Annotated in this window: 111 protein-coding genes (2 of these 111 only partly in view); 56 read left to right on the top strand and 55 right to left on the bottom strand. The window is 67.6% G+C overall.

From position 1 onward, the window contains the following. On the top strand, nucleotides 1-258 hold the 3' end of the coding sequence (locus tag ACIA76_RS01570; protein WP_397147187.1) for a BTAD domain-containing putative transcriptional regulator. Its footprint begins 990 nt before the window's first position; the window shows 258 of its 1248 coding nt (coding positions 991-1248); the start codon falls outside the window, past its left edge; it ends in the stop codon at nucleotides 256-258. Here ACIA76_RS01570 and ACIA76_RS01565 read toward each other — a convergent pair. Further along, entirely contained in the window at nucleotides 201-1043 is an 843-nt protein-coding gene (locus ACIA76_RS01565; RefSeq protein WP_397147185.1) for an IclR family transcriptional regulator, read from the bottom strand. The genes ACIA76_RS01570 and ACIA76_RS01565 overlap by 58 nt on opposite strands. Nucleotides 1044-1331: 288 nt before the next feature. On the opposite strand from ACIA76_RS01565, the gene ACIA76_RS01560 reads away from it, so the two are divergent. The 3 genes from ACIA76_RS01560 to ACIA76_RS01550 all read left to right on the top strand — a co-directional run bounded on the left by ACIA76_RS01560 (nucleotide 1332) and on the right by ACIA76_RS01550 (nucleotide 5441). Continuing rightward, on the top strand, nucleotides 1332-2162 hold the full coding sequence (locus tag ACIA76_RS01560; RefSeq protein WP_397147183.1) for a hypothetical protein: 831 nt from the start codon (nucleotides 1332-1334) through the stop codon (nucleotides 2160-2162). A 30-nt stretch (nucleotides 2163-2192) separates the two neighbouring features. Further along, nucleotides 2193-3422 (top strand): winged helix-turn-helix domain-containing protein, encoded by a 1230-nt coding sequence (locus ACIA76_RS01555; RefSeq protein WP_397147181.1) that lies wholly within the window; start codon nucleotides 2193-2195, stop codon nucleotides 3420-3422. Between the two features lie 132 nt (nucleotides 3423-3554). Further along, a complete protein-coding gene (locus ACIA76_RS01550; RefSeq protein ID WP_397147946.1) occupies nucleotides 3555-5441 on the top strand; it encodes a CocE/NonD family hydrolase in 1887 nt (628 codons plus the stop codon). Here ACIA76_RS01550 and ACIA76_RS01545 read toward each other — a convergent pair. Both ACIA76_RS01545 and ACIA76_RS01540 read right to left on the bottom strand, forming a co-directional pair. After that, nucleotides 5438-6997, bottom strand: a complete 1560-nt coding sequence (locus ACIA76_RS01545; RefSeq protein WP_397147179.1) for an APC family permease — start codon at nucleotides 6995-6997, stop codon at nucleotides 5438-5440. The genes ACIA76_RS01550 and ACIA76_RS01545 overlap by 4 nt on opposite strands. Nucleotides 6998-7081: 84 nt before the next feature. Further along, the gene (locus ACIA76_RS01540) at nucleotides 7082-8098 is read right to left on the bottom strand and encodes a bile acid:sodium symporter family protein (protein WP_397147177.1); all 1017 of its coding nucleotides are present in this window, start codon (nucleotides 8096-8098) and stop codon (nucleotides 7082-7084) included. 71 nt (nucleotides 8099-8169) lie between these two features. On the opposite strand from ACIA76_RS01540, the gene ACIA76_RS01535 reads away from it, so the two are divergent. The 9 genes from ACIA76_RS01535 to tpiA all read left to right on the top strand — a co-directional run bounded on the left by ACIA76_RS01535 (nucleotide 8170) and on the right by tpiA (nucleotide 18444). Next, nucleotides 8170-9057 (top strand): LysR family transcriptional regulator, encoded by an 888-nt coding sequence (locus ACIA76_RS01535; protein ID WP_397147944.1) that lies wholly within the window; start codon nucleotides 8170-8172, stop codon nucleotides 9055-9057. A gap of 10 nt (nucleotides 9058-9067) precedes the next feature. Further along, nucleotides 9068-11041, top strand: a complete 1974-nt coding sequence (gene uvrC, locus ACIA76_RS01530; RefSeq protein WP_397147175.1) for an excinuclease ABC subunit UvrC — start codon at nucleotides 9068-9070, stop codon at nucleotides 11039-11041. A 144-nt stretch (nucleotides 11042-11185) separates the two neighbouring features. Next, entirely contained in the window at nucleotides 11186-12136 is a 951-nt protein-coding gene (gene rapZ, locus ACIA76_RS01525) for an RNase adapter RapZ (protein ID WP_397147173.1), read from the top strand. After that, nucleotides 12133-13179, top strand: coding sequence for a uridine diphosphate-N-acetylglucosamine-binding protein YvcK (yvcK, locus tag ACIA76_RS01520; protein WP_397147171.1), 1047 nt, complete (start codon nucleotides 12133-12135; stop codon nucleotides 13177-13179). Before rapZ ends, yvcK begins: the two co-directional genes overlap by 4 nt. After that, entirely contained in the window at nucleotides 13170-14153 is a 984-nt protein-coding gene (gene whiA, locus ACIA76_RS01515; protein ID WP_397147169.1) for a DNA-binding protein WhiA, read from the top strand. Before yvcK ends, whiA begins: the two co-directional genes overlap by 10 nt. 199 nt (nucleotides 14154-14352) lie before the next feature. Next, the gene (locus tag ACIA76_RS01510; protein WP_397147167.1) at nucleotides 14353-15234 is read left to right on the top strand and encodes a hypothetical protein; all 882 of its coding nucleotides are present in this window, start codon (nucleotides 14353-14355) and stop codon (nucleotides 15232-15234) included. 182 nt (nucleotides 15235-15416) lie between these two features. Beyond that, entirely contained in the window at nucleotides 15417-16436 is a 1020-nt protein-coding gene (gene gap / locus ACIA76_RS01505) for a type I glyceraldehyde-3-phosphate dehydrogenase (RefSeq protein ID WP_397147165.1), read from the top strand. Between the two features lie 4 nt (nucleotides 16437-16440). Continuing rightward, complete coding sequence (locus ACIA76_RS01500; protein WP_397147163.1) at nucleotides 16441-17655, top strand: phosphoglycerate kinase; 1215 nt, start codon at nucleotides 16441-16443, stop codon at nucleotides 17653-17655. Between the two features lie 3 nt (nucleotides 17656-17658). Then, nucleotides 17659-18444 carry a triose-phosphate isomerase gene (gene tpiA, locus ACIA76_RS01495; protein WP_397147161.1) on the top strand — a complete coding sequence of 262 codons (786 nt, stop codon included), beginning with the start codon at nucleotides 17659-17661 and terminating at the stop codon, nucleotides 18442-18444. A gap of 60 nt (nucleotides 18445-18504) precedes the next feature. Here tpiA and ACIA76_RS01490 read toward each other — a convergent pair whose 3' ends face one another. After that, the gene (locus ACIA76_RS01490) at nucleotides 18505-19317 is read right to left on the bottom strand and encodes an SAM-dependent methyltransferase (protein ID WP_397147159.1); all 813 of its coding nucleotides are present in this window, start codon (nucleotides 19315-19317) and stop codon (nucleotides 18505-18507) included. A gap of 103 nt (nucleotides 19318-19420) precedes the next feature. Between ACIA76_RS01490 and ACIA76_RS01485 the strand changes: the two genes are divergently transcribed. Continuing rightward, on the top strand, nucleotides 19421-20599 hold the full coding sequence (locus ACIA76_RS01485; protein ID WP_397147157.1) for a cytochrome P450: 1179 nt from the start codon (nucleotides 19421-19423) through the stop codon (nucleotides 20597-20599). A gap of 588 nt (nucleotides 20600-21187) precedes the next feature. Here ACIA76_RS01485 and ACIA76_RS01480 read toward each other — a convergent pair. Both ACIA76_RS01480 and ACIA76_RS01475 read right to left on the bottom strand, forming a co-directional pair. Then, nucleotides 21188-23917 (bottom strand): thiamine pyrophosphate-dependent enzyme, encoded by a 2730-nt coding sequence (locus tag ACIA76_RS01480; protein ID WP_397147155.1) that lies wholly within the window; start codon nucleotides 23915-23917, stop codon nucleotides 21188-21190. Between the two features lie 60 nt (nucleotides 23918-23977). Then, on the bottom strand, nucleotides 23978-24763 hold the full coding sequence (locus ACIA76_RS01475; RefSeq protein ID WP_397147153.1) for an META domain-containing protein: 786 nt from the start codon (nucleotides 24761-24763) through the stop codon (nucleotides 23978-23980). A 367-nt stretch (nucleotides 24764-25130) separates the two neighbouring features. Here ACIA76_RS01475 and ACIA76_RS01470 point away from each other — a divergent pair, with 367 nt between their 5' ends. Both ACIA76_RS01470 and secG read left to right on the top strand, forming a co-directional pair. Then, nucleotides 25131-26747, top strand: a complete 1617-nt coding sequence (locus tag ACIA76_RS01470) for an MFS transporter (RefSeq protein ID WP_397147151.1) — start codon at nucleotides 25131-25133, stop codon at nucleotides 26745-26747. 52 nt (nucleotides 26748-26799) lie between these two features. Next, complete coding sequence (gene secG / locus ACIA76_RS01465; RefSeq protein ID WP_397147149.1) at nucleotides 26800-27036, top strand: preprotein translocase subunit SecG; 237 nt, start codon at nucleotides 26800-26802, stop codon at nucleotides 27034-27036. Here the strand turns inward: secG and ACIA76_RS01460 are convergent. Further along, nucleotides 27020-28129: a YbfB/YjiJ family MFS transporter gene (locus tag ACIA76_RS01460; protein ID WP_397147147.1), complete on the bottom strand. Its 1110-nt coding sequence runs from the start codon at nucleotides 28127-28129 to the stop codon at nucleotides 27020-27022. The genes secG and ACIA76_RS01460 overlap by 17 nt on opposite strands. A 70-nt stretch (nucleotides 28130-28199) precedes the next feature. On the opposite strand from ACIA76_RS01460, the gene ACIA76_RS01455 reads away from it, so the two are divergent. After that, entirely contained in the window at nucleotides 28200-29033 is an 834-nt protein-coding gene (locus ACIA76_RS01455) for a LysR family transcriptional regulator (protein ID WP_397147145.1), read from the top strand. Between the two features lie 4 nt (nucleotides 29034-29037). On the opposite strand, the gene ACIA76_RS01450 is transcribed toward ACIA76_RS01455, so the two are convergent. Then, complete coding sequence (locus ACIA76_RS01450) at nucleotides 29038-29601, bottom strand: ArsR/SmtB family transcription factor (RefSeq protein ID WP_397147143.1); 564 nt, start codon at nucleotides 29599-29601, stop codon at nucleotides 29038-29040. Between the two features lie 73 nt (nucleotides 29602-29674). Between ACIA76_RS01450 and ACIA76_RS01445 the strand changes: the two genes are divergently transcribed. Then, nucleotides 29675-30052, top strand: coding sequence for a hypothetical protein (locus ACIA76_RS01445; RefSeq protein WP_397147141.1), 378 nt, complete (start codon nucleotides 29675-29677; stop codon nucleotides 30050-30052). 65 nt (nucleotides 30053-30117) lie between these two features. Here ACIA76_RS01445 and ACIA76_RS01440 read toward each other — a convergent pair whose 3' ends face one another. Further along, on the bottom strand, nucleotides 30118-30972 hold the full coding sequence (locus ACIA76_RS01440; RefSeq protein WP_397147139.1) for an SDR family NAD(P)-dependent oxidoreductase: 855 nt from the start codon (nucleotides 30970-30972) through the stop codon (nucleotides 30118-30120). A gap of 96 nt (nucleotides 30973-31068) precedes the next feature. Here ACIA76_RS01440 and ACIA76_RS01435 point away from each other — a divergent pair, with 96 nt between their 5' ends. Next, nucleotides 31069-32007 carry an alpha/beta fold hydrolase gene (locus tag ACIA76_RS01435; RefSeq protein ID WP_397147942.1) on the top strand — a complete coding sequence of 313 codons (939 nt, stop codon included), beginning with the start codon at nucleotides 31069-31071 and terminating at the stop codon, nucleotides 32005-32007. Between the two features lie 358 nt (nucleotides 32008-32365). On the opposite strand, the gene ACIA76_RS01430 is transcribed toward ACIA76_RS01435, so the two are convergent. From ACIA76_RS01430 to tkt, 7 genes are read right to left on the bottom strand one after another with little or no spacing between them, the layout of a single operon-like run. Continuing rightward, nucleotides 32366-32875: a nitroreductase family protein gene (locus tag ACIA76_RS01430; RefSeq protein ID WP_397147137.1), complete on the bottom strand. Its 510-nt coding sequence runs from the start codon at nucleotides 32873-32875 to the stop codon at nucleotides 32366-32368. A gap of 46 nt (nucleotides 32876-32921) precedes the next feature. Further along, nucleotides 32922-33272: a hypothetical protein gene (locus tag ACIA76_RS01425; protein ID WP_397147135.1), complete on the bottom strand. Its 351-nt coding sequence runs from the start codon at nucleotides 33270-33272 to the stop codon at nucleotides 32922-32924. Nucleotides 33273-33294: 22 nt separating this feature from the next. Beyond that, complete coding sequence (gene pgl, locus ACIA76_RS01420) at nucleotides 33295-34029, bottom strand: 6-phosphogluconolactonase (RefSeq protein WP_397147133.1); 735 nt, start codon at nucleotides 34027-34029, stop codon at nucleotides 33295-33297. Further along, entirely contained in the window at nucleotides 34022-34930 is a 909-nt protein-coding gene (gene opcA, locus ACIA76_RS01415; RefSeq protein WP_397147131.1) for a glucose-6-phosphate dehydrogenase assembly protein OpcA, read from the bottom strand. Before opcA ends, pgl begins: the two co-directional genes overlap by 8 nt. Further along, on the bottom strand, nucleotides 34927-36489 hold the full coding sequence (gene zwf / locus ACIA76_RS01410; RefSeq protein WP_397147129.1) for a glucose-6-phosphate dehydrogenase: 1563 nt from the start codon (nucleotides 36487-36489) through the stop codon (nucleotides 34927-34929). The genes opcA and zwf overlap by 4 nt, the downstream gene beginning before the upstream one ends. 4 nt (nucleotides 36490-36493) lie before the next feature. After that, a complete protein-coding gene (tal, locus tag ACIA76_RS01405; RefSeq protein WP_397147127.1) occupies nucleotides 36494-37624 on the bottom strand; it encodes a transaldolase in 1131 nt (376 codons plus the stop codon). 8 nt (nucleotides 37625-37632) lie between these two features. Beyond that, on the bottom strand, nucleotides 37633-39777 hold the full coding sequence (gene tkt, locus ACIA76_RS01400) for a transketolase (protein WP_397147125.1): 2145 nt from the start codon (nucleotides 39775-39777) through the stop codon (nucleotides 37633-37635). A 272-nt stretch (nucleotides 39778-40049) separates the two neighbouring features. On the opposite strand from tkt, the gene ACIA76_RS01395 reads away from it, so the two are divergent. Beyond that, nucleotides 40050-41036, top strand: coding sequence for a heme o synthase (locus ACIA76_RS01395; protein WP_397147123.1), 987 nt, complete (start codon nucleotides 40050-40052; stop codon nucleotides 41034-41036). A 242-nt stretch (nucleotides 41037-41278) separates the two neighbouring features. Here the strand turns inward: ACIA76_RS01395 and ACIA76_RS01390 are convergent, their stop codons facing one another. Further along, nucleotides 41279-42430: a hypothetical protein gene (locus ACIA76_RS01390; protein WP_397147121.1), complete on the bottom strand. Its 1152-nt coding sequence runs from the start codon at nucleotides 42428-42430 to the stop codon at nucleotides 41279-41281. A 136-nt stretch (nucleotides 42431-42566) separates the two neighbouring features. Then, nucleotides 42567-43985 carry an FAD-dependent monooxygenase gene (locus tag ACIA76_RS01385; protein WP_397147119.1) on the bottom strand — a complete coding sequence of 473 codons (1419 nt, stop codon included), beginning with the start codon at nucleotides 43983-43985 and terminating at the stop codon, nucleotides 42567-42569. 85 nt (nucleotides 43986-44070) lie between these two features. Here ACIA76_RS01385 and ACIA76_RS01380 point away from each other — a divergent pair, with 85 nt between their 5' ends. Then, nucleotides 44071-44670: a TetR/AcrR family transcriptional regulator gene (locus ACIA76_RS01380; protein ID WP_397147117.1), complete on the top strand. Its 600-nt coding sequence runs from the start codon at nucleotides 44071-44073 to the stop codon at nucleotides 44668-44670. Between the two features lie 21 nt (nucleotides 44671-44691). On the opposite strand, the gene ACIA76_RS01375 is transcribed toward ACIA76_RS01380, so the two are convergent. Then, a complete protein-coding gene (locus ACIA76_RS01375; protein WP_397147940.1) occupies nucleotides 44692-45657 on the bottom strand; it encodes a quinone oxidoreductase family protein in 966 nt (321 codons plus the stop codon). Between the two features lie 82 nt (nucleotides 45658-45739). Between ACIA76_RS01375 and ACIA76_RS01370 the strand changes: the two genes are divergently transcribed. Beyond that, the gene (locus tag ACIA76_RS01370) at nucleotides 45740-46084 is read left to right on the top strand and encodes a hypothetical protein (protein WP_397147115.1); all 345 of its coding nucleotides are present in this window, start codon (nucleotides 45740-45742) and stop codon (nucleotides 46082-46084) included. Between the two features lie 3 nt (nucleotides 46085-46087). Next, nucleotides 46088-46864 (top strand): transporter substrate-binding domain-containing protein, encoded by a 777-nt coding sequence (locus ACIA76_RS01365; protein ID WP_397147113.1) that lies wholly within the window; start codon nucleotides 46088-46090, stop codon nucleotides 46862-46864. Between the two features lie 22 nt (nucleotides 46865-46886). Here ACIA76_RS01365 and ACIA76_RS01360 read toward each other — a convergent pair whose 3' ends face one another. Further along, nucleotides 46887-47498, bottom strand: a complete 612-nt coding sequence (locus ACIA76_RS01360) for a TetR/AcrR family transcriptional regulator (protein ID WP_397147111.1) — start codon at nucleotides 47496-47498, stop codon at nucleotides 46887-46889. 163 nt (nucleotides 47499-47661) lie between these two features. Further along, entirely contained in the window at nucleotides 47662-47871 is a 210-nt protein-coding gene (locus ACIA76_RS01355) for a zinc ribbon domain-containing protein (RefSeq protein WP_397147109.1), read from the bottom strand. 37 nt (nucleotides 47872-47908) lie between these two features. On the opposite strand from ACIA76_RS01355, the gene ACIA76_RS01350 reads away from it, so the two are divergent. Beyond that, nucleotides 47909-48595, top strand: coding sequence for a hypothetical protein (locus tag ACIA76_RS01350; protein WP_397147107.1), 687 nt, complete (start codon nucleotides 47909-47911; stop codon nucleotides 48593-48595). 44 nt (nucleotides 48596-48639) lie between these two features. On the opposite strand, the gene ACIA76_RS01345 is transcribed toward ACIA76_RS01350, so the two are convergent. Next, nucleotides 48640-49614, bottom strand: a complete 975-nt coding sequence (locus ACIA76_RS01345; RefSeq protein ID WP_397147105.1) for a heme A synthase — start codon at nucleotides 49612-49614, stop codon at nucleotides 48640-48642. Between the two features lie 84 nt (nucleotides 49615-49698). On the opposite strand from ACIA76_RS01345, the gene mug reads away from it, so the two are divergent. The 3 genes from mug to ACIA76_RS01330 all read left to right on the top strand — a co-directional run bounded on the left by mug (nucleotide 49699) and on the right by ACIA76_RS01330 (nucleotide 52975). Continuing rightward, nucleotides 49699-50289 carry a G/U mismatch-specific DNA glycosylase gene (gene mug, locus ACIA76_RS01340; RefSeq protein WP_397147103.1) on the top strand — a complete coding sequence of 197 codons (591 nt, stop codon included), beginning with the start codon at nucleotides 49699-49701 and terminating at the stop codon, nucleotides 50287-50289. A 202-nt stretch (nucleotides 50290-50491) separates the two neighbouring features. Further along, complete coding sequence (locus tag ACIA76_RS01335) at nucleotides 50492-51667, top strand: MFS transporter (RefSeq protein ID WP_397147101.1); 1176 nt, start codon at nucleotides 50492-50494, stop codon at nucleotides 51665-51667. 54 nt (nucleotides 51668-51721) lie between these two features. Continuing rightward, entirely contained in the window at nucleotides 51722-52975 is a 1254-nt protein-coding gene (locus ACIA76_RS01330) for an MFS transporter (protein WP_397147099.1), read from the top strand. A 3-nt stretch (nucleotides 52976-52978) separates the two neighbouring features. On the opposite strand, the gene ACIA76_RS01325 is transcribed toward ACIA76_RS01330, so the two are convergent. The 3 genes from ACIA76_RS01325 to mptB are packed head-to-tail and all read right to left on the bottom strand — an operon-like array spanning nucleotide 52979 to nucleotide 56393. Then, nucleotides 52979-53761 carry an ABC transporter permease gene (locus ACIA76_RS01325; RefSeq protein ID WP_397147097.1) on the bottom strand — a complete coding sequence of 261 codons (783 nt, stop codon included), beginning with the start codon at nucleotides 53759-53761 and terminating at the stop codon, nucleotides 52979-52981. An 11-nt stretch (nucleotides 53762-53772) separates the two neighbouring features. Further along, complete coding sequence (locus tag ACIA76_RS01320) at nucleotides 53773-54705, bottom strand: ABC transporter ATP-binding protein (protein ID WP_397147095.1); 933 nt, start codon at nucleotides 54703-54705, stop codon at nucleotides 53773-53775. Then, on the bottom strand, nucleotides 54702-56393 hold the full coding sequence (gene mptB / locus ACIA76_RS01315; RefSeq protein WP_397147938.1) for a polyprenol phosphomannose-dependent alpha 1,6 mannosyltransferase MptB: 1692 nt from the start codon (nucleotides 56391-56393) through the stop codon (nucleotides 54702-54704). Before mptB ends, ACIA76_RS01320 begins: the two co-directional genes overlap by 4 nt. 199 nt (nucleotides 56394-56592) lie before the next feature. Between mptB and ACIA76_RS01310 the strand changes: the two genes are divergently transcribed. From ACIA76_RS01310 to ACIA76_RS01255, 12 genes are all read left to right on the top strand, one after another. Beyond that, on the top strand, nucleotides 56593-57414 hold the full coding sequence (locus ACIA76_RS01310) for a helix-turn-helix transcriptional regulator (protein WP_397147093.1): 822 nt from the start codon (nucleotides 56593-56595) through the stop codon (nucleotides 57412-57414). After that, nucleotides 57411-58847, top strand: a complete 1437-nt coding sequence (gene sufB, locus ACIA76_RS01305; protein WP_397147091.1) for a Fe-S cluster assembly protein SufB — start codon at nucleotides 57411-57413, stop codon at nucleotides 58845-58847. Before ACIA76_RS01310 ends, sufB begins: the two co-directional genes overlap by 4 nt. Continuing rightward, nucleotides 58847-60058 (top strand): Fe-S cluster assembly protein SufD, encoded by a 1212-nt coding sequence (sufD, locus tag ACIA76_RS01300; protein ID WP_397147089.1) that lies wholly within the window; start codon nucleotides 58847-58849, stop codon nucleotides 60056-60058. The genes sufB and sufD overlap by 1 nt, the downstream gene beginning before the upstream one ends. A gap of 39 nt (nucleotides 60059-60097) precedes the next feature. After that, nucleotides 60098-60901, top strand: a complete 804-nt coding sequence (gene sufC / locus ACIA76_RS01295) for a Fe-S cluster assembly ATPase SufC (protein ID WP_397147087.1) — start codon at nucleotides 60098-60100, stop codon at nucleotides 60899-60901. Between the two features lies 1 nt (nucleotide 60902). Next, nucleotides 60903-62156 (top strand): cysteine desulfurase, encoded by a 1254-nt coding sequence (locus tag ACIA76_RS01290; RefSeq protein ID WP_397147085.1) that lies wholly within the window; start codon nucleotides 60903-60905, stop codon nucleotides 62154-62156. A 3-nt stretch (nucleotides 62157-62159) separates the two neighbouring features. Next, a complete protein-coding gene (sufU, locus tag ACIA76_RS01285; RefSeq protein WP_397147082.1) occupies nucleotides 62160-62642 on the top strand; it encodes a Fe-S cluster assembly sulfur transfer protein SufU in 483 nt (160 codons plus the stop codon). Further along, nucleotides 62635-62991, top strand: coding sequence for a metal-sulfur cluster assembly factor (locus tag ACIA76_RS01280; protein ID WP_397147080.1), 357 nt, complete (start codon nucleotides 62635-62637; stop codon nucleotides 62989-62991). The genes sufU and ACIA76_RS01280 overlap by 8 nt, the downstream gene beginning before the upstream one ends. A gap of 73 nt (nucleotides 62992-63064) precedes the next feature. Then, nucleotides 63065-63493 (top strand): DUF4189 domain-containing protein, encoded by a 429-nt coding sequence (locus ACIA76_RS01275; RefSeq protein ID WP_397147078.1) that lies wholly within the window; start codon nucleotides 63065-63067, stop codon nucleotides 63491-63493. Between the two features lie 72 nt (nucleotides 63494-63565). Continuing rightward, the gene (locus ACIA76_RS01270; RefSeq protein ID WP_397147076.1) at nucleotides 63566-64429 is read left to right on the top strand and encodes an alpha/beta fold hydrolase; all 864 of its coding nucleotides are present in this window, start codon (nucleotides 63566-63568) and stop codon (nucleotides 64427-64429) included. Nucleotides 64430-64590: 161 nt separating this feature from the next. Further along, the gene (locus ACIA76_RS01265; protein ID WP_397147074.1) at nucleotides 64591-64956 is read left to right on the top strand and encodes a DUF6285 domain-containing protein; all 366 of its coding nucleotides are present in this window, start codon (nucleotides 64591-64593) and stop codon (nucleotides 64954-64956) included. Beyond that, nucleotides 64953-65951, top strand: coding sequence for a phosphotransferase family protein (locus ACIA76_RS01260; RefSeq protein WP_397147072.1), 999 nt, complete (start codon nucleotides 64953-64955; stop codon nucleotides 65949-65951). The genes ACIA76_RS01265 and ACIA76_RS01260 overlap by 4 nt, the downstream gene beginning before the upstream one ends. Before the next feature lie 7 nt (nucleotides 65952-65958). Next, nucleotides 65959-67221, top strand: a complete 1263-nt coding sequence (locus tag ACIA76_RS01255; RefSeq protein ID WP_397147070.1) for an acyl-CoA dehydrogenase family protein — start codon at nucleotides 65959-65961, stop codon at nucleotides 67219-67221. On the opposite strand, the gene ACIA76_RS01250 is transcribed toward ACIA76_RS01255, so the two are convergent. The 3 genes from ACIA76_RS01250 to ACIA76_RS01240 are packed head-to-tail and all read right to left on the bottom strand — an operon-like array spanning nucleotide 67218 to nucleotide 69777. Continuing rightward, entirely contained in the window at nucleotides 67218-67880 is a 663-nt protein-coding gene (locus ACIA76_RS01250) for a methionine ABC transporter permease (protein WP_397147068.1), read from the bottom strand. The two genes, ACIA76_RS01255 and ACIA76_RS01250, sit on opposite strands and share 4 nt — an antisense overlap. Beyond that, nucleotides 67880-68905, bottom strand: a complete 1026-nt coding sequence (locus ACIA76_RS01245) for a methionine ABC transporter ATP-binding protein (protein ID WP_397147066.1) — start codon at nucleotides 68903-68905, stop codon at nucleotides 67880-67882. The genes ACIA76_RS01250 and ACIA76_RS01245 overlap by 1 nt, the downstream gene beginning before the upstream one ends. Then, nucleotides 68902-69777, bottom strand: a complete 876-nt coding sequence (locus tag ACIA76_RS01240) for a MetQ/NlpA family ABC transporter substrate-binding protein (protein WP_397147063.1) — start codon at nucleotides 69775-69777, stop codon at nucleotides 68902-68904. The genes ACIA76_RS01245 and ACIA76_RS01240 overlap by 4 nt, the downstream gene beginning before the upstream one ends. Nucleotides 69778-69908: 131 nt before the next feature. Here ACIA76_RS01240 and ACIA76_RS01235 point away from each other — a divergent pair, with 131 nt between their 5' ends. After that, nucleotides 69909-70775, top strand: coding sequence for a MetQ/NlpA family ABC transporter substrate-binding protein (locus ACIA76_RS01235; RefSeq protein WP_397147061.1), 867 nt, complete (start codon nucleotides 69909-69911; stop codon nucleotides 70773-70775). A 1-nt stretch (nucleotide 70776) separates the two neighbouring features. On the opposite strand, the gene ACIA76_RS01230 is transcribed toward ACIA76_RS01235, so the two are convergent. Then, nucleotides 70777-71595 (bottom strand): RDD family protein, encoded by an 819-nt coding sequence (locus tag ACIA76_RS01230; RefSeq protein ID WP_397147059.1) that lies wholly within the window; start codon nucleotides 71593-71595, stop codon nucleotides 70777-70779. Between the two features lie 173 nt (nucleotides 71596-71768). Here ACIA76_RS01230 and ACIA76_RS01225 point away from each other — a divergent pair, with 173 nt between their 5' ends. Continuing rightward, the gene (locus tag ACIA76_RS01225; protein ID WP_397147057.1) at nucleotides 71769-72392 is read left to right on the top strand and encodes a hypothetical protein; all 624 of its coding nucleotides are present in this window, start codon (nucleotides 71769-71771) and stop codon (nucleotides 72390-72392) included. 19 nt (nucleotides 72393-72411) lie between these two features. Here ACIA76_RS01225 and ACIA76_RS01220 read toward each other — a convergent pair whose 3' ends face one another. From ACIA76_RS01220 to ACIA76_RS01195, 6 genes are all read right to left on the bottom strand, one after another. Next, the gene (locus tag ACIA76_RS01220) at nucleotides 72412-72942 is read right to left on the bottom strand and encodes a GNAT family N-acetyltransferase (RefSeq protein ID WP_397147055.1); all 531 of its coding nucleotides are present in this window, start codon (nucleotides 72940-72942) and stop codon (nucleotides 72412-72414) included. 45 nt (nucleotides 72943-72987) lie between these two features. Then, nucleotides 72988-73893, bottom strand: coding sequence for a Ku protein (locus ACIA76_RS01215; RefSeq protein WP_397147053.1), 906 nt, complete (start codon nucleotides 73891-73893; stop codon nucleotides 72988-72990). Nucleotides 73894-74545: 652 nt separating this feature from the next. Further along, the gene (locus tag ACIA76_RS01210) at nucleotides 74546-74899 is read right to left on the bottom strand and encodes a hypothetical protein (protein WP_397147051.1); all 354 of its coding nucleotides are present in this window, start codon (nucleotides 74897-74899) and stop codon (nucleotides 74546-74548) included. Between the two features lie 165 nt (nucleotides 74900-75064). Next, nucleotides 75065-75229, bottom strand: coding sequence for a hypothetical protein (locus ACIA76_RS01205; protein ID WP_397147049.1), 165 nt, complete (start codon nucleotides 75227-75229; stop codon nucleotides 75065-75067). Between the two features lie 71 nt (nucleotides 75230-75300). Beyond that, on the bottom strand, nucleotides 75301-75504 hold the full coding sequence (locus ACIA76_RS01200; RefSeq protein WP_397147047.1) for a cold-shock protein: 204 nt from the start codon (nucleotides 75502-75504) through the stop codon (nucleotides 75301-75303). A 70-nt stretch (nucleotides 75505-75574) separates the two neighbouring features. Then, a complete protein-coding gene (locus tag ACIA76_RS01195) occupies nucleotides 75575-76582 on the bottom strand; it encodes a fused (3R)-hydroxyacyl-ACP dehydratase subunits HadA/HadB (RefSeq protein ID WP_397147045.1) in 1008 nt (335 codons plus the stop codon). A gap of 220 nt (nucleotides 76583-76802) precedes the next feature. On the opposite strand from ACIA76_RS01195, the gene ACIA76_RS01190 reads away from it, so the two are divergent. The 5 genes from ACIA76_RS01190 (at nucleotide 76803) to ACIA76_RS01170 (ending at nucleotide 81545) form a co-directional block, all read left to right on the top strand. Next, the gene (locus ACIA76_RS01190) at nucleotides 76803-77696 is read left to right on the top strand and encodes a cyclopropane mycolic acid synthase family methyltransferase (protein ID WP_397147043.1); all 894 of its coding nucleotides are present in this window, start codon (nucleotides 76803-76805) and stop codon (nucleotides 77694-77696) included. Nucleotides 77697-77819: 123 nt separating this feature from the next. Further along, nucleotides 77820-78452, top strand: a complete 633-nt coding sequence (locus ACIA76_RS01185; protein WP_397147936.1) for a fasciclin domain-containing protein — start codon at nucleotides 77820-77822, stop codon at nucleotides 78450-78452. A gap of 173 nt (nucleotides 78453-78625) precedes the next feature. After that, complete coding sequence (gene sigK / locus ACIA76_RS01180) at nucleotides 78626-79222, top strand: ECF RNA polymerase sigma factor SigK (protein WP_397147934.1); 597 nt, start codon at nucleotides 78626-78628, stop codon at nucleotides 79220-79222. Beyond that, entirely contained in the window at nucleotides 79219-79944 is a 726-nt protein-coding gene (locus ACIA76_RS01175; protein ID WP_397147041.1) for an anti-sigma factor domain-containing protein, read from the top strand. The genes sigK (ACIA76_RS01180) and ACIA76_RS01175 overlap by 4 nt, the downstream gene beginning before the upstream one ends. Nucleotides 79945-79949: 5 nt before the next feature. Beyond that, nucleotides 79950-81545, top strand: a complete 1596-nt coding sequence (locus tag ACIA76_RS01170) for a molybdopterin-dependent oxidoreductase (RefSeq protein WP_397147039.1) — start codon at nucleotides 79950-79952, stop codon at nucleotides 81543-81545. A gap of 132 nt (nucleotides 81546-81677) precedes the next feature. On the opposite strand, the gene ACIA76_RS01165 is transcribed toward ACIA76_RS01170, so the two are convergent. Both ACIA76_RS01165 and sigK (ACIA76_RS01160) read right to left on the bottom strand, forming a co-directional pair. Next, nucleotides 81678-82394 (bottom strand): anti-sigma factor domain-containing protein, encoded by a 717-nt coding sequence (locus tag ACIA76_RS01165; RefSeq protein WP_397147037.1) that lies wholly within the window; start codon nucleotides 82392-82394, stop codon nucleotides 81678-81680. Further along, nucleotides 82387-83052, bottom strand: coding sequence for an ECF RNA polymerase sigma factor SigK (sigK, locus tag ACIA76_RS01160; protein WP_397147035.1), 666 nt, complete (start codon nucleotides 83050-83052; stop codon nucleotides 82387-82389). Before sigK (ACIA76_RS01160) ends, ACIA76_RS01165 begins: the two co-directional genes overlap by 8 nt. A gap of 301 nt (nucleotides 83053-83353) precedes the next feature. On the opposite strand from sigK (ACIA76_RS01160), the gene ACIA76_RS01155 reads away from it, so the two are divergent. Next, on the top strand, nucleotides 83354-84259 hold the full coding sequence (locus ACIA76_RS01155) for a class I SAM-dependent methyltransferase (protein ID WP_397147033.1): 906 nt from the start codon (nucleotides 83354-83356) through the stop codon (nucleotides 84257-84259). Between the two features lie 98 nt (nucleotides 84260-84357). Here the strand turns inward: ACIA76_RS01155 and ACIA76_RS01150 are convergent, their stop codons facing one another. Then, nucleotides 84358-85380 (bottom strand): alpha/beta hydrolase, encoded by a 1023-nt coding sequence (locus ACIA76_RS01150; protein WP_397147932.1) that lies wholly within the window; start codon nucleotides 85378-85380, stop codon nucleotides 84358-84360. Nucleotides 85381-85530: 150 nt separating this feature from the next. Between ACIA76_RS01150 and ACIA76_RS01145 the strand changes: the two genes are divergently transcribed. Beyond that, nucleotides 85531-85797, top strand: a complete 267-nt coding sequence (locus tag ACIA76_RS01145; protein WP_397147031.1) for a hypothetical protein — start codon at nucleotides 85531-85533, stop codon at nucleotides 85795-85797. A 673-nt stretch (nucleotides 85798-86470) separates the two neighbouring features. Here ACIA76_RS01145 and ACIA76_RS01140 read toward each other — a convergent pair. The 9 genes from ACIA76_RS01140 to ACIA76_RS01100 all read right to left on the bottom strand — a co-directional run bounded on the left by ACIA76_RS01140 (nucleotide 86471) and on the right by ACIA76_RS01100 (nucleotide 94574). Next, nucleotides 86471-87424 (bottom strand): DMT family transporter, encoded by a 954-nt coding sequence (locus ACIA76_RS01140; RefSeq protein ID WP_397147930.1) that lies wholly within the window; start codon nucleotides 87422-87424, stop codon nucleotides 86471-86473. A 211-nt stretch (nucleotides 87425-87635) separates the two neighbouring features. Further along, a complete protein-coding gene (locus ACIA76_RS01135) occupies nucleotides 87636-88154 on the bottom strand; it encodes a hypothetical protein (protein ID WP_397147029.1) in 519 nt (172 codons plus the stop codon). Next, entirely contained in the window at nucleotides 88145-89053 is a 909-nt protein-coding gene (locus tag ACIA76_RS01130) for a LysR family transcriptional regulator (RefSeq protein ID WP_397147027.1), read from the bottom strand. The genes ACIA76_RS01135 and ACIA76_RS01130 overlap by 10 nt, the downstream gene beginning before the upstream one ends. A 185-nt stretch (nucleotides 89054-89238) precedes the next feature. Beyond that, the gene (locus ACIA76_RS01125; RefSeq protein WP_397147025.1) at nucleotides 89239-90078 is read right to left on the bottom strand and encodes a hypothetical protein; all 840 of its coding nucleotides are present in this window, start codon (nucleotides 90076-90078) and stop codon (nucleotides 89239-89241) included. A gap of 289 nt (nucleotides 90079-90367) precedes the next feature. Next, entirely contained in the window at nucleotides 90368-92026 is a 1659-nt protein-coding gene (locus ACIA76_RS01120; RefSeq protein WP_397147023.1) for an APC family permease, read from the bottom strand. 217 nt (nucleotides 92027-92243) lie between these two features. Next, on the bottom strand, nucleotides 92244-92990 hold the full coding sequence (locus tag ACIA76_RS01115) for a class I SAM-dependent methyltransferase (RefSeq protein WP_397147021.1): 747 nt from the start codon (nucleotides 92988-92990) through the stop codon (nucleotides 92244-92246). Between the two features lie 49 nt (nucleotides 92991-93039). Beyond that, nucleotides 93040-93774 (bottom strand): tRNA-dependent cyclodipeptide synthase, encoded by a 735-nt coding sequence (locus ACIA76_RS01110; RefSeq protein WP_397147019.1) that lies wholly within the window; start codon nucleotides 93772-93774, stop codon nucleotides 93040-93042. Beyond that, nucleotides 93767-94087, bottom strand: coding sequence for a DUF6092 family protein (locus ACIA76_RS01105; RefSeq protein WP_397147017.1), 321 nt, complete (start codon nucleotides 94085-94087; stop codon nucleotides 93767-93769). The genes ACIA76_RS01110 and ACIA76_RS01105 overlap by 8 nt, the downstream gene beginning before the upstream one ends. Continuing rightward, nucleotides 94050-94574, bottom strand: a complete 525-nt coding sequence (locus tag ACIA76_RS01100; RefSeq protein ID WP_397147015.1) for a nitroreductase family protein — start codon at nucleotides 94572-94574, stop codon at nucleotides 94050-94052. Before ACIA76_RS01100 ends, ACIA76_RS01105 begins: the two co-directional genes overlap by 38 nt. A gap of 459 nt (nucleotides 94575-95033) precedes the next feature. Here ACIA76_RS01100 and ACIA76_RS01095 point away from each other — a divergent pair, with 459 nt between their 5' ends. Beyond that, nucleotides 95034-96014 carry a RimK family alpha-L-glutamate ligase gene (locus ACIA76_RS01095; protein WP_397147013.1) on the top strand — a complete coding sequence of 327 codons (981 nt, stop codon included), beginning with the start codon at nucleotides 95034-95036 and terminating at the stop codon, nucleotides 96012-96014. 62 nt (nucleotides 96015-96076) lie between these two features. Beyond that, nucleotides 96077-96748, top strand: coding sequence for an LppP/LprE family lipoprotein (locus ACIA76_RS01090; RefSeq protein WP_397147010.1), 672 nt, complete (start codon nucleotides 96077-96079; stop codon nucleotides 96746-96748). A gap of 70 nt (nucleotides 96749-96818) precedes the next feature. Here ACIA76_RS01090 and ACIA76_RS01085 read toward each other — a convergent pair whose 3' ends face one another. The 4 genes from ACIA76_RS01085 to ACIA76_RS01070 all read right to left on the bottom strand — a co-directional run bounded on the left by ACIA76_RS01085 (nucleotide 96819) and on the right by ACIA76_RS01070 (nucleotide 103783). Next, nucleotides 96819-98837, bottom strand: a complete 2019-nt coding sequence (locus ACIA76_RS01085; protein WP_397147008.1) for a glycosyl hydrolase family 18 protein — start codon at nucleotides 98835-98837, stop codon at nucleotides 96819-96821. A 431-nt stretch (nucleotides 98838-99268) separates the two neighbouring features. Next, entirely contained in the window at nucleotides 99269-101269 is a 2001-nt protein-coding gene (locus tag ACIA76_RS01080) for a lytic transglycosylase domain-containing protein (protein ID WP_397147005.1), read from the bottom strand. A gap of 224 nt (nucleotides 101270-101493) precedes the next feature. Next, on the bottom strand, nucleotides 101494-102579 hold the full coding sequence (locus ACIA76_RS01075; RefSeq protein ID WP_397147003.1) for an S-(hydroxymethyl)mycothiol dehydrogenase: 1086 nt from the start codon (nucleotides 102577-102579) through the stop codon (nucleotides 101494-101496). Nucleotides 102580-102619: 40 nt separating this feature from the next. After that, a complete protein-coding gene (locus ACIA76_RS01070; RefSeq protein WP_397147000.1) occupies nucleotides 102620-103783 on the bottom strand; it encodes a damage-control phosphatase ARMT1 family protein in 1164 nt (387 codons plus the stop codon). A 186-nt stretch (nucleotides 103784-103969) separates the two neighbouring features. Between ACIA76_RS01070 and ACIA76_RS01065 the strand changes: the two genes are divergently transcribed. Further along, nucleotides 103970-104710 (top strand): PP2C family protein-serine/threonine phosphatase, encoded by a 741-nt coding sequence (locus ACIA76_RS01065; RefSeq protein WP_397146998.1) that lies wholly within the window; start codon nucleotides 103970-103972, stop codon nucleotides 104708-104710. Between the two features lie 22 nt (nucleotides 104711-104732). Here the strand turns inward: ACIA76_RS01065 and ACIA76_RS01060 are convergent, their stop codons facing one another. Next, entirely contained in the window at nucleotides 104733-105830 is a 1098-nt protein-coding gene (locus ACIA76_RS01060; RefSeq protein ID WP_397146995.1) for a lycopene cyclase family protein, read from the bottom strand. Nucleotides 105831-105958: 128 nt separating this feature from the next. On the opposite strand from ACIA76_RS01060, the gene ACIA76_RS01055 reads away from it, so the two are divergent. Then, entirely contained in the window at nucleotides 105959-106822 is an 864-nt protein-coding gene (locus ACIA76_RS01055; RefSeq protein WP_397146992.1) for a hypothetical protein, read from the top strand. On the opposite strand, the gene ACIA76_RS01050 is transcribed toward ACIA76_RS01055, so the two are convergent. Continuing rightward, nucleotides 106819-107583, bottom strand: a complete 765-nt coding sequence (locus ACIA76_RS01050; protein WP_397147929.1) for an SDR family oxidoreductase — start codon at nucleotides 107581-107583, stop codon at nucleotides 106819-106821. The two genes, ACIA76_RS01055 and ACIA76_RS01050, sit on opposite strands and share 4 nt — an antisense overlap. 219 nt (nucleotides 107584-107802) lie before the next feature. Between ACIA76_RS01050 and ACIA76_RS01045 the strand changes: the two genes are divergently transcribed. After that, nucleotides 107803-109434: an ABC-F family ATP-binding cassette domain-containing protein gene (locus ACIA76_RS01045; RefSeq protein WP_397146989.1), complete on the top strand. Its 1632-nt coding sequence runs from the start codon at nucleotides 107803-107805 to the stop codon at nucleotides 109432-109434. Between the two features lie 55 nt (nucleotides 109435-109489). Here ACIA76_RS01045 and ACIA76_RS01040 read toward each other — a convergent pair whose 3' ends face one another. Beyond that, complete coding sequence (locus ACIA76_RS01040) at nucleotides 109490-110392, bottom strand: hypothetical protein (protein ID WP_397146987.1); 903 nt, start codon at nucleotides 110390-110392, stop codon at nucleotides 109490-109492. Between the two features lie 454 nt (nucleotides 110393-110846). On the opposite strand from ACIA76_RS01040, the gene ACIA76_RS01035 reads away from it, so the two are divergent. From ACIA76_RS01035 to ACIA76_RS01025, 3 genes are all read left to right on the top strand, one after another. Next, on the top strand, nucleotides 110847-111851 hold the full coding sequence (locus ACIA76_RS01035; protein WP_397146985.1) for a CAP domain-containing protein: 1005 nt from the start codon (nucleotides 110847-110849) through the stop codon (nucleotides 111849-111851). Nucleotides 111852-112154: 303 nt separating this feature from the next. Further along, complete coding sequence (locus ACIA76_RS01030; protein ID WP_397146983.1) at nucleotides 112155-112394, top strand: helix-turn-helix domain-containing protein; 240 nt, start codon at nucleotides 112155-112157, stop codon at nucleotides 112392-112394. 254 nt (nucleotides 112395-112648) lie between these two features. Then, the gene (locus ACIA76_RS01025) at nucleotides 112649-112816 is read left to right on the top strand and encodes a hypothetical protein (RefSeq protein WP_397146980.1); all 168 of its coding nucleotides are present in this window, start codon (nucleotides 112649-112651) and stop codon (nucleotides 112814-112816) included. 6 nt (nucleotides 112817-112822) lie between these two features. Here the strand turns inward: ACIA76_RS01025 and ACIA76_RS01020 are convergent, their stop codons facing one another. Further along, nucleotides 112823-113482: the 3' portion of a hypothetical protein gene (locus ACIA76_RS01020; protein WP_397146978.1), read on the bottom strand. 303 nt of this gene lie beyond the right edge of the window; only the last 660 of its 963 coding nucleotides appear in the window; the start codon falls outside the window, past its right edge; its stop codon occupies nucleotides 112823-112825.

The raw sequence follows: 113482 nt of genomic DNA, 5'->3' as shown, positions 1-113482 counted from the left end.
GATCTGCTGGGCGAGGCGGCCGAGCTGGCCCGCGGCGCCGGGGACGAGGCGCTGCTGCTGGGGGTGCGGTACTACCAGGGCATCGTGGATATCGAGCGCGGCCGATTGCGCACCGCGATCGCGACTCTGGAGACCGGTGAGCTGCTGGCCGGGCGGCTCGGTGACAAGACCCGGATGTCGGCGTTCGCCACCATTCGACTTCAGGCCGTGCGCGAATGGCTGGCGTGTGATGAGTCGTTCGCGGCGCTGGGCGGCTGATCGGCGGACGGCCACGGCTCGTGGCCCGGCCACGGCGAGGCCGCGCGTTCGGCCCGGATGACCCGGGCCAGCTCCGCGCTGATCACCGCGGCGGTGCGGCGCACGGCCTCGGAGACCGTATCGACCTGGCGCAGATCGAAGGTGCTCGCCGCGAGCGCGGCCACGATCGTCCCCGAGGGCGCGTGCACCGGCGCGGCCACACATGCCACGCCGACGTAACGCATATCCAGGTCGTAGGCCAGGCCGTGTTCGCGCGCCGTGCGGGTCGCCTTCGACCATTCCCGTGGTGACCAGCCCTGCGGCGGTTCGGCGACACGCGTTGTGGCCCGCAGGATCTTCTCCGCGGCCGTGCCGGGTGGCAGCAGCACGCCCGGTCGCAGCGGGAAGGCCTCGTTCACCTCGCGGCCGATTCCGGTGACCAGGATGGTCTGCCCGGCCTCGGCCACGGCCAGGCTGAATCCGCCGCGCTCGGTGGTGGCGGCGAGTGTGCCCAGTGGCCGGGCTGCCGCCGCCCGCAGCAGCCGGGCCGGGCGCCAGGCCTGGCCGAGTCGAAAGGTGCGGGGCCCCAGCGTATATCGCCCGTCCTGGCGCTGGACCGCGCCGAGGGCGACGAGCTGATCCAGCAGCCGATGCGCGGTGGCCTTCGGTAATCCCGCGGCCGCGGCGACATCGGTCAGTCCGCGATCGTCACCGGCCGCGAGCGCCTCGAGTAGTGCGAACGCACCTTCCAGCACGCTGCGACCGCCCGCTGTCGCACTCTTGGTCGTTGCCTGCACGCTGTTCATCCTCGACCTCCCGCTGCCGCGGATCGTCGGCGGACGATCCGGCTGCTGTCGGTCCGATGTCCGAAACCCCCGAGCGGAAGGTCACCGGCTGGCGTGATCGCCGCGCTCGGCGGGCAGCTTTCAGTGCCGCCGCCGACGGATGATCACGCCCGGTTATCGGGCCTGTACGTAACAACGTTTCACCGTGTTTCTACAGAACCGACCGGTCCGATTCGATGAAATGTGGATGAGACGCCGCTGAGATGCCGGCCCTCGAGACTGGTCGCAGGCCAATCGAAAGGAATGACGATGGTGGACAGTCTCTTCGCCGATATCTCCTACTTTCAGGCACCGGTGGACGATTCCTACCCGTACGGAATCCTGAGCTTCCGTTCCAATGACGGGACCTTCCGGGATCCGAACTTCGCCGCGAACTACGCCTGGGCCACCGCCGCGGCCGACGAGGGGCGGCTGGCCTGCTTCATCGTCTACTTCTACTGGCGGCCCAACTGGGCCGAGACGGTGAGCACCCATCGCGACATGATCTCCGGATGCGGCGGACCGCATCCGCGCATGATCACGATGATCGATGTCGAATCGGGCGGTAATCCGGGCGGTGATCAATCCGATGGCATCAACCGCGCCTACTGGGAACTGGCCGACTGGCTCGGCGACTCCCGCCGGGTCATCGGCTATGCCGATACCGGCGATCTGTTCGGCCTGTGGCCTGAGCGACCGGACGGCCTGCGCGTGATCGGCGCGGGTTACGGCCGAAATCCCGATCTGCCCGGCCAGATCGCGCATCAGTACACCGACGGCAACGGATACGGCGGCGGCCTGCCCGAGGGCTGCGCCCCCTTCGGTAGCTGCGATATGAACGCCGCCAACGGATTGTCGCCGCAGGACTTCGCCGCGCGGTGCGGCGTGGGAACAGAGGAGGATGCCATGTCCGCATTGAACGAGGCCGAACAGCGCGAACTGCTGGACAAGACCCGCGATATCTGGACCCAGCTGCGCGGTCCGGACGGTAAGGGCTGGCCGCAGTTGGGCCAGGACGGCCAGGGCGCCAACCGAACTCCGGTCGACGCGCTCGCCGTCGTCGAACAGGCCGTGGCCGCGAAGACGCGGCCGGCGACCTGAGTTGTCGGTGCCGTCTGGCATGGTTCGGATGTGCGTACCATGACCGCCGCCGCGGCCCGCCGGACCGCGCTCGCCGCGCAGGGCTTCGCGGCGCCACATCCGGCGTCCCCGCCCACCCGCCGCTCGATCCTGCGGACGCTGGAGCGAACCCAACTGCTGCAGCTGGATTCGGTGTCGGCGGTGGTGCGCGCCCACTACGCGCCGGTGTTCAGCCGTATCGGAGGGTACGACCGAGCACTGCTCGACGAGGCGGCGTGGAATCACACCGGGCGGCGGCCGCGGCGGCTGGTCGAATACTGGGCGCACGAGGCGGCGCTGATCCCGGTCGAGGATTGGCCGCTGATGCGCTGGCGGATGGAGCAGTACCGTCACGGCCGGTGGGGCGGCGCCCAGAATGTGTTGCGGCGCAACCCCACTCTGCCGCAGGACGTGCTGGAGGTTATCGGCGAATTCGGGGCGTGCACCGCCGGTGAGGTCGAACGGCATCTGGAACTGGACCGGCCGCGCAGCAAGGACCACTGGGGCTGGAACTACAGCGATACCAAGGTGATCTGCGAGGTGCTGTTCGCCACCGGCGAGCTGTCGGTGGACAAGCGGGTCGGCTTCCAGCGCCACTACGACCTCACCGACCGAGTGCTGCCGCCGGAGGTGCTGGCCCGCCGGGTCGACGAGCCGGAGGCGGTGCGCGAGCTGGTGCGCCGGGCCGCCACGGCACTGGGCATCGGCACCGAGACCGATCTGCGCGACTACTACCGCCTGCACCGCCGCCAGACCGAACCCGCTCTCGCCGAACTGGTGGACGCGGGGGAGCTGGAGCAGGTCGCGGTGGACGGCTGGGACCGCGTCGCCTATCTGGCCGCCGGGGCCCGCACGCCGCGGCGGGTCGAGGGTTCGGCGCTGCTGTGTCCGTTCGATCCGCTCATCTTCTTCCGGCCGCGCACCGAGCGGATCTTCGATTTCCACTACCGCATCGAGATCTACACGCCCGAAGCCAAACGGGTGCATGGTTATTACGTGTTCCCGTTCCTGCTCGACGGCGAACTGGTCGCCCGCGTGGATCTGCGCGCCGAGCGCGGCACCGGGCGGCTGCTGGTGCCCGGCGCATTCGCCGAACCGGGCCGAGATACCCCGGCCGTCGTCGCGGAACTGGTCCGGGCGCTGCGCGATATGGCCGAGTGGCTGGCACTGGACACCGTGGAGATCGGTGAGCGCGGCGACCTGGCCGCCGCGCTGAGCCGGGCCGCGGTCACCGTAGGGTAATCCGAAAAGGGGTGGCGCCGTGGGAGATCCGTTCGGGACTCGTGAAACTCGATCGCGGATGGTTCCGTTCGGTGTTACCTTCAGTTGATGTTGTGGAAGCGGTTGCGGAGCAACTCGATTCTTCGTTGCGGCGTGTTCGCGGCGGTCGCCGCTCTGGTCGTGAGCGGTTGCGGTGGATCGGGAACCGGGGGACAGCAGGCATCCGCGCCCGGGGCGTGGCCACCGGCGACGGGTCGAGGGTCGTGCGCGGTCACCAAACAGGAGAACGTGCCCGCGACCATGCGCGACGGTGTGGTGCTCAAGGCCGATGTGTATCGGCCGCAGACCACCGATCCGGTGCCGGTGGTGTTGATGCGCACTCAGTACGGTAAGGCGGCGGCGCAGATCCAGCCGTCCCGATACCAGACGCCGGACTGGTTCGCCTCGCACTGCTATCTCGTTGTGGTGCAGGACATTCGGGGGCAGGGCGCCTCGGGCGGGACGTTCGCCGAATTCGCCCACGATCGCACCGACGGATACGACTCGGTGGAATGGGCCGCGGCACTGCCCGGTTCCAACGGCAAGGTCGGCATGTACGGCTCGTCCTACGTCGGGGCGACCCAGTGGATGGCCGCGGCCGAGACGCCGCCACATCTGACCACGATCGTGCCCGCCAACACCTCCTCCGACTACTACGACGGCTGGACCTACGAGGGCGGCGCGTTCCGGCTGGCCTTCGTCGAACCCTGGGCGATGGATACGATCGCCACGACCGCGGCGCTCAATCGGGGCGATACCGGCACCGCCAAACAGCTGCAGGCCGATGCGGCCGAGGACACCCGATGGATGGGTTTCCGCCCGTACCAGCAGTTCCCGCCCATGCATCCGGGCGATCCGGCGGTGGCGCCGTGGTTCTTCGACTGGATCCGCCATTCCACCCGCGACGATTACTGGAAGCAGTGGAGCATTCGCGATCGGTATGCCGCGGTGAAGGTTCCGGTGCTCGATGTCGAGGGCTGGTACGACGCATTCCTCGCGGGCGGTGTGCAGAACTTCGGCGGTATGGTGTCCGGCGGCGGCAGCGAGGACGCGCGCCACAATCAGCGTCTGGTGATCGGGCCGTGGGATCACGTGGGCTGGGGCCGACCCGGATCCGGCGTCTCCGCGCCGATGCTCAACGGCGGGCCCGCGGGCAACAGTCCGATCAACGACCTCATGCTGGCCTGGTTCGATCACTTCCTGAAGGGTAAGGACAACCAGGTCTCCGGACAGCCCCGCGTGGACTACTTCCTGATGGGCGCCAACCGGTGGAAGACCGCCGACGCCTGGCCGCTGCCGAATACCCGCTGGACCACCTACTACCTGTCGGGCGACGGCACGCTCGGCATCGCGGGCCGCGCCGGCGCGCTGACCACGTCCGCGCCGAAGGATCCGCAGCATCCGGATCACTACTACTACGATCCGCTGAATCCGGTGCCCAGCGCGGGTGGTCATTCGTGCTGCGGCGCGAGTACGGGACCGCAGGGTCCGTTCGATCAGTATGTGGTGGAGCAGCGTTCGGATGTGCTGACCTACAGCACCGATCCGCTGCCCGCCGACACCGAACTCACCGGGCCCACCGAGGTCAAGCTCTGGGCCGCCTCGACCGCGCCCGATACCGACTTCACCGCCAAACTGGTCGCGGTCGCGCCCGACGGATCATCGATCAACCTGAACAACGGGATCATCCGCGCCGCTTTCCGCGATTCGCTGGACAATCCGACGCCGATCGTGCCCGGACAGCCCTACCAGTACACGATCAAGATCTGGCCGACCAGCTATCTGGTGAAGGCGGGCACGCGGATTCGGGTCGAGATCTCGTCGAGCGACTATCCGCAGTACGCGCCCAATCCGAATACCGGCGAACCATTCGGCCAGAGCGCCGCGACCCAGGGCGCGACCCAGACCATTCTGCACGACCCGGACCACCCCTCGTCGGTGACGCTGCCGATCATTCCCGCCGGCGACAGCGGGAAGAGCGAATTCCCGCTGACGCGTTAGGTATTCGCGACGGCGACGCCCGCATCCTCGGCGATGATCGTGTCCGAGGGGACGGGCAGCCGCCGCGCGAGCACCTGGCCGCGGAAGAACCGCGGCATCACCCGCGCGAGCACCAGATAGATCGGGATGCCGATCAGCAGCGTGCCGACGCCCAGCAGGAAGATCGCCCCGATCCGCCAATGCGGCGGGAACGGCATCGTCCAGCCCGCGCCGTCGGCGCTCGGCCGCCACGACGTGACGGCCGTCCAGCCCGCCGCGAACAGCAGCGCGAATCCGCCGAACGCCGGGAGCGCGCCCTTGATCAGGAAAGCTCGTGCGTTCGTGGCGAATTCGTGGCGGTGCAGCCAGGCGCAGCTGAGTCCGGTCAGGCCGTAGTAGACGCCGATCGAGATGCCGATGGCCGTGACCGCCTCGCTGATCAACCGGCCGCCGGAGATGAAGTTCAGCAGCACGTAGAGCACCACCGACATCGCGCCGAAGACGACGGTCGAGAACGCCGGGGTGAGCCAGCGCGGTTCGATGCGGCCGAACGCCTTGGGCAGCGCGTGGTGCAGCGCCATCGAATAGGTGGTGCGGGCGGTCGGCAGGATCGTGGTCTGCGTCGAGGCCGCCGCGGAGGTCAGCACCATCAGGAACAGCAGGCGCACCAACACGTCGCCGATCGTCCCGTCGCCGAATACCGCGCCGCCGAGTGCGCCGAGCACATCGTCGACGTGTTCGGGATTCGCCAGGCCCAGGCCGTCGCGGCCCGAACCGGCGAACGCCTGACTCGCCACGGTGACAAGCAGATACAGCGCCACCAGCGTGATCGTCGACAGAACGGCCGAGCGGCCGGGTGTGCGTCGCGGGTCGACGGTCTCCTGATTGACCGACACCGCCGAATCCCAGCCCCAGTAGATGAACACCATCAGCAGCACCGCGGTGACGAAATCGGAGAACGAGCCGATCGCGAACGGATCGAACCACGACCAGTCCGGCAACCTCGCCCCCGCCGGCGCGTGCCCGGTCGCGACCCGCACCAGCGCCACGACCGAGAACACCACGAGCATGCCGAATTCGACGGTCAGCAGCGCGGACTGCAGTCGCGCGGACACATCGATCCCGCACACCGCGACCAGCGTCATCACGATCAGATAGCAGATGCCCAGCAGCAGCACCCAGCCGCTGGTCGGATCGGACCCGATCCCGTGCGCGCCCAGCAGCAGGAAGGTGTACTGCGCGCTGATCTGCGCGAGGCTCGCCATGACCAGCAGATCCGACACCACGATCGCCCAGCCCGACATCCAGCCGGTGAACGGCCCGAACGCCCGGGTCGCCCAGACGAAGGTGGTCCCCGGATCCGGTTCGACCTGATTCAGTTCGCGATAACCGATCGCCACCAACAGCATCGGAATGAAGGCGAGGAGCACGATGATCGGCGCGTGCAGGCCGACCGTGGCGGCGACCAGGCCGAGGGTGGCGGTGATGCTGTATGCCGGACCGGCCGAGGCGACGCCGATCACCACGCTGGAAGCCAGGGACAGCGCACCGGAACGCAGGGTGCTGGGGGATGTCACCGGGTAAGGGTAAGGGCTATTTACCGGCAACACCGCATCGGCCGAACGGTCTCCCGGACGGTTGTCCGGCAGACCGCGCGATCGTCACGCCGCGACCGTGGATTCCTCCTGTGAGATCGGCTGGGCCGCCTCCGCTTCCTCCGCCTGCCGGCCCCAGCGACCCGCGAGCGAGGCGCAGGTGAACAGCTGGATCTGGTGGAAGATCATCAGCGGCAACACGATCAGGCCGACCGCGTGCCCGGCGAACAGCACCGTCGCCATCGGCAACCCGCTGGCGAGGCTCTTCTTCGATCCGCAGAAGATCATCACGATGCGGTCGCCGCGATCGAAGCCGAACAGCTTGCTGACGACCGAGGTGAGGCTCAGGACCACGGCCAGCATGCCCGCGCAGACGCCGACCACCGCGACCAGCGACCAGGGCGAGATGCCGCTCCAGATGTGTTCGACCATGCCCGCCGAGAAGGCCGCGTACACCACCAGATACACCGACCCGCGGTCCACGACCCGGGTCACCGCGGTGTGCTTGAGCAGCCACTGCATCCGCGACCGCAGTACCTGTCCGGCCAGGAACGGCAGCAGCAACTGCAGCACGATCGACAGCACCGCCGTCGGTGAGACGGTCGCCCCGCCGGTGGTCTCCATCAGCAGCATCACCAGCAGCGGCGTCACGAACACGCCGATCAGATTGGACAGCGAGGCGCTGACCACCGCACCGGCCACATTGCCCCGCGCGATCGAGGTGAACGCGATCGAGGACTGGACCGTCGAGGGCAGTAGGGTCAGATACAGCACGCCGGTGTAGAGCTCATCGGTGAGCACCGAGGGCACCAGCAGCCGCAATGCCAGTCCGATCAGGGGAAACACCAGATAGGTGACCGCGAGGACGGCCGAATGCAGTCGCCAATGCTTCAGGCCCTGGATGGCCTCCCGCGGTTCCAATCGGGCGCCGTAGAGAAAGAACAACACCCCGATGGCGATCGTGGTGGCCCAATCCAGCACGCCCGCGGCCGCGCCGCGGGCCGGCAGCAACGCGGCGACCAGCACGCTGGCGAGGATGCCGAGCATGAAGGCATCGATGCGGAGCTTGGCGAGAAACTTCATCAGTGCACAGTAGAGCCTGGTCGACTGATCGCGATAGTCGTTGGAACAGATATCTCTGAACGAGTATCATGATGGATGTGTTCGATCCGGAACAGTTGCGGACCTTCCTCGCGGTGGAGCGGGCCGGGGGTTTCACCGCTGCCGGCCGCATCCTGGGCCTGCGGCAATCGACGGTGAGCGGACATATCGCGCGCCTGGAACAGGCCACCGGGCGGGAGCTGTTCCGCCGCGACACCCGCAATCTCGCGCTGACCGCCGACGGTGCGGCCATGGTCGGTTTCGCCCGGGCCATCCTCGATGCCCAGGCGCGCGCCGAGCGGTACTTCTCCGAATCGCGGCTGACCGGGCTGATCCGATTGGGCGCCTCCGACGATGTCATGGCACGCGAACTGCCCGATGTGCTGTTCGAATTCCAGCGCAGCCATCCCGGCGTGGATCTGGAACTGACCGTCGGACTCAGCGAGAACCTCAAGACCCGGCTGGCGGCCGGGGAGCTGGATCTGATGGTCGGCAAGCGGCTGCCCGGCGAACAGCACGGCGAGCTGCTGTGGCGCGATCGGCTGGTATGGGCGGGGCGTTCGGGCGCAACGGGTTTCGAGGATCCGGTGCCGCTGGTGACCTATCCGCCGCCGAGTATCACCCGGCATATCGCGCTGCGGGCACTGGAACGGGAGGGGCGGACCTGGCGCATCGCGTGTGTCAGTGACAGTCAGCTCGGGCTGCGGGCCGCGGTGCTGGCTGGGCTCGGGGTGATCGTGCATGCCGAAAGCCTGCTGCCAGCGGGACTTTTCGCGGTCGAGGACGCGCGGCTGCCCGGATTGGGAGAGCTGGAATTCGTGCTGTTGCGTCGCCACGACCGGATGTCCGAGCCCGAACGCGCGCTGTACGAGGCCATCACCGCGGCGGCGCGGCGGCTGCGCTCGGACACTCCGGGTCCACCTGTCGGTGCAGGTCGTTAACCTGGTTGCCGTGGCAGATCCCGCGACCTACCGGCCCGCGCCGGGCACCATCCCCGTCGAACCCGGCGTCTACAAGTTCCGGGACGCACACCGGCGGGTCATCTACGTCGGCAAGGCGAAGAGTCTGCGCAGCCGGCTGAATTCCTACTTCGCCGATATCGCCTCGCTGCATCCGCGCACCCGGCAGATGGTCACCTCGGCCGCGAGCGTGGAATGGACGGTCGTCGCCACCGAGGTGGAAGCCCTTCAGCTGGAATACAACTGGATCAAGGAATTCGATCCGCGATTCAACGTCCGTTATCGCGACGACAAGTCCTATCCGATGCTCGCGGTGAGCATGAACGAGGACTATCCGCGGGTGTTCGTCTACCGTGGCGCGCGCAAGAAGGGCGTCCGCTACTTCGGCCCGTACGCCCACGCGTGGGCCATCCGCGAGACGGTGGATCTGCTGCTGCGGGTGTTTCCGGTGCGCACCTGCTCCAACGGGGTCTTCAAGCGGCATCGCCAGATCGGGCGGCCGTGCCTGCTGGGTTATATCGACAAGTGTTCGGCCCCCTGCATCGAGCGGGTCAGCGCCGAGGAGCATCGCCGCATCGCCGAGGACTTCTGCGACTTCCTCTCCGGTAAGACCGACCGGATGGTGCGCGATCTGAAGCGTCAGATGCAGGTCGCCGCAGCGGAATTGGATTTCGAGGCCGCCGCGCGGCTGCGCGACGACGTGCAGGCGCTCGAGCGCGCATTGGAGAAGCAAGCGGTGGTGCTGGGCACCGGCACCGACGCCGATGTGATCGCCTTCGCCACCGACGAGCTGGAGGCGGCCGTGCAGATCTTCCATGTGCGCGACGGCCGGGTGCGCGGTCAGCGCGGGTGGGTGGTCGACAAGTCCGGTGACGCGGTCGACGATGTGGAGACCGGCGGTGAGCTGCCCGCTCTGGTCGAGCAGTTCCTCACCCAGTTCTATGGGGAGCAGGCCGCTTTCGCCGAGGACACCGCCACCGAGACGCCCGCGACCGTGGTGCCGCGCGAGGTGCTGGTGCCCGCGCTGCCGACGGATCCGGATCAGGTGCAGGGCTGGCTGTCGGAGCTGCGCGGCTCCGCGGTGCAGCTGCGGGTGCCCCAGCGCGGCGACAAGAAGGCGCTCATGGAGACCGTGCAGCGCAATGCCGCCGAGGCGCTGGCCCAGCACAAGCTCAAGCGGGCGGGCGATCTGACCGCGAGATCGGCCGCGCTGCAAGGGATTCAGGACGCGCTGGAGCTGGATTCGGCGCCGCTGCGCATCGAATGCGTGGATATCAGCCATGTGCAGGGCACTGATGTGGTGGCCTCGCTGGTGGTGTTCGAGGACGGGCTGGCGCGCAAGTCGGAGTACCGGCACTACTCCATCAAGGAGGCCGCCGGGGACGGCCGCTCCGACGATGTGGCCAGCATCGCCGAGGTGACCCGGCGGCGGTTCTATCGGCTGCGCAAGGATCTCGAGGCCCTCGCCGAGGAGCCCGACAATCCCACGCCCGGAATCGACCCCACCACGGGTAAGCCGCGCCGATTCTCCTATCCGCCCAATCTGTTCGTCGTGGACGGCGGCGCGCCGCAGGTGAACGCGGCCGCCGAGGTGCTCGACGAATTGGGCATCACCGATGTCGCGGTCATCGGACTGGCCAAACGCCTCGAGGAGGTGTGGGTGCCCAACGAATCCGATCCGGTGATCATGCCCCGCAACAGCGAATCGCTGTATCTACTGCAGCGGGTGCGCGATGAGGCGCACCGATTCGCCATCACCTTCCATCGCAGTAAGCGCTCGCGCCGCATGACCGCGTCCGCGCTGGACTCGGTGCGCGGGCTCGGAGAATCGCGACGCACCGCGCTGGTCACCCACTTCGGCTCCGTCGCGCGGCTCAAGGAGGCTACGGTGGAGGAGATCACAGAGGTGCCGGGCATCGGGGTGGCTACGGCTAAGGCAGTGCTCGCGGCCCTCAACGGTGAATGAGTCGCGAATCGGTGAATCGCGTCAGCGGCGGCGCGCAAGGTGGAATCGTCACGTCTCGGTTTCGTCCCTGGCGTGTGTCCGTCGCTGGAAGCGCATGCAAGGCAGGATGATCGAATGACAAGCCAGAGACGGATCCGATAGGACATGACCAGCGTCGAATCGAACAACAGCGCGGCGGACCCGCACGCGTCGGCGGTGCCCGTGCGGCCCGAGCCCGACGGCGTGGGGGTCGAGGTGGTCATCGTCACCGGACTGTCCGGCGCCGGACGGGGCACGGCGGCGCGGGTGCTCGAGGATATCGGCTGGTATGTCGCGGACAATCTGCCGCCCGAATTGATCGGGCGCCTGGTCGAATTGGGTTCCGCCGCCGAACCGCAGATCCGCAAGCTGGCCTTGGTGATGGATGTGCGCAGCCGCTTCTTCACCGGCGATCTGTCCGGTGTCACCGAGCAGTTGCGCGCCGCGAATGTGCGGACCCGGGTGCTGTTCCTGGAGGCCTCCGACGATGTGCTGATTCGCCGGTTCGGCTTCGCTCGGCGACGCCACCCGTTACAGGGCGAGAGCGCCGACGGTACGCTGTCGGCCGGCATCACCGCCGAGCGGCAGCGCCTGGCGACCGTGAAGACCGCAGCCGATCTGGTCATCGATACCACCGCGCTGTCGGTGCATCAACTGCACCGCAAGCTCGAGGAGGCCTACGGCGGCGGCACGCCGACGGCATTGCAGGTCACAATCCAATCGTTCGGTTTCAAGTACGGAGTTCCGCTGGACGCCGACATGGTGTTTGATTTGCGTTTCCTGCCCAATCCGCATTGGGTACCGGAGCTACGCGAATACACCGGACAGGACGCGGTGGTCAGCGAATACGTGCTGTCCCAGCCGGGCGCCGAGGATTACCTGCGAACCTGCTACCACCTGATCGATCTGACGACCAACGGGTACCGCCAAGAGGGGAAGCGTTACATGACCGTGGCAGTGGGCTGCACCGGCGGTAAGCACCGCAGTGTGGCGATGGCGGAGGCACTGGGCGAACTGCTCGGCGACTCCGATCACGATGTGGTGCGTGTGGTACATCGAGATCTGGGGCGGGAATGACCGAACCCGACGAGACGCCCGCGATCGTCGCGCTGGGCGGGGGCCATGGGCTGTATGCGACGCTGACCGCGGCCCGGCGGATGACCCGGGAGATCGCCGCGGTGGTGACCGTCGCCGACGACGGCGGTTCGTCCGGTCGGCTGCGCGCCGAGCTGGGCATGCTGCCGCCGGGTGATCTGCGGATGGCGCTGGCCGCGCTGGCCGAGGACACCGAGGGCCTGTGGGCGCGCGCGGTGCAGCATCGCTTCGGCGGAACCGGTGCGCTGGCCGGACATTCGGTGGGCAATCTGATTCTTGCGGGGTTGACGGAGATGCTCGGCGATCCGGTCGCCGCCCTCGACGAAATGGGCAAGGTGCTGGGCATCACCGGGCGGGTGCTCCCGATGTCGCCGACCGCGCTGACCATCGAGGCCGATGTCTCGGGCCTCGAGGCCGACCCGCGGGTGAGTCGCTGCATCCGGGGGCAGGTGGCGGTGGCCACCACGCCCGGCAAGGTGCGCCGCGTGCGGCTCATTCCGCAGGATCCGCCGGCGAGTCCGGAGGCGACCGCGGCCATCGAACACGCCGACCTGGTGATTCTGGGGCCGGGTTCCTGGTTCACCAGCGTCATTCCGCATGTGCTCGTGCCCGATCTGCACGATGCCCTGGTGCATACCCGGGCCCGAAAGGTGCTGGTGCTCAATCTCGCCGCCGAGCCCGGTGAGACGGCCGGATTCTCCGCCGAGCGGCACCTGCATGTATTGTCCCAGCACGCACCGGATTTCGCGGTCGATCACGTGGTGGTGGATTCGGTGTCCGTACCCGAGGGTAGGGAACGCGAACATGTGGCAAGAGCTGCCGAACAGCTGCGTGCACGAGTAACCTTCGCTGATGTCGCCGAGGCGGGGACGGACCGGCACCACCCTGGAAAGCTAGCCGCCGCACTGGATCAGGTGATCCGGCAACCTCGGCCGGAATTGGCAGGGCTTCGAGTCGAAGGACGGCACCGTGGCCAGCAGGTGCGGTCCGCGTTGGGTGGAAAGGAGCGGGTCTCGTGGCGATGACAGCCGAGGTGAAGGACGAGCTGAGCCGTCTCTCCGTCTCGCAGGTGAGTTCACGCAAGGCGGAGTTGTCGGCGCTACTCCGGTTCGCCGGCGGCTTGCACATCGTCGGCGGCCGCGTGATCGTCGAGGCCGAGGTCGACATGGGCTCGATCGCGCGGCGGCTGCGCCGGGAGATCTTCGAACTATACGGCTACGGCTCGGATGTGCACGTCCTCGGTGCCGGCGGGCTGCGTAAGACCTCCCGCTACGTCGTTCGGGTGTCCAAGGAGGGTGAGGCCCTGGCCCGCCAGACCGGACTGCTCGATGTGCGGGGCCGTCCGGTGCGCGGGCTGCCCGCGCAGGTGGTCGGTGGCAGCCTCGGCGACGCCGAGGCGGCCTGGCGCGGAGCGTTTCTCGCACACGGTTCGCTCACCGAACCCGGCCGCTCCTCCGCCCTCGAGGTCAGTTGCCCCGGTCCGGAGGCCGCCCTGGCTCTCGTCGGCGCCGCACGGCGCATGGGCATCTCGGCCAAGGCCCGCGAGGTGCGCGGCACCGATCGTGTCGTGGTCCGCGACGGTGAGGCCATCGGTGCCCTGCTCACCCGCATGGGCGCGCAGGACACGCGCCTGACGTGGGAGGAACGCCGCATGCGCCGCGAGGTCCGTGCGACGGCCAACCGCCTGGCCAACTTCGACGACGCCAATCTCCGTCGCTCGGCCCGCGCCGCGGTCGCCGCCGCGGCCCGTGTCGAACGCGCCCTGGAGATCCTCGGCGACGACGTCCCCGAACATCTGGCCGCCGCGGGCCGCCTACGCGTCCAACATCGCCAGGCCTCCCTGGAGGAGCTGGGCCAACTGGCCGATCCACCGATGACGAAGGACGCGGTCGCGGGCCGCATCCGCCGCCTGCTCTCCATGGCGGACCGCCGCGCCAAGGAACTCGGCATCCCCGATACCGAATCCGCCGTCACCGCGGAGCTTCTCGAAGACGCCTGACCACAGTCGACCGAAATCCGCCGCCGCACGAAACCCCTTGTGCGGCGGCGTTTTTCGCGTAAAGACACCGGTTATCCACAGGCGGAAAGTTATCCACAGACACCCCCTCGAGTGCCCTCGGGACGGCCCGCGATGCGGTAGTTTCACAGACCTGGGGCACACGCAGCCGAATGCACAAGGGGGAGAGACGATGACGACATTGGCTCAGCTGGAGGCACGGGTGGCGGCATTGGAAGCGAACCGAGCGGAGGGTCATGCCACGCTCGCGGCCGTCCACGCGCTCGACGCCAAGGTCGAAGCGAACGACGAGAAGTACGGCCGGCACTTCACTGCTCTCGACCAGAAGTGCGAGCGAGTGGACGTGCGGCTCACGGTCCTCGACGGAAAGGCCGATGCGCGTCACGCGGAGAACCGCGAGAGTATCGCCGCATTGGAGGCGCAGCTATCGGCCGTGGACGCCAAGGCGGACGCGCGCCACGCGGAGCACAATGCCCGATTCGTGGCGCTCGAGGCAGGCCAGGGAGCCCAGCTGGAACGGCAGGCGGCTCTCGAGGTGGTGGTCTCGGGGTTGGTCGAGGGGCAGGCGGGGTTGGCTGAGGGGCAGGCGGATCTTGGTACCCGGGTGGCGGGGTTGGCCGAGGGGCAAGCGGCTCTTGGTACCCGGGTGGCGAGGTTGGCCGAGGGACAAGCGGATCTTGGTGCCCGAGTGGAGAGGTTGGTCGAAGGGCAGGCGGCTCTCGAGGTTGCGGTCTCGAGATTGGCCGAGGGACAGGCGGATTTGGCAGAGGGGCAGGCGGATCTTGGTGCCCGGGTGGCGGGGTTGGTCGAAGGGCAGATCTCGCTGGAGGCCGGGTTTGTCAGTCTCGAGAGACAAGCGGAGATTCAGCGGAAGGCGACGAATTCGCTCGGTGAGCGCCTTGCCCAGCATCAGAACGAAACCCGGGCCAGGTTCGACGGGATCGATGCCCGACTCGACCGGAGGTTCGCGGAATTCGATGCCTTCCGGCGTTCGACCGAGGAGAACTTCGCCGAGTTGAAGGACCTCATCGTCCGGGCGCTCGATCGCCGGGCGGGACAGTGAGTTTCACGCCCGAGCGGCGATAGCTACCGACCGGTCCGCACGCCCGGCGGGCCGGATCGTCTCGCCCCTGCTCAGTGGGCTGTATTCGCTGTGAGCAGGGGCATGTCATCGAGGTGACACGCGGGCATTAGGGTGGACTTTGCAACGGAACCGAATCCGCTTGAAAGCTGAGGAGCGATAACGTGACTGTCCGGGTAGGCATCAATGGCTTCGGCCGCATCGGTCGAAACTTCTTCAGGGCGGTGGAGGCGCAGAAGGCGCTGGGTACCACGGATATCGAGATCGTCGCGGTCAACGACCTCACCGATAACGCCACCCTGGCGACCCTGCTCAAGTACGACTCCATCCTGGGCCGGCTCCCGCAGGACGTCTCGCTCGACGGCGACGACACCATCGTGGTGGGCGACCAGCGGATCAAGGCCCTGGCAATCAAGGAGGGCCCGGCGGCCCTGCCGTGGGGCGACCTGGGCGTCGACGTCGTCGTCGAGTCGACCGGCATCTTCACCGACGCGACCAAGGCCAAGGGCCACATCGCCTCGGGCGCCAAGAAGGTGATCATTTCCGCGCCGGCCAAGGGCGAGGACATCACCATCGTGATGGGCGTCAACGACGACAAGTACGACGGCAGCCAGAACATCATCTCCAACGCCTCGTGCACCACCAACTGCCTGGGCCCGCTGGCCAAGGTGCTCAACGACGAGTTCGGCATCGTCAAGGGCCTGATGACCACGATCCACGCCTACACCCAGGACCAGAACCTGCAGGACGGCCCGCACAAGGATCTGCGCCGCGCCCGCGCCGCCGCGCTGAACATCGTGCCGACCAGCACCGGTGCCGCCAAGGCCATCGGCCTGGTACTGCCCGAGCTGAACGGCAAGCTGGACGGCTACTCGCTGCGCGTCCCGGTGCCGACCGGCTCGATCACCGACCTGACCGCGGATCTGGCCAAGAAGGCGACGATCGAGGAGATCAACGCCGCGTTCAAGGCCGCCGCCGAGGGCCCGCTCAAGGGCATCCTGAAGTACAACGTCGATCCGATCGTCTCGAGCGATATCGTCACCGACCCGCACTCGTCGATCTTCGACGCGCCGCTGACCAAGGTGATCGACGACCAGGTCAAGGTGTACTCCTGGTACGACAACGAGTGGGGCTACTCCAACCGCCTGGCCGACCTGATCGGTCTCGTCGGCAAGTCGCTGTAAAGCCATGACAGTCAAGACACTTCAGGATCTGCTGGCCGAGGGTGTCGAGGGTCGGGGCGTGCTGGTGCGCTCCGACCTGAACGTCCCCCTCGACGACAGCGGCGCCATCACCGATCCGGGCCGCATCATCGCATCGGTCCCGACCATCAAGGCGCTGGCCGAGGCGGGCGCCAAGGTGGTCGTCACCGCGCATCTGGGCCGCCCGAAGGGCGAGCCCGATCCGAAGCTGTCGCTCGCCCCGGTCGCGGCGAAGCTGGCGGAAGAGTTGGGCCGCAACGTCCAGCTCGCCGGTGATGTGGTCGGCCAGGACGCGCTCGCGCGCTCCGAGGGCCTGACCGACGGCGATGTGCTGCTGCTGGAGAACATCCGCTTCGATCCCCGCGAGACCAGCAAGGACGACGCCGAGCGCGCCAAGCTGGCCCGGGCCCTGGTCGAATTGGTCGGCGACGACGGCGCTTTCGTCTCCGACGGGTTCGGTGTGGTGCACCGCAAGCAGGCCTCGGTCTACGACGTGGCCACATTGCTGCCGCACTATGCGGGCGGACTGGTCGCCACCGAGGTCGAGGTACTGAAGAAGCTGACGAGTGATCCGGAGCGGCCGTACGCGGTCGTGCTGGGTGGTTCGAAGGTCTCCGACAAGCTCGCGGTCATCGAGGCGCTGGCCCCCAAGGTCGACACCCTGGTGATCGGCGGCGGCATGTGCTTCACCTTCCTTGCGGCACAGGGCCTTTCGGTGGGTTCCTCGCTGCTGCAGGAGGAGATGATCGAGACCTGCCACAAGCTGCTCGACACCTATGCCGACGTGATCCATTTGCCGCGCGACATCGTGGTGGCCGACAAGTTCGCTGCTGACGCGGAGTCGAAGGTGGTGCCCGCCAACGAGATTCCCGAGGGCTGGATGGGCCTGGACATCGGCCCGGAGTCGGCGGACCGGTTCGGCGCGCTGCTGACCGAGGCGAAAACGGTGTTCTGGAACGGCCCGATGGGCGTGTTCGAGTTCGAGAAGTTCGCCGCGGGGACCCGCGGGGTGGCCGAGGCGATCGTGAAGGCTACCGATAAGGGCGCGTTCACGGTGGTCGGCGGCGGCGATTCGGCCGCGGCCGTGCGCGCGCTCGGCCTGGGCGAGGACGGTTTCTCGCATATCTCGACCGGCGGCGGCGCGTCGTTGGAATACCTGGAGGGTAAGGAACTTCCGGGCATCGCGGTGCTGGAGGACTGATCGATGGCTCGTAAACCCCTGATCGCCGGCAACTGGAAGATGAACCTCAACCACCTCGAGGCCATCGCCCTGGTGCAGAAGATCGCCTTCGCATTGCCGGACAAGTACTTCGACAAGGTCGACGTCACCGTGCTCCCGCCGTTCACCGACCTGCGCAGCGTGCAGACGCTGGTGGAGGGCGACCGGCTGCTGATCACCTATGGCGCACAGGATGTTTCGGTGCATGACGCGGGTGCCTACACCGGCGAGATCAGCGCGGCGATGCTGGCCAAGCAGGGTTGCACCTTCGTCGTGGTGGGTCATTCGGAGCGGCGGCAGTACCACACCGAGGACGACGCGATCGTGCTGGCCAAGACCAAGCAGGTGCTGAAGTACGGGATGACCCCGATCGTCTGCATCGGCGAGGGCCTCAACATCCGCGAGGCGCAGACGCACGTCGCCTACAACCTCGAGCAGCTGCGCGGTTCGCTGAAAGGCCTGACGGCCGAGGAGATTTCGAAGGTCGTCATCGCCTACGAGCCGGTCTGGGCCATCGGCACCGGCCGGGTCGCCACCCCCTCCGACGCACAGGAGGTGTGTGGCGCGATCCGCACCGAACTGGCCGAACTGGCCAACGCGGAGGTCGCCTCGACCGTCCGGGTGCTCTACGGCGGTTCGGTCAACGCCAAGAACGTCGGCGAACTGGTCAACCAGACCGATATCGACGGTGCCCTGGTCGGCGGCGCCTCCCTCAAGGGAGACGAATTCGCCACCCTCTCGGCCATCGCCGCGGGCGGTCCGCTGCCCTGATCGGCCCGAGTATGAACACGGCCCGGGTATCGCGCACCGCGATACCCGGGCCGTTCTCGTTCAGGGAATTCTCGCGACCGCGCCCAGCATCGAGACCGCCTCGGGCCGCGGATGCGCGCGCCAGCCCTCGGGGCGCCAGGTCATGATCGAACCGATGCCCGGCGGCTCGAGTTCGAGGCCGTCGAAGAACGGGGCGAATTCGGCGGTGGACCGTAGTCGGAACGGAATACCGCTGCGCTTGTTGGCCGCCTCGTTCTCGGCGATGTCCTCCGGGGTGAGGTGGTCGTTGGTGGCGTGGGTCATCACCAGATAGCTGCCCGAGGGCAACGCCCGGCACAGCTCGCGCACCAACTCCCGGGGGCGCTCCTCGTCGACGATGAAATGCATGACCGCCACCAGCATCAACGCCACCGGCCGGGTGAGGTCCAGGGTGGCGAGCAGGTCCGGATGGGTGAGGATGCGTTCTGGCTCGCGCACATCGGCCTCGATGTAGGCGGTCTTGCCCTGGGGCGAGCTGTTGAGCAGGGTGCGGGCGTGGACCGCCACGATCGGATCGTTGTCGACGTAGACGATGCGCGAATCCGGCGCGATGTCCTGCGCGATCTCGTGCACGTTGCCCGCGGTCGGCAGGCCCGCGCCGATGTCGAGGTACTGCCGGATGCCGGCCTCGGCGGCCAGGAAGGTCACCGCACGCCGGAGGAAGGCACGATTCTCCAGTGCGGCGAACTGCACGCTCGGGAACGCCTCCGTCACCAATTCGGCCGATTTACGATCGGCCTCGAAGTTGTCCTTACCGCCCAGCCAGTAGTCGTACCGGCGGGCCGGATGCGGTTTCGACACGTCGATTCCGGGTGGTGCCCATTCGGAGTCCACTGACGCCCTCTTTCCTCTCGTTTCCTCTCGACTACTGTGATCTTGTCAGCCCGAATTCGCGAATCGGGTAGCGACACCGCCGCGCTCATGGAAGGCTCGGTCAATGCAATTGCGGTACAGCCCTTACGATTTCGACGTCCACGCCGACCCGTACCCGTACTACGCCCTGCTGCGCGAGCAGGCGCCGGTGTTCCGGAACGAGGCCGATGACTTCTGGGCGTTGTCGCGGCACGCCGACGTATTGGCGGCGGTCCGGGATTCCGATCGCTTCTCCAGCGCGAACGGGCTGCGGATGGAACCGGCGTTCTGGGGTCCACAGGCTGAGCGGTTCTTCTCGTTCGTGGCCATGGACCCACCCAAGCACACCCGGCTGCGCGGGTTGGTGACCCGGGCGTTCACCCAGCGGCGGGTGCAGTCGCTGGAGCCGCGGGTGCGGGAGATCGCGCGCGGACTGCTGGGGCCGCTGCTCGAGCGCGGCTCGTTCGATCTGATGAGTGAGTTCGCGGGACCGTTTCCGACACATGTGATCTCCGAACTGGTGGGCGTTCCCGAGGCCGACCGCGACATGATTCTGAAGCTCGGCATGGAGATCATGTACACCGATGAGGAGTCTACCGATCTCCGCCCCGAGGCGGTGCAGGCCATCGGCGCGCTCGTCGGCTACTACACCGAGTTGACCATCGAGCGGAGTACACAGCGCCGCGACGATCTGCTGTCCGGATTGCTGGACGCGGCGGACGGCGAGGATCGGTTGACGCCGGAGGAGATCGTCGGCGTGCTGATCCTGCTGATCGGCGCCGGTATCGAGACCACGATGCTGTCCCTGGGCAATCTCTGGTACGCGGGCTGGGAGCATCCGGACCAGCGCCGGCAGGGATTCGACGGCCGCCTCGACGCCTTCATCGCCGAAAGCATGCGCTACGACCCGGCGACCCAGTCGAATCTGCGCACCACCACCGAGGAGATCGAACTGCACGGCGTCCGTATCCCCGCGGGCGCCCGAATGTTGCTGATCTCCGGTTCGGCCAACCGTGACCCGGCGGTCTTCGAGAACCCCGACACCTTCGACCTGAACCGCGATACCAGCGCCTCCCTGGTGTTCGGCAGCGGCCGCCACCACTGCCTCGGCTCGAATCTCGGCCTACTGGAACTGCGCGTGGCCCTACAGGAGATCGCCGCCCACGTCGCCGACTACGACATCGACCCGGCCGGACTGAAACGAATTCACGCCTCCAACAACCGAGGCTTCGCCACCCTGCCCACCACGATCACCTCTCGCTGAACCGCCACCCAATTCGCTTCCACCAATTCGTGATCCCCACTGACCGAGACGATTCGACCTACCCCATCGGCAGCGCCGAATCGTCATCGCGTCGGTCCCAGCGAGTCCTCGCCCCCGGGCGATCGGCCCTCCCCGGGGCAAGGCGACCAATTTCCATTACCCGGCGAATTGTCCTGTCCCCATTGGTCCGAGCGAGTCGACCTTACTGTTGTCATCACAGGTCGGTTGTCTCATTGCGCTGGTGAGTCGGTCTCCCGTCGGCCTTAGCTGATGCCTTTTCATTGATCTCTGCAAGTGGGTCGTCCCGCCCTTCCTGATGAGTGGGTCGTCCCGCCCTTCCCGATGAGTGGGCCGTTCCGCCCTACCGAACGAGTAGGCCCTCCTGCTCTACCCGACGAGTCGACCCTCCTGTCGGACTCTGTCAGTCGGCTTTGCTGTTCGTCCTAGCGAGTCGGCCTTCTCAGCAGTCCCGGCAGGTTGGTCTTCCCCTTGGTCTCGGCGAAGCGATCGCCCCTTCGGCCCGGCGTGGTCTTGGCCGGGACCTCTCGATCCCGGCCAATGCACCCGACGGCGAAACTCGGTCTGCCCCTAGAACCGAACGTCGGTTCGCTCGTCGTGCCGGGCAGTGGGCACGCCCGCCAACTTCTCTGCCGCCGCCTCGATCGTCTGCTCGTCCAGCAGTACCGCGGCGGTCGCCGGGCCCAGTGGTACGAAGCTGTCGACGCTGGTGACGCGGGCGATCGGGCCGGTGAATCCGCCGTCGAGCAGGGCCGCGCAGACCGATTCGGAAACGCCTCCGCTGCGGCGGGTTTCGTCGGCGATCAGGACGCGGCCGGTGGCTCGGGCCTGGTCGAGCAGGTCGTCGAGGGGGAGCGGACTCAGCCAGCGCAGGTCCAGCACGCGGGCCGCGATGCCGCGTTCGGCCAGTCGGCGGGCCGCGCGCAGGCTCATGCGGACGCCGTTGGCGAAGGTGACGATCGTGAGGTCGGTGCCGTCGCCGTAGATCCGGGCACGGCCGATATCGACGGGATCGGCGGAGGCGGGCGCGAGCCAGCCGTCGTCGCCGGATTCGTACAGATCGCGGGTGTGATACAGGGCGATCGGCTCCAGATAGACGCATACTCGCCCGTCGATGCGGGCCGCCGAGACACAGATGCGCAGCATGGCCGCGGCGTCGTCGGCGCGGGCGGGCGAGGCGACCACCACACCGGGGATATCGCGCAGCGCGGCGATGGAATCGTCGTTGTGGAAATGGCCGCCGAAGCCCTTCTGATAGGCGTATCCGGCGATCCGCACGACCATCGGATTGCGATAACGCCCGGCCGAGAAGAACTGCAGCGTCGCGGCCTCGCCCCGAATCTGATCCAGCGCATTGTGCACATAGGCCAGGTATTGAATCTCGGGAATCGGCACGAATCCGGCCAGCCCCGCACCCAATGCGGTCCCGAGCACGCTCTGCTCGTCGAGCAAGGTATCGAACACCCGGCGCCGACCGAAGGTCTTCTGCAGTCCCTTGGTCACCCCGTACACCCCGCCCTTGCGCCCGACGTCCTCACCGAACACCAGAAGGTCGCCATCGCGTTCCAGCAACGCGGCCAGCGTGTGATTGACCGACTGCGCCAAGGTCATCGCGCCTCGACCCGGTGAATCCGCCTGTCGGGCCGAACCATTCGCGGTCGAGGATCCGCCGCCGCCGGAAGCCGCGGCAGTCCGTCCCGACACGTCGGAACTCTCCTCGGCCGCAGCGGAATTCGAACGGGCACCCATATCCTGAATGCCTGCGGCGGACCCACCGACAGGTGCGGCCGAACTCCCTGCCGCCGCCACCGAGCCCCCGGCGCGGACGACGCGCTCGCCGAAACTGTTGCGGCCCTCCTTAATCGAGGTCTCCTGCGGCGAGCCCGGCCGACCTGCTGCGCTGAATTCGTTGTCATCGGCCGGAATTGGGTCGTCAGTGGCTGCGGTCGGTTCGACGCTGCGTGTGCGCTCGTGTACCGAGCCGGACCGACCGGCCGCGCCGAAGCTGTTGTCATCGGCCGGAGTCGGGCCCTCAGTGGCCGCGATCGGTTCGACGCGCCGAGTGCGCTCGTATGCCGAGCCCGACCGACCGGCCGCGCCGAAGCCACTGTCACCGGCCGAAACCGGGCCGTCAATGGCGGCCAACGGTTCGACGCGCAGCGCGTCCTCGCGCACCGCGCGCGGATGGGCCGGGGCGAGGGTGGCGATGACCTCGGCGGTGGTGGTGAGCTTGGGCTCGTCGGATACCCGGGCCGCGGTCTCGGTGACCTGGGCGGCGATCGAGTCGTAGCGTTGGAGGATCTGTTCGGCCGTGGCGACCCCGGCGGTGACCAGCAGCCGCGCTGTCGCGGCGACCGGATCGCGGGTCAGCTCCGCGGTGATATCGGTCGAACGGCGATAGGCCGATTCGACATCGGAACCCGCGTGGCCGAGCAGTCGGACCGTGCGCAGGCGCAGGAAGGCGGGGCGGCGATTCTCCCGTACCCAGCGCGCCGCCTCGGCCGAAACCGCCAGCGCCTCCAGTGGATCCGCACCATCGGCCGTGAAGTACCGCAGTCCGGGCCGTGATCCGTAGGCCTGCTCGATCCAATCCCCGGGCGTGGGCACGCTGATACCGATGCCGTTGTCCTCGCAGACGAACAGCACCGGCATCGGAACCTGTTGATACGCGGTATGAATCGCGGCGTTGATCGCGCCCGCGGCGGTGGAGTGATTGGCCGAGGCATCGCCGAATGTGCACAGCACCACCGCATCCGAGGGCCATTCGCCGCGCAGACCCAGGCGCGTGGCCCGATCCAGCGCGAAGCCCAGCCCGACCGCGCGCGGCAGATGTGAGGCGATGGTCGAGGTCTGCGGAATCACCGACGCCGGATGGGAGCCGAAAACCTTGTGCCGCCCACCGGAGATCGGATCCGCCGCCGCGGCGACCACGCCGAGCAGCACATCGCGGATCGGATCCAGTCCGGGCACCTGGCGGCAGCGGTGCACGAAGAACGCGCCCGAACGATAGTGCAGCAGCGCGGGATCGGTGGCGCGCAGGGCCGCGGCCAGCACCACATTGCCCTCATGACCGGACGAGCCGATGCTGTAGTACCCGCGTCCGGCCGCGGTGAGCCGGCGCGCGGCCAAGTCGAGATGGCGGCTGGCGGCCTGCGCGTCGAACAGCTCGAGGCAGGTCACACCCGTATACGGGCTGCCCGTCCGGACGGGTTCGGTCGCGGCGCGGCGGGGTCCCGCGGACGCCGCCCGTACCGCCTCACGAAACCGTCGATCCAGTTCTGCTTCTCGTTCGTTGATCACATCTCCAATAATGTTGTGTCGCAGCGCCGCGTGGGCCGAAACTTTTACTGTCGTGACGAATCAGGCTCCGGCCCGCAGGACGAGGCCGGTGTTGGTGCCGTCGTTGTGCAGGGTGAGGGTGTCGGCATCGATCGTGGCGCGGGTCTTACCGTCGAGTGCCTGCAGCACCTGCCGCTCGATCTCCATCACCTCGGGCTGACACGCCATCCGCGTGGTGGCGACGCGGAAGGTGATCTCCTGGCCGCCCGGCGCGATATCGGCCGTCCCGGTCATCCGGTTGCAGCCCGCGCTGCCGCTGATCTGCCCGTCGGCGCCGAGGGTGAGGGTGGGCTTGGACTGTTCCAGCGCCTGCGAGGTCGTCTGCCCGTTGGGGAGCAGCAGTGCCGTGACGGTCCACGCCGTGCCGGTCAGCGGTCGATCGGGTTGGGCCACCTTCTTGTCCAGCAGGGTGACCGTGATGCCGTTGCCCGTCAGCGTGAGCGTGCTGCCGTCCAGCTTCCAGGTCGGCGCGGACTGCAGCAGTTCGGTCTGCCAGCCGTCGGCCCCGCCGCGCTTGCCCGGGCAGCCCATCATCGTCGTGGCCAGCCCCGAGATGCGCAGCACGGTGCCGTCGAAGAAGACGGGCCCGCTGCCGGTATTGCATCCGGCCTGCGCCGAGACCCGCCCGTCGGCGAAGGTGAGCACGAGCGGACCGCCGCCCGGAATCGGTGTCCCGACGACCATGGTGGAGATGAAGGTATGACCCATCGGCGTCGGCCCGCCGGAGCTCCCATGCCCCGACGAACATCCGATCGCCAAGCCCGCGATCGCCACAACCGGCATCCAGCGCAGCACAATGGCCGACATGCTGCGATCCTAGCGGCGATCGGGCGGACGAGCCGTCGGTCGTGCCCCGGCAGTTCGTGTCCGCGAGGCGGCTCTCGGTATGGGAGAGCAGTGGCGATCGGGCGGACGAGCCGTCGGTCGTGCCGCGGCAGTTCGTGACGGCGAGGCCGCTCTCGATGTGGGAAGTAGCCGCGTCGGCGGGCGGGCCGATGGTCGTGCTCCGGCGGTTCGTGGCGGCAGATCATCGTGCTCGATGACGAGCCCCGGCGTGGGGCATGTGAATCGCTGGGTGGTCGCTGCTGCGGAAGGTCGTGGTGACGGTGCTCATGCCTCGAATCGGTGGACTCGCGTCCCGGACTCACCGGCGTGGCCTGGCTAGGCTTCGGATATGACCGCACCTCCGGCCGCGCCCGTCTCGACATGGGCGCCCTTGGCGTCGAAGGTCTTTCGGGCGCTGTGGATCGCGCAGCTGGTGTCGAATCTCGGGACCTGGATGCAGACGGTCGGCGCGCAGTGGCTGCTCGTCGACGCGCCGAATGCCGCCACTCTGGTCTCGCTCGTGCAAACCGCCACGACGTTGCCGGTGATGCTGCTGTCCATTCCGTCGGGGGTGCTCGCCGATCTCATGGACCGGCGACGGCTGCTGATCGGCGCACAGTCGGCGATGGCGGTGTGTGCGGCCGTGCTCGCGGTGGTGACGGCCGCCGAGCACATCACCCCGGGCTTGCTGCTGACGCTGCTGTTCCTGCTCGGCGTCGGGCAGGCGCTGACCGCGCCCGCGTGGCAGGCCATCCAGCCGGAGTTGGTGCCGCGCAACCAGATTCCCGCCGCGGCGGCACTCGGCAGTATGAGCAACAACGTCGGCCGCGCGGTCGGTCCGGCGATCGCGGGCGCGCTGGTGTCGCTGGTCGGGCCGACGCTGGTGTTCGCGGTGAACGCCGTATCGTTCATCGGCGTCGTCGTGGTGCTGATCGGGTGGCGACGGCCGACAAGTGATCAGGATCTCCCGGCCGAGCGCCCGATCGCGGCCCTGCAGACCGGTTTGCGCTACATCCGCGCCTCACCCGCCGTCCGGCGGGTGCTGGCCCGGTCGATCCTGTTCATCGCCCCGGCCAGCGCGCTGTGGGCCCTGCTGCCGGTGACCGCCCATGATCGGCTGGGCCTGTCGTCCTCCGGTTACGGCCTGCTGCTGGGCGCACTGGGTGTCGGTGCGGTCATCGCGGCGACACAACTCGCCCGGATGCGGCGGATGCTGAGCCCGACCCGGCTGCTGGCCCTGGCGGCGGTGGCGTTCGGGATCGCGACGGTCGTCGCGGCCGGCGTGCCCTTCACCGCAATCGTGTTGGTGTCGTTGGTATTCGGCGGTTTCGCCTGGGTCACCGCGCTGTCCACCATGAATTCGATCATGCAGTTGCTGCTGCCCGCCTGGGTGCGGGCCCGCGGGCTGTCGGTGTATCAGCTGGTGTTCATGGGTGGCCAAGCGATCGGTTCGCTGGTGTGGGGCGTGGTGGCCGGAGCGTTCGGGGCGACCGTCGCGCTGCTCGCCGCCGCCGTCCTGCTGGGGCTGTGCGCGGTCAGCACGCTGTGGCTGCCGATCCGGGCCGTATCGCTGGACACCACACCCGCCGTGTACTGGCCCGAACCGCTGCTCGACTTCGAACCGGATCCGGAGGACGGACCGGTTCTGGTGCTGGTGACCTACCACGTACCCGAGGAGGCGGTCGTGGAATTCTCCGCCGCGATGGCCCCGGTGGGCCGATCACGCCAGCGCACGGGCGCGATGGAGTGGCGGCTGTATCGCGATGTAGGGGTGGCCGACCGCTACATCGAGGCATTCGTGGTGCGGTCCTGGGAGGAGCATATGCGCCAGCATCAACTGCGGCTGACCGCCCAGGATCGGCTGGTCGAGCAGCGGATCGACAAGTACATCCTCGGCGAGCCCCAGACCCTGCATCTGGTGGCCGTACAACCCGTTCAACCGGTGCGAACGTGGCGACGCGGCTGATCCGCCGTGGCTGATGCGGGACTTGCGGGCGGCATTGCATAAACTGTCGGGCATGCGCCTGTTCCTGGATATCCTCCTGATCATCACCAGCGTGCTGCTGGTGCTGCTGGTCCTGTTGCACCGGGCCAAGGGTGGAGGCCTGTCCAGCCTGTTCGGCGGTGGCGTGCAGGCCAGCCTGTCGGGTTCCACCGTCGTGGAGAAGAACCTCGACCGCATCACGATCTTCCTCGGATTGATCTGGGTCATCTCGATTCTCGGCATCGGCTTCGAGATCAAGTTCGCGTCCTGATCAGTAGCGCCGCACCCGTCGCCGCCGCCAAGACGACGGCGGCGATGGCGAACGCCGCGGTGTAGCTCGTGCCCAGGACGGGCGTCACCACCAGCGGTCCCAATACCTGACCCAACCCGTATACCGCGGTGAGAGTAGCCGCGGCACCGGCGCCCGCCAGATCGTCACCGATCTCGATCGCCAGCATCGTGATGCCCATGAAGGTGGCGCCGAACAGCGCCGCCGAGATCAGCGACGGGACGGTGCTGGGGGACAGCGCGGGCAGCAGCGCGGCGAAGAACTGCAGCGCGAGCGCGATCGCGATGGCGCGCACGGGAGTTCGCCGCCGGGCCACCACTCCCCACAGCACGGTCGCCGGTGCGGCGGCCACGCCCACGATCACCCACAGCGTCGTGCCGAGCGTCGCATGCCGGGCGGCGGCCACCAGGAAGGTGCCGATCACGATGTAGCCCAGGCCCTCCAGGAAGTAGGTGAGCAGCAGCGCGCGCCACGGCCACACCGATCGGGTGGCGTCCGCGCGGGCGCGGGTGCCGGGCACGATCTCGAGGCGTAGCGCCGGGAGTAGCAGCACCGCGGTGAGTGCGGCCGCGCCCAGCCACAGCGCCTGCCAGGACACCAGCGGACCGAACACCAGGGCCAGCGCGCCGGTCGCCGCGATGCCGCAGCCGACACCCGCGAAGGTGATCCCGGCCGCCCGGCGGCGATTCTCGTGTCGCGCCGCGATACTCGCGCAGCCGATGAACACCACCGCGCTGGCCACGCCGGCGATCAGACGCAATACCGCGGGCACGACCGTCGGCGCGGGCCAGGCCATCAGCGCCTCGCTGAGCACCAGTGCGCCCGCGGCGACGCGAAAGGCGATGCGGCCGTTCCATTCCGGGTGACGTGCCAGGGCGATCGCGCCGATCAGATATCCGGCGTAGTTGGCCGCCGCGATGATCGCGCCCGCCTGCGCGCCGATCCGACCGGCGCCGATCATCACCGGTAGCAGCGGGGTGTAGGCGAATCGGCCGATGCCCATGGCCGCGGCCAGTCCGGCCGAGGCGCGTACCGCGGGCGCGAGGGTGTGTTGTCGAGGGAGCGTAATCGTCACGCCATTCGACGCTAGAGCGCGCGATCGGCCCTGTGAAATGCTTTCTGGGCACCGTGTATACGCTGAACGCATGGATCTGGAGTTGCGGCATCTGCGGGCCTATCTGGCGGTGGCCGAGGAGCGCAACTACACCCGCGCCGCGCAGCGGCTGCATATGACCCAGCCGTCGCTGACCCGCACGATTCAGCAGCTGGAACGCATCGTGGACTGCCGGTTGATCGAGCGCACCTCGCGCCGATTCGCCCTGACCGACGAGGGCGAACAGTTCCTGACCACCGCCGGGCGCATCGTCGCCGATCTCGATGCCGCGATCGCCGATCTGCAGCTGCGGTCGGCGGTCTCCATCGGCTTCTCCTGGCTGCTGCCCGATATCTGGTTCGCCGCCGCCCGCACTCGATTCGAGACCTTGGGCGGCCATGTGGAGATCCATCGCATCGACGATCCGATCGCCGCCCTGCTGTCCGGAGGTATCGATATCGCGTTGCTCCGCAAGGATATTCGGCTCCCCGCGCAGCTGGCGACCCGGGCGATCGCGGTGGAGCGGCGGGTGCTGGCGGTCTCGGCCCGGTCACCGCTCGCGCACGCCCGGCAGCTGCGGTGGGACGATGCTGCTCGATATCCTTTGGTGGTCAACACTATTACCGGTACTACCGATGAAACCTCCTGGACCGCACCGCATCCCGACCGAACCATCGTCACCTGCACCAACTTCGACGAATGGATCGAGCTGATCGCCGCGGATCGGGGGATCGGCGCGGTGCCCGAACTGGCACGTACCCGTGCGCCGCATCCGGGCGTGGTCTACCTGGACATTCCCGATGCGCCGCCCTCACATGTCCGCCTGGTCTGGCGCGCCACGCCTGCCCCGGCGCGTTCGGTACAGCGGTTCCTCGACGTGGCCTGAGGGCTCACTCCTCGTCGGGAACGGCGAAGAACCGGAATGCCATTCGACGTGCCTCCGGCGGTGCGTCCTCGCGCTGATAGCTGTGGCGCTCGACCAGATCCAGGTAGTCGTTCATGAACGCCTGCAGTTGTTCGTGGGTCATATAGGTGCCGTAGCGCGAGAGCTGGGCCCAGCCCGCCGGGCCGGTCCATTCCTTGGTGGCGCGCAGGTAGAACTGGATATCCGCGGCGATCTTGAGCTGGGCCCAGTGCTCGACCGCCGCGCGCTCCGCGGGTTGCATGGTCGCCGGATCGGGGACGTTGTGGTTGAACGGCAGTATCCGCCACCATCTTTCGCGCCCCCGCGACTTCTCGGCAATCTCCTCGATGAGCCGCGAGTCGGCCAGTTTGCGCAAGTGGTAGCTGGTGGTTCCGGTGCTCTCGCCGAGGAATTCGGCCAGTGTCGTGGAGTTGGCCTGCGGGTGTGTGCCCAGATACTGCAGGATCCGGCTGCGCAGCGGATGCGCGAGGGTTCGATACAGGGCCGTGCGTTCGGCGCTGGTCATATCTCCGACGTCGCGTTTCGACATGGCCACACCATAGCAAACGATCCTTTGCAGAAAGTTGTTTGCAGAGAAGTCTTTGCAATCGTACGGTGGTCACATGCGAACGAACGACGCGCGGATCGGGATCTTCCTCGGCGCCGCGGCCGTGGCCCTGATCCCGTGGACGGTGGTGCTGGCCGACACGCTGCCGGACGAGATCCGGGTGCGCAATTGGGCTTTGGCCTGGATCGGGCTGGATCTACTGCTCACGCTCGGGTGCATCGGCACGGCTGTGCTGCTGCACCATGGCGACGAGCGGTACCGCGTGACCGCCGCCGCGACGGCGGCCGCGGCTCTGCTGGACTGCTGGTTCGACCTCACCACGGCGTCGCCGGGCACGCAGTTCACCCAGGCCGTGGCAGCCGCGGTGGGGGAGTTGTCGCTCGCGGGCGTCTGTTGTCATGTGGCACTGCGATCGCGGGCCGGAACAGATTGAGATGTGGCGCGGCGGGTGGGTGGGTATCCGGTGCGGCTGTGGCCCGGTGCGCGGACCGCCTACGTTCAGGCTCGCCTGATCGGTTCCGCGCGCGGGATGCGGCCATCGATATCGGTGAATCCATAGTCGTCGGCGAGTTCTGCTACCCGCCAAGGCTTTCCGGTTCGGGAGCGACGGTTCGGGTCGGTGGCGAGGGCGACGATCGCGCGGCCGGGAAAACGAGGGGTCTCGGCCGCGTTCAGATCGAAGGTGCCCTCGCCGGGGAGGGTGATCAGGCGGCGGCCGTCGGTATCGGGTGGGACCAGTTGCAGCAGTTCGGTATTCACGATGCCGGGCCAGAGCGAGACGACCGTGACCGCGGTGTCGGCGAGGTCGTGGGCGGTATCGGCGGTCAGGCGGTCGACGGCGGATTTGGCGACGCCGTAGACCGTGTTGTGGGTGTAGTGCTCGGCGCCGGGGGATGAGATGTTCACGATCAGCCCGCCCGTCTCGATCAGCAGTCCGGCGGCGAAATGGCTTGCCACATAATGGGATCGGACGCCGATATCGAAGCTCTCGTCCCACGCCTTCGGCGGCACCTCCCAGAACGGGCGGCCCAGCCAGCGGGCCGAGGCCGGGGAGTTGTAGACGTTGTTGACCAGGACGTCGAGGCGGCCGTGGTCGGTACGGATCGTGGTGAACAGCGCCTCGACGGCCGCGTCGTCGCGGTGGTCGCAGACGTACGGAATGCCGATGCCGCCGAGTTCGCCGATGCGCGTGGCGGTTTCGGCGACCGTGCCGGGCAGGCGGCCCGGCGTCTCGGTGCGACCCGTCACATACACCGTCGCGCCCGCGGCGCCCAACTCCAGCGCGATGCCCTTGCCGATGCCGCGGCTGGCGCCGGTGACCACCGCGACCCGGTCGGTGAGTATTCCGTTCACGACTCCGGGACACTACCGTGAAATGAGAACACGTTCTAGTACTTGGGAGGCGGAGTGGAGCCGACACATCGGTTCGTGACGACCGGCGAGGTTCGGATGCATATCGCCGAACAGGGGCGGGGGTATCCGGTGGTGTTCTGTCACGGGTTCCCGCACGGCTGGTTCGTCTGGCATCGGCAGCTCGCGGCGCTGGCGGCGGCGGGATACCGGGCCATCGCGCCGGATCTGCGCGGATACGGGCGGACCGAGGCGCCCGAGGGTATCGAGGCGCATACCAATCGCGCGGTGATCGGCGATCTGCTCGCCCTGCTCGACGATATCGGTGCGGCGCGGGCGGTGTTCGTGGGCCTGGATTTCGGTGCGCAACTGGTGTGGGAGCTGGCGCTGCGCGCGCCCGAACGGGTGGCGGCGATCTTCGTACTGAACAACCCCTACGCCCCTCGCCCGCCGAAGTCGCCGTCGGCATTCTGGACGAAGGCGGCCCAGCGGCATTTCCTGCACCTGTCGTACTTCCAGACTCCCGGCGTGGCCGATGTCGAACTGGCCGCTCGCCCGAGGGAATTCCTCGCCCGCGTCTTCTACTCCCTCAGCGGCGACTACCACTACCTCGACACCTGGAAGAACCCACCCGGCCTCGGCTACCTCGACGTCCTGCCCCCGGCCCCCGCATTCCCCTGGCCCTGGCTCGACGAGGGCGAATTGACCACGCTGACAACCGAATTCGACCGCACCGGCTTCACGGGCCCCCTGACCTGGTACCGCGCCCTGGACCGCAACTGGGAACTGACCGCCGACCTGCCCACCACCATCGAGGTCCCCACCCACTTCCTCTACGGCGAAAACGACCCGGACATGGAGGGTTTCAGCGGCCGCGACCCCTTGGCCACCATGCGCGCCCACGTCCCCGACCTCCGCGCCGTCGAAAAGATCCCTGCCGCAGGCCATCTGGTGCAATTGGAGCGCACCGCCGCGGTGAATGCCTTCCTCACCCATCACCTGTCGGCGCTCGACCTACCCACACCAACCGAGGTCTGACCTGTCCCTGCCCCGGCGCTGGCGCGCCGGGGCAGGGAACGAGGGAGGCTGCCGCCGGGGAACGAGGGAGGCTGCCGCCGGGGAACGAGGGAGGCTGCCGCCGGGGAACGAGGGAGGCTGCTGCCAGGGAACGAGGGAGGCTGCCGCCGGGGAACGAAGGAGGCTGCTGCCGGGGAACCAAGGGGACTTGCCGCTGGGGAACCAAAGGGACTGCCGCTGGGGAACCAAAGGGACTGCCGCGAGAACCAGAGGGACTGCCGCGAGAGACTGGGGATACTGCCGCCAGGGAATCAGGGGAGGCTGCTGTTAGGGGCCGGGATACTGCTGCTCGGAATCGGAGGGTGCTGCGAGTGGCGGATCAGGGGACCCAGGTGAGCAGGTCCTCGACCGGGAGGCGGCCGACGGGGATCGCGGTGGGGGAGTGCTGGTTCTCGTTGTCGGTGTAGCCGAGGGCGATGGCGTGGCGGGGGAGCCAGGTGGGTGGGAGGGCGAGGAGTTCGGCAGCGGTGTGGACGTTGTCGTCGGGGTGGAAGGTGGTGATGCAGGTGCCCAGGCCGCGGTCCTGGGCGGCCAGGCAGACCGATTGGGCGATGCGGCCCAGGTCGAATTCGGTGTCGGCGAAGCCGTTGTCCTCCGATACGAGGACGAGCACGAGGGGGGCGCGGCCGAGCAGCATGGCGTAGTCGCCGAGGCGGGACAGTCCGGCGCGCAGGCGGGGGTCGGTGACCGCGACGAAACGCCATGGTTGCCGGTTGCGGGCGGAACCGGTCCACCGGGCGACGTTGATAACCTCTTCGATGGTTATCCGGGGCACGGGATTGGGCAGGAAGTGTCTTACCGACCGCAGTGCGGTTATCGCCTCGTCCACCGGGCCGACGCTACCGGTTGCCGCCGGATTACTCATATCGAATGAGCTACTCGCTCTGTTCCCACGCCGCCACCGGCAGCGACAGATACACCCCGAAGCTCGTCAGCCCGACGGCCTTCTCGATATCCCGATGCAACCGCTCCACCCGCTCGTGGCGGTCGTCGGCGCGGCTGGGGAAGTACTTCGAGCGCACCTCGATGGTGATATCGAGCCCGCCGTGGTCGAACGGCCCGCGCTCCCGGAACCGGATCTCGGCGTCCCCCGGTTTCAGATCCCAGTCGTAGGGCTCCTCGGGGCACTCCACCGCGACCGACACCAGATGCGGAAGTTGCTGAGACAGCTCGCGCAATGTGGTTTCGGAGACGGACGGCGCGTAGCTCACCTCGATGATCGGCACGCCGCCCAGTCTATCGATGACCTCAGCGCGGCAGATCCGCCGCGGCGCCCTGGTCCAGCAGCCAGGTCGTGGATTCGCCGCCGATGGCTCCGGCCGCGGGGATGTCCAGCGGCGAGGCGCCCGCGACGGCCGCCGCGACGGCCGCGGCCTTGGCCTCGCCGCCCACGATCAGCACGACGTGGCGGGCCCGGCGTACGGCGGGCAGGGTCAGGGTGACCCGGACCGGCGGCGGCTTGGGCGAATTCGTCACGGCGACAACGAGTTCATGCTCCTTGCGGACCGCGTCGGTATGCGGGAACAGCGAATTGACGTGACCCTCGCCACCCATGCCGAGCAGATGCAGATCGAAGGAGCCGTACTCGGCCAGATAGGCGTGCACCGCGGCCGAATACTCGGCGGCCGCCTCGATCGGATCCGGGTATTCACCGTCGGAGGCGGAGACCGGATGCACCCGGGCCGGATCCGTGCCCACATGATCCAGCAGCGCCTCGCGCGCCTGCAGCTCGTTGCGTTCGCCGTCGTCGGACGGCACGAAACGCTCATCGCCCCAGAAGATGTCGACCCGCGACCAGTCGATCTCGTTGGGCAGCTTGCCCACCTGCTCCAACGTGGCGATGCCGGTGCCGCCACCGGTCAGCACCACCGACGCCGAGCCACGCTCGCGCTGGGCGGCGGTCACGATCCTGATGAACCGGGTGGCCGCCGCCATGGCCAAACTGGCGGTGTCCGCGTGGATTTCGATGTCAGGCTTACTCATACACAACCCTTTCGATCCCTGTGAGCGCCTCGGCGTACACCTCATCGGCGTCGAGGCGCCGCAACTCCTCCGCCAAGCAGTCCTTGGTTTCCCTGCGCGCCAGGGCGAAACGCTGATCCGGCTCACCCGTGCGCGACAGGGTCGCGGTGCGTCCGGTCTGCGGGCGCGAGATCACGATCGAGACCGTCGGCCGGTGCAGCTCCACCTTCAGCTCGCCCGTGCGCCGGTGCACCGGGCAATTCAACCGCGCCGCAAGCCATCCCGCGAGCACATCCAGCGCGGGCTCCTCGTACAGGCCCGAGATCGTCACCGATTCCACGGGCTCATAGGGCGGTTCGTCCAGGGCGGCGGCCAGCAGTGCGCGCCAATAGGTGATCCGGCTCCACGCGAGATCGGTATTGCCCGGCGCGTAGGAGCCGCCGCGCTTCTTGATCGCGTCCTGCGGATCGGCGGCGAAGGTGGCATCGGTGATGCGGCGAATCGCCAAGCGCCCCACCGAATCCTGCGCCGGATGCTCCGGCGCCCCGCGCGGCCACCACGCCACCACCGGCGTATCGGGCAGCAGGAACGGAATCACCACGCTGCTCTCGTGATTGACCAGATCGCCCTGTAGCCGCAGCACGATCACCTCGGCCGCGCCGGCATCGCCGCCGACTCTTATCTGAGCGTCCAGCTTGGCCTCGGCCGAGCGGTCACCCCGCGCGAGAACTATCACGCGACAAGGATGTTCGCGGCTGGCGTCGTTGGCGGCGTCGATGGCGTCCTCGGCCTCGGAGGAGTCCAGCGTGCATACCACCAGGGTCAGCACCCGGCCCATGGCGATGACGCCGTTACTCTCGCGCAGCTGCACCAGCCGCTTGGCGACATCCTGGGTATTGGTGTCGGGCATGTCGACTATCACGGCCGCCGCCATTCGCGCCCGGTCCGGGCGAGCATCTCGTCGGCCGAACTCGGACCCCAGGTCCCGGACTCGTACGGCTCGGGTTTACCGTCCGAGGCCCAATGCTCGAGCACGGAATCGAGGATGCGCCACGACAATTCGACCTCCTCGTTGACCGGGAACAGCGACGGCACCCCGAGCAGCACATCGAGGATGAGCCGCTCATAGGCCTCGGGCGAGGATTCGGTGAACGATTCGCCGTAGCTGAAGTCCATATTCACATCGCGCACCTCCATACCGGATCCGGGCACCTTGGACCCGAATCGCAGGGTGATGCCCTCATCCGGCTGCACGCGGATGACCAGCGCGTTCTGCCCGAGCTCCTCGGTCATGGTCTGATCGAACGGCAGATGCGGGGCCCGCTTGAACATGACCGCGATCTCGGTGACCCTGCGGCCCAGCCGTTTTCCGGTGCGCAGATAGAACGGCACGCCCGCCCAGCGCCGGGTGTCGACGTTGAGCGTGATCGCCGCATAGGTCTCGGTGCGCGAATTCGGATCGAAGCCCTCCTCCTGCGCCAGCCCGACCACATGCTCGCTGCCCTGCCAGCCCTCCGAGTACTGTCCGCGCGCGGTCGTCTCGTCCAGCGGCTCGACCAGTTTCGCGGCCGAGAGCACCTTGATCTTCTCGATCTGCAGCTGCCGCGGCTGGAAGCTGACCGGATCCTCCATCGCCGTCAGCGCGAGCAGCTGCAGTAGATGGTTCTGGATCACGTCGCGGGCGGCGCCTATACCGTCGTAATAGCCTGCGCGCCCGCCCAATCCGATGTCCTCGGCCATCGTGATCTGGACGTGGTCGACGTAGTTGGAGTTCCAGATCGGTTCGAACAGCTCGTTGGCGAACCGCAGCGCCAACAGGTTCTGCACCGTCTCCTTGCCGAGGTAGTGGTCGATGCGGAAGACCGTCTCCTCCGGGAAGACCTGATTGACCAGGGCATTGAGCTCCTTGGCGCTTTTCAGGTCGTGCCCGAACGGCTTCTCGATCACCACGCGCCGCCACGGCTTGGGCCGCCCGGGCCCCGGATCCGGCGCTTCGGCCAGTCCGGTGCGGGACAGCTGCTTGAGCACCTGTGGGAAGGCGTTCGGCGGAATCGACAGGTAGAAGGCGTGATTGCCGCCGGTGCCGCGGACCTGGTCGAGGCGCTCGAGCGTCTCGGCCAGGGTGGTGAAGGCCGCATCGTCCTCGAACGAGCCCTGAACGAAGCGAATACCCTCCGAGAGCTGATCCCAGACCTCTTGCCGGAACGGCGTGCGCGAATGCTGTTTCACCGACTCGAGGACCACCTTCGCGAAGTCCTCGTCGGCATAGTCCCGGCGCGCGAACCCGACCAGGGCGAATCCGGGCGGTAACAGCCCGCGGTTCGCCAGGTCGTAGATGGCCGGCATCAGTTTCTTGCGTGACAGGTCACCGGTGACACCGAAGATCACCATGCTGCACGGACCCGCGATCCGGGGAAGCCGCTTATCCCGCTCTTCGCGGAGCGGATTCGCCGGTGCGGCCGTTGTTTCTGCGCCGGCCATCGGTTCAGTTGCTCCCGGCGCTGTCGAGTTCGGCGGAAGTCGCGGACAGCAGTTCGTCCCATGACTTTTCGAACTTCTCCACGCCCTCGCGCTCGAGCACCGCGAAGACGTCGGGGATATCGATGCCGACCGCGGTCAGCCGGTCGAAGATCGCCTGGGCCGCGGCGGCCTTGCCGGAGGCCGCGTCGCCGCGCAGCTCACCGTGATCGGCGAACGCCTCGAGGGTCTTCTCCGGCAGCGTGTTCACCGTATTCGGGGCGACCAGTTCGGTGATGTACATCGTGTCGGAGTAGTCCGGGTTCTTCACACCGGTCGACGCCCACAGCGGCCGCTGCCGGTTACCGCCCGAGGAGGCCAGCTGCTCGAAGGTCGAGGTATGCGCGCCGCCGACGAAGATGTCCTCGTATGCCGCATAGGCCAAGTGCGCGTTGGCGATTCCCGCCTTGCCGCGCAGCTCGAGGGCCTCGGGAGTGCCGATCTTCGTGAGCCGGCTGTCGATCTCGGTATCCACGCGGGAGACGAAGAACGAGGCGACGGAATGGATCCGGGCCAGGTCGTGGCCCGCGATCCGGGCGTTGCGCAGGCCGTCCAGATAGGCGCCCATGACGCTGCGGTAGCGCTCCACGGAGAAGATCAGCGTGACATTCACGCTGATGCCCTCGGCGAGCACGCGCGTGATCGCAGGCAGACCCTCCTCGGTGGCGGGGATCTTGATGAACAGATTGGGGCGGTCGACGATCTTCCACAGTTCGATCGCCTGCGCGACGGTCTTCTCGGCGTCGAAGGCGTAGCGCGGATCGACCTCGATGGAGACCCGGCCGTCGACGCCGCCGGAGCGCTCGAACGCCTCGGCCAGCACATCGCACGCCGCGCGCACATCGTCGGTGGTGATGGTGCGGATCGCGGCGTCGACGTCGGCGCCGCGCGCGGCCAGCTCCTTGATCTGATCGTCGTAGGCGTGCCCCTTGCTCAGGGCGCCCTGGAAGATCGTCGGGTTGGTGGTCACGCCGACCACGCTGCGGGTGGCGATGAGTTCGGCGAGGTTGCCGGACCGGATGCGGTCCCGCGACAGATCGTCGAGCCACACCGACACTCCCGCCGCGGACAGTGCTGCGAGATTCTCGTTCTGGGCCATGTCGCTGTTTATCCCTTCACCTTGTCGAGTGAACGCTGGGCGGCCTCGACCACGGCGTCGGCGGTGATGCCGAACTCGCGGAACAGGGTCTTGTAGTCGGCCGAGGCACCGAAGTGCTCGATCGACACGATCTCACCCGCGTCTCCGACAAACCGATGCCACGGCATCGCTATTCCGGCTTCGACGGTGACTCGGGCGCGGACCGAGGGCGGGAGCACCTCGTCGCGGTAGGTCTGGTCCTGTGCGTCGAACCATTCCACGCACGGCATCGAGACCACGCGGGTGCCGACGCCCTGCGCCTCCAGCGTAGTGCGGGCCTCGACGGCGAGCTGCAACTCCGAACCGGTGGCGATCAGAATCACCTGCGGTGTGCCCGTGGACGATTCGGCCAGGACGTAACCGCCCTTGCGAACGCCGTCGTAGCTGGTGCCCTCGTAGATCGGCAGATCCTGACGGGTCAGCGCGAGCGCCGACGGGCCGTCGATATGCGGACCCTGTGCCGGGGTGAAATGCGAATGCCGTTCGCTGCTCTCGAGATCCAGCACGGCGCGCCAGGCGTACACGGTCTCGTTGGCATCGCCCGGGCGGACCACGTTCAGGCCCGGGATCGCGCGCAGTGCGGCCAGATGTTCGATCGGCTGATGGGTCGGGCCGTCCTCGCCGAGACCGATCGAGTCGTGGGTCCACACGTAGATCGCGGGCACGCGCATCAGCGCGGCCAGGCGCACCGCCGGGCGCATGTAATCGGAGAACACCAGGAAGGTGCCGCCGTATGGGCGGGTGGGGCCGTGCAGCGCGATGCCGTTGAGGATCGCGCCCATGGCGTGTTCGCGGACGCCGAAGTGCAGGGTGCGGCCGTACGGGTCGGCCTTCCACATGCCGGTGGAGATCGACTGCGGGCCGAAGCTCGGCTGATCGGGCATCGTGGTGTTGTTGGATTCGGCGAGATCGGCCGAGCCGCCCCACAATTCGGGCAGAATCGGCGCGAGCGCGGCGAGGGTCTTCCCCGAGGCCTTGCGGGTGGCCATGCCCTTGGGGTCCGGCTCGAACGACGGCAGGCTCTCGGCCCAGCCCGCGGGCAGCTTACGGGCCTGCAGGCGGTCGAACAGGGTCTTGTTGTCCGGATTGGCCTGGGCCCACGCGTCGAACCGGTCCTGCCAGGCGGCGCGGGCGGTCTTGGCGCGGTCGGCGGCGTTGGTGCGGGTGTGCGCGATGACGGCGTCGGCGACCTCGAAGGTCTGCTCGGGATCGAAGCCGAGGACCTTCTTGACCGCGGCCACCTCGTCGGCGCCCAGCGCGGCGCCGTGCGCGGCGCCGGTGTTCATCTTCTTCGGCGCGGGATAGCCGATGATGGTGCGCAGCAGGATGAACGACGGCTTATCGGTCACGGCCTTCGCCGCGTCGACGGCCTTCTCGATCGCGACGATATCCTCGCCGCCCTCGACGACCTGCACATGCCAGCCGTAGGCGCGGTAGCGCGCGGCGGTGTCCTCGGTGAGGGCGATGGTGGTGTCGTCCTCGATGGAGATGCGGTTGTCGTCGTAGAAGACGATCAGATTGCCCAGCTGCTGGGTGCCCGCGAGCGAGGACGCCTCGGAGGTGATGCCCTCCTCGATATCGCCGTCGGAGGCGATGACGTAGACGAAGTGATCGAATGCGCTCTGGCCCTGCGGAGTCCGCGGATCGAACAGCCCGCGCTCACGCCGCGCGGCCATCGCCATGCCGACCGAGGACGCCAGGCCCTGGCCCAGCGGGCCGGTGGTGATCTCCACGCCCGCGGTGTGCCGGTACTCCGGGTGGCCCGGGGTCAGCGAACCCCACTTGCGCAGGTGCTTCAGGTCGTCGAGCTCGAGGCCCGTACCCGACAGGTACAGCTGGATGTACTGGGTGAGGCTGGAGTGGCCCGCCGACAGGACGAATCGGTCGCGGCCGACCCATTCGGGATCGCTCGGGTCGTAGCGCAGCACGCGCTGATAGAGCGTGTAGGCCAGCGGGGCCAGGCTCATCGCGGTACCCGGGTGGCCGTTGCCCGCGGTCTGTACCGCGTCGGCGGCGAGGATGCGGACCGTGTCGACGGCCCGCGTGTCCAAATCGGTCCAGTCGTCCGGGTGATTCGGCTGGGTGAGGGCGCGGATGTCGTCTGTCACTGACACGACCGGTTTTCTCCTGACCTTCAATTGTCGCGGCGGCTTTAGCTTTACCCACCACCCTAGAGGTCGGCGCAATCCCGCGATGCGGGAACCCGCCCGCTCTCGGGCCGGAACGGGCGCTTCGTTACGGTGGATGATTGCTGCGCCGGACGCGCACCATGCCTGCGGCACGGGCGGATTCGCGGCGGGTGCGTGCGAGACCACACCGGTGCGGGGTCTACCATCGTGCGTAGTAGTTCCTATAGGATCGAGTGCACCACCTGCGAGGAGAGACAGTGCGGATTGGGCAACAGCCGGGTGGTGCGCATGGCTCCTCCGCGACGGTGCTGGCCGACCGTGTCACCGGCACGGGCCCGGTCGCGACGCTGACGCGGCGTGTGCTGGCCTACATCGCGCTCACCAAGCCGCGCGTCATCGAGCTGTTGCTGGTCGCCACGATCCCGACGATGTTGCTGGCCGATCGCGGGCACGTCGACATCCGGCTCATCCTGGTCACGCTGTTCGGCGGCTGGATGGGCGCGGCGAGCGCCAACACGCTCAACTGCGTCGCCGATGCCGATATCGACAAGGTGATGAAGCGGACCTCGCGGCGGCCGCTGGCCCGCGAGGCCGTGCCGACCCGCAACGCGTTCATCTTCGGCGTCGCGCTCGGGGTGGCCTCGTTCGCATGGCTGTGGTGGCAGGCGAATCTGCTCTCGGGCCTGCTGGTGGTCGCGACCATCCTGTTCTACGTCTTCGTCTACACCCTCGGCCTCAAGCGCCGCACCTCGCAGAACGTGGTGTGGGGCGGCGCGGCCGGCTGTATGCCCGTGCTCGTCGGCTGGTCCGCGGCGACCGGTTCCATCGGCTGGCCCGCGATCGTGCTGTTCCTGGTGATCTTCTTCTGGACGCCGCCGCATACCTGGGCGCTGGCCATGCGCTACAAGGAGGACTACCGCGCCGCGGGCGTCCCCATGCTTCCCGTGGTGGCCACCGAGCGTGCGGTGACCAAGCAGATTGTCATCTACACCTGGCTCACCGTCCTCGCCACCCTGGCCCTGATCCCCGCGACCGGCGTCGTCTACACCGCCGTGGCCATCGCCGCGGGCGCCTGGTTCCTCCTCATGGCCCATCAGCTCTACTCCGGCGTCCGCCGCGGCGAATCCGTCAAACCGCTGCGCCTGTTCCTGCAGTCCAACAACTACCTCGCGGTGGTCTTCTGCGGCCTGGCCATCGACTCGGTCCTCGGCTGGCACACCCTGGGCCACATGCTGTTCGGCTGAGCCCGCGTCCGGCCGGGCATCCATTTCTCGGCTGGGTCATCGACTTTCATCTGCTCCCCGCAGGTCTGTCGACCGTCCCCGCACGGTCTGTCGACCGGTCCCCGCATGGTCCGCCGTCCGACCGCCACATGTTCCCTGTACGGTCGCTGGCCGGTCCCCACATGTTCCCCGCACCGTCCGCTGGTCCCCACACGTTCCCCGCACCGTCCGCCCAGCGGGCGGTGCGGGGATCTTCAACAGTCCTATCCGGGGCAGGGCTGGAACGGGTAGCAGGCAGGGCCCTGGGTCTGGCTGGGGATGGTTCGGTCGGGGGCCGTGGTGTAAGGGGTGTTGGTCGTTGTTGTCGTCGTATGGCCCGGGGCGCGGGTGCTGTGTTTGATGCCGCCGGTGCACAGGGCCGCCACGGCGAGGATGAGGACCAGTAGCCCCAGGATCATCACGGGGGCGATGCCGCGGTTGCGGCGGCGAGGCGGCTGGGGCGGGCGCGGGTCGAACGGGACCGAATACGGTTGGGGCGTGGGCGGATACGGCTGCTGGTTCGCGGCGTATTGCGGTGGAGGGCCGGGATTCGGTGGGGGAGAGGCGAATTCACGCGGGCCCGGTTGCGTGCCGCGAGGCGGGGGTAGCGGTGCGCCCTGGAGGGGCGGGGCGGAGGCGACCGGCGGCGGGATGGGCACACCGCCCGCGGGTACGGGGATCGGCGCCGGATTCGCGGCGGGCTGGGCGACCCGGGCATCCCTCGGCGGGGGCGCCACGGACCGGGCGGCCGCGCGGTCGGCGCGCGGGGCAGGGAAACCCTCGGCCGTCAGATCGGAATAGGTTGCCGCGGCGGCGAATCCGAGGGCGCCCAGCGCCTGACCGACCTGCGCGGCGTCCCAGGAGTCGGGGGCATCGGCGGTGATGCGGGTGAAATACGAACGCAGCGAGGACGGTCCGTCGCCCACCACCACATCGATCCCGTCGGGCAGCGGACCCTTCTCCAGTGACACCCGGGTGCCCAGCTGCGGGATGACCAGCACGATGCCCGTCACGCCCACGCCCTCGCGACCCGGTGCACCGCGCAGCAGCTGCCGGATCTCCTCGGTGCGAGCGAGGATCTCGGCCATCGGCTCGGTGCCGGATTCGGCGCCCTCCAGCGGGGCGACGCGATCGTCGATCGTCCACGGGGCGTCGGCGGCGACGGCGAGGGCGCCGTTGATCCGTTCGACGAATCCCTTGACCGTCATCACGACGCAGATCTTCGGCGTCCATACGATCGCATCGATGCCGCCCGCCTTCACCACCGCGATCCCGGGCAGTGCGTGCGCCCCGGTCCACGACTTCAACCAGTTCACCACCGTCCGTTCCGTGGCGGACAGGCGCGACGGGTCGTCGTTGCGGACCTTCACCAACATCGTGATCAACCCCTGGTCGATGCCTCATCTGTCGGCCGCCGAGCGGTCGTTCGACCACGGTACCGGGGAACCGGGCGAATCGGCTTGTGCGGCAGCACAGATCATCCAGCATCCGTGCCGCCGCGTGACGTGCGGGTCACCCCAGTCGCCGCCAGGCCAGATATCCGTCGGGCCGCACCATGATTCGGGTGCCCGGCGCGGCGGCGTAATCGGCGAAGGCATGGCCGTCGACCGCGACCAGTTGACCGTCGGCGGGAACCCGGTCCGGGGAGACGATCGCATAGCTGTGCGCACCCTCGGCGGCGGGTGCGTCGAACGACAGCAGGGTCGCATGCGGGCCGCGGAACAGGTCGAACATCCGGACCGTGCTGCCGTCGGCGCGACGCAGTATCGAATCCGGTGCACGATCACCAGCAACCAACTGTCCGGTTTCATCGGGGGATCGGTAGCTGATGTCCAGGCCGAAGGTGTCCTCGCCCCGGTCCATCGACGATTCGTCGCCCGAGACGTGCCGGTCGAGCAGATCGGTGCTCAGGCCCAGCACGCGCGCCGCCACCGCACGCCGCTCGGTGTCGTAACTGCCGAGCAGGCTGTCATCACCGTCGAGTGCGGCCGCGAGCTTCCACCCGAGGTTGTAGGCGTCCTGCACGCCGGTGTTCATGCCCTGGCCACCGGTCGGCGGGTGGACATGCGCCGCATCACCGGCCAGGAACACTCGACCGGTCCGGAACCGTTGCGCCAGGCGGACATTCGGCCGCCACGCCGAGGCCCAGACCGGTTCGCCGAGTACGAGGTCGGTGCGGCCGGAGTAGCGATCGAGGACGGCCTGCATCGACGCGCGGGTGGGGCGCTCGTCGAACAGTGGCGCGATGAACTGGAACAGCCGATCCCCGGGCAGCGGGGTCAGGGCGACGCCCTCCATCGGGGCCTCGGCCCGGGCGAACCAGTGGCCGTAGGCGTGATCCAGGGCGTCGACGCGCACATCGCCGATGAGCATGCGCAGCGTGTCGTCGGTGTTGCCCTCGAAGGCGATGCCCACCGCCTTGCGCACCGTGCTGGCGCCGCCGTCCGCGCCGACGAGGTAGTCGGCGCGGACCGTCTCTGCCCCGCCCGGACCGGCGAGGACGACCGTCACGCCGTCCTCGTCCTGCGTGAGATCGACCACGGCCGTGGACAATTCGACCTTCACTCCGAGTTCGGCGAGCCGTTCGCGCAGGATCCCCTCGATCTGTGACTGACCCAGCACCCAGGGATTCGGATGGGGGAACGCCGGGGTCGGTTCGCGCAGTTCGGTCCGGCGGCGCTCGCCTGCGAACCGCCCGTCGAGCGAGATCTTCATGGTGGCCACATCCTCGCCCGCGGTCAGCACGGCGTCGAGCACGCCGAGGTCGTCGAAGACCTCGAGGGTGCGCGGCTGGATGCCGTCCCCGCGCGATCCGATGAAGTATTCGGCCGCCTTGTCGACGATCCGGATCGCCACACCGCGCCGGGCCAGCTCGATGCCGAGGGTGAGGCCGGTCGGGCCCGCGCCCGCGATGAGTACCTGCGGAGACATCTGCCCCTCCATGACTGAATCATAATTCACTGAATCTGAATTCAGTATTCTGGTTGATAGGGTCCGCTGTCAACAGGAGGTGAGAATGGCCCGCCGCAAGGAGCAGTCGGCCGAGACCGAGCAGGCGCTCAAGGATGCCGCGCGCCGGTTGTTCGCCGAGCGCGGATATCTGAACACCAAGATCACCGACATCACGGCGGCCGCGGGCCGCGCCGCGGGCTCGTTCTACAATCACTTCGCGAGTAAGGAAGAGCTGCTGCAGGCGCTGCTGCGAGATTTCGGCGCCGCCGGAGATCTGGCCGCGGACCAGGACGAGCACAGTCCGGACTTCACGGATCCGGCGGCCGTCCGCTATCACGTGCGGACCTATTGGGGCTACGCCCGCCGGCACTGGCCGGTGCTGCGCGCGGTGGGCCAGGCCGCGCTCGTCAACGACGAATTCGCCCATCTGGCAGCGCGTTTCGCCGCCGAGGAGCGCGCCGAACTGGCCGACCACCTCGACGGTTTCGCCGCCGCCGGACTACGGCTGCCGAGCACCCCCGACGCGAGTCTGGCAATGATGTTCCTGATGGTGCAGGCCCTGCTCGAGTCCGTGGAAGAGGGCGCGATCGACCTGACCGACACCGAGGCGATCGACGGCCTGACCCGATTCATCTACCGCGGCTTGACCGGCCGCGATTACTGATCCCCCGGGGAGTCGGAACCGCTACGGCACCAACACGATCGAGCCGGTGGTGCGGCGGCTCTCCAGATCGCGGTGTGCCCGTTCGGCTTCGGCGAGGGGGTAGGTCGCGCCGATGCGGACGTGCAGGGTGCCCGCGGCGATGGCGGCTAAGACATCGCCCGCGCGCCAGAGCAATTCGTCGCGGGTGCGGGTGTAGTGGCCCAGGCTCGGGCGGGTGACGAACAGCGACCCTCCGCGATTGAGCCGCTGCAGATCGAACGGCGGTACCGGTCCGCTGGCCCCGCCGAACAGGGCGAGCATGCCGCGAATCCGCAGCGACGCCAGGCTCGCCTCGAAGGTATCGCGGCCGACGCCGTCGTAGACGGCCGCGACGCCCTGGCCGTCGGTGAGCTTGCGGACCCGCTGGGCCAGATCGTCGCCGTAGCGCAGCACCTCGGCCGCGCCCGCCGCGCGCGAGAGCGCCTCCTTCTCGTCGGTCGAGACGGTCGTGATCACCCGCACGCCCTTGGCCGTCGCCATCTGGGTCAGCAGCAGGCCCACACCGCCCGCGCCCGCGTGCACCAAGACGGTCTCGCCGGATTCGGGTCGATAGACCGATTCGACGAGGTAATGCGCGGTCATGCCCTGCAGTAGCGCCGAGGCCGCGACCGCGGGCTCGACCCCCGCGGGCACCGGGACCGCTTCGGCCGCGGGCACGAGCACCCGCTCGGCATAGCTGCCCGCCGCGGCCTTCCATGCGACTCGATCGCCGATCTGGAACCCGTCCACCTCCGGTCCGACGGCCGCGACGACGCCGGTGCCCTCTGCGCCGGGCAGATAGGGCACATCCTGCGGATAGAGGCCGGTGCGGAGGTAGGTGTCGATGAAGTTGACGCCGATCGCCTCGGTGTCGACCAGTACCTGGCCCGGGCCGGGCTGCGGATCGGGCACCTCGGCATAGGTCAGGACCTCGGGTCCGCCGAGCTCGGAAACCTGAATGGCGCGCATGGAATCCAGTTCTACACCCGGATCGCCAGCCGGTCGCCGGTGGCCGGTGGACTCGACCCTACTCACCAGTAAACTGATCGACATGACCGATACCGCGACCGCGACCAAGCCCTCGTCCGCCGTCATCGACTCGGTGCGCACGTTCGTCGCCGCGCACGGCGGCTCGGCCACCGCCGTGCTGCAGCCGATCGGGCGCATCGGCGTCCGGATCACCCTCGTGGGCGCCGACGGTGTGCTCGGCGATCGCGTCGTCGACGATCTGCCGACCGCCAAGGCCGTGGTCGAGGCCGTCGAGGGCCTGACCGAGACCGAGCACTGGGATCGCGAGACCAGCTCCGCGGCGGATCCGGCGAAGGGCCACTGGGCCAAGATGGCGGGCTGGGTCGCCCGGCAGAGCCGATTCCCCAAGGCGCGCAACGAGCGTTGATCGATGCTGCTGCGACGGTTCGCGGCCGCACTGGCGGCCGCCGCGTTTTCCCTTGTCACCGTGGCGATTCCGGCGCATGCACAGGACGCCCCGGAATTGCGGGTGTGCACGACCGGTGACTATCCGCCCTATTCGGTGACCGACGGTCACGGCGGCTACCGCGGTATCGATATCGATCTCGCCCGCGGACTGGCCGATGTACTGCATCGCCCCGCCCGATTCGTGCCGACGACCTGGACGTCGATGAGCTCCGACTTCGCCGCCCTGGGCTGCGATCTGGCCGCGGGCGGTATCTCCGACTCCCCGGCCCGGCGCGCGTTCGCCGACTTCTCGCTGACCTACGGCACCGACGGCAAGGCCCCGATCACCCGCACCGAGGATGCCGACAAGTACGCCACGATCGACCAGATCAACCGGCCCGAGGTCCGGGTGATCGTCAATCGCGGCGGCACCAACGAGACCTTCGCGCGCACCCACTTCCCGAACGCCCGACTCACCCTGTGGCCGGATAACGTCACGATCTTCGACCAGATCACCCAGGGCAACGCCGATGTCTTCGTCACCGATTCGGTCGAGGGCCGCTACCGCACCCGCCTGCACTCCGGACTCGTTGTCGCGCACCCGGATCGCCCGTTCGACTCCTTCGGCAAGGTCTTCCTGCTCCGCAAGGACGATCCGCTGCTGGCTGCCGAGCTGAACGCGTGGCTGGCCACCCAGCGGGCGACCGGCGGCATCGACCGCCTGTTCGCCGACTGGATCGGCCCGAACGCCACCTCCTGAGCCCCGCGAAAGCGCCCGGCGCTCAGGAGGTTTCGACCACGGCGCGCAGAAGCGTTGCGGTGAGCCAGTTCTCGTAGTCGTCGTAGGACCAGCCCGCCTCGACGACGAGACTGTCGTGCACCCCCGGGCTCATCAGGGCGACCGCGATATCGACGGCGCGCGGTGCGACCTCGATGCCCGCCGCGCGGATGCGATCGATGATGTGCTCGACGCCGAGTCGGTTGCGCCGCAGGCCTTCCGCCTGCGTGGCGGCGATATCCGGATCCACCGCGGCGCCCGAGGCCAGCATGGTGACGATATCGCCGCAGCGTTCGCGCACCCGGCGCGTGGCCGTGGCCAGCAGGCCGAGAAGCGCCGCGGGGTCGGCGCTTTCGTTCGCGGCGGCGACCAGATCGGGCATTCCGGCCTCCTCGTCGAGCAGGTCGACCAGTCCGGTCAGCACTCCGGCCTTGGAGCCGAAATGCGCGTAGATCGTCTGCGGTACGACCCCTGCCTCCTGTGCGATGAGCCGAATCGGCGTGCGCGCATAACCGCGTTCGGCGAACAGCCGCCGGGCCGCGGTGAGGATGGTGCGCAGCGTCAGCGTCTCGCGGCGGTCCCGCAGACGAACGATTCCGGGAAGGTCGTCGGCCATGTATCCTCCGATTAGAACAACGTTCTAAGTTCTAGATTGATGTACTAATCGTACAGGGAGGGGTACTCATGACCATCGAGCGATTGGGAGTGCGTGCAGACCGCCGTGGTGCGCGATGGCCGAATTCCGGCCTTCACAACGCCCTCGGCGCGGACCGGGGGCTCTAGCCGCAGCACCCGCCGCCGCAACATCCGCCCGCCGCGGGCGCGGGTGCGGGCGCACCCGCCGAGCCGGTGAGGGCGATCGTGGTGAGCAACTTGACGGTATCGGCATGTCCGCCCGGACAGGTTGCCCCCGTGCCGGATTCGCTCATCGGCCGGACGAGTTCGAAGGTGTCGCCGCATTCGCGGCAGCGGTAGGCGTAGGTCGGCATGCCCGCATTATCGTCCACGACGTGTTCAGGGGAATACGTGAGCTTTCAGAAACTGTGCGGGGCGGCCGCGATCGGATTCGCCGTCCTGCTGTTGTCGATCAATGCCATTCTGGTCCCGTCCGGGTTTCCGCTACCCGGTTCACCTCTGAGTGATGCGGAACTGGCGGACTTCTTCGCGACACACAGCGGGGTGTTGCGGTTCGCCTCCACACTGACCGTGTTCGGCTGGCTGCTGGGCAGCGTCTTCGCTGTCGGTGCGTTCGCGGCGCTGTGGCCGGGGGAGCGGGCACGCGGCAGCGCGTGGTCGGTGCTCGGGCTCGCGGGGGTGTTGATGCAGAACGTCACCTTCACCGCGCTCGAGGCATTACGGCTGGGCCTGATCAGCGGGGCACGGCACGATGCGGTGCCGGTGTTGTGGGGCTTCTATACCGCGCTGTTCGGGTTCAATCAGCTGTTTCTCGCGATGGCGCTGCTGGGTCTGTCGCTGGCGGGACTGTGCACCGGATTCATCGCACGCTGGCATGGTGGTCTGGGCCTGGTGGCGGCGGCGCTGCTGTTCGTCTCGGCGTGCGCGGCCCCGTTCATGCTCACGGGCGCGAAGCCGTTCGCTCTGTGCGGTGGGGTCGGCTGGTCGATGTGGGTCGGCTGGATCGCGGTCTACGGCGTCGCACTGATTCGTCACGGCGCCAACAGGTTCGACGGACGGGCCGTCGCCCTCGGCTGACTCCGGCAGAGGTCCGTCGGGACACGGCCGGTACGACGGTGCGCTCAGGCGGGCTGTGCGATCGCGGAAGCCGTTGTGGCCGCGACCTTCTCGCGGGTGCGCAGCGCGGCCCACAATGCGGCGGTGGCGGCCGTGCAGGCGGCCGCGCCGCCCACGTGGATGGCGACCAGCGCGGCGGGCACATGCGTGAAGTACTGCACGACACCGACCAGACCCTGCGCGCACACCAGCGCGATCAGCACGGTCAGGCGCAATTGGATCGCGCGATTCATGCCGACCGCGGCCAGGCCGAAGCCCAGCCCGATCAACAGCGCGAGATAGGCGACCAGGAATTGGGCGTGCGCGTGCACCAGCGTCACGATCTCCACCTGCAGCCGCACCACCGGCTTCTCGGCACTCTTGTCGCCGGCGTGCGGACCGGCACCGGTGACAAGAGTGCCCGCAATCAGCGTGCCGCACAGCGCGACCGCGCTCAGCGCGGTCAACCAGCGCAACGGCGCGGGCGCCTGCGCGACCTGCACGCCGTCGTCGGGCTCGCCGATCTTGGCGAACAGCAGCACCGCGAGCCACACCATCAGCATCGAGACCAGCAGATGGACGGCCACGGTCCACCACAGCAGTCCGGTGCGCACGGTGATGCCGCCGATCACCGCCTGCAACACCGTGCCGCCCGGCATCGCCCACGCGTATGCCGCCACCTCGCGCCGCCGCCGCGCGCGCAGCACGGCCAGCACCACCAGCGCCGCGCACAGCGTGACCCCGAAGGTGAACATGCGATTGGTGAATTCGACGATCTGATGCACCACCGGCACCTCGGCATGCGCGACCGGGGTGAAACTGCCCGGGAAGCATTGCGGCCAGGTCGGACAGCCCAGTCCGGAGGAGGTGACGCGGACGATCGCACCGGTGACGGAGATGCCCGCCTGCGTGAGGACCACCGCGAACGCGATGATCCGCTGCACCCTCACCGAGGGCAGCGGCAGCAGATCGACCAGTCGCAGGAATGCGCGTGACAGCACGCACCGATGGTAATCGCCGCCGGTCGACCCGGATCAGCCGGGCTACTACGAGATGTCGTTTACGGTGTGCGGCAGACTGATCGGATGCCGCGCTTCGCCTCGACCGCCACCCCGACTCCCGCCGAACTGGCCGCCGCGCGAAATGTGACGATTCCCGATCTGATCGCCCCCGGCCTGCGGGTGTTGTTCTGCGGCATCAATCCCGGACTGTGGTCGGGCGCGACCGGATACCACTTCGCGGGGCCGGGCAACCGGTTCTGGCCCGCCCTGCACCGGTCCGGCTTCACGCCCCGGCTGCTGCACCCCGACGAACCGCGGCAGCTGCTGGAACTGGGCCTGGGCATCACCAATGTCGCCGCGCGCACCACCGCGAAGGCCGATGAGCTGAGCGCGGCGGAATTGCGCGAGGGCGGCCTCGCGCTGCGTGAGCGGGTCGCGAACCATCGCCCGCGGGTGCTGGCCGTGCTGGGTCTGGGCGCCTATCGCACGGCCTTCGGCCGACCGCGCACGACGGTCGGCCGGCAATCGGAAACGCTGGGCGACACGCAGATCTGGGTGCTCCCCAATCCGAGCGGCCTCAACGCGCACTACACCCTCGACGGTCTCGCGACCGAATTCCGCGCGCTGCGCGAGGCCGTCGAGCGGATGGACACCGCCGCGGATAGTCGCCAGTAACTAGTTAGTCAACGATCGCTCGGCCTCCCACGGACCGCGCGGCGCGTCGCTATCGTAGACGGATCGGTAGTCCATCGATTCGGCTTTTCTTGCGGAAAGGCACGCGATGTCGACGATTCGAACAATTGCGGTCTGTGCTGGATGCGGGTTGGAGGCCTATGACTGGGCCCTGTATCCGCTACTTCTAAGTTATTTGGCCCCAGTGTTTTTCGGAGACGATCCGCGGCGGGCGCTGCTCTACGGCTTCGCGGTGTACGCGGTCGGATTCCTGACCCGTCCGCTCGGCGGGATAATCATCGGGCACTACGCCGACACCCGTGGTCGCAAACCGGCCATGCGGCTGTGCCTGGCCGGTGCGGGGGTGGCCGCGCTCGGGATGGCGCTGACGCCCACCGCCGCGGCCGTCGGACTCGCGGCGCCGCTGCTGGTGCTGTTCTGGCGAGCGTTGCTGGGCTTCTTCTATGGCGGCGAGGCGCCGCTCGGGCACGGCTATGTCTATGAGATGACCACTCCCGAACGCCGCGGATCCGCGGGCAGCATGCTGCCGACGGCCTCGGGACTCGGTGTGGTGCTGGTCAATGTCCTGGTGCTCGCCCTCGTCGCCGGATTCGGACCGGACCGGGTCGTCGGGGGCTATTGGCGAATTCCGTTCCTGCTCGGCGCGTTCGCCTCGTTCGGATTCGCGGTGCTGCGCGGTGGGCTGTCCGAATCGAGCGAATTCGAATCGCGCCGGGACGGCGACGCGTATTCCTGGTGGTCAGCGCGGCGCGAGCTGGCCGGTCCGATGCTCACGGTGGCGGGGGTGACCGTCGGCATGACCGCCGTGCATCACCTGTGGAGCGCGCTGCCGGCCGCCTACGGGATTTCGGTACTGCGCCTGAACGATACGGCCGTGCTGACGGCGTCCACCGCGGCCGCGCTCACCGGGACGATCGCGGTGCCGCTGTGCGGACGGCTCGGCGACCGGGTGGGCTGTCGGCGGATGCTGTGCTGGGCGGCGGTGGCGCTGGCCGTGACCATCGTTCCGCTGCAGTATCTGTTGCAGCACAGCGGTGTGGCCGGGTTCCGGATCGTCGTGGTGCTGGCCGCCGCGCTGCTGGCACCGCTGACCGCGGTCGCGCCGTCGGTGCTGGCGGGCCTGGTCCCGGCCCGCTACCGCGTCTCGGCCGAGGCGCTGCCGTATACGACCGCCGTGACGGTCTTCGGCGGCACCGTGCCGCTGCTCGCGCGCCTCACCTCGGCCGCCCCGCTGGTGTTCGGCGGCTATATCGTGGCGCTGCTGCTGGTCACGGTGACGACGCTGCGACATCTCGGGCGGCGCTCGGCGGTCGAGGCGGAAGCGCCTGCGACGGCCGCGGTTTCGGGTGCGCGTCGGTGAGAGCGGCCGCACCGGAGGAGGCGGGAGGGTGGGCTGTGTAGGGTAGCCACGCCTATGAATACCCTGATCGCCCCGCGCGTTCGGCCGGGTCGCCGCATTGCCGCGACCGCCGCCGGCGCCGCACTCGAAGCCTATGAATGGTCGCTGTACGGATTGTCGGTGGCCTACTTCGCGCCCCAGTTCTTCGGCGGGAGCCTGCAACAGTCGGTGCTCTACGGGCTGGGGGTGTTCGCGGTCGGATTCGTGATCCGGCCGGTGGGGGCGCTCGTGCTCGGCCGGATGGCCGATCGGCGCGGTCGGCGGCCGACGCTGATGCTGTCGATCGGGTTGGCGGGCGTGGCCACGGCCGGGATGGCGCTCACGCCGGGCCACGCCACGATCGGCGCCGCGGCCCCGATCCTGCTGCTGGTCTGGCGGCTGGTGCTGGGCTTCTCCTTCGGCGGCGAACAGGCTGTGGCGCAGGCGTATCTGTACGAGGCCGCACCACCCGGGCGGCGGGTGGCGGGCACGAGCGTGTACTCGATCTTCTTCGGCCTCGGCACCATCGCGGCGAATCTGCTCGTGGCGGGTCTGGCGGCCGGATTCGGCGCCTCGGCGCTGCGCGACGGACTGTGGCGGATCCCGTTTCTGGTGGCCGCGGCGGGTTCGGTGATCTTCCTGCTGGCCCGGCGCACACTGCCCGAAACCCGGCCCGACAGTACCGAACCCGTGCGCTGGCGGCGGGAATGGCGCACGCTGATCGGCCCGGCACTGGCCGTGGCGGGACTCACCGCGGGCACGCTGTCGTCCTACTATCTGTGGATCACCGCGCCGACCAGTTATGCGGTCACCGTGCTGAAAATGCCCGATACTCAGGTCCTTTGGGCCGGTGTGGCCGCACAGGTGGCCTATATGGCCGCGGCGCCGTTGTTCGGCGCGCTCGCCGAACGCGTGGGCGCGCTGCGCTGGATGGCCGGGGCCGCGATCGTCCTGGCGATCGCGACGCTGCCGATGCAGCTGCTGCTGAATTCGGCCACGCTGTCGACCTATTGGGCGCTCATCGTGGTCTCGGCGGTATGCGTGGTGACCCTCGCCGCGATCCTGCCGGGCGCCACCGCGATGCTCGCCCCCGCCCGCCATCGCGTGACCGTGATGGCGCTGCCCTACGGCATCACCTCCGCGCTCTTCGGCGGCACGACTCCCGCTCTGAAGCAGAAGTTCGCCGCCCACCCGGCGCTGTTCTCGGGCTACATCATCGCCTTGCTTGTGCTCACCGCGGTGACCGCGTTGCTGGCCGGGCGGCTGATCCCCGCCGACGAACCGGCCTGAGGCTCATTCGAAACGGAACCAGCGCACCGCGAGGAAGCCCGCGCCCGCGCCCCACACCGCGAGCACGATCAATCCGTACCAGTCGACGTTGAGCCGCTGCGCCTGTTCCAACGCCTGCGCGAGCGCACCGGAGGGAATGATCCGGGCCGCCACGCTCAACCAGTGCGGCACATTGTCGGCGGCGAATACGAGAGTCGATGTCCCGAGCATGACGAACCACAGGATGTTGGCCAGCGCCAGCACGATCTCGGCCTTGAGCGTGCCGCCAAGCAGCAGCCCCAGCGCCGCGAAAGTGGCCGTGCCCAAGGCGATCACGCCCGCGCCGCAGACCAGCCCGCCGAGCGAGGGCCGCCAGCCCAGCGCGACGCCGATGAGCCCCAACAGGATCGACTGCAACACCACCACGATCAACACCGCCGCGCATTTCCCGCCGACGATGCCCCAGCGCGGTAATGCGGTGGCGCCCAGCCGTTTGAGCGCCCCGTAGCGCCGATCGAAGCCGACCGCGATGGCCTGGCCGGTGAACGCGGTGGACATGATCGCCACCATCATCACCGCCGGGACGATCCGATCGACCCGATGATCGCCGAGCCCGCCGATGGGCAGCAGGGTCAGCCCGATCAGCAGGGCGATCGGAATGAACATGGTCAGCAGCAGCTGTTCACCGTTGCGCAGCAACAGGATCAGCTCCATACGGGTCTGCGACGCCAGCATCGCGGACCGGGCCGCAGGCCGCGGATCGGGGGTGAAGGTGCCCGGTGCGAAACGTTCGGTCTCGGTGGTCACGGCAGTACTCCTCACCCGCGCAGCTCCCGTCCGGTCAATTCCAGGAAGACGTCCTCGAGGCGGCGTTGATCGATGCGGATATCACTGGGCAGCACGTCGATTCGCGCGCACCAGGCCGTGACCGTGGCCAGCACCTGCGGGGTGATGTCACCCTGCAGGAGATACGATCCGGGCGAGGTCTCGGTCGGCGAGAACCCTTCCGGCAGGGCACTTCTCAGCAGATGTAGATCGAGTTTGGGTGGCGCGGTGAAGCGTAGCTGCCCCTCGGCTCCGGCCGAGGTGACCTCGGCGGGCGTTCCCGCGGCGACGATCTGCCCGTGGTCGATGATGACCAGCCGATCGGCAAGCTGCTCGGCCTCGTCCATCATATGCGTGGTCAGTAGCACGCTCACCCCGTCCCGGCGCAGCGCGGCGATCAACTCCCACACCAGATGTCGCGCCTGGGCGTCCATGCCGGCGGTGGGTTCGTCGAGGAAGACCAGCTCCGGCCGCCCGACCAGCGCGCAGGCCAGCGCCAGGCGCTGCTGCTGGCCGCCGGACAGCCGCCGATAGGGCGTGCGCCGCGCCTCCCGCATACCGAGCGTGGACAGCAGCCAGTCGGGATCGAGCGGATCGGCCGCATAGGAGGCGACCAGGTCGAGCATCTCCCCGGCCCGCGATCCCGGATACGCGCCGCCGCCCTGCAGCATGACCCCGATGCGCGGGCGCAGCGCGTCCGAATCGGCGATCGGGTCCAGACCCAGCACCCGCACCGATCCGGCATCGGGGGACTTGAAGCCCTCGCACATCTCCACTGTCGTGGTCTTGCCCGCGCCGTTGGGTCCCAGCAGTGCCAGCACCTCGGCCCGCCCCACCTCGAAGCTGATCCCGTCGACCGCGGTGACATCGCCGTACCGTTTCACGACGCCGTCGATGCGCACGGCGGGTTGCGAGGCTGCTGTCACGAAGTGACACCGTATGCCGCGGGCCGCTGTGACGGAGCAGACACCCCCGCAGCTTTGCGCCACGGCAACAGATTCCGTGTCGCGACGATGAAGATCAGCGCCACCACGACCACCGCGATGGCGGCCTCGAAGATCTGGAAGACGCCGTAGTCGGCCCCGCGCGGCATCAGCATCACGCTCACCACGGCCGAGAAGACCACGGCGGGCACCCGGAACGCGGAGGTGGTCGCCCAGGCCGCCAACGGCACGATGGCCCACAGTAGATACCAGGGCTGAACCACGGGATACAGCAGCACGATCGCGCCCAGCGACAGCCCCAGCGCCCCGACCGCGGGCAGTCGTCCGGTCCAGGTCGCGATGAGCATGCGCAGGGTGAGGAATGACGCGACGGCCAGCGCGATCGGCCGCGTGATGCTCAGCAGGGCGGTGGTGTGATCACCCAAACCCAGCAGCACACCGCCGAATCCGGTGATGATGCCGATGGCCGTGGGCAACGACATCCAACTGCGCACCACATTGGCCGTATTGAGCGTGAACAGCCAGCCGAAGCCCAGTCCGCTGGCCAGGCTCACGAAAAGCGTTGTGGCAAGGGCGATCACGCCCAGCAGCGCGGCCGCGATCAGCACCGGCCGAATACCCTTGCCCCAGCGCCGGGCCAGGGCCATACCGACGAATCCGAGCGCGATCAACGAGGTGATCTTGATCGTCGACGACAGCGCGATGACCACCGCCCCGAAGATCAGCAGCGTCCACTCGCGCCGATCGAACGGCGTGCCGATCTCACCGGAATCCGAGATCGCGCGCAGGCAGAACTCCAGACCCGCGAGCATGAGCCCGAGCATGATCGCATCGTTGTGCACGCCCGCGACCAGATGGAACAGCACCAGCGGATTGGCCGCGCCCAGCCACAGCGCACTCACCGGCGCGACCCCGCAGCGCCGCGACAGCCGCGGCAGTGCCCACACGATCAGCGCCACGCCGCCGAGGGCGAGCAGCCGGTGCGCCCAGACGCCGATGATGATGTTGTCCCCGGTCAGATGTGAGATGCCCCGCCCGATCCACAGGATCAGCGGCCCATAGGGCGCGGGCGTCTCGCGCCAGATGTTGGGCACGTTCATCGTCAGCACATTGCCGACCCCGAGCCCTTGGGCGGGGCCCACGTGATAGGGATCCATGCCGCGCTTGGCGATCTCGCTCTGTGCCAGATAGGAGTACACGTCGGTGGAGTACAGCGGCGGCGCGACCGACAGCGGCAGGATCCACAGCAGCAGCGTGCGGTCGAGCTGGGAGCGGCTCAGCCGATGCGCCGACGCTCCCGCGAATCCGCCGACGGCGAAGCGCCCCAACAACAACCACGCCATCACGACCAACACCGTGCCGATCATCGACAGCGCCAGCGACGAGGTCTGCCAGCGCGCGAACACCCCGATCACCCGCACGCCGGACACCGGATTCTGCAGCACCGGCTGGGCCGCGACCCCGAGCGCGCTGATCCCGATCAGCACCGTCCCGGTGGCGCCGAGCAGTCGAATTCGGCCGAGCTGCCGAGTTTCGCGGGCATCCAGGCCGGGCAGCTCCGATTCCACGCTGTGCAGTACCGCGATGGTGTGATCGGCGGCCGGGACGTCCAGGCCCAATGCCCGGCGTCCCCACTCCACGAAGCTGCGTCGCACGCCTGCCGAAGCCACCACGCCTGCGAGCCTAGTTCGCGCGGCCGATAATGCGGGAACCGTCTCGGGTCGAGCAGATGCGATCGTTCCGTTATCCGGACCGAGCTGCGGAAATCGTCACATCGGCGAATGAAAGGTCCTGGCGACGGCCTTCCGGCCGCATTTACTCAGGTCACCCTTACTAGAACGCGGGAAGGAATTCCGTCACACTGATGTTGTGAAAACCGTGGGTTTGCGGAATGCGGAGGCGGATACCGAGCGTCGTGAGGGCGCCCGGGCCGTTGTCGCGCCCGCGACACCGGCCGGTGAGGGGCATACCCGGGAGGCCGTCGTTCAGCTGCTGCTGGAACAGGGCCCGATCACCGCGACCGCCATCGGGCAGCGGCTGGGCCTGAGCCCGGCCGGAGTCCGCAGACATCTCGACGCGTTGATCGAATCCGGCGAGGCGCGCGCCACCCGTTCGGCGCCATGGCAGCAGAAGGGCCGCGGCCGCCCCGCCAAGCAGTATCAGCTCACCGCCGTGGGCCGCGGTCGACTGGGGCACGCTTACGACGATCTCGCGGGGGCCGCCATGCGCCAGCTGCGCGAACTCGGCGGCGACAACGCGATCATCGACTTCGCCCGGCAGCGGGTCGCCACGATCGTCACCGGGATCGAGCGCCTCGCCCGGCACACCCCCGAGGCCACGGCCGATAAGGCCGAGGAGATCGCGGAGGCGTTCAGCGACGCCGGATTCGCGGCCTCGACCCGCAAGGTGGGCGCGGGAGTGCAGATCTGCCAACATCATTGCCCGGTATCGCACGTCGCCGAGGAGTTCCCGGAGCTGTGCGCCGCCGAGCTGGAGGCCTTCCGCGAGCTGCTCGGCACCCATGTGCAGCGCCTGGCCACCATCGCCAACGGCGACTGCGCCTGCACCACCCACGTCCCGCTGTTCGTGCTGCCCAGTACGTCCGGCGACAACGAGAACTCGAACCCAGATGAGGCCGCTGCCCAGCCCGCAGCGGGGACCACGAACGACTCCGGAAGGAGTGCCGAATGACGACGACCACCGACCAGGTGCAGCCGCTGTCCCAGGAGGAGACCATTGCCTCGCTGGGTAAGTACGGCTACGGCTGGGCCGACTCGGATACTGCCGGTGCCAGTGCCAAGCGAGGCCTGTCCGAGGAGGTCGTGCGCGACATCTCGGCCAAGAAGAACGAGCCGGAGTGGATGCTCGACGTCCGCCTGAAGGCGCTGCGTATCTTCGATCGCAAGCCGATGCCGAACTGGGGCTCCAACCTCGACGGCATCGATTTCGACAACATCAAGTACTTCGTGCGCTCGACGGAGAAGCAGGCCGCCAGCTGGGACGAGCTGCCCGAGGACATCAAGAACACCTATGACCGACTGGGTATCCCGGAGGCGGAGAAGCAGCGCCTGATCTCCGGTGTGGCCGCCCAGTACGAGTCCGAGGTGGTCTACCACCAGATTCGTGAGGATCTGGAGAAGCAGGGTGTCATCTTCCTCGACACCGACTCCGGTCTCAAGGAGCATCCGGAGCTGTTCAAGAAGTACTTCGGTTCGGTCATCCCGGCGGGCGACAACAAGTTCTCGGCGCTGAATACCGCTGTGTGGTCGGGTGGTTCGTTCATCTACGTGCCGCCGGGCGTGCAGGTCGACATCCCGCTGCAGGCCTACTTCCGGATCAACACCGAGAATATGGGCCAGTTCGAGCGGACCCTGATCATCGTCGACGAGGGCGCCTACGTGCACTACGTCGAGGGCTGCACCGCACCGATCTACAAGTCCGATTCGCTGCATTCGGCGGTCGTGGAGATCATCGTCAAGGACGGCGGCCGCTGCCGCTACACCACCATTCAGAACTGGTCCAACAACGTCTACAACCTGGTCACCAAGCGGGCCAAGGCGGGCGCGGGCGCGACCATGGAGTGGATCGACGGCAATATCGGTTCCAAGGTCACCATGAAGTACCCGGCGGTCTGGATGACCGGCGAGCACGCCAAGGGCGAGGTGCTGTCGGTGGCGTTCGCGGGCGAGGGCCAGCACCAGGACACCGGCGCGAAGATGCTGCACCTGGCGCCGCACACCTCCTCGACCATCGTGTCGAAGTCGGTGGCGCGCGGCGGCGGGCGGGCCTCCTACCGCGGTCTGATCCAGATCAACAAGGGCGCCTACGGCTCCCGCTCGACCGTGAAATGCGATGCGCTGCTGGTGGATTCGATCAGCCGCTCCGACACCTACCCCTACGTCGACATCCGCGAGGACGACGTGACGATGGGCCATGAGGCCACCGTCTCCAAGGTGAGTGAGGATCAGCTGTTCTACCTGATGAGCCGCGGCCTCACCGAGGACGAGGCGATGGCGATGGTGGTGCGCGGCTTCGTCGAGCCGATCGCCAAGGAACTGCCCATGGAATACGCGTTGGAACTGAACCGGCTCATCGAGCTGCAGATGGAAGGGGCCGTTGGCTGATGGCGACTGGTGTGATTGGAGCGGTCGAGGGCGAGAACCCCACGGCCAAGCCGATTCAGAACCCGGGCGCAGGGGCCGCGACCAACAAGGGTGAGGTCTTCACCTCGTTCGATGTGAACGCCTTCGAGGTGCCGTCGGGTCGCGACGAGGAGTGGCGGTTCACCCCGCTGCGCCGGCTGCGCGGCCTGCACGACGGCTCTGCGGTGCGCGACGGCCGGGCCACGATCGAGGTCCGGCCGGTCGACGGTGTCCGGGTGGAGACCGTCGAGCGCGGCGACGCGCGGCTCGGTGTCGCCGGTGTGCCCGCGGATCGGGTTGCCGCGCAGGCATATTCGGGCTTCGAGCAGGCCACCATCGTGTCGGTCGGTGCGGAGACCGAGGTCGCCGAGCCGGTCGTCGTCTCGGTCACCGGCCCGGGCGAGGGCCGGACGGCGTACGGTCACCTGCAGATCCGGCTGGCCAACTTCGCCGTCGCCACGGTCGTCATCGACCAGCACGGCAGCGGAACCTACGCCGAGAACGTGGAATTCGTGGTCGGCGACAGCGCGAAGCTGACCGTCGTCGCGGTCCAGGACTGGGCCGACGACGCGGTGAACGCGACCGCGCATCATGCGAAGCTGGGCCGTGACGCGACGCTGCGGCATATCGCCGTGACCCTCGGCGGCGAGCTGGTGCGCATGACCGCGACCGTGCGCTACGACGGCCCGGGCGGCGACGCCGAACTGCTCGGCCTGTACTTCGCCGACGCGGGACAGCACTTCGAACAGCGCCTGCTCGTCGATCACGCCGTGCCGAACTGCAAGTCACGAGTGCTGTACAAGGGTGCGCTGCAGGGTGATCCGCACTCGCCGAAGGGCGACGCCCGGACCGTGTGGGTCGGCGATGTGCTGATCCGCGCGGCCGCCGAAGGTACCGACACCTACGAGGCCAACCGCAACCTGGTGCTCACCGACGGCGCGCGCGCCGACTCGGTGCCCAACCTCGAGATCGAGACCGGCGAGATCGCCGGCGCGGGCCATGCGTCGGCCACCGGCCGTTTCGATGATGAGCAGCTGTTCTACCTGCGCGCGCGTGGCATTCCCGAGGATGCCGCCCGCCGTTTGGTCGTACGCGGCTTCTTCCAGGAAATCCTGCAGAAGATCGCGGTCCCCGAGATTCGGGAGCGGCTCGAGGCGGCCATCGAGGCCGAGCTCGCCGCGATCGGCGTCTGACCCACGAACCCTATTACTCCGCAAAGGAACTCGAATTCGATGACCACCCTGGAAATCAAGGACCTGCACGTCGAGGTCGCCAACCCGGACGAGTCCGGGGAGCCCATCAAGATCCTCAAGGGCGTGAACCTCACCGTGAAATCCGGTGAGACGCACGCCATCATGGGCCCCAACGGTTCGGGCAAGTCGACGCTGTCCTATGCGATCGCGGGCCACCCGAAGTACACCGTGACCCAGGGCTCGATCACCCTCGACGGCGAGGACGTGCTGGCCATGTCCGTCGACGAGCGCGCCCGCGCGGGCCTGTTCCTGGCGATGCAGTACCCGGTCGAGGTGCCCGGCGTCTCGATGTCGAACTTCCTGCGTACCGCGGCCACGGCCGTGCGTGGCGAGGCCCCGAAGCTGCGGCACTGGGTCAAGGAGGTCAAGGAGTCGATGGGCGAGCTGGAGATCGACTCGGCCTTCGCCGAGCGCAGCGTGAACGAGGGCTTCTCCGGCGGCGAGAAGAAGCGTCACGAGATCCTGCAGCTGGGCCTGCTCAAGCCGAAGATCGCCATCCTCGACGAGACCGACTCCGGTCTGGACGTCGACGCGCTGCGCATCGTCTCCGAGGGCGTCAACCGCTACAAGGAGCGCGGCTGGGTCGATGGCTCCGGCACGCCTACGGCAGGCGGCGTTCTGCTCATCACCCACTACACCCGCATCCTGCGCTACATCCAGCCGCAGTTCGTGCACGTGTTCGTGGGCGGCCGCATCGTGGCCGAGGGCGGCCCGGAGCTGGCCGAGGAACTCGACGCCAACGGCTACGTGCGCTTCACTCAGACCGCGACCGCTGGAGCCTGATATGACCGCAACCGTGCGCACATTCGATGTCGCGAAGATTCGGGAGGATTTCCCGATTCTGAGCCGCACCGTGCGCGACGGAAAACCCTTGGCGTACCTGGATTCCGGGGCGACCTCGCAGCGCCCGCTGCAGGTTCTCGACGCCGAGCGGGAGTTCTTGCTCGAGCACAACGCGGCCGTGCATCGCAGTTCGCATCAGCTGGCCGAGGAGGCCAACGAGGCGTACGAGGCGGCGCGGGCGGTGATCGCGGCCTTCGTCGGCGTCGGCGACGACGAGATCGTCTACACCAAGAACGCCACCGAATCGCTCAACCTGGTGGCCTACGCCTTCGGCGACGACCGCTTCCGGCATCGGATCGGCCCCGGCGACGAGATCGTGATCACCGAGCTGGAGCATCACGCCAATCTCGTGCCGTGGCAGGAGCTCGCGCGCCGCACGGGCGCCCGGCTGCGCTGGTACGGCGTCACCGACGAGGGCCGTATCGACCTCGATTCGCTCGAATTGTCCCCGGCGACAAGGGTTGTGGCGTTCACGCATACCTCGAATGTGACCGGTGCGATCGCGCCGGTCGCCGAATTGGTCCGGCGCGCACGGGAAGTCGGTGCGCTGGTGGTGCTCGACGCGTGCCAGTCGGTGCCGCATATGCCGGTGAATCTGCGCGAGCTCGATGTCGACTTCGCCGCCTTCTCCGGTCATAAGATGCTCGGCCCGTCCGGTATCGGCGTCCTGTACGGCCGCCGCGCACTGCTCGAGCAGACCCCGCCGTTCATCACCGGCGGATCGATGATCGAGACGGTCTACATGGACCACAGCACCTACGCGCCGCCGCCGCAGCGGTTCGAGGCCGGTTCGATGATGATCTCGCAGGCCATCGGTCTCGGTGCGGCCGTCCGCTATCTGGACGACCTCGGCATGGATGCCGTCGCCGCGCACGAGCATGAGCTGGTGGGCGCCGCGCTCGAGGGGCTCGGCGCGATCGAGGGCGTGCGGATCGTCGGCCCGACGGAGAATGTGCAGCGCGGTGGCGCCGTGTCATTCGTCGTGGAGGGCGTGCACGCGCACGACGTCGGTCAGATCCTCGACGATCAGGGTGTGGCGATTCGCGTCGGTCATCACTGCGCGTGGCCGCTGCACCGGCGTTTCGGCATCGCGGCGACCGCGCGTGCCTCGTTCTCGGTGTACAACACCCGCGGCGAGGTCGATCAGCTGGTCGCGGCCGTGCGGAAGGCGCAGAGCTTCTTCGGAGTTGCATAGAACATGCGCATGGAGCAGATGTACCAGGAAGTCATCCTGGACCACTACAAGCATCCGCATCACCGCGGACTGCGGGAGCCGTTCGGTGCCGAGGTGCACCACGTCAACCCGACCTGCGGTGACGAGGTGACCCTGCGCGTCGCGATCGATGACAACGGCGACGTCACCGACGTCTCCTACGACGGTCAGGGCTGTTCGATCAGCCAGGCCGCCACGTCGATCCTCGCCGATCAGGTCATCGGCCTGCCGGTGCAGCAGGCGTTGAAGGTCGTCGACTCCTACAGTGAGATGATCTCGAGCCGAGGCACGATCGAGGGCGATGAGGATGTCCTCGGCGACGGCATCGCCCTGGCGGGTGTGTCGAAGTATCCGGCGCGCGTGAAGTGCGCCCTGCTCGGCTGGATGGCGTTCAAGGACGCCGTGGTCCGGATAACCTCCGCACAGGAGACCAAGCCCGCCATGGGGAATGGGGAACGTCATGAGTGAGACACCAGCCACCGAGCAGCAGCTCTCCGCCGAGGAGGTGAGCCAGCTCGAGGACATCGAAGAGGCGATGCGCGACGTCGTCGACCCGGAACTCGGCATCAACGTCGTCGATCTCGGCCTGGTCTACGGGCTGCAGGTCGAGGAGGACATCGCCGTCATCGATATGACCCTGACGTCCGCGGCCTGCCCGCTGACCGATGTCATCGAGGACCAGACCCGCAACGCCCTGGTCCGCAGCGGCCTGGTCGAGGACATCAAGATCAATTGGGTCTGGATGCCCCCGTGGGGTCCGGACAAGATCACCGAGGACGGCCGGGAACAACTGCGCGCCTTGGGTTTCACCGTCTGATCCTTGGACAGATGCCCTCGCGGTGGGCGAAGATTCACCCCGTTCGTTATCACTGACGGGGAGGAATTCTCCAATGCCATTGCTGCACAAGACCGCCTGGGTCCTGACGCTTCCGGCGGTCGGCGCGCTCGCCACGGTGGGCGCCGGTCCAGCGGGCGCCGCCGCGGGGGATCTGTACGGCGCGATGTCGTTATCGCCCAGCACCGGAACGGTCGCCTACGCGGTCGACTACACCAATCAGGGCATGGCCGACGGCGGCGCCAACGTCAAATGCGACGTGTACGACTGCCAGGTGGTCGTCCGCTTCACCAACGCCTGCGCCGCGGTATCCCAGGGCGCCGACCACCGCTTCGGCTGGGCCTCGGCCCCCACCAAATCCGAGGCCGAACAGAAGGCCGTCGACTCCCTGGGCCCCAGCGCCCCACCGTTCCCGGACCTCGGCAGCGCCACCCCTCGCGCCGCCCAGCCCGTCCTCTCGGCCTGCACCGCCAACGCCCACTGACCCGCGCCCTCGGGCTCTCCTTGATCATGATGATCTTCGTTGTGATCAAGGAGAGTGTGGTCGAGCCGGTCTGTGAATGTTCGCGTACGGGCCGCCCGGCGGTGGTATCTGTTGTGGGTGCGGCGATTCGAGAAGGTCGATATCGGCTATGAGCTGACCGCGTGCGTCACATCGGGAGACGGCCCCGTGCCCGTGGTCCACATCAATGCTTTCGGCACGTCCCAAGACCAGTGGGATCAGGTCCTGCCCCGGTTGTATCTGCACACCACTGTCACCTACGACCGCCCGGGCATCGGTGAGAGTGCTCCGCTGCCACCACATCTGGCCGAGCGGCCACGCACGTTCGGGACATTGGCCGATGAACTGCGCGGCCTGCTCGACAAGCTCGGGATCGAATCACCCCACGTGGTCGTCGGGCATTCGATGGGCGCACTGATCGCCATGATGTACGCCGCACGGCACGGTGCGCATACGGCTGGGCTGGTGCTGGTGGATTGCACCACCTTGGAGCATCTGGCGGACCACATCTGGCCGGAACGCGAAGGGGGCGAAGACGATTCCGGATCGTCGATGCTGGATATCCCGGGATCGATCGCTGAGCTGGACAACGCGGTATGGACGACCGTTCCTGCCGCGGTACTGGCGAGCGCACCCGGGCGATGGACACGTCTGACGCCCGCCGACGCGGCCGAGTTCGCGCCGCTCACACTCGAGCAGCTCGATGAGCGATGGCAGGACGGCCAACGGCTGCTGGCCGAGAAGCTGCACGCGCTGCTGGTCGTGGCCGACTGGGCCGGTCATCACGTGCCCACGGATCAGCCCGAGTTGGTCGCGGCCTGCGTCACCGCAGTGATCGCCGCCGCCCGCGATCACCGGCCCGTCACCATTCCCCTCGCGCAATTGCGGTACACGGGCGGATCATGCCCAGCGGTCTGACTCGCTCGCCGAGATGCTGAAGCGGCGTAGGACACAAGCACACCGAGAGCAGCGCGGTCCGGGCCGGGTGATCGCAACAATGAGTTCGCATTCCGGCCGAATCGGATGGTTGGCGGAGCTGTTCGTGGGATCCTGAGATGCGGGTGCCATGGAGGCCGGATATGCAGTATCGACCAACGGCGACCGAGATTCTGGACTCGCTCGCCGAACTCCTCGACGACGTTCTGCTGCCCGCCCTGCCGGATGCTCTGCAGCACCGAGCGCGAGTCGCCGCCAACCTGACCCGCATAGTCCGTCGAGAACTCGACCTGGGCCCTGTCACTGCCCGCCGCGAACGGGAACTGATGGCGACCATCCCCGGCAGCCTGGATTCGTGGCGGGATCCGGAGCCGAATTCTGGTGTGGTGGAACCGGATTCGGGATCGGTCGAGGATGAGGATGCTGCGCTCTGGCGGGTGCTGGTCGAGGTTGTTCGCGGGGATCTGGCCATTGCCAAGCCGGGGTATGACGGATGGGAGGGGTTGTGAGCGGGAATACGGCTGTGGGTTTGGCGCGGTTTCTCAGTGCGGAAGCCGGTGGGGCCGTATCGGTGTCGAATGTCCGGCAGGTGTCGGCGGGGGCTCGGCGGCGGACGGTGGCCTTCGATGCGCGGCGGGGGACCGATGGGCGGCGGCTGGTGGCGACCATCGTGCCCGCGGCGATCCAGCGATTGCCGGTGCAGGCCGAGGCCCAGGTGCGGGAGCTGGCGCGTAAACATGGGGTGCCGGTGCCCGCGGTCGTGGCGATCTGCACCGATGCCGAATTCGTCGGCGCGCCGTTCCTCGTATCCGAGCTGATCGACGGGGAAACCGTGCCGCGCAAGGTATTACGACTGGTCCAGGCTGCCGGGATCGGGGAGCGGGTGGCCGCGCAGCTCGGCAAGGCCATGGGGCGGCTGCATGCGATCGATCCGCACGACGCACCGGCGGTGCTGCCCGGCGCCGCCGAAAGCGATCCCGCCGGAACCGAATTGGCCGAGGCCGAGTGCGGGGTGGCCCGACTGCTCGCCGACCGGCCGGTCTTCGCGCTCGCGCTGCGCTGGCTGCGCGGGCGTCTCCCGGATCCGCCATTACGAAGGGTGCTGCTGCACACCGATATGCGCAACGGCAATCTCATCGTCGACGGCGACGGGCTGCGCGCGGTGCTGGACTGGGAGGGTGCGCGCCGCTTCGGCGATCCCATGCACGATGCCGCGTGGGCGGCGCTGCGGATGTGGCGATTCGGTTGCGACGGCGCCGAATTCGGCGGATTCGCCGGCCGCGACGCGTTCCGGCACGGCTACGAGCAGGTCGGTGGCGTCTTCGACGCGGACCGATTCCGCTGGTGGAAGGTGCTGTGCACGCTCGGCTGGGGCGTGGGCCTGGCCGAGCAGGCCGCCGCCCATCTCGACGGCAGCGTGCGCGATATCGTGATGGCGGCCAGCGGCCGCCGGATCTCGGAGATCGAATGGGATCTGCTCATGCAGATCCGGCCGGAAGGCTAGGGCGAGCATGGATCTCGAGCTGCCCACCGAGCTGGTCGCCTATCTGGCCGAACTCGACGCATTCATCGACCGCGAGATCGTCCCGCTACAACAGGCCGACGACAACATCCGCTTCTTCGACCATCGCCGCGAGGACGCCCGCACCGACTGGGACCGCGGCGGCCTGCCGAGCAAGGACTGGGAGGAGCTGCTGGCCGAGACCCGCCGCCGCGCCGATGCGGCCGGGCACTACCGCTACGCGTTCCCGGCGGCCTACGGCGGGCGCGACGGCACCAACCTCGATATGGCCGTCATCCGCGAACATCTCGCGCATCGCGGCCTGGGCCTGCACGCCGATCTGCAGAACGAACACGCCGTGGTGGCCAACAACGTCGGCCTGCTGCTCATGCTGGAATACGGATCGGCACAACAGAAATCCGAATGGATCGACGAATTGGCCGCGGGCACACGGTATTTCTCCTTCGGTATCACCGAACCCGAACACGGCTCCGACGCCACCTATATGGAGACCACCGCGATCCGCGAGGGCGAGGACTGGGTGATCACCGGCGAGAAGACCTGGAACAGCGGCATTCACGGCGCCGCCGCGGACCTGATCTTCGCCCGCACCTCCGGGGCGCCGGGTGACGGCGCCGGGATCACCGCATTCCTGGTGCCCACCGGCACACCGGGTTTCACCGTCGAGGAGTATCTCTGGACCTTCAACATGCCCACCGACCACGGCCGCGTCGCCTTGCGCGGGGCGCGCGTGCCGGGCGATGCGCTGTTCGGTCCGGAAGGGCGCGGCCTGGCCGTGGTGCAGCATTTCTTCAACGAGAACCGCATCCGCCAGGCCGCGTCGAGCCTCGGTGCGGCGCAATACTGTATCGATCAATCGGTGGCATATGCCAAGGAGCGCAAGCCCTTCGGCAGGCCGCTGGCGGATAATCAGGCCATCCAGTTCCCCCTCGCGGAACTGCATACCCAATGCGCGATGCTGCGTGCGCTCATCCGCCAGGCGGCCTGGACCATGGACCGTCACGGCACTTTCGCTGCCTCCGAACAGGTGTCGATGTGCAACTACTGGGCCAACCGGCTGTGCTGCGAGGCCGCCGACCGGGCCATGCAGGTGCACGGCGGCCTCGGTTACTCGCGGCATAAGCCGTTCGAGCACATCTACCGCCACCACCGGCGCTACCGGATCACCGAAGGGTCCGAGGAGATCCAGCTGCGCCGGGTGGCGGGTTATCTGTTCGGATTCATGAAAGGCCGTGCGCCGAAGGGGGTTTAACGCCGCAGCACCCGCCGGGCCAGCCAGTTGCCCGCGAACTGCACACCCTGCACACCGGCGATGATGATCAGCGTCGCGACGAGTGTGACCTGCCAGTCGAACCGCTGATACCCGTACACCAGCGCGAAGTCGCCGAGTCCGCCGCCGCCGACCGTGCCCGCCATGGCCGACATGTCGACAATGGCGATCACCACGAAGGTGTAGCCGAGCACCAAGGGCCCCAACGCCTCCGGAATCAGCAGGGTGAGGATGATCCGCAGCGGCCCCGCGCCCATCGACCGCGCCGCCTCGATCACGCCGGGATCGACGGTGACGAGGTTCTGCTCCACGATGCGGGCGATACCGAACGAAGCCCCCACGATCATCACGAACACCGCGGCATCGGTGCCGATGGTGGTGCCGACCACCTTCAGCGTCACCGGGCCCAGCGCCGCCAGCAGAATGATGAACGGAATCGGTCGCACCACGTTCACGAGCACATTGAGCAGCAGATGAATCGGTGTGTTGGCCAGCAGCCCGCCCTTGCGGGTGGTGTAGAGCGCGGTGCCGAGCCCGAGCCCGAGCAGTCCCGCCACGACGAAGGTGACCCCGACCAGATAGAGGGTCGTGCCGACGGCCTCGCCCAGGACGGGCCGCAATTGATCCCAATCGGTATGCATCAGACCCCCGTCAGCTCGTCGATCACCTTGTCCACCGCATCCTCGGGACCGTCGAGGGCGAGGGTGAGGCTGCCGAACGTCTTGTCCTGCAACGCACTCACCCCGCCGTAGACCACCTCGAACCGCACCCCGGTATGGGTGGCCGTGGCCAGCGCCGCACCGATGCCGCGGTCGTCACCGAGATCGACCGTCACCAGACGCCCGATATGCCGGTCGCCGAGGCGTCGCAGCTCGTCGGCGCTGGGCCGGTTGTGCAGCACGGTATCGACGAACGAGCGGGTGGGCGTCGCCTGCGGGGTCGCGAAAACCTCGAAGGTGCTGGCCAATTCGACCACCCGGCCGTCGGCGAGCACGGCCACTCGATCGGCGACCGCGCGGATCACATCCATCTCGTGGGTGATCACCACGATCGTGACCCCGAGCTCGCTGTTGACCTTCTTCAGCAGTCGCAACACCTCCTGGGTGGTCTCCGGATCCAGCGCCGAGGTCGCCTCGTCGGCCAGCAACAGCGACGGCGAGGTGGCCAGCGCCCGGGCGATGCCGACGCGTTGCTTCTGCCCGCCGGAGAGCTGATCGGGATAGTTGCGGGCCTTATCCGAGAGCCCGACGAATTCCAGCAGCTCGGCCACGCGCGCCTTGCGTTGCGCGCGTGGCCATTTGGCCACCTTCAGCGGATACTCCACATTGCCCGCGACCGTGCGCGAGCGGAACAGGTTGAACTGCTGGAACACCATGCCGATATCGCGGCGCAACCGGCGCACTCGCGATTCGGGCACGCCGGTGATCGCCTCGCCGCCGACCAGGACCGTGCCCGCGCTGGGCCGCTCCAGGCCGTTGATCAACCGGACCAGCGTGCTCTTGCCCGCGCCGGAATAGCCGATGATGCCGAAGATCTCACCGCGCTCGATGCGCAGATCGATCTCGTCGAGCGCGACCGTCCGCGACTTGCCCACGGTGAATGTCTTGGTGACGGAACGGAATTCGACGGCGGCGGAATCCGCTGGCGCCGTGGTCGATTCGCTCACTTCTGATCGCGCAGGGTCTGCTGGACGCGCGCCAGCACCTGCTCCAGCTCGGGGCCGCTGCGCTTGACCTCGACGGCGGTGCCCTTGGTGGCCTCGGCCTCGGCCCGCTGCACTTCGGGGTCGTGCCAGATGTCGACCAGCCGTAGATACAGCGGGTTGTTCTTGTCCGCGGCGCGGGTCACCAGCGTATTGATATACGGCTCGGCGGCGGGATCGGTCGGATCATCCTTGTAGATCGCGGATTTCGGGTCCACACCGGAACGTTCGAGGTAGGTGTTGTTGATGACCGAGCCGTCGACGGAATTGAGCGATAGCGCCGTCTGCGCCGCGTCGACCGGGGTGACCTTGACCTTCGAGGCGCCCTTATCGATATCGGCGGGGGTGGGTTGGCGCGGGGTGCCGGTGAGCTTCAGCAGACCCGCCGACCGCAGCACGTTCAGGGCGCGGGCCTGGTTCGTCGGATCGTTCGGGATCGCGATCTCGCCGCCCTGCGGAATCTCCGCGACCGAGCGGTGCTTCTTCGAATACAGGCCCAGCGGCACGATATAGGTCGCCCCGATCGGGGTCAGCGTGTCGTTGTCGGCGACGTTGTACTGGCCCAGGAACTGCAGGTGCTGGAACAGATTCACATCGATCTGCTTCTGCGCCAGCGCGCGGTTGGGCTGGTTGTAATCGGAGAAGTTGGTGGTCTTCAGCGTGATGCCCTCGGCCTTCGCCTTCTGCTCGAACACCTGCCAGGTGTGATCCTGATCGGTGGTGCCGATCCGCACGACATTGCCGGAGGCGGCATCGTCATTTCCACCGCACGCCGTGAGGGTGAGGGCCGCGGTTGCTACCAGGACCGGGATCGCCAGTGCCCGATGGAATTTCACTCGTGCTCCAAAAGATCGTCGTGATGTGAACCCGGCAATCCAAGCGGGTGAGCACGGTCGCGGACAAGGTTTCCGATTGCGGTGAGCGAAACTGTGGCAACCGGGCGGGTCGAACGTCTAGTTTGCACGAAATGCGAAGGCTGCGCCGTTTTCTGGTGATCCCCATCCTGCTCGCGATGGCCGCGACCGTCTCCTCCTGTGGTGAACAACACCGTGGCGACGTGGTGCGCATCGGTGTGAACGATCTCCCGCAGCCGCACTGGCAGGTCTACAAGAACAAGGCCGCCGCGGCGGGCATCGCGGTGGAGTTCGTCAACTTCACCGATTACAACCAACCCAATCCCGCACTGGCGCAACGGCGTATCGATCTCAACAAGTTCCAGCACATCCGGTATCTGGCCAACTACAACGTCCGCAACAACGACACCCTCACCCCGATCGGCGCGACCGAGATCTACCCGCTGACCTTGTATTCGAAGAAGCACCGCTCGGTCGCCGAGGTTCCGAAGGGTGGTCAGGTCACTCTCAGCAACAACCCCGCGAATCAGGTCCGGCCGCTGCTGGGACTGGCGGCGGCCGGACTGATCGCGCTGAAGGGCGGTCCCAGTTGGGATTCCAAGCTCGAGGATGTCGACACCGCGGCGTCGAAGGTGAGGCTGATCACCATCGATCCGACGCTGACCGCGCAGTCGCTGGACAGCGCCGACGCCGCATTCGTCGATGACACCTTCGCCCGGCAGGCGGGCCTGACCCACGAGCAGGTGATCTTCACCGACGATCCGCAACGCCCCGAGCTGAAGCAGTACATCAACGTCTTCGCCGCCCGGGCCGCCGACCGGGACGATCCGAGGCTCGCGACACTGGTACGGCTCTACCACGATCCGGAGGTGGAGGCCGCGATTCGCGCCGAGGCGGGATTCGACGGCATCTTCCAGACCAACGACGCCGCGGATCTGAGGGCGACGCTGGCTCAGCTCGAGGCGAAGTTCCGCGGATAGGTCAGAGCTTCACCACGATCGTGTGGAGGATCTTGTCGGCGAAGGTCTGCCGCTTGTCGTCCCACAGCGGCCACAGATAGCCGAGGTAGCAGGGGAGGCCGTCGACCACATGGCAGATGCGCCGCACGATGGACATGCCGAAGCCGATCGTCTGGCCGTCGGCCTCGCGAATCAGCTTGATGCCCAGCACCTTCTTGCCCGGGGTCTGGCCGGTGACGCCCTCGCGGTACAGCAGATACAACCCGCCGACCAGGGCGACCAGCGCGCCGGCGAACATCAGGGCGACCCCGCCCGCGCTCAGGCCGCCGCTGCAGGAGGTGCTGTAAGAGCCGGTGTCGTCATTGCTGGTGCAGGTCATATTCGACGTGCCGATCGCGATGCCGAGGGTGTACAGGATGATCGTGGGCACGCCGATGATCAGGCCGTCGATCAGCGTCGCGCCGACCCGGGCGGCCCAGCTCGCATAGGGCGGGACGGGGCCGTAGGGCTGATAGCCCGGCATCGGCGGATATCCGGGCTGCGGTGGGCCGTATCCCGGCTGCGGTGCGCCGTAACCGGGTTGCGGTGCGCCGTAACCGGGTTGCGGCGCGCCATAACCGGGTTGCGGTGGTCCGTAGCCCGGTTGTCCCGCGCCGTATCCGGATTGTCCCGGGCCGTATCCGGGCTGCCCCGCACTGTATCCGGGTTGTCCTGCGCCGTAACCGTATTCGGGCGGACCGTAGCCCGGCGGCGGTGTACCGTAGCCCGGTTGCTGGGGATATCCCGCGCCGGACTGTCCGGGCTGCGGTGGGTTCGGTTGCTGGGCATGCGGATCGGTCATCAGGGCCTCCGACGATGTGATGGGACGGTTGAGCGCAACGACCGGGTGGAACTGTGTCGGAACCGCGGCAAACCGGTGAGCCCGCCCAAGTATGAGCGAACCCGACCGGAAACATACGGCAAAGACGGCGGAATTGCCGCGATGTCGGCGCCGGTTGCGGTGATGATGGTCGGGTGGACGACATCACCTACGAGGACACCCGCTTCGCCCTGCACGCGGTGTCCGAACTGCTGATCGCCGGTCCGCAGTACCGGCGTTTCGGCACCGTCCGGATGCGCATCGTGCTGGGTGGTTTCATCGGCGTGAAATGGCCGGTCTCGGTGATCGGCACCGAGATGGTGTGGCCCGAGGGCCGCACCCCGCTGCGCGGCAGTTACGCGGATATCGCCGCGGCGGCCGGTTTCGAGGCCGAGGCGCCGCCGCCCGGGCTCTACAGCGACGGCACCGATATGGACCCGAAGGAGGCGTTCACCGTCGACGCCGAGGCGACCGAGCAGATTCACGGCTGGTTCGCCCTCGGCGATACCGCGCTGCGCCGCTTCGCCGATCAGCCGCCGACCCTGTGGCCGGAGCATTTCGATCTCTCGATCGCGGTCGACCAGACCAATTTCGGTGTCTCCCCGGGCGATTGGGACAATCCGCAGCCCTATGCCTATGTGGGGCCGTGGACCCGCCGCGAGGGCGAGTTCTGGAACGCGCCGTTCGGGGCCATGCGCCCGCGCTCGGAGGTTCCCACCGTCGCGGCGCTGCTGGACTTCTTCGCGGAGGGCCGCAAGCAGGCCGCCGCGGAATCCTGAGGTCACCGCTGCGACGGATTCAGCGACGCAGTCGGCCGGTGCGGGCGAAGGTGCGCTTGGTGGCGGCGGACAGATTGGGCGCGTCCGCGGCGACCTCGGGCTGATCCGGATTGGGGCGGACGAGCAGGGTGACCGTGGTGCCCTCGGTGAAGCCATGCCGCGTCATCAGCGCAGCCGATGCCGTGTTGTCGATTTCGACGTCGGTGACGATGCGGCGGGCGCCCCGCGAGAACAAGGCCGCGCAGCACATGTCCACCAGCCGGCCCGCGATACCGAGACCCTGCATATGCGGGGCGACCGCGATCCACTCCAGATAGGACCAGTCCTCGCGCAGCTCGAATTCCATCGATCCCAGCACAAAACCGACCACTCGGTCCGAGTCGAGGGCTACCCAGCAGGAACCATCGGGGTTGTCCAGGTGTTCGGCGATCGAGGTGAGCGACCACGAGGTGTAGGGCTTCGTATTCGTGTCGAACACCTCATCACCGAGGTCGAGGACCTCGCGCAGGTGACCGAGGCCCATGGGAACGATGGCTATATCGACATCCATAGTCGATAGTTTGCCAGCTGACACGCCCTACCTTGGGTGACGGGGTCAGGCGCCCTTGCGTGCGGACTGCTTGGCGGGCTTCTTGGTGGCTTTCTTCGCGGCCTTCGCGGCGGGCTGCTTCTTGGCGGTGGCCTTGGCCGCGGGGTCGGATTTCGTCGCCGCGCCGCGGCGGCCGCTCGCCTCCAGGCTGCGCTGCAGCGCGGCCACCAGGTCGACGACCTCGGCGTCCATCTCCGCGGGCGCGGGCTCGGCCGGGCGGGTGACCTTGCTGGATCCCGAGGCGATGGCCTCGTCGAGCATCCGCTTCAGCTCGATCTGATAGTCGTCCGTGTACAGGCTCGGATCGAAGTCGTCGGACATGCTGTCGACCAGTGTCTCGGCCATCGATAGCTCCTGCTTGCGCGGTTCGGCCACCCCGTCGAGCGATTCGAAATCCGCCGCACGCACCTCATCGGGCCACAGCAGTGTCTGCAGCACCAGTACGCCGTCGCGGACCCGCAGCGCGGCCAGCCGCGTCTTCTGCCGCAGCGTGAAGTTCACCAGCGCCACCCGCTCGGTCTGCTCGAGCGTCTTGGCCAGCAGCACATAGGCCTTCGGGGTGGTCGAATCCGGCTCCAGGTAGTAGCTGCGATCGAACAGGATCGGATCGATCTGCTCCGCCGGCACGAATTGCAGCACCGGAATCTCGTGCTTCTCCGCCACCGGCAGCTTCGCGAAATCCTCGTCGGTGAGAATCACCTGATCACCCTCGGAGGATTCATAGGCCTTATCGATATCGGCGTACTGCACCGACTGCCCACACACCGTGCACACCCGGTCGTACTTGATCCGCCCCCCGTCCTTGGCGTGCACCTGGTGAAACCTGATGTCATGGTCCTCGGTGGCGGTATAGACCTTCACCGGGACGTTCACCAGCCCGAACGCGATGGAGCCCTTCCAGATCGACCGCATGTTTCGATCGTACTTTCGACCGGTTCCCCATGTCCGGCGAACCGGTCCGGCCAGGGTGTTCGTGGGGGATGCGGGTGGCTGGTGGTGGTTGGTTGTCGACCTGCGACGGCCCGTAGACGGCCCCGTGGACGGTGTCAGCGATTTTCTGGCGGGTCGCGGCCTTCGTCTCGTGGTCGGCCCAAGCCAGGCCGAGTTGTGGTGTGGAGTGGGTGGCTGCGTGCCGTTCGGCCTGGTGGATCAGGTCGCGGAGCTTCCACGGCCCGTTTGCGCCAGGCGCTCGAGTGGGTGGCCAGAGTCATTGTGCTCCTTAATATTTCGCAGGTAGCGGGTCTGACATGCGTCCCCCTCGGCCCAGGCGTGGATCTCGTCAGCTGATTGATCTCCGGCTCCGGCATTTTTGGCCGTAATCCATTCCCGCACAACGAGATAGCGATTCCCACGCCCATCGTGCCGACCGACCGGATTCATCGCCCGAACGCGAAGCGCAGTACTCAGTAGGGGGTGAAATATGTTGTGCGCCATCAGTTTTTGTGGATATTCGAACTGAGCGACTGATACGATCGCTGGCGTCGACGTCGACTGGCCAGGTTAGAGCACCGCTCCCGGCGTAACCCGCACAAGGTTCGGGGGCGGCGACGATTCACAAAATTCGTTAGGTTCGACGAAAGGCAGTCCCATGAAACGTATTGGCACCACGCTGGCTGCGACCGGCGCGCTCCTCGTCTTGACTTTCGGTGCGCCCCTTGCCCACGCCGCTACCACTGCCGGCGATCCCGTCAACGGCGCCGCTGCCGCCGCCCGCGGTTCCTTCGTGTACACCACTCACGATGGCGATGTGCGGCGATTGGAAGACCCCGAAAACGACCGTTGCTACCACATCGAGGGTGACGGGTTCGCCGACAACAACACCGACCGCGATGCGAAACTCTACCGAGACGGCGACTGTCGTGGCGACGACTTCCGGACCCTTGCGGCCGGGGACCGTGACCGGCACGCCGATTTCCATTCGGTGAGATTCGAACGCCGGTGACATTCATTCGATAAGCGAATCTCTCACACGCGCTGCGGGGTTCATCCGAGGCCCTGGGATGCACCCCCACCGTGAGGTTCTGTAGTCCATGTTCGTCTCCTCCGCTCTCGGTGGAGGAGACGAACATGGACAAATCCTGGGTCAGGTGGTGGTGATCGAGTTCGCCATCGCCGACGGCGCCGAGAACGCGGTCACGGCGGCGGCCGCGAAACAAGCCGGTCCGTGCCGGAGCACCGCTGCCGCCCGTCGCGTCGGTGCGGCCCAGGCGGGGAACCGATACCCGTACCCGCTGGTGAATATCGTCATCGATCGTTGCTCCTCACGTAGACCGACAAGGGAGACATAGCGTTTCGATACTCGACTTGTGGCTTCGGAGCTCAGCTCGGTCGGACCCGTTGGGCCTGGGGACCTTTGGAACCGACCTTGATCTCGAAACTCACCGACTCGCCCTCGCGCAGGGTTGCACCGTCGGGACGAGTAATGTCGTTCCAAGTCACGAAGACATCGGGACCGCCGTCGTCCACTGCGATGAATCCGAAACCCCGCTCGTCGTCGAACCATCTCACCGTGCCCTGCGCCATCGTTGTTCTCCTTGTCGTTCCTGCGGACGTGTTCAGGGACAATGTGATCCACGAGACCCGGGCTGCGCTCTCACGACAGACGGACCATGGCGGTGGCCCTGCCGAAGATGCGTCGCCTGTCGAAGGTCGCGGTCAGGGCGACGGTCGCGGTGCCGGTATCCGGGTCCAGCGATTTGACGACGCCGCCGAATTCGACGGCAGCGGGTGCGTTGGGGCCGACGAAGACCGGGCTCGTCATGCGGACGCTGTATTGGCGCAGCGCGCCGGGGTCGCCCAGCCAGGAGGTGAGATAGCCCGCGCCGAGTCCCATGGTCAGCATGCCGTGCGCGACGACGCCGCGCTGCAGGCCCAGGAGCTGGGCGGTGCCGTCGTGCCAGTGGATCGGGTTCGGGTCTCCGCACACTCCGGCGTAGTTCACCAGATCGCCGCGGGTGACGGCGAATATCCTCGGCGGCAACCGATCTCCCACGGAGACCATGGCCATGGGCCGTGCCCAGCGGTTCCCCGAGCCGCTGGGCCGGGTCGGCGTCGCGTCGTCGGTCACCTCCGTCATGGGCACGGCCGCCTTTCGAGCTGCGAGGACATCCGATCGCAGAATTCCGGCCATGACCCTGGTGAGCGAATCACTCGCTGTCGGTTGTGACCGCGCGATCGCGCTGGTCCTGGCCGAGAACACGGCTGATCCGCGCTGATCGGTCACGGCATTCTCGACGACGAACAGATCTCCGCCGAACGCCCGCCGAAACGATTGCAGCGCAACGGTGCTGGTGAGCTGATCGCCGGCGACGGCCGGGCGATGGAATTCGAATACCTGATCGGTGTGGATCGTCGACTCGAGGTCGTAGCCGTCGAGGATATGGGTCAGCGCCTGCTGCACAGTGTCGCTGAGCAGACAGCCGAAGGTGGGCGGTGCCGGCAGTCCCGGATAGCCGTATTCAGCGGCGACCGATTCGTCCCAGTGCACCGGGTGATCGGCGCGCACGGCCCGGGCGAATTCCCGGATCTTCTCCCTGCCGACCTCGTAGTAGTCATCGATCCGATAACGCCGGCCCACCACTGCGGTCAATCGGTCGGTCACCGCACCGCCCGTCGGTGCGGTGCTCCTTTGATGCGTTGGTTCGACGACCTCCACGCTGTGCCTCCCGAGTGCGAAGTATGTGTCCGTGGAGAAGTCGGAGCCCGCGTGGGCGCGGATTGAAATGTGATCCAGGACACATCGAATCGACCGATCCGGCGGACCGTGCGGTTCGACTTTCCTGGCGGTCCTCAATCCACGAAGTCGAATGGAGGTAGTACGGATGAAAGATCTCGCGCCCTTCTACGCCAACGTTCAATCTCATTACGACCTGTCCGACGAATTCTTCGCCCTGTTCCTGGATCCGACCCGCACCTACAGCTGTGCGTACTGGGACAAACCCGGATACACCCTGGAGCAGGCACAGCTGGCGAAGATCGATCTGGCCCTCGGCAAATGCGATCTGCGGCCCGGCATGACACTGCTGGACATCGGCTGCGGCTGGGGTTCGACGATGCTGCGCGCGATGGACCGATACGGCGTCGATGTCATCGGTCTGACATTGAGCCGCAACCAGTTCGACTACGTCAGCGCGCAACTCGACCAGCGGCGCGGGGGTCCGCGGGGGGAGGTGCGGCTGCAGGGCTGGGAGGAATTCGATCAGAAGGTCGACCGCATCGTTACGGTCGGCGCATTCGAGCATTTCCGGGCTGAGCGCTATCCGGACTTCTTCGATTTCGCGTACCGGACGTTGCCGGACGACGGCACGATGCTGCTGCACACCATCGTCGTGTACGGCCCGGATCACCTGCGCGCCAACGGACTTCGGTGGACCCGTTCGGATCTGGCCTTCATGCGGTTCATCCGCGACGCCATCTTCCCCGGTGGACAGCTGCCGCTGCCCACCGGCACCGCACTGCGCGGCGTCCGCGAATACGCGCAGGAGGCCGGTTTCACCGTCAGCCGGATCCAGGCGCTGCAGGCGCATTACGCGAAGACGCTCGATCATTGGGCGGGCGCGCTGAAACGCGAACGCGACCGGGCGATCGCGCTGAGCGATGAACAGACCTACCTGACCTACATCACCTACCTCGCCGGCTGCGCGGACCAGTTCCGGGCCGGTCGCCTCGACGTCATGCAGTTCACCTGCACCAAAAACGCTTCGATGCCGGTCTGACATTCCGATCCGGTTCCGCACCGATCCGGCGGGCGGGTCCAGACGAAGTCCTCTCGACCAAATCCACTGCGGCCCCGCCTGGGACCGCCGACCACGAAGGCAGTGACAGGAACGATGACGATGATGCGACGTTACGTGGTAGCAGCGATGGTGATGGGAGCCGCGGCGGCCGGCGCGACCGCCTGCTCGAACGACAAATCCGATTCCGGCAGCGCGAGCGCCACGAGTTCGATGGCGGGGTCGACCACGGCGAGCAGTGCCGCGGCGGGTCTCGTCGGGCCCGGATGCCAGGCCTACGCCGCGCAGGTGCCGACCGGCGCCGGATCGGTCAGCGGGATGGCCCAGGATCCGGTCGCGGTGGCCGCCTCGAACAACCCGATGCTCACCACCCTGGTCTCCGCGGTGTCGGGCAAACTCAACCCGCAGGTGAACCTCGTTGACACCCTCAACGGCGGCCAATTCACCGTATTCGCACCCGTGGACGCGGCCTTCGCGAAGATTCCGCCCGCGACGATCGACTCGCTGAAAACCGATGCGGCCACGCTGAACAAGATCCTCACCTATCACGTCGTGGCGGGACAGATCGCCCCGGACAAGATCGCCGGAACACATAAGACCGTCGAGGGCGCCGATGTCACCGTCACCGGATCCGGTGCCGCACTGAAGGTCGGCGCCGCCTCGGTCATCTGCGGCGGTGTCAAGACCGCGAACGCCACGGTCTACATGATCGACACCGTGCTCATGCCGCCGGCCTGATTCCCGAAGCGCGTTCCGCCAGGGTCGCCGTCGACCCGCACCGCAGCAGGAGTAGCCATGACCACATATCCGGTGCACACCGGTTCCCGGGTGCGTTCGTGACGGCCCCGGACGAACACCCCCGGGTGATCCGCCTGTTCCCGGGTTCGGTGGACGACCGGCCGAGGGCCGGTATGTCCGGTCCGCCCGTGCGATTGCGGCTGGAGCAGCAGGCCAACCGCCGTCTGGCCACATTGCTGGTCGCGATTGCCGGGGCTGACCGCGAGGCCTTCACCGAGTTCTATCGCGCGACCTCCCCGCGGGTGTTCGGCCTGGCAGTGCGGATCCTGCGTGAGCGCACCGCCGCCGAGGAAGTGACCCAGGAGGTCTATCTGCAGGTGTGGTCGCTGGCGGGCCGCTACGACGAACAGCGCGCCAGCCCGATGGGGTGGCTGATCATGCTCACCCATCGGCGCGCGGTGGACCGGATCCGCGGCGATCGGTCCGCGACAGATCGCGATACCGTCTACGGGCACGCGCAACTGGGTCGCGATCACGATGTAGTCGAGGAGGCGGCGTCCCAGCGGATCGAGGAACAGGCCGTGCGGCGCTGCCTCGACACCCTCACCTCGCGGCAGCGCGAGACCATCGCCCTGGCCTACTACGGCGGGCAGACCTATCCCGAGGTCGCCGACGTGCTCGACATTCCTTTGGGCACAGTGAAATCCCGAATCCGCGACGGTCTCAAGCGCCTCGCGGCCTGCCTGGCAGGTGGGGGTGAGATCCAGTGAGGGACACCGAACCGCGGACCGGACTGTTCGAATCGGTCTATCCCTACGCGCTCGACGCGGTGACCAACGCCGAACGGCGGCGGATCGAACGGTTGCGCGCCGCCGCCCCGGCGGCGAGCAGGCACGCATTCGACGACGCCGTCGGGCAGGTCCAGGACCTGCTGGCCGATCTGACCGCGGTCCATTCCGATTCTCCGCCAACGGGATTGGAGTACCGGGTGCTGGCCGCGCTGGACCGCGCGACCGGTCGCGCGGGCCGTCGGCCCGCGCCGCGGCACGGGTCTCGGCTGCGCTGGTTCGCCGCGGCCGCGGCGATTCTCGTGGCCATCGGCGTCGGGGTGATCACCACCGCCGACCGCCGCACTGAGACTCCGCCGACGGCGGCGCCGGTCGTGCAGATGATCGAGCAGCAACCCGATCTCCGCACGCGCACAGTCGGTCTCGGTATCGGCGGCACCCTGGTGGTGCACAGTTCCGCGACGCTGTCGCTGGCCGCGGTCGGCTTCGAGGACGTGCCCGTGCCCGCCGCGGGCCGCAGCTATCAGCTCTGGCTGATACCGCCGGGGGGAGATCCGCGGTCGGCGGCGATCCTCGACCGGCTCCCGCGCGACCCGGTCATCACCCACTTCGCTGCGGCAGAGAGCCTGGCCGTCACGGTGGAACCCGCGGGCGGATCCCCGCGCCCGACCAGCACGCCGATCGCCGATCTGGATCTGAGCTGACCGCCATGGCTTCCACGATTCCACGCGGTGACCGCGAACAGGACGCGGCGAGTGAGTCACCACCCGGCGAGGGCCGACACGACCCGGAGGCGTCACTCGGGTGGGCGGCGGCCTCGGTCGCCGGGATCGTCGCGGCCGCAACCGTTCTGGGCGTGGGACACCTGGTGGCGGCCATCATCGGCCCGGCGGCCTCACCGTTCTTCGCCCTCGGGGCCGCGATGGTCGACCGGACACCACACGCCCTCAAGGATGTCGCCATTCGGTGGTTCGGCAGCAACGACAAGACCGCCCTGTTCGCCACAATGGGTGCGGTGATGCTCCTCGGCGCGGCATTGATCGGCATATTCGAACGCCGACGTCGGTGGGGCAGCGGTCTGTTGGTTGTCGTCGGAGCGGTGGCAATGGCGGCCGCGCTGGGGCGGCCCACCGCCGACGCGTATTTCGCAGTGCCCGCACTCGCCGGAACGATCGCGGGAGTGCTCGCGCTGAGACTGCTCGTCACCGGCTCGGTGAGGCCGGAGCCGAAAACAGGCGCGCTGTCTCGCCGCGCCTTCCTGACCGCTGTCGTGGGGGTCGGCGCTGTCGCGGTCGGCGCCGGCGCGGCCGGACGGTGGCTCGGCACGCGCCTGCACGACGTCGCCGCGGATCGGGCTCGATTCCTGCTGCCGCGAGCCGATCACGCCGTGCCCGGTCCCGGCGCCGCACAGGCACCCGTGGACGGCATCACCCCGTTCGTCACGCCGGTCGAGCGGTTCTATCGCGTGGACACGGCCCTGCAACTGCCCGCGCTCACCAGTTCCGAATGGCGGTTGCGGATCCACGGAATGGTCGATCGCCCGGTCGAATTCGACTTCGATCTGCTGCGCACCCGACGCGCGATAGCGCGGATGATCACCCTCACCTGTGTGTCCAACGAGGTGGGCGGCGATCTGGCCGGTACCGCAGTGTGGACCGGATATCCGCTGGCGGAGCTGCTCGGCGAGGCCGGAATCCATCCGGACGCGGATATGCTGCTGTCCCGCAGCGTCGACGGATTCACCGCGAGCACACCGGTTTCGGCGATCCTCGACGGACGTGACGCCCTGCTCGCGGTCGGTATGAACGGCGCGGCCCTGCCGATCGAACACGGCTATCCGGCGCGGCTGGTGATACCTGGCCTCTATGGCTATGTCTCGGCCACGAAATGGGTTGTCGACCTGGAACTTACCCGTTTCGACCGCGCCCGTGCCTACTGGACCCAGCGCGGGTGGGGCGCCGACGCGCCGATCAAGACCGCCTCCCGCATCGATGTGCCCGCTGCCTTCGCGACGGTCGCGGCGGGCACCGTCACTGTGGCCGGGGTCGCCTGGGCCCAGCATCGCGGCATCGATACCGTCGAAGTACAGGTCGACGACCAGCCGTGGCGACCGGCCACCCTCGCCGGGGAGTACTCCGAAGACACCTGGCGCCAGTGGTTCTGGCGCTGGGAGGCGAGCACCGGGACGCACACCCTGCGGGTACGGGCCCGCGACCGGGACGGCATCGTCCAAACCGATCGGCGCGCCCCGCCGTTTCCCGACGGCTCCACCGGCTGGCACAGCCGCGTCGTCACCGTCCGCTGACTCGAGTCGGCTGTCAGTTCTCGGATCGTGCGACCGCAGGGGCGGTGGTCCACTTCTCCCCACGCTGTGACATCCGCGGGCGGACCTGATCGCCCTCGGACTCCGAAGGCCGTTGCGGCAGTGCTGTCACACTTAGCGCAGGGGCGCCTTGACACGGGGATCGGTGGGGGTGGTCGAGCCACCGGTCGGTTCTATCGACATGGCCACTTCGCCGGCGTCACCGGTCCGGAGGAGCATGGGTGTGCGACTGCCCGGCAGGGTGTCGAGCACGCCCGCCGACTGCGGTCGACCGGCTGCGTCGATCAGCCACATCTGATAGGTGCGGCCGGTCGGTGCGGGCGGTACGGCATCGAAGGTCACTGTGGCGGCGCCGAGTTCGCGGGACGTACTGACCGTCATGCTGCCGCCGCCGGTAACGGGTGTGGTTTCGGAGCGGGTGTCGGCGTGGGTGATCACCTGCTGCGCAGTGATATCGCTGGACTCGTGGGATTGGCTGCGTATCACCGCGATTCCCACGCCGAGGCCGATAGCTACCACGATCGCCGCCGCGGCGGACAGCCAGCGCATCAGGCGTGCGCGGTCGCGGTGCGGGGCGGGTGCGTTCCGCTCGTCGAGTTCCCGCAGCAGCGCTTCCTCGATGTTCGATGGCACCGGCACGGCGTCCATGATCGTCATGTCGGCGAGAGTCTCGTGCAGGTCGCGCACTGTGGCGCGGAAGGCCGCGGCGGTGGCGTCGTCGGCCCGGGCGAGCATTCGCTCGACGGAGCGGCGGTCCGGTTCCGCGAGCGCGTCGAGTGCGTAAGGGTAGGCGAGCTCCAAGAGCTCGTCGTGGGGGTGGATATCAGGCATCGGTCACCGATCCCGCCAGGCAGTTCTGCAGCCGCTTGAGGCCGTCGCGGATGCGGGATTTGACGGTGTTGAGCGGAATGCCGAGGTGCTCGGCGACCTCGGCGTAGGTGCGGCCGCCGTAGTAGGCCAGCGCGACGGTTTCCCGCTGAAGATCGGTCAGGGTGGCGAGGCAGTCGACGACGGCGCGTTCCTCCGAGCGCTGGCTCACGGTCTCGGCGACGATGTCGTGGTCGCGTCCGAGCTGACGATGGCCGTAGGCGAGTTCGCGGGTGGCGGCCGAGGATTCGGCGCGGATCCGGTCGACGGCGCGACGATGGGTGAGCATCATCAACCAGCCGATGGGACTGGCCAGCCGGGTGTCGTACTCGTCGGCGGTGTTCCAGACATACAGGTAGATCTCCTGGGTGATCTCCTCCGCGATGGCGGGTCGGCGCAGTAAGCGCAGCGACAGCCCGAAGACACGATCGTGGGTGGAGCGATAGAACTGGAGGAAGGCGTCCCGGTCGCCCGCCGCGATGCCGGCCAGCAGTGCGCTCAGCCGGCGGGCCGCTTCGGTATCCGGCCGAGGCCGGTCGGTGGGGCACGACGCGGCCGGGGTGGGAGTGCGCAGGCCGGTACGGTCGGCGTCGACCGGCCGGAAGCGCTGATCATCCGCCATCGCGGTCTGTCTCCCTTGATCGAGGTCACTCGGTCCGTACAGTTCGGTCGCTGCCATCGAGGCTATGGGATTGGTCGGGGCATGAGAGACACTTCGTATGTTCGGCGTCGGCCGCCTGGGGCTCAGTACTCTCCGGCTCGGCCTCGCGCCTGGCTCGGGACTCCGAGTGATTTGTGATGCATATCACTTTCTCGAGGATGGTCCAGGAGGGCCGTGGCTTCGACTTCCTTGCAGCGGCCCTGAGCCGAGGTGTGCAGACCGACTCTTGTCCCTGTCCCGTGACGGTGTTCGGAGGATGCTCGTGAGTGGATGCAAGCCGTTTCATCCCGGGGTCCAGGCTCATGACGATCTGCCTGACGATTTCTTCGCCCTGTTTCTCGACCCCAGCCGCACCCACAGCTGCGCGTACTGGAAGGACGCGGAATATAACCTCGAGCAGGCGCAGATGGCCAAGATCGACCTGGCGCTCGACAAGTGCGAGCTACGACCCGGCATGACGCTACTCGACATCGGCTGCGGGTGGGGATCGACGATGCTGCGGGCGCTGCAGCGATACGAGGTGAACGTCATCGGTCTCACGGTGAGCGAGAATCAATATCGATATGTGCGGTCGTTGCTCGAGACTCGGCCCGCCGACAGGCTGTCGGCCGAGGTGCGGTTACAGGGGTGGGAGGAGTTCGACGGCACGGTTGACCGCATCGTCACCATCGGGGCCTTCGAACACTTCCGGCAGGAACGTTATGAGGACTTCTTCGACTTCGCTTACCGGGCACTACCGGCCGACGCCACCATGCTGTTACAGACAATCATCGTCTACGGTGTGCATTTCCTGCGCGTCAACGGCATCCCCTTGACGAAGGACGACGTGGACTTCCTGCGCTTCATCCGCACCACGATCTTTCCGGGCAGCGAGTTGCCGCCGCCGATCGGTCCGAGGCCACGCGGTGTGCGGGAATACGCCCGCGAGGCCGGTTTCGAGGTGACGCAGATCCAGCCGCTGCAACTGCACTACGTGAAGACCCTCGACCACTGGGTCGCGGCACTGCGGTACAGCAAGGATCGCGCGATCGCCCTCAGCGGCGAGCGGGCGTACTACACCTATCTGCGATACCTCACCGGGTGTGCGGACAAATTCCGCACCGGCCACATCGATGTCATGCAGTTCACCTGTCAGAAAGACTTTGCGAGCCAGGGTTATTCGCGTTGAGACCCAGCCGACCAGCGCCGGACGGCTGCGGTCCGGCTCGGCCGACCCAGCCGCATGAACAACCTTCTGTATTCGTCATGCGGCCGAGTTTCTGGCGTTCAGTTCTCGGTGTCGATCGTTTGGGCCAGGAATGGCCAGGATGTTCGCAGGTCGTCTTCCCAATAGCCCCAGGAGTGGGTGCCTACCGGCCGATCGTCGAATGTCGCTGGGATGTTCAGTTCGTGCAGCCGGTTCGCCAGGTTGACGGTGCAGTAATGGATCGCTGCCTCGATCGGTCCGCCGAACGCGATCTGCACCGGAAGCGGGATCCTGCCTTCGAGCACCCGCCGATCGAACGGAGTGTCGTGCGGCGCGGCCGCAATGCCGCTACCCGAACTCAGGAAGATGGCGGTCCCTCGCAGCTTGTCGGCGTTGACCAGCGGGTCGTTGGCGCGCCAGAGCGGTCCGTCGGCGGGGCCCCACATGTTTTCCACGCTTTGACCACCGCCCCAGTTCTCCACGGTGAGCCGGACGAACTCGTGCCCGATCGGATCCGAGGTCTGCGCGCAACCGCTGTACGCGGCCACACCCTTCCAGAAGCCGGGTTTGGCGATAGCCAGGTTCAGCACCGAGGTGCCGCTCATCGAGACACCCGCCAGCGCCCGCTTGTCGTTGGCGCCCAGGTAGTTCTCGATGACCGGTGGTAGCTCTTCATTGATGAAGGTCTGCCACTTGTTGCGTCCCAGGACAGCGTCGTCGCGTATCCAGTCGGTGTAGTAGGAATTGGCACCGCCGAACGGCGTCACCACATTGACGTCTTTGCCGCGCAGGAAACTCACCGCATCGGTTTGCACGTCCCATCCGCTCTCGTTCGGACCGCCGCCGGAGCCGTTGAGCAGATAGATCGTCGGGCGGGGGTGCGTCGTGTCCGCAGCGCGGATTACCTGCACCGGAATCGGTCGGTTCATAGCCTGGGAGAACACCATCACGGTTTCCTGCCGATCGTTGATCTCCGAGACGGAGACGACGCCGGGAACCTCGGGCGCCGCGGTCGACGGACTCGCCGCGCCGGCCAAACAAGCGGTGGTAAGCGCGCCTACGGTGATCCAGCGCAGTGTCGCGTTCGATGTCGATCGCCATATTCTCAAATCCGACCCCTCTCGGTTCTGTGTCCGCGTCCGTTGAAACTGCCTCTGAAGGGCTTCGTACCGCTACCGCCTCCGGTTTGGTGTGTTTGCGGATCAAGCCGACGTAGCCAAACCTGATAACTGCGAAGATGCCTCGCCACCCAGGTGTTGACCCGCCGCCTCGAACAAGGCGTCGCCGAGTTCTACGTGCTGGAAATGCTGGAGAAGTCCTGGGACGGATTCGCCGTGCGCACCGAGGCCGGATTCAACGTCGGCAAAGCCTGCTACGGCTATCGCGCCGAACTCATCCCGCACCCCGTCCCCGCCGAACACGCCAAAGGTCAGAAGAAACCCTGCTCGAACCCGCCCCGAGCAAGCCCCCGTGGCTGCGAGTTGTCATCCGTGTGCAAGCAGAAGGCGGCGTTGGTGTAGGTGACGACGTCTGATTCTCTTGCCGGCTCGGCTCGGCTCGGCCCGGCCGATCGGGCCGAGCCGACGGAATCCGCTATGGCCGAGGGTGTTCGGCCGGGCGCTCGGGTCAGCGGTGGCCGTGGCCACCGGGCGGTCCGCCGTGGCCACCGGGAGGACCAGGATGTCCACCAGGCGGAGCGGGATGCCCGGGAACACCGGGGTGCCCGCCGGGAGGACCGGAGTGCCCGCCGGGGGGACCGGGGTGCCTGTGAGGAGGCCCGAGGTGTCCTCCTGGCGGGATAGGGAGGGGCGGCGGTGGATGTCCGCCAGGGATGGTGGGCTGGCAGTACGGCGGAACCGGGACAAGGTTCGGGCACAACGCGGATTGTGCCGACGCGCCTCCGGCGGTACCTACTATCGATGCGCCGATCACTGCGGCGACCAGCGCCGCGATCGGAAGACCTGCCCTTCGCATGGTGAAGACTCGTTCTCAGTGGGAAATGAATTCGTACCTTCAGCAGACTCCGTAGAACTGAGAATTCGGGACATATCCGGCATCAATGAGGGGACTATTCGGTCTCTTCTGCCGAGGATCGTGGCGCCCGATTGCTGCCGAGTGCCGAGCCCCGCGGCACATCGGCTGGGGCTGGTCGCTGGTAGCCGATTGACCGCCTGCGCGCGGCAATCGAATCACTCAGCGACACTTGGACATCCGACTTCCGGTGGTGAGGGACCTCGTGGAAAGTTCACGGCGGAAGGCGAATACGGTCGAACCGAGCACGATGCCCGCGCCGACCAGCAGCCGGGCGGTGACCTGTTCGCCGAGGACCGCGACGCCACCGACAACGCCGACGACGGGAATCAGATATGCCGACAATGCGGCGGTCGTCGGCCCGAGCTGGGCGATATTGCGGTAGTTGAGCAATTCCGCGCCGGCGGTGCTGATGACGCCGAGTGCGATCAGGCTCGCGATGCGCGCCGGTGTGACAGCCAGGGTGGCGTGGTCGAGGGTGGTGGCGACCACTGGCATCAACACCAGGACCGCGCCGGACTGTACGACGGCGGCGATGTACAGCGGTTGCCGGTGGGCGAGATTGCGGCGCAGGTAGGTCCAGCCGAAGCCGTAACAGCCCGCTGCGACGAGTACCGCCAGACAACCACGCCAGGAGGACTCCGACGGATGCGCCGACCCGATTCCCACCAGGACCGCCACGCCGATCAGCCCGACCGCGGTCGCGGCCACCTGACACCGTCCCGGTCGATGTCCCAGCAGGAGAACGGAGAACACGGTCGTCCAGAGCGGAATGGTGGCATGCAGCACCGCGGCCAACCCGGCGCCGATATGCTGCTGACCCCAGGCGGTCAGACTGAACGGTATCGCGACAGTCGTTGTCGCCAAGACGATTACATGCCACCGGTCGCGCCGACGTACCGACGTGGGCAGGGCGTCTCGTCCGCGCCGCCGCCGCACTACCGCGGCCGGTACCAGCACGAGGGCCGACAGGGACACGCGTGCCAGGGCTACGCACAGGGGTGGAATGCCCGGCAATACCATTTTCATCAGTACCGAGGACAAACCCCACATAGTCGACACCAGAAATACGCCGAGCACGGTACCTCCGGAAAATGAGTGCAAGCCGGTCTGCATCGAGCCCTGTCGCCAGGTGACGTCACGCGAGCTATTCATATTCGAGCCACCGGCACTCGACAGCCTACGACCGGATGGCTGTCGATGCCAATGCTTCTCGCCTGCCCATACCGGCGGGAATGTCCCGAAAAGTCTGTTCGCAACTTTCGTTACATATCCGGACAACCTCGACCGCTGAGTCGGCTGCGTGGCATCGTAGGGCAGGCCGGGCCTATTCGACCTGGGCCACCGGGGACTCGACCTGGGTATCGGTCAGATATGCGGTTTCGACCAAGTAACTCGCGTAATACCGGCCCGGTGCGACTCGGGCGTGCAGCGAGCGGCTGCCCGACGGTCCCGCCGCGATCCTCTGGTCGCGTGCGTGAATCAGCTCCAGATATACCATTGCGCCCGGATAGTCGTCCTGCCCCGTAATCCACACTTGCCCACTGGCCGAACGAATGCATACCTGGTCGCCACGCCAGTCGCTGTTGCAGGTCGCGGCAGCCGACGCGTGTGCCGCAGTCTGAGCTGTAACCGATACTGCCATGCCAACCATCACACCGAACGCGCACCGCAACATCCGACTGGACACCGACAGTCCTTCCTTGATGACATGGGGCACCGCCATAAACGATCCGGCAATACCACCGTACCGAGGCAACTCGACTATCGGACCGGGCTCGATATCCGAAATACTTTGAATGTCATAACCTTTGGATATGGCTGCGACCGGCAGTGTTACGTCCACCGGGACTGGTCGGCAACCACCGTGAGGAACTCCCCGACAGCGCCCTGCCAGCGAGTTCCGCTCCGCCAGACGGCATGCCAGCACCGCGTGAGATCGACGCCGCGCAACGGGATCTCCACAAGCCTGCCGTCACGAAGGTCCTGTCCGACCACCAGCTCACTGAGGACGGCCGCGAGCTCCCCGGCCTCCACGGCCACCTTGACCGCCGCATTGGACTGCAGCTCGATCACCGGATCGATCAGTGGCTCACCGACGGCCAGTTCCAGGGTTTCGCGTGCGGCGGAGCCACGTTCGCGCGACACCAGCCGAAGCCGCGCCAATTCCAGTCCGGTCAAGGGATCACACCGTCGTGCGAGCTGGTGGTGTGGAGACACCACCAGCACCAGGCGATCCTTGGCGACCCGCCGACTGCCCAGATCGGCTGGAACATTCGGCGACTCGATGAAGCCCAGATCGATCTCCCGGGCGCGCAGCGCCGCGATGATCTCCGGCGAGCTGCCCACCTGCAGCCGTACCGGCGGCCGACTGGCGGGTTCCTGGAACGCGGTCAGCCACCGCGGCATGAGGTATTCGGCGATCGTCTGGCTGGCACCGACACTGACATTCCGTCTCGCCTGCTCGGTCAGTGCCGCTGCCCCGGTGATCAGCGCATCCGCGGCGGCGATGACCTTGCGGCCCCATTCGGTGACCATCTGTCCGTGCGCGGTCAGCACGCTCCCGCGATTGCGTCTGTCCACCAATTCGAGCCGCAGCCGTGATTCCAGGACGCGGAGCCGCTTACTCGCCGCGGGCTGGCTGATCCGTTCGGCTCGAGCCGCAGCGGAGATGCTGCCCAGATCGGCCACCCGAACCAAGACGCGCAGTGCCTCGAGATCCAGACCGTCGGCTTCCCATGCCACCGCCACCTCCCACCGCTACGGCGATCTATAGCCTGAAGCTATGAACCGCTCATGAATTGGGCTGGCCCCCAACGCCATCCCCACGCTGCCCGGGAGCCGCAGGAGAGGATATCGCTCACTCGACGAGGCGTCGTCACCGCCAACACGCCGACATGCTCGCGATCGCTCCCACCCGTGGACTGTGCTCAGGTAGACAGCGCTGGCCGTGACACACCCTGGCGGATATATCTCATCACGAGTTTGACGAGATATTCCACGAATTCTTTTGCGGTACCGTTCATTACGGTCAGGTAGGCGTCGTCCGGCCCCAGCGCGGAGAAGAATTCGTCGACTTCCGGATTCCCGCTTGCGGGAAATTCGTAGCGTGTCTCCGGATCGAAGGCGTCCTTGACCATCAGTCGCTCCAGGTCGATCGAGCCGCTCAATCCGACGTGGTCCGCGACCGCCTCAGCGATTCGTTGTATGTGCCTCGGTGTCGGCTCGCCGATGGTCGGCCACACAGACCGCTCGCCGATCGCCGACCAATGCATCTTCTCGGCGAGAAAGATAATAGGATTGCGCGTCCTCGAGACGAGGTAGACAGTCTGCCCGGGGTGGCGGAAAGGCAATTGCTCGAGGGCAGTCAACTGCTGGGCCCGCTTGAGTAGTCCACGGCCCTGATGCTCCGGCAAGATCGCCGCCATATCGGCATAGAAGCATAGCAAGCCGTCAACTTCCAATCGGTGATGGGACGTATACCCCACCACCCGAGAGTCATCGTCGACGATGAGCTGCAAGAGGGAGACCTTGTCGAAGAAGTGGTCCTGGCTCCTGCGCTCCCAGTAGGCTTTTCGGTCCACGTGGAACGCCTCGCCACTGACCTGGATAAGAATTGATTCCAGTCTGCGCTGCGATTCGGCCGACAGTAGTCGAGGGTCGCTCCAGACCAGCCGTCGATAGCCCCGCTTGAGCGGTCTCAGCTGGGGCATCGGGGACAATTCTCGCCGATCCGAGGCGTCCATCACCAGAACGTCACGATCACTCATTCCGACACCTCGACTCGCTGATCCGCACGCCAATCCAACGTGCATGCGAACTGATGCAGTAGCCTATGCACCGGGCCGATGTCGTCGCAATGCGACGTCAGTCACGTCAGCAAGAACTCGGGCTGCGCTATCTCGGCGATAGCCGTAGTGGTTATAGTTCCCGCGAGTTAATCGTAATTGCCAGAACGGATTCCAACCGCCGAGGCGGTAGTCGCCGACAAACCCGAAAAGGACAAATCCGCTTTATCGTCCATATGGTCAGGGCTCTTTGCGGCCGTAACCCCTTGGCCTACCCGGGAATGTTCAGCGCGGGTGCGTTTGCGAGCTGCCGCTCTTCGGTGTCCACCGCCGCCTGGATCTGGCTGGATTCCATTGCCAGGCTGACGGCGTAGTAGAAGATCACCAGGCTGAACCCGATCACCACGAGCAGGTCGATCCAATTCGGAAGGGCGTTGTGCGACCCCTTGCCGTAGCGGCCGAGCAGACCGATGATCGTCGTCCCGATCAGCCACGGCCAAATCCATGACGCCGCACGCCAATCGATATCGGCGCGCCGCACATCTTTCGCGCGCCGCAGCGCGATCTCGAACAGCAGCCGGCCGATGAACAGGGCGGCGAGCAGCTTCCACATCGCTTCGAAGCCGCCCCAGTAAATGATCAGGTTGGCGGAGGCGAAGCCGACCGGATTGAGCACCTTCGGAAACGGCATGCGGTAGGAGCGGGCCCGCTCGGGGTCGCGGGCCTGCAGCGCCGCGAGCGAGACCGGGGCGAACGCGTACATGATCGCCGTTGCGCCGGTCACCAGGCTGACCAGCGAACTCCAACTCGGGAACGGCAGAAACATGATCTCGCCCATGAGGAAGGCGAGGACTATGGAGTACATCGGCACGCCCCGCTTGTTGGTCGCAGTCAACTTGGCCGGTAGCACCTCCTCCTCACCGAGCGCGTAGGACAGCCGCGCCGAGGTAGCCAGATAGATCAACCCGGTGTCGCCCGGTGACACCACGGCATCGATCAGCAGGATCGTCGCGAGCCAGCCTGCCCCCGCTGCGATGGCGAGCGTGTAATAGGGCCCGAAGTCGCTGGCGCCGATGGGATTCGCCCAACCGTGCAACAAGTCCTTCGGTGCGAGCCCGCCGATGAAGGCCACCTCGAGCAGGATGTACACGGCCGCACCGATACACATCGCCGAAATGATCGCCCGCGAGAGATGTTTACGGGGATCGCGGGCCTCCCCGGCCATCTGCACAGCCTGCTCGAAGCCTTGCAACGAGAACACCACACCGGCCGGCAGTGCCGCGAACACGCCGTGCATCCCGAACGGCATGAATCCGCCGCCGGCGTGGAAGTTCGACGGGTGGAAGCTCAGCGACAAGATCACGATGACCGCCAGGATCGGCACGATCAGCTTCCAGGTCACCAGCACGTTGTTGCTCGATGACAACAACTGTGCGCCGAACAGGTTGACGACGGTGAACACGAGCATCGCCGCGGTGGCGACCAGCAGTCCGACGCCGGTCAGGGTGCCGTTGGGGTGCAAGAGATTCAGGTGCTCTTTGGCCCAGCTGGTGCTGGCCAGATAGGAGATGCCGGCCTCGACCTCGATCGGTGCGATGGTGACCGCCTGCAGATAGGCTGCCCACCCGGCGGTGAAACCGGCCAAGGTCCCGAAGGCGAAATACGGGAACCGGGCGGTCCCACCCGCGACGGGATACGCCGAACCCAACTCGGCGTGGATGAGCGCCAGCACCATCAGCATTGCCGCAGCCAGGATCCAGGAAATCAACGATGCCGGACCCGCGGACCGCGCGGCGCCGAGCGCGCCCAGCAACCAGCCCGAGCCGATGATGGAACCGAGCGCGATGAACATCAATCCCCAGAACCCCACCGATCGGTGCAGCTGTCCGGATTGCGGTCGGTCCTTCGCGACGTCCGTGATGCCGACCATCGTGCGCCCCAATCAGAAAACAAGTAACAACAATGGTTGGCCCCGCAACCAGTGTCGTCAACCGGGGACATCAACTCGAAACATCGCCGATACCTGCTGCGATCCGCGATTGAATCCGAACGGTATTACCCGACGCACCACAATGCCGAATGAAAACGTTGGGCGGGCGGGTAATTCGTCCCGGGCGCGACCGACGTAGACGCCGCGCCCCGGCCGGTCAGTGCGGGGAGGTCCCGGCGGTCAGCAGAACGCCCGTCGGATTCTCGACGCATCGCTGTGCCCGCTCTCGCCCGCCCGCCGGGGTCGACGGCGAGACCTCGAAAGCCTCACACCTGACATCGATGAACCCCGCCGATACGAGCACATCGATGACGGTGTTCGTGGGCCAGTAACGCACGTAGAAGTCGGTCGGGGGATCGGTGAGTATCGAGAGCGCATACTCTTGCCCCTCGTGTGGATGTTCCGGTCGATGTATCCGGAACCCACAGGCTTCCTCGGAGCGAGCGGTCGAATTCGTATTGCCCAGGATCGCGATCAGACGGCCACCGGGGATGACGCTGGCGAACAGACGCTCGGCCATCATCTCCAGCGTCTCCCGGCTACCCGCGTAATGGAGGACGTAGGCGGCGGTGACCGCGTCGAATCCATCCTGCACAGGCATCGTCGCCAGATCGTGCACCTGATAGGTGATACCGAGCGGCCGTTCGGCTTCGATCTGCCGGGCACGCTCGATCATTCCGGGCGATCTGTCCACTCCGACGACCTCGGACGCGCCCAGCTCCGCCGCGATCAGCCGGGTGAATGCTCCTTCCCCACAACCCACGTCGAGGATCCGCCCGCCGGGCACCGGACCGACGGCGCGCAGAAACGACGGATACTCGACGTACTGCCGGTAGAAACCGATGACGCTGTCGAGGCGGTCGTAGCTTTTCACGAGAGTTTCGTACTGATCAGTTGCGGTCATAGCTGCGCAAGTCACCTCTCTGGATCCGGTTCAACGATCGTGTGATTCATCAGTCCTGCGAGGATGTGTCCGGCCGGGGCCGGACGACGGCGTGGCCCTGGTCGGGGTGCCAGTACTCCGGCAGGCTGCGCAGTTCGTTCACCACCGGCATCGTGGCGTGGTAACAGCACAGCGACGATGACACGTCCAGGGTCTCCGGAGTGTTGGCCAGTAAGGGCAATTCCGCCAGCAGGTAGGCCAGCGAGGCCTCGTGCCGGGCGATGTCCTGTTCGTCGGCCGGGTCGGGTCGGTCGCCCATCCAGTAACGCACGTGGTCGTCACACGCGGCCGCGAGGCGCGGGTCGGTGATCAGGGCGTCGTCCAGGCGTTTGCGAACGTCCCGATATCCGGGCAGGAGTGCGCACTCGGACAGAGGGCGCACCCGGATGGCGGCGCCGTCGGGCAGCTGCTCGACGGCGCGGTGGATGCGTCGTCGCGCGTCGGTGATCGCACGGTTCGCTCGTGAGCGGGCTTTCTGGGGTGTGTCACCGTCGGCGATGCGCATGGTGTCCAGATGCAGGTCGGTGTAGACGACGTCGACGAGCTCGAAATGCCGCAGCGCCCAGCCGAATACGGCGACGAGTCTGGTTTGGGTGAAGTAGCTGTTCCCGGTGCTCACCCCGATCAGGGCATGTTCGCCGCGGTCCAGCACGTCCTGGCAGGCGGGTGAGTAGGGGAGGGCCTCGATCGATCCCGGCGCGGTGTCGTCCGGGATGCGGCAGGGGTTGTTCGCCAACTCAGTCACGCGAGATCAACTCCCCGTCGCGGAGGACCGTGGCGAGTTTGCCGCACAGGTCTTCGAGGACGGTTTCGAGGTCGCGTTCGCCCATGGGAGCAAACATGAAGTCCTCCAGATCTTTTCGCACTTCGTCGAGTCCGGGGTCGGTCATGCCGAGATCCGCGGTCAGCGCCAGCACCCTGCGGGCGGCGTCCAGGCATCGTGTCGGTCCGTAGTCCGCGGGTTCCTCGAGCAGCCCGCGGCCGCTGCTGAGCAGGTACGCCGCCAGCAGCAGCAGTTCCTCACCGATCTGCGGTCGCTCGCTGGTTCCACGAGTCATAGCTGATCACCTCGTTCCGGTCGCGGCGGTGGTTGGGTTCGACGGGCTGTGCCGGATGCCCGATCGGCACCAGCAGCACCGGCTCGAGGTGCGCGGGAAGATCCAGCAGGGTGCGGATGGGGTCTTTGCGGAAGCTGGAGACGGGACAGCCGCCGAGCCCGAGGGCATGCGCGGCCAGCAGCAGGTTCTCCACGGCCATACCGACACACAGCAGACCCACCTCCCAGGCGCCCGGTACCCGCCCTTCGGGGCGGGCCGCGCGGGTGCGGTCGAAACAGGCCGCGACGATGAGCTGGGGGTGTCCGATGATTCCCGGGGCGAAGGCACGGATGAGGCGCAGCATCCGTGGCTCGCGGACGGCGACGAAGGCCCACGCCTGCTTGTTGGAGGCCGACGGCGCGGCCAGCATGGCCGCGAGCATCTGGTCGAGGGTCGTGTCATCGATCCGATGGTCGGTGTACTCGCGAACGACACGACGGGTGCGCATCACCCGAATCGCCTCGTGCGCTTCCTGATCCGGCGCTCCGGCACTGTCCTGCCCTATGATGAGGGAGGCCGGAGATGATCTTGTACTCACCTTCCAAACGGTATCAATTCCGAGTCGGCTGTCAATCCCCCTGCCGCCCAATGATTCTCGGGTCGAAGGTTGCGATCAATCGCAAAAATGGTACTCTGCAACAACTCTCGAGACAGTGACAACCGAGAAGCCTGTACCCGCGCTCACAGCGGCAACCGGGAACACCCGAAGGCGCGCTCGGCGGTGGCCGGTGGTGCTATTGAGTCACTTCCTCCCCCCGGGGGAAACATCATTGGGCATCGTCATCTGTGCCGGAGTGCCCTATCGATCCGGAACGGCATGTGCCGGAACGATATTCATGAATGGATCCCCGACCCGGCGGTATTCTCCGATGTGGATCGGGTATGGGCCGAGTGCCGAGGAGTCTCGATGGGTGATGTCGTCGTCATGACCGATTTCGGTTCCACCGAGGGAAGTACGGCCCATCTGGCGCATGCCGTGCATCTGCTGACCGGGCGGGCTCCGGCGGTGGTGGACGCCCGCCGGTTCTATACCGGCGGCACCGGCCACGCGGCGCTCATCGGTGCGCCACCGGCCCTCGAGATCCGATACGAGGGGCGGCGGCTGCGGCCCGAGGTCATCGTCGTCTACGAGATTCCACCGCAGGATCGGCTCCGATTCGCGCGCTTCCAGGCGCTGATCGCGCGCAGCGGGACCGTCTGTCTCGGCGCGGACGCGACCGCATGGCGCCGCGCCACCGACAAGCGCCGCACGGTCATCCGCTTCCGGGAGACCGGTGTCCCGCATATGGAATCGGTTCTGCTCCAGCCGTATTCGCCGCATGTGGCCGAGGCGTTCGACCGGCTCGGGCGCGATGTCTGGGCCAGACCCGCGGTCGGTTTCGGCGGCCGCGGGGTCGTCCACATCACCGACGAGCGGCAACTGCGCGCGGCCGCGCAACGCTACGCCGCCACCGGAGCCCCCTGGCTGCTGTCGCGCGATGCGGGCAACTTCGACGAGCACGGGCGGCGGCATCAGTATCGCGTCGTGGTCCTCGGCGACCGGGTGCTGCGGGTCTGCGAACACGTGCAATCCGATCCCGACGCACCGTGTAACGAGGCACAGGGCGCGATCTCGAGAACGCTGCCGTCTGAGGCGCTCCCGGCACGGCTGCGGGCCCTGGCCGTGCGCGCGACGCGCGCCCTCGGCCTGCCGTTCGGCGGTGTCGATCTGGTGCCCGAGCGCGGCGGGGTGGTGTTCGAGGTCAATGTGCATCCGGTGCTCGACGTGCCACAGGGCTTTCGGACCGTCGCGGTCCCGTTCGCCCGGGCCCACTTCTCGATCCGGCCGAATGACGCCTCGGCGCACCGGGCTCAGGGGCGGGTATCCGGCGCATGCCCGGAAAACTGAGGGCGTAACCAGATTAGGGTGGGGTCCGACTTGTTCAGTAGGGACAAGTCGAAAGGAATTCCATGAGACGAATCGTCGGCATCATCGTGGCCGTGGCCGCGGTGACCCTGTCAGCGTCGGCATGTCAGGACGGCGGGAGCACGCCGGCGGCCGGGGGGTCGCCAGCGGGGAAGCCGGGACAGTCGGCCGCATCGACGACCACCATCGCGCCGCCGGGATCGGGACAGTCGGGCACCGGTGCGGCCCCGGTCACCGAGCCCGCGCCCGGGTCGCGGCCGCCGGGCGACCACGCCCCCGCCACCGCCGGAAACGGCGCCTGCGTCGACCTGAAATCCCCGGTCGTCACCGCCGCGATCAACTCGCTGGGCCCCGGCGTCGGCGGCGACGGCTACTACGCCGACAGCGGCACCGACGCATCCGTCGGATCCTGCCCCGATCTGCTGTGGGTGCTGGCCGGCACGCCGCGCGGCACGGCGAGTTCGCCGTGGCACGTGCTGTTGTTCAACCACGCGGGCTACCTGGGCACCGCGACCAAGAATGCGACCAGCTACACCTCCGTGGTCGGATCCACCGCTCGCTCGGTGGCGGTGCAATACCGCTGGCTGACGGGTAACGATGCCAACTGCTGCCCGCAGGGCGGCCCGCTGGTCGTCACCCTCACCCTCGGCGCGGACGGCCGGACGGTCACCCCCGACCGCGATTTCCCGAAGGAAGTGACCGATCCGAATCCGTGACCGTCACTGATCCGCAAGCACGACGAGACCCCGTCCGGAAGTTCCGGACGGGGTCTCGGGTATTCGGGGGTCAGCCGAGGGTGATGTCGTCGGCGTAGTAGGTGCCCTGCGAATACCAGCCGTGCACCCACACCGTGACGCTCGTGGTCGAGGCGCCGGTGGTGAACTTGGTGGACAGCTGCTGATACTTGCCACCGGTGGTCTGGGTCCACGTCGAGGTGTCGGTGGTTCCCGAGCCGGTGACGCCGAGGTAGACATAGCTACCGTTCACCCATGCCCCGAGGGTGTAGGCGTGGTTCGGCTGGACTGTGACCTTGGCCGAGCATTGGGCGTTATCGCTACTGCTCGGCGCCGCGGCCAGGGCGTCCTTACCGCCGTGTACCGGGTTGGTGGTGATCGATCCGAGGTTGCCCGTGCAGGTCCACGGGGACAGCTGGCCGGATTCGAAGTCGCCGTTGATGATTCCCGGTCCGGGCGGGGTCGTGGTTGTCGTGGTCGGCGGGGCGGTCGTGGTGGTGGTCGTCGTCGGCGGCGCGGTGGTTGTCGTCGTCGGCGGTGCCGTGGTGGTCGTCGTGGGAGGTGCGGTGGTGGTCGTCGTGGGAGGTGCGGTGGTCGTCGTCGGCGGTGTGCCGCAGCCGCCGGGTGAGCTGTTGACCGCGTCGATCAACGCGTTGAACAGCGTGGTCGACGGATCGTTCTCCAGCGAGTAGATCATCGCGCCGCCCATACCCTTACAGTGCAGATAGTCGGCCTTGGCCTTGATCGACTGCACGGAATCGCCGCCCCACCAATTGGTTCCGTCGTAGAAGTACGCCGCCTGCGCGGTCGGGTCGAAGAACGTCTTGGACGGATCGTCGACCACTCCGGACAGTTCCTTGTACATCCGGATACCGGGTTCGTTACCCGACAGCGGCGCGCCCGGCGCCGGACCCGAGGCAGGCTGGAACAGGCCGTGCTCCTGGCCCGGGGCCACCCCGGTCCAGCCGCGATAGTAGAACGGGAATCCCATGGTCAGCTTCGCCGCGGGGAATCCGCCCGCGATGCCGTAGGAGCTGTCACCGGTCGTCCACGCCGAAATCGCCTCGTCGATATTGTATTTCGCGTTTCCCGGCGGGACCGGGCTCATCGGATCGTCCGGTCGGCTGTAGAGCGGATCCTGGAAGTTGGTCGGGCCCTGGGCATCCCACGCGCCGTGCATGTCATAGGTCATGACATTGGCCAGATCCAGATAGTTGCCGAGCTTATCGGTCTCGTAGTTGCGGATCTTGTCCTGGCCCGCCGAGACGGCCGCGGTCAGCGCGTAATGCTTGTTGTCGGTCGCGCCGAGTGCGTCCAGCTGGCTGCGGAACTCCGCGGCCAGCAGTGTGAAGTTGGCCTTGTCGTTGGGCGAGGCGTGATTGCCCAGATGGCCGCCGCCACCGGGATACTCCCAGTCCAGGTCGATCCCGTCGAAGATGCCCTTACCGGTGCCGGGTCCGCCGTAGCCGTTCTGCTGGGGCAGATTCCCCTTGAGGAACATGTCGATGCACGAGGAGACGAACTTCTTGCGCGCCGCGTCGCTGGCGGAGACGTCGGAGAAGTACTTCGAATACGTCCAGCCGCCGATCGATACCAGCACCTTCAGATTCGGATGCTTGGCCTTGAGCTGTTTGAGCTGTTTGAAGTTGCCGACGATCGGATCGTTCCAGGCGTCGGCGGTGCCGTCGACGCTGGTCGAGGCGTCATATGTCTTGCCGTAGTCGGCATACGAATCACCCGCTCCGTCACCGGCATTCGGGTTGTTCTCGTTCTGATCGGCCGCCTTGTTGGCCTCGAAACAGGTCAGATCGACCGGATCGATGTTCTCGAAGGCGTACATCATGTAGTCGAGCTTGTCGGCGACGCCGGAGGTGTCGACCTGTTTGGGGTAGTAGGTGTTCTGGTAGATCCCCCACTGGTCGAAGTAGGCGATCTTGGCGCCGCCGGAACTGGCGGCCGGTGCCGCGGTGGATGCGGGTGTGGCGGCGCTGTGCGCCGTGAACACCGCGAAGGTGCCGATGAGCAGGCTGACCGCCGCCGCGGCGAGCCCGGTTCGTCTGGCTGTGCGCATGATTACTCCTCATCGCAAAACTTGCGCATCAGAAACTCGGTCGCTGACCACTAGGGCATTCAACGACGAGTCGGGAGACGTGTTGTGTGAGTGGGCATTCCGTCGACGTCCGCAGACTACCGCCGAGATCCGGAAGCCAATTCCATAGTCTCACTGGATGCTGTGATCCGTGGTGCGTTGGCGTAAGCGCGGAAAGCTTTCGGTACCAGACGTTTTCGGCATCATGCCGCACCGACTCCGGGAGCGATATGGCCGTAAATTGTTCTGCGCCTGTGGAATTAGATCTTCCGTAAGAAGATCACCGTTCTTGCGGTGCGCCTGGGTCGCGCGGCACGTCGGCAAGGCAGCGCAATCTCCCCGACCGATCGGTCGGGGAGATTACGGCGGACTGGCTCTCGGGGCGTAGCCGAACTTCCCGAGGGGACCGCGGCCTAGCCGGTCGGACGTAGCGGCGGCGGCACGACCGGCACGGTCGTGGTCGGCGCGCTCGGCCTGCTCGGCGGGGCTTGCGGCACAGGCGGTTTCGCCGGTTGCGGTGCGACCGTGTGCGGCGCTGGGGCGGGTTTGCTCGTCGGCTCGACCGGTGCGTTGGCGTGGGGCGGCGGACTCGGTTGCGGGGTGGGCGGTGTGGTGGTCGTGGTCACCGGCTTGCCGGTGGCCGCGGGTGGATTCGCGGCGGCGGACGGCGGCGGCGTGGTCGTCTTGGGCGGAACCGGCGGGGACGTGGTCGGATTCGCGGTGGTGGGCGGATTCGATGGTGTGGTGCGGGCCGGGGGCGCGATCGAGGCGGTCGGCGGTGTCGTGGTTGTGGTCGCGCGCGGCGCGGCCGGTGGCGGCGTGGTGGTCGGCGCGACCGTCGTGGTCTGCGGCGTCACCGTGGTGATGGTCGTCGAGTCGACGGTCGGCGGAGCCGGTGTGGTGGTGGGCTGCGCCGGAGTGGTCGGGGCCGGTGCGATGGTCGGCGGCGCGACCGTGGTGATGGTGGTCGAGTCGATGGTCGGCGGAGCCGGTGTGGTGGTCGGCGGAGCGACGGTCGTGAGGGTGGTCGGCGGGGCCACCGTGGTCGTGGTGGTCGTCGGTGCCGGTGTGGAGGTGGGTGACGGCGACGGTGTCGTGGTGAATGTCGGAACCGGAGTCGTCGTCGGTGCCGTTGTGGGCGTGTCGGTTTGCGGAACATAGGTCGGCAGCGGCGGCATGGTGGGCAGCGTCGGCACCGCGGGCAGCGAGGTGTCGCTGGGTCCGATGCAGATCGGCTGCGCGGCCGGATCGGTCGGCAGCGTCGGAAGCGACAGCGGCGGACAGGGATTCGGCGCGGGCGGCGTGCAGAAGATGCCGCACTGGAAAGGCGGCAGCGCGCCGATCTTGACCCAGACCCGCAGGGAGAGACCGACTCCGGGCGGATTCGTCGGATCGGTCGTCGTCGGATAGGTGGTGGTGCCCGGATCGGACGTCGAGGGATCCGTTGTCGTGGGATCCGTCGTCGTCGGATCGGTGGTGGTCGTCGCCGGATCGGTCGTCGCATTCGGATCGGGCGCGGTGCCGCCGGAGCCGAAGGTGGCCGACGCCAGCACCGTATCTCCGGCGCTCATGCTCGAACCCGTGCCCTCCGGGGCGCCATTGGGCGGCAGCGGGTCGGGGATACTGCCGACCGGTACGGGCGCGCCGCCGGTCATATAGGCATTGGCCCAGCTCATTACCTCACTGGCATAGGAGGAGGAGTTGTTGTAGCGCAGGATCGCGCGCAGCTCCTGCTTCGGATCGCGCAGATCGGTATTGTCCGAGCACAGGTACTTGCCCGCGGCCAGGGCGGCGTCGAAGACGTTGTTCGGATCGGCCTTGCCGTCGGCGTTGCCGTCCGAGGCGTATGTCGCCCACGTCCCCGGCAGGAATTGCATGGGCCCGACGGCGCGCACGAATCCGCCGCCCGCGGCCCGGATGGTCTGATTGCCGGCCAGGGTGCCGTCCAGTGCCGGTCCGAAGATCGTTCCGATCGTGGTGCCCGTCGGATCCACGCGGCCGTTACCGGCGTGATTCGATTCGATCTTGCCGATACCCGCCAGCAGATACCAGGGCAGCCCGCAGTTGGGCTCCGAGTTCTGCAGCGCCAGTTCGGCATTGCGGTACGCGGCCAGAACGATCTCCGGAATGCCCAGTGCCGCACCGCCGGGCAGCAGGATGTCGCGCAGCGGAACGGATCCGTCCGCCGGCAGCGCGCCGTCAGCTGGCGGAGTGAGTTCGCGCAGCTTGCGCGGCGGCTGCGGCGCCGCCGGGACCAGCCCGGCGGCCGGGTCGGGTTCGGAATCCGACCCAGCGATGGGCGCGGAGTCGGCCAGGTCTCGTGTCGCCGGCGCCGCGGTGCGGGCCGTCGAACCGGTGACCGTCAAACCGGCTACCACGAGTGCCGTGACGATGAGCGGGCCAGGAATTCGCATGGCACAACAATCCCCTCGCGGTCGCACGACTCCCATGAGCCTGGCGACCGCCATTGCCGCCACGGCGTCGTAGCGGAAGATATTGCAGGACAGTATATTCGGGCCGAATCGGGCACCAGTTTATCGGAAAACACCGACGGCACACCGACTTGGACCGAACGGAAGGTTCCGAACGGACCAAAACTGTCCGCTGCAATAGGGGGTTACGCCGCGCGCACCGGTCGTTACAGCAGCACCACCGAGCGCAGCACCTCGCCGCGATGCATCTTCGCGAACGCCTGCTCCACCTCGTCCAGCGAAATGGTTTCGGTGACAAAGGCATCCAGGTCGAGGCGGCCCTCACGGTACAGACCGATCAGGGTGGGGAAGTCGCGGGAAGGAAGACAGTCGCCGTACCAGGAGGACTTCAGCGAGCCGCCGTGGGAGAAGAAGTCCAGCAGCGGCATCTCCAGGCGCATCTCGGGTGTGGGCACGCCGACCAGGACGACCGTCCCCGCCAGATCGCGCGCGTAGAAGGCCTGCTTCCAGGTCTCGGGGCGGCCCACGGCGTCGATGACGACATCCGCGCCGAAGCCGCCGGTGAGTTCCTGGATCCGCGGCACCGGATCGGCGGATCCGGCGTCGATGGTGTGGGTGGCACCGAAGCCCTTGGCCCACTCCAGCTTTCGAGGATCGATATCGACGGCGATGATCGTGGTGGCGCCGGCGAGCCGCGCCCCGGCGACGGCCGCGCTGCCGACGCCGCCGCAGCCGATCACCGCGACACTGTCGCCGCGGCCGACCGCGCCGGTGTTGAGCGCCGCGCCGAGTCCGGCCATGATCCCGCAGCCGAGCAGGCCCGCCGCGGCGGGAGAGGCGGCGGGATCGACCTTGGTGCACTGTCCCGCGTGGACGAGGGTCTTCTCGGCGAAGGCGCCGATGCCGAGCGCGGGGGTGAGCGGGGTGCCGTCGACGAGCGTCATCGGTTGGGCGGCATTGAATGTCGAGAAGCAGTACCACGGCTTGCCCTTGCGGCAGGCGCGGCAGGATCCGCAAACGGCCCGCCAGTTCAGCACCACGAAATCGCCCGGCTCGACCTCGGTCACACCGTCGCCGACCGCCTCCACCACGCCTGCGGCCTCATGCCCGAGCAGGAAGGGGAACTCGTCGTTGATCCCACCCTCCCGATAGTGCAGATCGGTGTGACACACCCCGCAGGCCTGCACCCGCACCACCGCCTCGCCCGGACCCGGATCCGGTACGACGATCTCGGTCACCTCGACCGGTGCCTGCTTGGACCGCGCGATCACGCCCCGAACCGTCTGCGCCATGGGCCTTCCCCTCTCCTCAGTGCGATATGCCGGTAATACGCTACCCGCGGACCGAACATTGGATGAGCGCATGCGCGCCGTCGGTGCGCCACGAGGTACCGGTGGCATCCAGATCCCGTACCTGGGTGTCGGTAAGGCCCACGGCCACATCGGATTTCAGGGTGCGCAGGGCGGTGACGGGACTGGGGAAGTAGCCGGTGAGGTCGGCGAACGGCGTGGCCGGTGGCCAGTGCCGGTCGCCGACGAGGCGGCGGTAGTTCAGATCACCCTTCGCGACGGTCATCGCCGCGGTCGCGAACTCGGCGGCCAGATCGGCAGGCATATCGTGGAAAGAGAGTGGGGCGCAGAAGAATTGGTGATCGCGCACGATCAGGCGCTCGGTGCGCATCGCCTCCCACAGTCGCCCGCCGATCCGCCGGGCCTCGGCGGTGGTCGATTCGCGCAGCACGCGCAGGGTGGCCAGCACATCGGTCATCGTGGCGTCGGAGACGAAGTAGGGCCGGGGTTTGACGTGCAGGGCGACGCGCGCGACCGCCTCCTCGGTGAGCAGGTGATCGATGAGTACGAGATCGGGCAGCAGCTCCCGGCCCGCGTTGTCGGCGATCACGCATACCAGCGGATCGCGCGCGCGGGCCAGACTCGCCCACAACGCCTCGCTGTCGTCGACGAGCAGGCGCGTGGCGCGGGGGCCCGGCGTGGCGGTGAGCCGAAATCCGAGATCGGCCTGATTTCCCCACAGCGCCGACAGCAGCAGGGCCGCGCGCCTGTTGTCCGGTGGGGTATCCGCCGATCCGGCGAGGGCATCGAGTTCCTCGGCCACCGCGGGACCCGCCGATTCGGCCGCCTTGGCCGGGGCGAACGGGTCGATGCCGCGCCACGCACCGGGGCCGAAGTAGCCGACCGCCTCGAGCAGCCGTCGGTAGAAGTAGCTCTCCGCCCACAGAAACGACGCCTCGCCCCAGGGCCGACCCCACAGCCCGGCACCCCATTCCGACCATTGCGCGGCGTCATCGGCGGCCGTGACCAGGGGTTTCAGGACGCCGTCGGTGCTCTCGGACAACAACTCCCGCAGCGCCGCCGATTCGGCCGGACCATAGGGATGGGCGGCGAGCACCTGCTCGATCAGCTTCGGGTGCCGCTCGTGGAATACGCCGCGAGCGAAGGAACCAGGGACTCCGGCGAGGATCGGCGGGGCGATGGTCATCCGTCGATCATGGCCTACGTCCGGTGGAGCAATCGCGCGGGGAGTGCAGTTCGTTTGCCGCCGTGACTATCTCGTTGCCGTTTTCTAAGGAACTCCACGGCTGACTTTGGTGCGAGTAACGGCCGTACCAGGTTCACTGGCACTAGTGCTGATGGGCAGCACCTGACCAGTCGAGGAGGTCGGGACGTGCACAATGCAGTGACCACCGCCATCACCCGCCGCGAGCTGAGTCGGCTCGTCGGAGTCGAGGCCGATTCGGTGAGCCGCCGAGGCGGCCGCTCGATCAACGCGGATGCCGTGGCCACCCATACCGATCCGGTCGTGGGCCGCACCGCCTTCGTCGTGGCCGACGGGATCGGTGACCATCTGCTCGCCGCGCGCGCGGCGAGATCGGCCGCAGCCGTGGCCGCCGAGGTGGGAACCCGCCGCGGGGCCGTCGCCGCGATCCTGGCCGCCCGCGACGAATTGCACCGGCAATTCCCGGAACCCGCCGCCGATACGGTCCTGGCCGTCGCGGTGATCCCCGCCGCTGACCAGCCCGACGGCCCCTGCGATATCGCCTGGGTCGGCGACTGCCGCGCCTATCGCTGGAACGGCCGTGTCCTGCACCAGATCACGACCGACCACACCGTCGCCGAACTCCTGCGCGCCCACGGCCGCGAGCCCCAACCACGCATGAGTCACCTGGTCACCACCTCCGTGCGCACGGTGGCCCCCGAGGCCGTAGGCCATTTCATCACCGGCTCCAGCCACGGCCGCCTCCTGCTGTGCACCGACGGCGTCCACAAACGCCTCGAAATCGCCTCCATCAAGGAATTCCTCGCCACCACCCTCCCCGCCGCCCCCACCGCGGACGCGTTGGTGGACATGGCCTTACGCACCGGCGGCACCGACAACACCACCGCCCTGGTGGTCGACCGCGACTGAGCGATGCGTGGCCCACGCTCGATCATGAGTCGATGATGGCCCGAAACCGAGAAGTGTTCAGCCCCAACGTCGCAGCGGCCAGAATGCGGCGTGACGACCACGGGAGCGAGGCGAACAGGGCTGTCATGGCGGCGGCCGTGGCGGGGAGATCGGCTGTGCCGGAAAGGTAGGCGCGCTGATGGTGTGGGGGAAGGGTGAAGAAGGCGTCGAAGAAGTCGGGGAGGGTGGTGGGGGGCAGGGCGAGCAGGGCGCGTAGGCCCGCGGTGCGCAGGAGGTGGACCGGGCGGGAGTGGGGGAGGGGGACGGGGTTCGTGGCGAAGTGGTCGGCGGCGGCGAGGGCGGTGGTGATGCTGTAACCCGTTGCGGGGTGGAGCATTCCGCCGGTCGCGCCGAAGCGGCCGGGGGCGGGGCGGCCGCCCTGGAGGGGGAAACGGACGTATTCGGTGGGTTCGGTGCCGCGCAGGGGGATGCCGCGGGATCGCAGGCGGTGGTGGAGGCGTTCGCGCAGGACCGATGTCGGTAGGGCGGGGCGGCCCGCGAGGCAGGTCTCCTCGAGGAGGAATCGGTTGTGGCCCAAGGGAATCGCGTAGAGGAAGGACGGGGGGTCGGTGGGGGGTGCGCCGTTGTCGGCGCGCCAGTCCATGAACAGCGGTTCGGTCCACAGGTCGTCGGGGACCACGATGCCGAAGGCGGTCTGTTCGGCGCGGGCGGGGGAGCGGGTCAGGCCGCGGGCGTCGATCACCTGGCGGGCGGTCAGGACCTCGCCGGAGGACAGTCGAGCCCACTGTGATCCGCGGCCGAGGGCGACCGCCCGGTCGGTGCGCACGCGGGCCCCGGCGAGGGTGAGCGAATCCCGGAGTGCCGCGGTGTCGAAGACGATATAGCGGCGATCGATCTCGAATCGCCGCGTCCCCCAGGCGATCGGCCGCTCCACCGTCGCCGCGATCGCGCGCGGATCGAGCCACGCGGGTAGCTCGTCGGCCCACCCGGCGTAGGTGGCCGTCCAGCGGCGGTCCGGATGCGGGTCGACGACCGTGACCGAGAGCCCCTGCGCGAGGGCGCGATGGGCGAGCGCGCGCCCGGCCGGTCCGAGGCCGCAGACGAGGAGGTCGGTGGTCACACCGGAATTGGATCAGATCGCGATCGGCATTTGGCGCCGGGTTCGGCGCGTCGGTAGGGTCTCTAGTCCATGCCCGGGGGGACGGCCGCGGAGTGCGCAGGGCGGCCCGGGCGCGGAAGGTGGCAGTCATGACGTATCCCCCGGGTTCCGGCCCGCACGGCTACCACCCTCAGGAGCAGCCCGGCTGGGGTCCCGAGCAGCAACCGCGCTGGGACCAGGACCCGCAAGGCTGGGGTCAGGATCCGCAAGGCTGGGGCCAGCCCACCGGATATCCGCCGCCGCAACCGGTCTGGAATCCGAATCCGGGCTATCCGGGCGGATATCCGCCGCCGCGGCCGCCGAAGAACAACAACGGCCTCGTCATCGGCATCGTCGTCGCGACCATCGCCGTGCTGGTGATCGGCGTGGCCGCGGTGGTGCTCATCACCCGGAACAAGAGCGACGACACCAATCGCGCCACCGCGAGCACCCCCGAACTGGTGACCGCCACCGACAGCTCCACCCCGCGCCCGCGTCCGAGCGCGCCCGCGCAGTCCGCATCCGGGAAGTTCAGCTACCGCGAACAGGCCAAGGACTGGGACTTCAAGCTGGGCGGCGTTGCGCTACATGCCGACTGGGTCGACGGCCGCGACGATCCGACCTGCGGTGATATCGAGGTCGACGGCAAGCTCACCGCATTGGGCTGCCGATACGCGGCCGAGATGGTGTATCGATCCGAGCGCGGCGGCCTGATGCTGACCCAGTACGTGCTCGGCATGGCCGACGCCGATAAGGCCGCGGCCGCGATCGGTCGGTACACCGACGAGGATCTGCAGCCGCGGCCCGGCAGTTATATCGAGAACTTCTCGGTCGGCAAGTGGAAGGACGACAGCGAGAAGCAGTTCCTCGTGATCACCCTGGTCACCACGACCCCGGCCGTCGACGAGGACACCGCCACCAAGTATCTGCGCTACCTGCATCAGGACATGCTGGGCGCGTTGGCCTTCCGCTAGAGCCCGCCGGTCGCCAGCAGGCCGCCGTCCACCCGGACCACCTCGCCGGTGATCCACGCCGCGGCGTCGGAGACGAGGAAGCCGACGAGTCCGGCCACATCCTCGGGCGTGCCCAGCCGCTTCATCGGATAGCCCGCCGCGGCCGTCTCCTCGCCCTCCGAATAGAGGGCATCGGCGAAGCGGGTCTTCACCACGCCGGGCGCGACCGCGTTCACGCGGATGGTCGGGCCGAGCTGCCAGGCCAGCTCCTCGGTGAGCCGGATCAGCGCGGCCTTGGAGGCGCCGTAGGCGGCGATCACGCCGGTGGACCGGATGCCCGCGACGCTCGCGATGTTCACGATCGCGCCGCCGTTGGCGTGCATCCAGCTCCGATACGCCTCCTGCACATAGCCCAGCGCGGCCACGACATTGACGTCGAAGATCTTGCGCACCGCGTCCAGATCCGCGTCCATCAGCGCGCCGTAGACCGGGTTGATGCCGGTGTTGTTGATCAGGATGTCCAGCGAACCGAATTCGGCGACCGCGGTGGCGACCTGATCGGCCCGGGCCGTGGCATCGCCCGAATTACCCGCCACCGCGACGACTTTGCCCGGATGGCCGAGCGCGCGCAGCTCGGCGGCGGTGGCCTCGAGCGGTTCGGCCTTGCGCGCGGTGATGACGACGTTCGCCCCGCGCGAGAGCAACTCCGCCGCGATCGCCTTGCCGATACCCCGGCTCGCGCCCGAAACCAGCGCCCCGCGGCCCTTCAGATCCTCGCTCATGCTCATGCTCACGCCTCGCTGACGCTCGGCGTGTGCACGAGCGAGGCGCTCGCTGTGCCCATTGTTCGCTCACTTCGTTCGCTCATGGAACCGCACGTTACCCCGAGCGTGTCCCGCGTTACGGCCCCGTTTTGCTCTCATGGGTAAAATCGGTGGTTCTTGCGTGTGCCGACGTTGCACACTCGAGCCCATCGACGCCGATATCCTGAGGAGACGTTTGTGATCACCGCGACCGACCTGGAGGTCCGGGCCGGAATCCGCACCCTGCTGACCGCGCCGGGTTCGGCGCTGCGGGTGCAGGCCGGCGACCGGATCGGATTGGTCGGGCGCAACGGCGCCGGCAAGACCACCACGCTGCGCATCCTTGCCGGTGAGGGTGAACCTTACGCCGGCAAGGTCATCCGTTCGGGCGAAATCGGTTATCTCCCACAGGATCCGCGCGAAGGCAACCTTGATATCCTGGCCCGCGACCGGGTGCTGTCCGCCCGCGGACTCGACACCCTGATCCGTGAGATGGAAAAGCAGCAGGCGCTGATGGCCGAGGTCGCCGACGACGCCGAGCGGGATAAGGCGATCCGCAAGTACGGCCGCCTCGAGGAGCGCTTCTCCGCGTTGGGCGGCTACGTCGCCGAGAGCGAGGCCGCGCGCATCTGCAACAGCCTGGGCCTGCCCGATCGCGCGCTCGGCCAGGCGCTGCGCACACTGTCCGGCGGACAGCGTCGCCGCATCGAGCTGGCGCGCATCCTGTTCTCGGCCTCCGACGGTAGCGGCGGCAAGTCCGGCACCACGCTGCTGCTCGACGAGCCCACCAACCACCTCGACGCCGACTCCATCACCTGGCTGCGCGGATTCCTGCAGGGCCACGACGGCGGCCTGATCGTGATCAGCCACGACGTCGAACTGCTCGAGGCCGTGGTGAACAAGGTCTGGTTCCTCGACGCCGTGCGCGGCGAGGCCGATATGTACAACATGGGCTGGAAGAAGTACCTCGACGCCCGCGCCACCGATGAGCAGCGCCGCCGCCGCGAACGCGCCAACGCCGAGAAGAAGGCCTCCGCGCTCAAGACCCAGGCCGCCAAGCTCGGCGCCAAGGCCACCAAAGCCGTTGCGGCACAGAATATGATCAAGCGCGCCGAGCGCATGCTCTCCGAGGTCGACGAGGTGCGCGTGGCCGACAAGGTGGCGCGGATCAAGTTCCCCGAGCCCGCCACCTGCGGTAAGACGCCGCTGATGGCCGAGAATCTGACCAAGATGTACGGCTCGCTGGAAATCTTCGCCGGTGTCGACCTGGCCATCGATCGCGGCAGCCGGGTGGTCGTGCTGGGTCTCAACGGCGCGGGTAAGACGACGCTGCTGCGCCTGCTGGCCGGTGTGGAGACCCCGACCGCGGGGCATCTGGTGCCCGGGTACGGCCTGAAGATCGGTTACTTCGCCCAGGAGCACGACACCCTCGACGATCAGGCCACGGTCTGGGAGAACATCCGCCACGCCGCGCCGGACGCGGGCGAACAGGATCTGCGCGGCCTGCTGGGCGCGTTCATGTTCTCCGGGCCGCAGCTCGAACAGCCCGCGGGCACGCTGTCGGGAGGTGAGAAGACCCGCCTGGCGTTGGCGGGTCTGGTGTCCTCGGCGGCGAATGTGCTGCTACTCGACGAGCCGACCAACAACCTCGACCCGATCTCCCGCGAGCAGGTGCTCGACGCGCTGCGCAGCTATGCCGGCGCGGTCGTGCTGGTGACGCACGATCCGGGTGCGGCCGACGCGCTGAATCCGGAGCGGGTGATCATGCTGCCCGATGGCGCCGAGGATCACTGGTCCCAGGACTACCTGGAGCTCATCCAGCTGGCCTGAGGCGGCGACGGCGTTGCCGACGACATTGGCGGCAACGCCTGTGCCGCAACAGGACTTATCCCACTGCAGTCTCTGTATCGCCGGAGTCCGAAGCGGAATCCGAAGAAGAGTCCTCTTCCGGTTCGGGCTTGGCGTGCTTGGGCGATGACTTGCTGACATCGGACTTCGGGGTGAAGCCCGAAATCAGTCCGGTGCTGGCCTTGCTGACCCCGGCACTGCCGGTGCCCAGCGCGGCGCTACCGGAGCCCAGGGCCTTGGCCAGCTGACCCAGCGGTCCGCCGATCGCGCTGCCGCTGCCCATGCCGAGCAGCTCACCACTGCCCGAGCTGAGCATGTCCGCGATGGGTGCGGCCGAGGCGCTTCCGGTGCCCAGGGCCGAGCTACCGGAACCGAGGGCCTGCGCCAGCGAACCGCCCGCACCGGCGCCGGCCTGGACGACCTGGGCGATGCTGGTCAGCAACCCGCCGAGATCCGGGGCCGCGGGGGCGGCCGGAGCGGGGCTCTTCTTGCGGGCGACGGTATCGGTCTTCTTGGCATGCTTGCCGCCGGTGTAACCGCCGGTCAGGCGCTCCGACTTGGGCTTGCTGCTGGTGTCGGCCACGGTCGTGACCGTGCGCTCGGTCTGCTGTTCGGGATTGTCGTAGGTGAGCGGGATTCCCGGCTTGGTGGCCGTGTCCTCGGTGGCCATCGGTGCGACGACCGCGGGTGCGGCGGCGACCCGCTCGGCCACGACGGGTGTGGACGCCAGACGGTCGGCGTTCGCCTTGGCGAGAACACCGGTCGCGCTGTCGAGATCGGTCCAGCTGGTGGTGGCCTCGACGGCCCGATTCTGATTCTGCTGCGCGCCTTCGGTGGAACCGTGTTCGGCGGCGACCGCCGCGGTCGCCAACGCGGTCATCGATAGCATGGCCATCCGGACCGGGCCGAGGGAGGTGCGCTTCGCGCTGTGTTTACCCATCAGTTGTTCCTTAGTCGAGAGTTCGGTACGCCGCGACGCAGTTCCTCGGGGAATTGTCGGCCGTCGGATCAGGCTGCGGCGCCTTGTAGATCTCCGTTATTCATCCGTGATGTAGATCGAATAGTAAAGGGGGCGAGTGGAAGTCGGCCACCCGAGTTAGGTCGGACTTAACTCGAGTTAACCTGTGCGGCCCGCGACCGGGCAGGATGCACGGTGATCTTGTGCGCAGCTCATGCCGACTGCCTGGCAGTTCTCCGGTTCGGGCGCCCGATCGTTAAGGCGGGCCTTCAAAAGTCTTCAGCTTCAGAGCGTTACGTTGCGATCTGATCACGAATTGAATACCCTTCGGGCACAGAACGATTCAACGAGCGTTGCGAGATACATCAGAAATCTCGTCAGCGTTGTTTTCATATGCGTATGTCCGTAAGAACATCAGGACTTTTCGAAGGGAACCATGAGTTTCTCGCCGGCCACCAAGCGTTCACTGTCGGCCACCATCGGCCTGTCGGCCTTTGCGATCGCTACCCTAGCCGGGGCCGCGTCCGCTGTCGCGGCGCCGCAATCGGATTCCTCTGCCGATGAAGTCATCCGCCTCACCAATGCCGAACGCGCCAAGGCGGGTTGCTCGCCGCTGAAGGCCGAAAGTCATCTGACCAAGGCTGCCCAGGCGCATACCGAGGATATGGCCTCGCACGGTTTCATGGACCACAACTCCTCCAAGGGTGATCCGGGCGACCGGATCTCCGCGGCGGGATATCGCGCGCAGACCTGGGCCGAGAATATCGCCCAGGGCTACAGCAGCGCCGCCGATGTGGTCGACGGCTGGATGAACAGCTCGGGTCACCGCGCCAACATCCTCAACTGCGGCCTGCGCGATATCGGCGTCGGCGTGGCCAAGGGCAAGGGTGGCACGTACTGGACGCAGGACTTCGGCACGTCCACCGGCGGCGGTAGCGACGACTCGGATAAGCCGGGCAAGCCCGGTGGCGATAACCCGGATAAGCCCGGCAAGCCCGGTGGCGGCGGCGATACGGACCAGCCCGGTCAGCCCGGCGATGGCGGCGATACGGACCAGCCCGGCAAGCCCGGCGATGGCGGCGATACGGACCAGCCCGGTCAGCCGGGCGACGGCGGCGATGACGGCGGCGACGGCGGCGGCTCGAACCCCTGGGACGACTGGTTCCCCAAGCCCGGCAACGGTGGCGACAACACCTCGAACCCGTGGGACGACTGGCTGCCCAAGCCCGGTAAGCCCGGTGGCGGCAAGCCGTCGAATCCGTGGGGCGACTGGCTGGGCGGCTGGTTCGGCAACCAGGCCGGCGGCAACGGCAACGTCTCGTGGGATCCGTGGAGCAACGGATTCGGCGGGCAGGGCAACGATTCCGATTCCGGGGGAGAAGACCTGGGCCAGCTTGCCGGTCAGGGCGGCAACTGGTCCAACGGCCCGCAACGGTGGTAGCGGGCGTGGCCGCTGCCCGGTGAGATGTTTTGGACCGTCTCACCGGGCAGCGACCCGACTCAATCCCCTTGGGCCAGACGCTGTTCCCCTGGCCCGTACGGGCCACTCCGGTGGCCCGCGCTGAGCGTTCTCGAGCCATGTTCCGGCCGTCCGCGATCTCGTGGGCGCGGGCGAGACGGCCGGAGAAAGTCATCGAATTAGGGGTTCGACGCCGGATTCGTGATGCGAATCACACGGAGGCGTTGATCACTGAACGCAGAGTGTCTAGCCTTGAATGAGGCTGCAGGGCGACCGGAGGAAGCCATGAGTGACAGGCCCGCACAAGGGAAGTCCACGTTGGGTAAGGGCACGCGCGTGACCGGAAAGTCGCGAGACCGCCTGCAAACCCAGCTCAAGAAGCAGTACGAGTCGGGTGCCAGCATCCGTTCATTGGCGCGGGAGACCGGCCGCTCGTACGGATTCATCCACAACGTGCTAGTGGAGTCGCATGTGCAACTCCGCAGCCGTGGTGGAGCCAATCGCCGCAAGTCGGCCGCGAAGTAGGGCCCGGGCGCTTTCGAATCATGGTGGCCGCGTGTGTTTTTCGTGGCCGATATGCGTGAGACTCGTCTCGCGGATTCGAGGCGCCGGGCTCCTTCACGCCGGTGGAGCGTAGCGCTGCTGGGTGATCGGGTGCGAACCGGTCGGTCCGTGCGCTAGAGTGCTTGCGCCGGTGTGATTCTGGGTCGGCGGATCGAATCGGTCAGTGCCGGTTGGCGTTTCGCTCGGCGCTCCAGTGTGGGGTGTCGACGAAGTGATTGTCGAATTCGTCCCCGCATCGCGGCCAATTCAGCGAGCGTCGCCTCACCGTGCGCGTCGCACTGACCGAGGCGGCCCGCGAGCTGGTCGACGCGGTCGTCACCGCGCATACCGACAGCGAGACCCGGCTGTTGCGCGTGCTGCTGGGCAGCCTCGAACAGGAGTAGCCGCGCTCAGCGCCCCGGCACCGCGGCGTCGGCGTTGACCAGGAAGTTGGCCAGGCTGTGGAAGATCGGCAGTCCGGTCTTGATCTCCAGATAGGCGAACTGCCCCTGCGGATTGACCTCGAGGAAGTAGTACTCGCCGTCGAGGCCCAGGCGGATATCGAGCACCCCGAACACCAGCCCCAGCGCCCCCATCAGTGTCGCGAGCGATTTGCTCACCGCGGCGGGCAAACGCGCGGGCGCGAACTCCACGGCCGTGTCCAGCCGTGAATCCACCCGTCCCACACCGGATTGCGAGTCGATGCGCACCGTCCACTCCAATCCGTCGATCCACACCACGCGCAGATCGCAGTCCGCCTCGATGTAGTCCTGGAAGGTGGTCGGCGCGGAGCGGATGGTGGCCAGGCGATCGAGATCGGCCGGGCCGAGCAGGCGGGTCTCGGAGAATGCCGCGCGCCCGGTTCCGGTGCGCTTGTAGACCACCCGGCCCGGCCGGGCCGCGACGAATTCGCGGGCCTCGTCCGGATCGTTGGTGATGAGCGTGTCGGGGACGGCGAAGCCGGAGCGGCGGGCGGTCTCCAATTGCACGATCTTGCGGCAGGCCGTGCGATCGGCCCCTGGGTCGTTGACCCACAGCGCGGGAATCGACCACAGCAGGCCCTGCAGGAA

It is taken from the genome of Nocardia sp. NPDC051570 (assembly GCF_044454005.1).
Taxonomy (GTDB): Bacteria; Actinomycetota; Actinomycetes; order Mycobacteriales; family Mycobacteriaceae; genus Nocardia.
Note: the sequence above shows the minus strand (reverse complement) of the source record. Positions and strands in the feature narration are given on the sequence as shown.

Excerpts from the sequence above, each read along its gene's own strand:
- ACIA76_RS01565 (WP_397147185.1), bottom strand. The coding sequence starts at position 1,043 with ATGAACAGCGTGCAGGCAACGACCAAGAGTGCGACAGCGGGCGGTCGC.
- ACIA76_RS01560 (WP_397147183.1), top strand. The coding sequence starts at position 1,332 with ATGGTGGACAGTCTCTTCGCCGATATCTCCTACTTTCAGGCACCGGTG.
- ACIA76_RS01540 (WP_397147177.1), bottom strand. The coding sequence starts at position 8,098 with ATGAAGTTTCTCGCCAAGCTCCGCATCGATGCCTTCATGCTCGGCATC.
- ACIA76_RS01535 (WP_397147944.1), top strand. The coding sequence starts at position 8,170 with ATGGATGTGTTCGATCCGGAACAGTTGCGGACCTTCCTCGCGGTGGAG.
- rapZ (WP_397147173.1), top strand. The coding sequence starts at position 11,186 with ATGACCAGCGTCGAATCGAACAACAGCGCGGCGGACCCGCACGCGTCG.
- yvcK (WP_397147171.1), top strand. The coding sequence starts at position 12,133 with ATGACCGAACCCGACGAGACGCCCGCGATCGTCGCGCTGGGCGGGGGC.
- ACIA76_RS01500 (WP_397147163.1), top strand. The coding sequence starts at position 16,441 with ATGACAGTCAAGACACTTCAGGATCTGCTGGCCGAGGGTGTCGAGGGT.
- tpiA (WP_397147161.1), top strand. The coding sequence starts at position 17,659 with ATGGCTCGTAAACCCCTGATCGCCGGCAACTGGAAGATGAACCTCAAC.
- ACIA76_RS01485 (WP_397147157.1), top strand. The coding sequence starts at position 19,421 with ATGCAATTGCGGTACAGCCCTTACGATTTCGACGTCCACGCCGACCCG.
- ACIA76_RS01475 (WP_397147153.1), bottom strand. The coding sequence starts at position 24,763 with ATGTCGGCCATTGTGCTGCGCTGGATGCCGGTTGTGGCGATCGCGGGC.
- ACIA76_RS01470 (WP_397147151.1), top strand. The coding sequence starts at position 25,131 with ATGACCGCACCTCCGGCCGCGCCCGTCTCGACATGGGCGCCCTTGGCG.
- secG (WP_397147149.1), top strand. The coding sequence starts at position 26,800 with ATGCGCCTGTTCCTGGATATCCTCCTGATCATCACCAGCGTGCTGCTG.
- ACIA76_RS01455 (WP_397147145.1), top strand. The coding sequence starts at position 28,200 with ATGGATCTGGAGTTGCGGCATCTGCGGGCCTATCTGGCGGTGGCCGAG.
- ACIA76_RS01450 (WP_397147143.1), bottom strand. The coding sequence starts at position 29,601 with ATGTCGAAACGCGACGTCGGAGATATGACCAGCGCCGAACGCACGGCC.
- ACIA76_RS01445 (WP_397147141.1), top strand. The coding sequence starts at position 29,675 with ATGCGAACGAACGACGCGCGGATCGGGATCTTCCTCGGCGCCGCGGCC.
- ACIA76_RS01435 (WP_397147942.1), top strand. The coding sequence starts at position 31,069 with ATGCATATCGCCGAACAGGGGCGGGGGTATCCGGTGGTGTTCTGTCAC.
- pgl (WP_397147133.1), bottom strand. The coding sequence starts at position 34,029 with ATGAGTAAGCCTGACATCGAAATCCACGCGGACACCGCCAGTTTGGCC.
- zwf (WP_397147129.1), bottom strand. The coding sequence starts at position 36,489 with ATGGCCGGCGCAGAAACAACGGCCGCACCGGCGAATCCGCTCCGCGAA.
- tal (WP_397147127.1), bottom strand. The coding sequence starts at position 37,624 with ATGGCCCAGAACGAGAATCTCGCAGCACTGTCCGCGGCGGGAGTGTCG.
- ACIA76_RS01390 (WP_397147121.1), bottom strand. The coding sequence starts at position 42,430 with ATGTTGGTGAAGGTCCGCAACGACGACCCGTCGCGCCTGTCCGCCACG.
- ACIA76_RS01385 (WP_397147119.1), bottom strand. The coding sequence starts at position 43,985 with ATGTCTCCGCAGGTACTCATCGCGGGCGCGGGCCCGACCGGCCTCACC.
- ACIA76_RS01380 (WP_397147117.1), top strand. The coding sequence starts at position 44,071 with ATGGCCCGCCGCAAGGAGCAGTCGGCCGAGACCGAGCAGGCGCTCAAG.
- ACIA76_RS01375 (WP_397147940.1), bottom strand. The coding sequence starts at position 45,657 with ATGCGCGCCATTCAGGTTTCCGAGCTCGGCGGACCCGAGGTCCTGACC.
- ACIA76_RS01370 (WP_397147115.1), top strand. The coding sequence starts at position 45,740 with ATGACCGATACCGCGACCGCGACCAAGCCCTCGTCCGCCGTCATCGAC.
- ACIA76_RS01365 (WP_397147113.1), top strand. The coding sequence starts at position 46,088 with ATGCTGCTGCGACGGTTCGCGGCCGCACTGGCGGCCGCCGCGTTTTCC.
- ACIA76_RS01360 (WP_397147111.1), bottom strand. The coding sequence starts at position 47,498 with ATGGCCGACGACCTTCCCGGAATCGTTCGTCTGCGGGACCGCCGCGAG.
- ACIA76_RS01355 (WP_397147109.1), bottom strand. The coding sequence starts at position 47,871 with ATGCCGACCTACGCCTACCGCTGCCGCGAATGCGGCGACACCTTCGAA.
- mug (WP_397147103.1), top strand. The coding sequence starts at position 49,699 with ATGCCGCGCTTCGCCTCGACCGCCACCCCGACTCCCGCCGAACTGGCC.
- ACIA76_RS01330 (WP_397147099.1), top strand. The coding sequence starts at position 51,722 with ATGAATACCCTGATCGCCCCGCGCGTTCGGCCGGGTCGCCGCATTGCC.
- sufB (WP_397147091.1), top strand. The coding sequence starts at position 57,411 with ATGACGACGACCACCGACCAGGTGCAGCCGCTGTCCCAGGAGGAGACC.
- sufD (WP_397147089.1), top strand. The coding sequence starts at position 58,847 with ATGGCGACTGGTGTGATTGGAGCGGTCGAGGGCGAGAACCCCACGGCC.
- sufC (WP_397147087.1), top strand. The coding sequence starts at position 60,098 with ATGACCACCCTGGAAATCAAGGACCTGCACGTCGAGGTCGCCAACCCG.
- ACIA76_RS01290 (WP_397147085.1), top strand. The coding sequence starts at position 60,903 with ATGACCGCAACCGTGCGCACATTCGATGTCGCGAAGATTCGGGAGGAT.
- sufU (WP_397147082.1), top strand. The coding sequence starts at position 62,160 with ATGCGCATGGAGCAGATGTACCAGGAAGTCATCCTGGACCACTACAAG.
- ACIA76_RS01280 (WP_397147080.1), top strand. The coding sequence starts at position 62,635 with ATGAGTGAGACACCAGCCACCGAGCAGCAGCTCTCCGCCGAGGAGGTG.
- ACIA76_RS01275 (WP_397147078.1), top strand. The coding sequence starts at position 63,065 with ATGCCATTGCTGCACAAGACCGCCTGGGTCCTGACGCTTCCGGCGGTC.
- ACIA76_RS01265 (WP_397147074.1), top strand. The coding sequence starts at position 64,591 with ATGCAGTATCGACCAACGGCGACCGAGATTCTGGACTCGCTCGCCGAA.
- ACIA76_RS01255 (WP_397147070.1), top strand. The coding sequence starts at position 65,959 with ATGGATCTCGAGCTGCCCACCGAGCTGGTCGCCTATCTGGCCGAACTC.
- ACIA76_RS01250 (WP_397147068.1), bottom strand. The coding sequence starts at position 67,880 with ATGCATACCGATTGGGATCAATTGCGGCCCGTCCTGGGCGAGGCCGTC.
- ACIA76_RS01235 (WP_397147061.1), top strand. The coding sequence starts at position 69,909 with ATGCGAAGGCTGCGCCGTTTTCTGGTGATCCCCATCCTGCTCGCGATG.
- ACIA76_RS01230 (WP_397147059.1), bottom strand. The coding sequence starts at position 71,595 with ATGACCGATCCGCATGCCCAGCAACCGAACCCACCGCAGCCCGGACAG.
- ACIA76_RS01220 (WP_397147055.1), bottom strand. The coding sequence starts at position 72,942 with ATGGATGTCGATATAGCCATCGTTCCCATGGGCCTCGGTCACCTGCGC.
- ACIA76_RS01215 (WP_397147053.1), bottom strand. The coding sequence starts at position 73,893 with ATGCGGTCGATCTGGAAGGGCTCCATCGCGTTCGGGCTGGTGAACGTC.
- ACIA76_RS01210 (WP_397147051.1), bottom strand. The coding sequence starts at position 74,899 with ATGGAAATCGGCGTGCCGGTCACGGTCCCCGGCCGCAAGGGTCCGGAA.
- ACIA76_RS01205 (WP_397147049.1), bottom strand. The coding sequence starts at position 75,229 with ATGACGATATTCACCAGCGGGTACGGGTATCGGTTCCCCGCCTGGGCC.
- ACIA76_RS01200 (WP_397147047.1), bottom strand. The coding sequence starts at position 75,504 with ATGGCGCAGGGCACGGTGAGATGGTTCGACGACGAGCGGGGTTTCGGA.
- ACIA76_RS01190 (WP_397147043.1), top strand. The coding sequence starts at position 76,803 with ATGAAAGATCTCGCGCCCTTCTACGCCAACGTTCAATCTCATTACGAC.
- ACIA76_RS01185 (WP_397147936.1), top strand. The coding sequence starts at position 77,820 with ATGCGACGTTACGTGGTAGCAGCGATGGTGATGGGAGCCGCGGCGGCC.
- sigK (WP_397147934.1), top strand. The coding sequence starts at position 78,626 with ATGTCCGGTCCGCCCGTGCGATTGCGGCTGGAGCAGCAGGCCAACCGC.
- ACIA76_RS01170 (WP_397147039.1), top strand. The coding sequence starts at position 79,950 with ATGGCTTCCACGATTCCACGCGGTGACCGCGAACAGGACGCGGCGAGT.
- ACIA76_RS01165 (WP_397147037.1), bottom strand. The coding sequence starts at position 82,394 with ATGCCTGATATCCACCCCCACGACGAGCTCTTGGAGCTCGCCTACCCT.
- sigK (WP_397147035.1), bottom strand. The coding sequence starts at position 83,052 with ATGGCGGATGATCAGCGCTTCCGGCCGGTCGACGCCGACCGTACCGGC.
- ACIA76_RS01140 (WP_397147930.1), bottom strand. The coding sequence starts at position 87,424 with ATGCAGACCGGCTTGCACTCATTTTCCGGAGGTACCGTGCTCGGCGTA.
- ACIA76_RS01125 (WP_397147025.1), bottom strand. The coding sequence starts at position 90,078 with ATGAGTGATCGTGACGTTCTGGTGATGGACGCCTCGGATCGGCGAGAA.
- ACIA76_RS01120 (WP_397147023.1), bottom strand. The coding sequence starts at position 92,026 with ATGGTCGGCATCACGGACGTCGCGAAGGACCGACCGCAATCCGGACAG.
- ACIA76_RS01115 (WP_397147021.1), bottom strand. The coding sequence starts at position 92,990 with ATGACCGCAACTGATCAGTACGAAACTCTCGTGAAAAGCTACGACCGC.
- ACIA76_RS01105 (WP_397147017.1), bottom strand. The coding sequence starts at position 94,087 with ATGACTCGTGGAACCAGCGAGCGACCGCAGATCGGTGAGGAACTGCTG.
- ACIA76_RS01100 (WP_397147015.1), bottom strand. The coding sequence starts at position 94,574 with ATGCGCACCCGTCGTGTCGTTCGCGAGTACACCGACCATCGGATCGAT.
- ACIA76_RS01095 (WP_397147013.1), top strand. The coding sequence starts at position 95,034 with ATGGGTGATGTCGTCGTCATGACCGATTTCGGTTCCACCGAGGGAAGT.
- ACIA76_RS01090 (WP_397147010.1), top strand. The coding sequence starts at position 96,077 with ATGAGACGAATCGTCGGCATCATCGTGGCCGTGGCCGCGGTGACCCTG.
- ACIA76_RS01085 (WP_397147008.1), bottom strand. The coding sequence starts at position 98,837 with ATGCGCACAGCCAGACGAACCGGGCTCGCCGCGGCGGCGGTCAGCCTG.
- ACIA76_RS01080 (WP_397147005.1), bottom strand. The coding sequence starts at position 101,269 with ATGCGAATTCCTGGCCCGCTCATCGTCACGGCACTCGTGGTAGCCGGT.
- ACIA76_RS01075 (WP_397147003.1), bottom strand. The coding sequence starts at position 102,579 with ATGGCGCAGACGGTTCGGGGCGTGATCGCGCGGTCCAAGCAGGCACCG.
- ACIA76_RS01070 (WP_397147000.1), bottom strand. The coding sequence starts at position 103,783 with ATGACCATCGCCCCGCCGATCCTCGCCGGAGTCCCTGGTTCCTTCGCT.
- ACIA76_RS01055 (WP_397146992.1), top strand. The coding sequence starts at position 105,959 with ATGACGTATCCCCCGGGTTCCGGCCCGCACGGCTACCACCCTCAGGAG.
- ACIA76_RS01050 (WP_397147929.1), bottom strand. The coding sequence starts at position 107,583 with ATGAGCGAGGATCTGAAGGGCCGCGGGGCGCTGGTTTCGGGCGCGAGC.
- ACIA76_RS01040 (WP_397146987.1), bottom strand. The coding sequence starts at position 110,392 with ATGGGTAAACACAGCGCGAAGCGCACCTCCCTCGGCCCGGTCCGGATG.
- ACIA76_RS01035 (WP_397146985.1), top strand. The coding sequence starts at position 110,847 with ATGAGTTTCTCGCCGGCCACCAAGCGTTCACTGTCGGCCACCATCGGC.
- ACIA76_RS01030 (WP_397146983.1), top strand. The coding sequence starts at position 112,155 with ATGAGTGACAGGCCCGCACAAGGGAAGTCCACGTTGGGTAAGGGCACG.